Consider the following 110,446-nt stretch of genomic DNA (forward strand, 5'->3'; position numbering starts at 1 on the left):
CGGCGAAACGGCGGGCGTCGACTTGCGCGCAGCCGAGCATCGCGCGGAGCATCTGAGGCGGCGTGTCCCGGCCTTCCCAAGAGAGCCGGAAGGTACCCCAATGGATCGGAATCGCCTGCGGCCGGCCCAAACCGTCCCAAACGCGGATCGCCTCGCGCGGGCCGATATGGCTGCCGCTCGCCATCTGCCCCGCCTCGAAGCGGAATGCGCCGATCGGAATCGCCGCCAGCCGGATCGGCCCTAAAGCAGCGGCCTCTGCGGGCCATTTGCCGTCGCCATAGCCGGTATCGCCCGCGAAGAAGAAATTGCCGCCCGCCAGCCGCACTACGAAGCTCGACCATAATGCCCGGTTGCGATCCCGGAACCAGCGGCTGTCCCAATGATGGTTGCGCGTGACCGCCACTTCGAAACAGCCATTCGCGCCGATGATGCAGGGCGTAGAGCCGGGATCGCTCGAATAGATCTGCCCCCAGTCGAGCGCCACAGCTTCGATTCCCGCACGGCGCAGGATCGCATCGTTGCCGAGCGATGTGACGATCACTGGATGATCGCGCTCCCACAGTCGCTTGAGCGTCGCCAGATCCATATGGTCGTAATGGTTGTGGCTGATCAGCACCAAGTCGATCTGGGGAAGGTCTTCGAACCGGATCCCCGGCTCGGTCACGCGCTTCGGGCCGAACCCAAAGGGCCCGGCATGTCGGCTCCACACCGGATCGGTCAGCACGTTCACGCCGCCCGCCTGCACGAGCATGGTCGCATGCCCCACCCAGGTCGCGAGCATCTGCTCGCCCTCGACCCGTGCCGGCGGCTTGGAGGGCGTGACGGCAACGCGCTCGGGCCATGCCGGGCGCTCGGGGTCGCCGAAAATCTGCTTCCACAGGAAGCCCGCGCGCACCCCCGCCTTGATGCGATCGTCATCGCCGTCTGGATTGAAGAAATGCGCACCGTCGAAATGCGCGCTCGCCGGGCCGCGATAATAGATTCGGTCGAGGAAATGCGGGATGACGGTGAGCGCCAGGCAGAAGGCAATCACGGCCCAGAGCAGAATGGCCGCGCCGGCCCGGACGAATCGCATCGCGCCTTGTCGCTACAGCCGGGCGGGCGATCAAGCCTTGATCAGCCGCCCGGCCCCGGCCTAGTCCCGCTGGCATGACCGCGCCGCTTCCCGACAATCCCGAAACCGCCGCCGCCGAACTCGAGAAGCTCGCGGGAGAGATCGCGCGTCACAACCGGCTCTACCACGCCGAGGACGCGCCCGAGATCAGCGATGCAGATTACGATGCGCTGGTGCGCCTGAATGCCGCGATCGAGGCAGCCTTTCCCGACCTTGTCCGCGCCGATTCTCCCTCCAGGCTGGTCGGCGCCGCGCCCGCCGGGCATCTCGCCAAGGTCGCGCATGCCCGGCCGATGTTCAGTCTCGACAATGCCTTTGCCGATGAGGACGTGACCGACTTTCTGAGCCGCGTCCGCCGCTTCCTGAGCCTCGGCGAAAGCGAACCGATTGCGCTCACCGCCGAGCCCAAGATCGATGGCCTGTCCTGCTCGCTTCGCTACGAGAAAGGCGTCTTGGTTCGCGCACTCACGCGCGGCGATGGACAAGTCGGCGAGGATGTCACCGCGAACGTCCGCACCATCGGTGATATTCCCGCGACGATCGCGGGCGCGCCGGACGTGTTCGAGGTGCGCGGCGAGGTCTATATGGCCAAGCTCGATTTCGCAGCGCTCAATGCCCGGCTGCTCGCCGAGGCGACCGAGGCCGGGGACCCGCTAAAGGCCCGCCAGTTCGCCAATCCGCGCAACGCCGCGGCGGGCTCGCTGCGGCAGAAAGATGCGTCGGTCACCGCCTCGCGTCCGCTCAGATTCATCGCCTGGGGCTGGGGCGAAGCCCCCGAAGAGCCCTCGGGCGGCCAGTTCGACGCGATGCAACGGATCAAGGCCTGGCGCTTTCCGGTCTCGGATTTGCTGGCGCTCGGCGGCATGGAAGAAGCGCTCGCCCAATATCGCAAGATCGAAAAGCAGCGCGCCGATCTGCCGTTCGATATCGACGGCGTCGTCTACAAGCTCGATCGGCTCGATTGGCAGGCGCGACTGGGCTTTGTCGGCCGCGCGCCGCGCTGGGCGATCGCGCATAAATTCCCCGCCGAGCGCGCCGAGACCGTGCTGCGGGCGATCGACATCCAGGTCGGTCGCACCGGCAAGCTGACCCCCGTCGCACGCCTCGAGCCGGTCACCGTCGGCGGAGTCGTCGTCACCAACGCCACGCTCCACAACGCCGACGAGATCGCCCGCCTCGGCGTCCGCCCCGGCGACCGCGTGATCCTCCAGCGTGCCGGCGACGTCATTCCGCAAATCGTCGAGAATCTCACCCGCGACGAAGAGCGCCCGGCTTATGCCTTCCCGGACCATTGCCCGCGCTGCGACTCGGAAGCCGTTGCCGAGGAAGGCGAAGTCGATGTCCGGTGCACCGGCGGGCTGATCTGCCCAGCGCAGCGGATCGAGCGGCTCAAGCATTTCGTCAGCCGCGGTGCGCTCGACATCGAGGGGCTAGGCGAGAAGACTCTGGTCGAATTCATCGATCTCGGCTGGATCGCCGAGCCCGCCGACATCTTCCGCCTTGCCGCTCATCGCGAGGAACTGCTCGGGCGTGAGGGCTGGAAGGAAAAGTCGGTCGATGCGCTGCTCGCCGCGATCGAGGCCAAGCGCGCGCCCGATGCGGCGCGTCTACTGTTCGGCCTCGGCATCCGCCATGTCGGCCAGATCACCTCGCGCGACTTGATGAAGCGTTTCTCCACCCTCGACGTCCTTCGCGGTGAGGCCGAAGCCGCGAACCGCGGCGATCCTGACGCGCTGGTCCAGTTCGCAACGATCGAAGGTGTCGGGCCGATCGTCGTCGCCGCGCTCGGCGCCTTCTTCCACGAGCCGCACAATGTGACCTTATGGGACGATCTGCTGGCAGAGGTTTCGCCCCCGCCGTTCTTGGTCGAGGCGCGCCAGTCCGAAGTCACCGGCTTCACGCTCGTTTTCACCGGCAGCCTGGAGTCGCTGAGCCGCGACGAAGCCAAGGCGCAGGCCGAGTCGCTGGGCGCGCGAGTCGCTGGATCGGTCTCCGCAAAGACGAATCTGGTGATTGCCGGCCCGGGCGCCGGCTCGAAACTCAAAAAGGCCGCCGAACTCGGAATTCCCGTTATTTCTGAAGGGGATTGGGCCAATATCGTGGCCGCCGCTCAGGGCTGAACCGGTGTCGCTTTTTTGCAACGCAACAAATGTGAATCACAGGTTAACAACACGTTCCACAGCGACTCCGATTGACCTGTCATCGCGTAGCCATAAAGCAGTTCCATGGGCGGCGACGACGGTGAACCGCACCGCGTGATCCAGTGCACCAGAGCACCTAAGGGGACTACCAAATGCGCACTAAGTTTTTTGCAGGCGTGGCTTTTGCCGCGCTGATGATTCCGGCGAGCGCCTTCGCGCAGTCGAGCGGATCGGCCGAATTCGAAGAAGGCGAAGAAGTCGTCGTCACGGGCGTCAGCGCTCGCGATGTGGGCGGCGTCGAGCTTCCTGACACGCCGAAGTCGCGCGTCGTGCTTACCTCCGAAATGATTCAGCGCCAGCGTCCTGGCCAGACCGTCAACGACATCATCAACATGTCGCCGGGCGTCAGCTTCCAGAATAACGATGCGACCGGCGCTGCCGGCGGCACGTTCAGCATCCGCGGCTTCGACTCGACGCGTATCTCGCAGACGATCGACGGCATTCCGCTGAACGACACCGGCAACTACGCGATCTATTCGAACCAGCAGCAGGATCCCGAAACGCTCGATTCGATCAGCGTCAGCCTCGGCTCGACCGACGTCGACAGCCCGACGGCATCGGCATCGGGCGGCACGGTTAACATCCGTACCCGCGTGCCGACCGAAGAATTCCACGTCATGCTGAGCGGCCTCTATGGTGACTATGTCGCCAAGGGCTCGGGCAACCGTCCGCTGTTCCGCATCTTCGGCATGGTCGATACCGGCGATTTCACCGGCATCGGCACGCGCGCCTTCTTCTCTGCCTCGCAGGTCGATGCGCGCAATCCGTTCAACAATTACGGCAAGCTCACCAAGACGCAGTTCAACGGCCGCATCTATCAGGAGCTCGGTGGTAACGGCGATTATGTCGCCATTGCCGGCCACTACAACATCAACCGCAACAACTTCTTCGGCTCGGGCCCGCTGCGTACCGACCGGACCGCGTTCCCGAACAGCACGGTTGTGCGTCCGGCCGGCACTGCCTCGAGCAACCGTTTCCCCGGCACCGGCACCGAGCGCTTCTACACGATCAACTATCCGTGCCTCACCGATACGCCGCAGGCCGGCGTTGCCGACGTGACCAACACCTGCGGCACCGAGTTCGACCGTCGCTACAATCCGTCGAACACTGGCAACATCCGCGGCAGCTCGCGCTTCACGCTGGCCGAAGGCCTGACGCTGTTCGTCGATCCGAGCTTCCAGTATGTGAAGGCCAATGGCGGCGGCACCGTCACGGCACGCGAGCAGTCGCGTCCGATCACTACCGCGGGCGTGACCACCAACTTCCTCGGCTTCTCGGGCAACAACTATTATGTTGGCCGCGACCTCAACGGTGACGGTGATACGCTCGATCAGGTGACTGTCGTCGCCCCGAGCCAGACGCAAACGCGCCGCTATGTCGTCAACGCCACGCTGGCCTATGAGCTCAACGAGCATCACCGTATCCGCGCGGGCTACACGTTCGATCGCGGCCGTCACCGTCAGACCGGCGAGCTGGGCTTCGTCCAGATGAATGGCGAGCCTTATGACGTGTTCCCGGTCAACGAGCCGATCCTGGATTCGACCGGCCAGTCGAGCCAGAAGCGCAATCGTCTGTCTTATGCCGAGCTGCAGCAGGTGTTCGGCGAATATCGCGGCATCTTCGGTGACCTCACCGTGGTGCTCGGCGTCACGGGCAAGTTTTTCACCCGCGACCTGACCAACTACTGCTTCACCACCTCGGCCAGCGGCTTCCTGGATTGCGTCAATTCGGGCCAGGTCGCTGCCTATGCCGCTGCCAATCCGTACAGCTTCAACACGACCACGAGCGTCGTGACCGGCTTTGCGGCCCCACAGAAGCGCGTCTACAAATATAACAAGGCGCTGCCGAGCCTCGGCCTGACCTACGACCTGACGAGCAACCTGTCGGCCTTCGCCAGCTACTCGAAGGGCATTTCGGTCCCCGGCACCGATATCCTGTACAACGCTTTCTACTATCCGACCTCGGCCGATCAGGCGCGTCCGGAAGCAGAGAGCACGGACAGCTTCGACGCCGGCTTCCGCTATCGTTCGGGCAAGCTGACCGCGCAGATCGCGGGCTGGTACACCGGCTATAAGAACCGCATCGCGACGGCCTATGACCCCGAGCTCGACCAGACGATCACGCGCAACCTGGGTGACGTGACCAAGTGGGGCATCGACGGCAGCATCGCCTATCGCCCGACTTCGAACACGCTGATCTACGTCTTCGGTTCGTATCTGAGCTCGGAGATCAAGGACGACCTGCTGATCGGCAACTTCAACACCGACAACAATGTCGCCACGCCGAACGTGCCCGTCTATTATGCGACCGGCGGCAAGCGTGAGGCCGGTGCACCGGTCTACACCTTCGGTGCCCGCGCACAGGCGAGCCTGGGTCCCGTCGATTTCGGCATCCAGTACAAGCGCACCGGCAAGCGCTATGTGAACGACGAGAACCTGCCGGTTCAGCAGTGCTTCAACGCTGCCGGAACCGCCAATGGTTCGGTCCAGCGCGGCACCTTCTGCGCAGCGGCGTCGGGCACGGCCTTCACGGCTGGCACGCTCACCACGGTCTATGGCGCTTCGGCTCCGGCTTATGACTTGGTGGATCTCGATATCCGCATCAACATGGCGCAGTGGGGTGCTGACCGTACTTACCTGCAGTTCAACGTCAGCAACCTCTTCGATGAGAGCTACGTTGGCGGCTTCGGCGGTTCGAGCAACCGCTTCGCCGTCCCCTTCGTCCAGTTCGGCGTCCCGCGCGCTGTGACTGCGGCACTGGTCGTAGGCTTCTAACCCCTACGCCATCGCCAGAAACGAAGCCGCCGCCCCAGCGATGGGGCGGCGGTTTTCGTTTGTGGGGTATCCTCGCCCTACTGCCGTCACCCCGGCCTCGTGCCGGGGCCCAGCTGGCAACTAGACGAATTGCAAAGCCTCGTGCGACTTGCTCGCGGATGAGTGGCCCCGGCACAGGGCCGGGGCGACACAGAATACGGATTCTGGTGCGCTAGGCCGCCTTGGCCTTGGCGTAGATCGAGTTGACCGGTCGCGCGAAGATGCGGCGCAGCATCGGCTCGAAATATTCGAGCGGCTCGCTTTGATAAGCCGGGTCGAACGCCGCCTGATCGTATTTCGCGCAGAACTCCGCGCATGCCTCGAAATACCTATGCCCGCGAAATGCCTCGCGCGCGTCGCGATCGAGCCCGAGATAGTGGAAGAAATAATAGCCCTGGAAGGCGCCATGCTTCTCGCAGATCCAGTGCAACTCCTCGCTGACAAACGGTCTGAGGATCGCTGCGGCGATATCCGGATGGTTATAGCTGCCCAGCGTGTCGCCAATGTCATGGAGCAGCGCCATCACGACATAATCCTCGCTGCGGCCGTCGCGGTGCGCCCGGGTTGCGGTCTGGAGCGAATGCTGGAGGCGATCGATCGGAAAGCCGCCGAAATCGCCGTCGAGCAGTCTCAGATGGGTGAGCACGCGGTCGGCCAGGCCCTGCGCATAGCCCATGAACTGGCCGCCGATCAGGTTCCAATCTTCCTGCGTACCCTCCGCCATCGCGGTGAATTTCGCGCGCGCGCTGCTGTCCTGCATCAAGCCTCTCCCGGCCCCTCCTGTCATGCCGGACTTGTTCCGGCATCCACCACGCCGCACGCGATGGCCTGTGAGCCTCTTTGGACAAAGACTGCCGCACGCTGGACCCCGGAACAAGTCCGGGGTGACGATGCCGAGTGATTTGGGGACACAGCCGGGTACGGCCTCTCCTTTGCCCCGCCAAGCCTCCTCTGTTAGAGGGGCCGCGTGGCCAATCCAGTCCGTCCCGCGCGCCGCCTGATGCCGGCCCCGATTCCCGATCCCGGTTTGCTCTCGCGCCCGTTCTTCGAAGACAAGGCGCGCGCTTTCTGGATGCTCCAGGCGATCGGCTGGAGCGGCTATCTGCTGCTTCGCACCGTCTCCTCGATCTCGAACGGCCTCTCGGTCGAAGGCGTCATCGCCGCGATCATCGAATCGATCGTCGGCTATTGCCTGACGCTCCTGCTCTCGACGCTGTACGGCTATTACCGTCGTCTCCCGCGGATCAGGGGAATCCTGCTGACGCTGGCGACGCTCGCCGCCGCGACGGTGATCTATGCGGTGCTCGATGCCTTCACCTATAGTTTCGTCAAAGGTGTCGCGCCCGGCATCTCGCTGGCGCTGATCGCCGGCACGGTATTCCTCAATTTCACGGTGCTGGCCGGCTGGTCGGCGCTCTATTTCGGCATCAATTTCTATCTGATCGTCGAGCAGCAGATCGATCAGATGCAGGCGCTGGAGAGCCAGGCGAGCCACGCCCAACTTGCAATGCTGCGCTATCAGCTCAATCCGCATTTCCTGTTCAACACGCTCAATTCGATCTCGACGCTGGTGCTGCTCAAGCAGACCGAGCGGGCGAACGTGATGCTGAGCCGGTTGAGTTCGTTCCTGCGCTATACGTTGGCGAATGAGCCCACGGCGCACGTCACGCTCGCGCAGGAAGTCGAGACGCTCCAGCTCTATCTCGAGATCGAGAAGATGCGCTTCGACGAGCGCCTGCGCCCCCATTTCGATATCGATCCGCGGGTCGCCAAGGCGCGTTTGCCATCCTTGCTGCTCCAGCCACTGGTCGAAAACGCCATCAAATATGCCGTGACGCCGCAGGAAGAGGGCGCCGATATTACGGTTTCGGCTCGGCTCGCCGGAGAACGGGTGCAGATCAGCGTATCCGACACCGGACCCGGATTGATCGAACGCCAACCGAGGCCGACCCTTTCAACCGGCGTGGGGCTCGCCAATATAAAGGAGCGGCTGGCGCAGTCCTTCGGGGCTGACCACCGTTTCGACTCCCAGTCGAACCCGGGGCAGGGGTTCAGCGTTGAAATCGAGATACCGTTCCAGATCGAGGAACCGAACCGAGAGGCCGCATGACCATTCGAACCATCCTGGTGGACGACGAGCCACTGGCTATCCAGGGGCTGGAACTCCGCCTCCAGGAACATGAAGACGTCGAGATCATCGACAAATGCTCGAACGGCCGCGAGGCGATCCGCAGCATCAAGACGCACAAGCCCGACCTGGTCTTCCTCGATATCCAGATGCCCGGATTCGATGGCTTCTCGGTCGTCCAGGGGCTGATGGAAGTCGAACCGCCACTGTTCGTGTTCGTCACCGCTTATTCGGATCACGCCATCCGCGCCTTCGAAGCGCAGGCGATGGATTATCTGATGAAGCCGGTCGAGCCGTCGCGCCTCGCCGACACGCTCGATCGCGTCCGCCAGCGCCTGACCGAAAAGCGCGGCGTCGAGGAAGTTGATCGCCTCAAGGAAGTGCTGGCCGAAGTCGCGCCCGACGCAGTCGATGACATGGCCGGAGCCGATGGCGGCGAGATGGCCTCGAACCGCTTCGAGAAGCTCATCAACATCAAGGATCGCGGCCAGATCTTCCGCGTCGATGTCGACACGATCGAGCGCATCGATGCAGCCGGCGATTATATGTGCATCTATACCGGCGACAACACTCTGATCCTGCGCGAGACGATGAAGGACTTGGAAAAGCGCCTCGATCCGCGGCGCTTCCAGCGCGTGCATCGTTCGACGATCGTCAATCTCGATCTGGTCAAACAGGTCAAGCCGCACACCAACGGCGAATGCTTCCTGGTACTCGATTCGGGCGCCAGCGTGAAAGTGTCACGCTCTTACCGTGACGTGGTCGCGAGGTTCGTCCACTAACCTATCGTCTTCCCGGCCTTGAGCCAGGATCCCGCTTCTTCTTCCTACAAGTGCGGGGTCAGGAAGCGGGATCCCCGCGTTCGCGCGGAAGACGAAAAAGACTTGCGAGATGGATCACGGGAGATCAGAACATTACGAGAACGTAATGTCGGAGCCCGCTTGTGACCAAGTTCGAAACCTTCGCCGGACTCCACATCGCCGGCGCGCCCGTAATCCTGTTCAACGTCTGGGACGCCGGCAGCACCAAGGCGGCCGAGCGGGCAGGGGCCAAAGCAATCGCCACCGGCAGCGCTTCGGTCTCCACCGCGCATGGCTATAGCGATGCCGAAGCGCTGCCGCTCGATCTCGCGCTCGCCAATGCCGAGCGTGTCGTCGGCGCGACCAGCCTGCCGGTCAGCATCGACTTCGAAGGCGGCTATTCGACCGACCCTGCCCAGACTGCCTCCAATGTCGCGGCGCTGGCGGCAACGGGCGCGATCGGCTGCAATCTCGAGGACCAGATCGTCGCCACCAACGGCACTCCAGGCCGCACGATGCACGGCATCGCCGATCAGGCCGCGCGGATCGCCGCCATCGCCAGCTGGGTGCCCAACTTCTTCCTCAACGCGCGCACCGATCTGTTCCTGATCGCCAAGCCGGACACGCATGACGATGCCATGGCGGAAGCGGCGATCGAACGCGGCAAGGCCTATGCCGCTGCCGGCGCGCACGGCTTCTTCGTCCCCGGCCTCGCCGATCTCCGCCTGCTCGAGAAGGTTTGCAATGCAGTGCCGTTGCCGGTCAATTTCATGGCCTTTCCCGGCGCTCCCGATGCCAAGGCCGTGGCGGCAACCGGCGTGGCCCGGATCAGCCACGGCCCCTTCCCGCACATGGCGGCGCTCAAGGCATTCGAGGATGCGGCGCGGGCGGCATTCTCTGCCTAGCGCCGAACCTCAGACGAAGCTTGCAATGTAGGATTTCGCCTGCTTGACCAGGGCGGTCGGCACGCCGGCCCGCTCTTTCAATTCGTCGATTCACTCCCGGTTTGCGGCGCCGCCCTGACCCCCATGGGCAGTGCGAACATTGGGAAGATTCGCGCCAGCTTATCGCACCGGCACGAACGCCAGATGCTGGAAATCGTAGCTGAAGTCAGCCAGCGGCGAGAGCGCCTTCATGCTGACGCCTGTGATCTTGCCGTCGGCAATTGCGAACTTGACCAATGCATCCTCGCCCGCCCCCTTGGGGAAGCGCGTGCGGAAAGTATCCGGCCCCCAAGGCTCGAGCGCGCTCTTGAACACCGCGGTAGGCAAGAAATCGATGTGCAGCCCCTTGCCGCGCTTGCTGACGACCACGTCGCCATACCAGGGATCGCGGTAGCGCCCGGCATAGGCATCGAGCGGCAGGCTGGGGCCGCCTGCAGGCGGGGTATCGGTGCCGCCCCCCAATTCCTTGAGCGCGGCGTCGTTGCCGGCTTTCACGCGCGCCTGCATCGCCGCCACCCAGTCGAAGGCGGGCGCGCCCACGCACAAATCGAGCAGCGCATTGCGGATGCCGCTGGAAACGCCGTCCTCGGTGTTGGAGAACACTGCGACCGCCGCCTTGCGGCCGGGCAGCATAGCTGTCTGGGTCACTTGCCCCGAAAGCCCGCCCGAATGGTGGATCAGCCGTTCGCCGCGATAATCCTGAACGAACCAGCCGAGCGCATAGGTCTGCGTCACGCCGCGCGCCGGCCAGGTGTCGCTCGGGCCGTTGGAGGAAGCGACGATCGTCTGCGGCTTCCACATCTCCGCCGCCTGGGCCGGGCTCCACAGCGCCCGTCCGTCGGGAAGCTTGCCGCCTGCCATCTGCACTTCGAGCCACTTGGCGATGTCGCTTACGCTGGCGTTGATGCCCCCGGCCGCGTCGGTCATTGGGCCTTCGTCGGGCGGGATCACTTCCATCTTGCCCATGCCCCGCACGGGCGGCCCGAGCCGGGCATGCCGCCCGACGACATTGCTGCCCTTGAGGAAGCGTAGTGCCGGCACCGCGTCGCTCATCCCCAACGGCGCGAGCAGCCTTGCGCTGACAAACTCCGCCCAGCTCTTGCCCGAGACCCGCTCGATCACCAGCCCAGCCACGACATAGAGGATGTTGTCATAGGCATAGCCGGTGCGGAAACCGCGCTCGGCGGCGAGGAAGGGCAGTGCCTTGAGCGCCTCGCTGGCGGGACGATCGCTCGCCGGAAACTGCATCAGATCCCCTGCACCCAGCGCCAGCCCGCTATTATGGACGAGCAGGTCGCGTACCGTCATCAGCTCGGTAACGCGCGGATCGTGCATCTTGAATTCGGGGATATATTTGGTGACCGGCTCGTCCCAGGCGACCTTGCCCTCCTCGACCAGCAAGGCGAGCGCCGCGGCGGTGAAGCTCTTGCTGTTGGAGGCGATCCCGAAGCGGCTATGCTCGTCCACCCGCGCCGGCTTGCCAAGGGTCAGCACGCCATAGCCTTTGAGATAGGTCGGCTTGCCGGGACGGATCACCGCCACCCCGATCCCCGGGGTGTCGAACGCAGCCATGAAGCGCGCGACAATATCGTCGATGGCCGGATCGGCAGCCTGTTCCGCGGCAAAGGCCATGCGCGGCAGGCCGGCCGTGACAAGCCCGCTTATCGACAGCGCCAGCGCCTGACGCCGATTGAATTGCAGCCCGCTCATCATCGATCTCCCCGCTAAGTGACGGAGAACCTAGCCGCGTTTCGCGCGCGGGCAAGCAGCCTTATTCGGCTTCGGTCGCTTCGGCCTCGTCCTCAGCCGGTCGCTCGAACCATGCCTCGACCGGGCCCTTGAGGGTGATCGTCAGCGGCTGGCCGCGGCGATCGACCTTGTTGCCGAGCGCAACCTTGATCCAGCCTTCCGAGATCGAATATTCCTCCACGTCGCGGCGCTCTACGCCCTTGAAGCGGATGCCGATTCCGCGCTCCAGCGTCGGCTGGTCGAAATGGGGGCTGTTCTGGTTGACCGAGAGCCGGTCGGGAGGAGTGTCGCTCATCGCCGCCCTTTGCCGCCATTCGCCGGTTCATTCAAGCAGAAGGGGCGCGAAGCTTTACGCTCCGCGCCCCATCCTCTTGTCCGGCGCTACGCCTTAGCGGCAGTAGCGGACCCGCACGCTGCGGCCCAGATACGGGTCGTACTGGCGGCGAACGGTGCAGTTGTTGTAGCCGCGATGACGGCGATAATTCTCGCGGTAATAATAGCCGTCGGTCGGATAATAACCGCGTTCGCGATAATAGCGGCGATCGTAATCGTAGCGGCTGTCGCTGGCGAGCGCCGCGCCGATGGCGAGGCCGGCAATGCCGGCGACGACGGCAGCGCCGCCATCGTCACGATGGTGACGGCGATAGCGTTGCGCCTCAGCAGTAGGAGCAACGGCGACGAGCACGCTCGCGCCAAGCGTGACGCCGAGAACCGCCTTCTTGATCAGATTGGCCATGACAATTCCTCCTCATTCAAACCTCGCGCCCTGACCCGACATATGCATAACGCGAGTCGCGGGCTGAGGATGCGTTTGTAGTAAATCCCGCCTGAACCCGTGCGGAACCGGGTGTTAATGCGCGGTCCAGATCGGTAAACATGCGCGCCATGCGATATTGGCTCCTCCGCTCCGAACCCGATGCCTATGGCTGGGACGATCTGATCCGCGACGGCGGCACCGAATGGAACGGCGTGCGCAACTACACCGCCCGCAATTTCCTCAAGGAAATGCAGCCGGGCGACCAAGCGATCTTCTACCATTCGAACACCGAAAAGGCCGCGGTCGGCATCATGGAGATCACCCGCGCCTGGCAGCCCGATGGCGACGACGGGAAATGGGCGAGCGTCGCAGTCAAGCCGGTCGAGAAGCTCAAAAAGCCCGTTCCGCTGGCTGAGATCAAGGCCGAGAAGCGGCTCGCCGAGATCGAAGTGCTCCGTCAGTCGCGTCTGTCGGTCACGCCAGTGCGCGAGGCCGAGTGGAAGGTGCTGCTCGAGATGGCAGGGCATTGAGCGCAAGCCGCGGGAAGCGCCCAAGCTAAGACGCGGGCATGTCCAAGGCGAAAGGAGCCGTCATGACTCTCGCATATCGGAAAATGTTCTCGCCGGTGGGCGAGCTCAAATTGGTCGCCAGCGACACGGGGCTAGTCGCGATTCTCTGGGAGAATGATCGGCCGGGCCGCGTGCGGCTTGGACCGATGCAGGAGATGGCAGGCAATCGCATGCTCGACGAGGCGGCACGCCAGATTACGGCGTACTTTGCCGAGGAATTGACTGTGTTCGATTTGCCGCTCGACTTCGGGGGCAGCGATTTCCAAAAGTCCGTATGGGCCGCTTTGCTCACGATCCCGTTCGGCGAGACGCGCAGCTATGGCGAAATTGCGCGCCAGATCGGGCGGCCAAGCGCCTCCCGGGCAGTGGGCGCCGCAAACGGGCGCAATCCGATTTCGATCGTCGCGCCGTGCCACCGCGTCGTCGGCTCCAACGGCGCGTTGACCGGTTTCGCCGGCGGACTGGCGGCAAAGGAATTGCTGCTAGGCCTTGAGCGCCGCGCAAGCTGACGGTCACCGGGCGCTCCGGCAGGCGGAGCGCCCTGTTCGTCTCATTCGCCGCCGAAGCGCAGGCGGACTCCCGCGTTGACGACAAAGCCGTCGATCGGCGCCCAGGCGTCGACGGTCCATCGCCCGTCGGGCGCCCGCGCCGGGCGCGGCAAGGGATCGTAGCGAGTCTGGCGGATGTCGAGGATATTCTCGGCGTTGACGAATATCCGCGCCTTGCCGATCACCGCTTCGGCTAGAAATCCGAGGTCGACATAGGGGCGGCTGACCGGGCGATAGGGATTGTCGTCGAGCTGCTGCTTGCCGGTATAATAGAGCTCGAGGCCGATGCGGCCGCGGTCATGCTGTTCCCACATCGCGACCATGCCGGCGGTGTGCCGGGGCGTCAGTGATGCCAGGCGGCGCCCCCCTCCGCGTTTGGGGTCGGTTGCGTCGATATAGACATAGCTGCCGGTGACGACGAAGCTGCCCCAGCGACGGCGCAGCATCAGTTCAGTTCCGCGGAGCCGGCCTTGTCCCGGCAGATTGACGAGTTGTACGCGATTCGGCGCGATCGTCTCGAGTTCGGTGGTGTTCGAACTGTTCGACCCAAACAACGTGAGGTTAGCCTCGACCCCGCCTCGGGCGTAGCCGATGTCGAGCGAGGCGGTGGTTGCGGTCTCGGCCTTCAGCCGCCCAAGCGTTGCGAACCGCGACAGACCGGCGGCCTCGATCTCTTCGACGAATGGCGTCGGCCCATAGAAGCCGCGTCCGCCCGATGTCCGCACCGACCAGGGTCCTGCGCGGAAGAGCAGGGATAGGCGCGGGCTGAACTGCGTGCCGTAGCGATCATGAAAGTCGAGACGCGTGCTCGCCGCCAGGGTCAGCCTCGAATTGATGTCATGCTCGACCTGCGCAAAGATGCCAGGCACACGATAGGTATAGTCGAACCCCGGGAAGGTGCGCGAGGCGAAGCCGTCCTGCTGATAGGCGACGCCGCCGATCCACGACATTGTCTCGGCCTTGCCCGACAGCGACAGCTCGGCGAAGCTGGTGCGATGGCGGTCGCGCTCCACGGCGTCGCCGAACTGGTGGACATGGTCCTGCCCCATCGCCGATCCGCGGAAGTGCGCGGTGATCGCGCCACCGATCGGCACCTGCGCCACCAGCCCGCCATCGAGGCGATCGGTGGCCTGGGTCTGGCGAAATTCGGTGCCGCCCGGGGTCGCGCGTCCTGGCAACGTCCCGCCGCGGCGCTGCTCCGTCATCGCGCCGAGTGTCGCATAGACGCTTGCGCCGTCGGCTCCTTCCCAGAACACGCGGGGCCGCGCAGTCCAGCGATTATAGCCCGGCGTGTCGATCCAGCCGTCACCGTCGAGGTCCTGGCGGGTCTGCCGGTGGAAGCCGCCGGTGAACGAGCCCGAAAAGCCTTCGCCCAGCGGCGCAGCGGCATAACCTGTGACGTCCCGCCCGCCATGCGAGGTCGCATTGAGCAGCATTTCAGCCTCGGGCTCGCCGCGCGGGCGACGCGAGACGAGATTGATCACTCCGCCTAATGCTGAGGGACCGTACAGCGCCGAGGCCGCGCCCTTGATCACTTCGACCTGTCCGAGATCGGTGGGCGGGATCTGCAGCAGGCCGAGCGATGAGGCCTGGCCGCCATATAACGGCAGTCCGTCGGCGAGGAGCAAGGTGAAGCGGCCGTCCATGCCCTGGACGCGGATATTGGCGGCGCCGAGTGCCGGCGCGGTGACCTGGACGCGCAGCCCGCCGGTCTCGCTGAGGATCATGGCGACATTGCCGGGCCGCATGAGAATCTTCTCTTCGATCTCCTCGCGGCCGATCACTTCGACGCGGACGGGCTCGTCCTGAACGCGCCGGCCCGATCGCGTCGCCTGGACGATGATCTCTTCTTCTTCGCCTTCGTTTTCCGGAGTGACGGCCTCGGTTTGTGCCCATGCAGAGAATGGCGCGAGCGAACCAGCCTCGACGAGGAGGCCGAACAATAGATACGATTTCATGATAATGGTCCTGGTTCAAACGAACGATGCGCACTGGCGGGCGGCGCGCGACGGCGTTTGTCAGGCGAGGGGCGGCTGAAGTGGTGGGGCGCGGGTCAGCGAACGAAGCGCTGCTACCGGCTGAGTGAAGCGGAGCGTTGCAACCGATCGGCGCTGACCGTAATCGCCGCTGTTCTCAGGATCGCCGGCAACTGGACAGTGATGGTGATGGAGGTGCGCCGATTGCTCGGTCTCGGCCGGATCTTCACTGCAATCGGCGTCGAGCAGCTGCGCGACCTGATCCTGCTGCGCATGCGCCTCGGCAGGCTCGGCGACATGCAAGCCGCACCAAACCAGGCTCAGGGCCAGCAGCAGATGGAAGGCGACACGCATCGGGCCTCCCGTATCAGTTGCATGCCGCAATCGCAAAAAGGGCGCCCGGATGCTCCGGACGCCCTTTGAAACTTAGGCAGCGACCTTCGCGCGCGAGGCCTTTTTCCGCTCGTGCGGATCGAGGTAGCGCTTGCGCAGTCGGATCGACTTGGGGGTGACTTCGACCATCTCGTCATCGTCGATATAGGCGATGGCCTGCTCAAGCGTTGCCTTCTTGGGCGGAGTCAGGCGGATTGCGTCGTCCTTGCCGCCCGAAGCGCGGAAGTTGGTGAGCTGCTTGGCCTTCATCGGATTGACCTCGAGGTCGTCCGGCTTGGCGTTCTCGCCGACGATCATGCCCTCATAGAGTGCCTCGCCATGGCCGACGAACAGAATGCCGCGCTCCTCGAGCGGGCCGAGTGCGTAGCTATTCGCTTCGCCCGAACCGTTCGAGATCAGCACGCCATTCTTGCGGCCTTCGATCTTGCCCTTGTGAGGGCCGTACTTCTCGAACAGCCGGTTCATGATGCCGGTGCCACGGGTGTCCGACAGGAACTCGCCATGATAGCCGATCATCCCGCGCGAAGGCGCCGAGAAGGTGATACGGGTCTTGCCGCCGCCCGAGGGGCGCATGTCGGTAAGCTCCGCCTTGCGGATCGCCATCTTCTCGACGACCGTGCCCGAATATTCGTCGTCAACGTCGATGATGACGGTCTCGTACGGCTCGGTCTTGCCGCCATTCTCGTCTTCGCCGAACAGCACGCGCGGGCGGCTGATGCCGAGCTCGAAACCTTCGCGGCGCATCGTCTCGATCAGCACGCCGAGCTGAAGCTCTCCGCGGCCGGCTACTTCGTAGGAGTCGCGGTCGGCGGCTTCGGTGACTTTGATGGCCACGTTGCTCTCGGCTTCGCGGAACAAGCGGTCACGAATCATGCGACTCGTGACCTTGGTGCCTTCCCGGCCGGCCATGGGAGAGTCGTTGACCGCGAAGCGCATCGACAGCGTCGGCGGATCGATCGGCTGGGCGTGGAGCGGTTCGGTGACGGTCGGATCGCAGATCGTGTCCGACACCGTCGCGGTGGTGAGACCCGCAAGGCTGATGATGTCACCCGCCTGAGCTTCGTCAGTCGGCACGCGCTCCAGGCCGCGGAAGGTCATGATCTTCGACGCGCGGCCGGTCTCCACGATCTTGCCGTCATTATTGAGCGCATGGATCGGCTGGTTGGTCTTGATCGAGCCCGAAAAGACCAGGCCGGTCAGGATGCGGCCGAGGAAATTGTCGCGGTCGAGCAGCGTCACCAGGAACTTGAACGGACCATCGGGATCGGCCGAAGGGGCCGGCACATGATCGACGATCTTCTGGAACAGCGGATTGAGCGTGCCCTCGCGCAGGTCCGGCGATTCGTTGGCATAGCCGTTGCGACCCGATGCGTAGAGCACCGGGAAATCGAGCTGCTCGTCATTCGCTTCGAGGCTGACGAACAGATCGAACACTTCGTCGAGCACTTCCTGGATGCGCTCGTCGGGACGATCGATCTTGTTGACGACGACGATCGGCTTGAGGCCGAGCTTCAGCGCCTTGCCGGTGACGAACTTGGTCTGGGGCATCGCGCCTTCCGATGCATCGACGAGCAGGATCACGCCATCGACCATCGAGAGGATGCGTTCCACTTCGCCGCCGAAATCGGCGTGGCCGGGCGTATCGACGATGTTGATGCGAACGCCTTCCCACTCGACCGAAGTGGCCTTGGCGAGAATCGTGATGCCGCGCTCTTTTTCGAGGTCGTTCGAATCCATCGCGCGCTCTTCGACGCGCTGGTTGTCGCGGAACGTGCCGGACTGGCGGAAGAGCTGGTCGACGAGCGTGGTCTTGCCGTGATCGACGTGGGCGATGATCGCCACGTTGCGAAGATTCATGATGCTATCCTGGATGCCGCTGAGATGCGGTGCGCGGGCGCCCTTAGCGGAATTTGTGCGGTTGCGAAAGAGCCGGGCGACATCGTCCGCGCCGGAATGTTGATGAAGTTTAGGCTTTTGGGGGTCCCTCCCCAGAGAAACGCGTCCGCGAAGCGCCACATGCGCGCAATGGACGCGGCGGCGACGCGCCACCCGCGCGACGGCAAAGCGACACTGACGCGCCCGGTTCGCGCGGCGAAGCGACTGTCGCGCGTCACCGAAGCGACTCTCATCGTGCCTGCGGGGGCAAATGTGACTGGACGGCGCATCCCGGAGGGTACAGCAGAAAATGAGGCGTGTAGGACAGGAAAAAGGGCGATGCGATGGGGCCGCTGAAGATTCTGGTCATGTTGGGATCGGTGCGTGAAGGGCGGATGGCCGAGCCGATCGGCCGCTGGGCGATGGAACGTGCCAGCGCGCGCGACGATCTGGATTGCGAACTGATCGACTTGGCCGAATGGCATCTGCCGTTCTTCCCGCATGCCAGGCCACCGGCCGCGGGCGATTATCAGGATCCGGTGCAGATCCGCTGGGCGGAAAAAGTGGCGCGTGCCGATGGCTATGTGCTGATCTGCCCCGAATATAATCATTCGGGGTCCGCGGTGCTCAAGAACGCGCTGGATACGGTGTTTGCTGAGTGGAATCGCAAGCCGGCGAGCTTCGTCGGCTATGGCGGCGTGGGTGGTGCGCGCTCGGTCGAGCAATTGCGGCTAACGACGATCGCGCTGGAGATGGCACCGCTCAGCAACTCCGTGCATCTGGTGCGGCCGGGGGCAAAGCGGGAGGGGGACCGGTTCAATGCCGATGGTTATGACGACAAGGCGCTGGGGGCTTTGTTCGATGAGTTGAGTTGGTGGGGGCGGACGTTGAAGGCGGGGCGGGAGAGGTAGTTTCCCCTTTTTCCGTTATCCCCGCGAACGCGGGACCCAGCGCCAAATGGCGCATCGCTTGTAACCCTGGGTCTCCGCGTTCGCGGGGATGACGGGAGGGGGTAAGCGGGGCTGTGCCTCAATAATCCTTCCACGGCTGGTCTGGGCCGCCGGTCTGGGCCGAGATGCCTTTGAGCTTGAGCGCGCTGCCGACGATCTCGAAATCCAAATTGGCGCGGCCGCCGGTGGCGCAGCAATTGGCGTCGCTGTCTTTCCAAAGCTCGGTTTCGGCGGCGAGGCTGGTCAGGTGGTAATCCACGCCGTGCCACGCGCCCAGGCCCTTGGGCAGCCGTTTGGCGAGGTCGGACTTCCAGCTCTCGGTCTCGATCTCCACCCATTTGCCGCTCTGGCGCTGATAGAGAATATCGGCATTGCCGTCGCCGGTGCCGACCATGCGGCCGCTGACCCAAAGCAGCTGGTGCTCGGGACTGTAGCGCGGCGTTTCCATAAAGACGCCCTCGAAGGTCCAGCCGATCAGGCGGGGCTCGCCGGGGTTGCTCGCGTCCCACAGCAACGCGCCCATGCCGCCGCCATCTTCTTCGGACGCGCCAGACTGGAGCTGCCAGAGGATATGCGTGCCGTCCCCGTCACGCAGGATTCCCACCATGGGAACGCGGCAATCCATACTCAGCCACTTGGCGACGCATTGATCGCCCAGGATCGCGAACATGCTGACGGACGGGTAGAGGCTGGCGGCGCGGCCGATCTCCTTGTCGAGCGTGTGAACCTGATCGGTTATATGGCCCGAGCGTGCGGCTGCGCTGAGCGGCTCGCCCTCTTCGTCGGTCGCGCCGGCGAGCCAGGCGCGGAATTGCGCGGCGCGGGCCGCCCATGTGGCGGGACGGGCAGTGACCGCCTGGACCGCGCGCTCCTTCGCGGCGAGCTCAGCGTCGAGTTGGGCCAGCGCCGGGGTGGCGGCGGCCAGGGTAAAGGCGGCAAGCCCGATGCGAAGCATTGTCCGATAATGCATCTGCCCTCCTGAATTCGATATCTGCGCAGGTTGGCACCGGAACGGTCGGGCGGATAGACAGTAACAGCAAATGTCAGACTTGGCGCCGCACTACAGGTGTCCTATATAAGCAACACAGTTGGATCGCTGCCGCATTGCGCCTATTGAAGGCGGGCAGCTTTGGAGAAGACGAACATGGCGACCGAGACGATGACGGCCGAACAGGATCTGGTGCTGACCCCGCCCGAGCCGGTAAAGGCAGTTGCGCCCGCGAAGGCCACGGGGCTGGTGCCGGTCGAGGACGCCAAGAAGACCGAGCTCGAGACGCGGGTCGATACTTTCATCGATGATCTCGTCGCGCAGGACGTCAATTCGCCCGAGTTCGGAAAGCGCGTCGATGCGATCGCGGCGATGGGCCAGAAGGAAATCCGCGAGGCAGCCGGGCAATCGAACCGCTTTCTCGACCGGCCGATCAAGGCGATGGGGCAGGAGACCGGCGTCGGCGCTGATTTGCTGGCGCTGCGCAAGACCGTGGAGGATCTCGATCCGAGCAGGAACGGCAGGCTGGTCGGCGGCAAGGACGGCTTCTTCGCCAAGCTGTTCGGCGGCGGCGCGCTCACCCAATATTTCCGCAAATATCAAAGCTCGCAGACGCATATCAACGGCATCCTTAAGAGCCTGTCCAACGGCAAGGACGAGCTGCTGATGGACAATGCCGCGATCGATACCGAGCGGACCAATTTGTGGAACGCGATGGGGCGGCTGGAGCAGATGATCTATCTCTCCAAGGCGATGGACGAGAAGCTCGAGGCCAAGGCGCTCGAGCTCGAACACACCGATCCGGCCAAGGCGAAGGCGATCAAGGAAACCGCACTCTTCTATGTCCGCCAGCGGACGCAGGATCTGCTGACGCAGATGGCAGTGACGGTGCAGGGCTATCTGGCGCTCGATCTGGTCAAGAAAAACAATGTCGAGCTGGTGAAGGGTGTCGATCGCGCTTCGACGACGACGGTTTCAGCGTTGCGCACGGCGGTGACGGTGGCACAGGCGCTGACCAACCAGAAATTGGTGCTCGACCAAGTGACGGCGCTCAACACCACGACCGCGGGGCTGATCGATTCGACCGGCGCGCTGCTCAAGAGCCAGTCCGCAGCGATTCACGAGCAGGCGGCGAGCTCGACGATTCCCGTCGAGACGCTGCAGCGCGCGTTCCAGAACATCTATGACACGATGGACGCGATCGACACGTTCAAGCTCAAGGCGCTCGACAGCATGAAGACCACGGTCAACACGCTTTCGAACGAAGTCGAGAAGTCCAAGGGCTATATCGCCCGGGCCGAGGGCGCGGCGCAGAACCAGCTCGGCGGGGCGACCGAGACCTTTAAGCTGGAGGCGATGTAAGCCGCGATGACCGATGTCGATCGCCTGAGTGCCCGTGCGAGCGAATTGATCGAGCGGACGCGCGCGCAGCGCCCCGCGACGGCCGCCGACCAGCGGATGCGGCGGCGCCGCGAAGGCGAAGTCGTGCGCCGGGTGACGCGGATCGCGATTGCCGATGGGGCCATATTGCTGGGCGCGATCGTCTTCGGACTGGCGGTGGCGCCGCTCGGGGTGATGGGGGCGTTCCTGGTGGCGCTGCTGCTGATCGCGGCGACTTTGGCGTTCGCGGTGTTGCCGGCGGGCAGCGCGCCCGAGGTCGAGCAATTGGGTCAGGTGCCGCTCAAGGCGCTGCCGCGGACGACCGAGGCATGGCTGGATACTCAGCGGCGAGCGCTGCCGGCGCCGGTGCTGGGGCTGGTCGATTCGATCGGCGTGAAGCTGGAAGTGCTGGCGCCGCAGCTGGCGATGCTCGACGAGCAGAGCCCGGCGGCGACCGAAGTGCGCAAGCTGGTGGGCGAGCAATTGCCCGAGCTGATCAAGGGCTATACCCGCGTTCCCGAGCCGCTGCGCCGCGTCGAGCGCAACGGGCTGACGCCTGACCAGCAATTGGCGCAGGGGCTGCAGGTGATCGATGACGAGATCGCCGAGATGAGCACGCAGCTGGCGCAGGGCGATCTGGACTTGCTGGCGACGCGCGGGCGGTATCTGCAGATCAAGTATCAGGGGGATGGCGAGGGCTAGCGCTTGACCCCGGTTAGCGCGCGTTCGGCGAGGCGCTCGACTGCGGCGGCGTGGATGCCGGGGGTGGTTGCCAGCACGCCAAAGGCTTCGGCGGCGGGGGTGTTGAAATCGAGCGGGCGGCCGAAGGCGTCGCTGACGGTGGCGCCGGCCTCGGAGGCGATGAGGACCGCGGCGGCGATGTCCCATTCATTGCCCCAGCGGATCGTGGCGAGGAGGTCGGCCTCGCCGGCGGCGACCATCGCGATGCGCAGTGCGATCGAATTGGGCTTGGCGACCATGACCAGATCGCTGTCGACTTTGGAGAGCTGATCGGCGGGGACGCGGGCGCCGGCGAGCTGGGTGCGGCTGCCGACAAACAGGCGCGCGCCGTTGCGCCACGCGCCCTTATCGGCCTCGGCCAGCCATTTCTCGCCGCGGGCCGGCGCATCGAGCACGCCGATGCGCGGGCGGCCATCCTCGACCAGGGCGACCGAAACCGCCCAACCGGGGCGGGCGCGGAGATAGTCGCGGGTGCCGTCGATCGGATCGACCACCCAGAGGCGGCGGCGGTGGAGGCGAGCGGCATTGTCGACGGTTTCTTCGGAAAGCCAGCCGGCATCGGGGAGCAATGCAGTCAGACGCTGGCGGAGCAGGGCGTCGACTTCGAGATCGACATCGCAGACCGGGCTGCCCGGGACCTTTTCCCAGCGCTTGAAATCGGTCTGCCAGCGCTCGATCGCCAGACGCCCGGCTTCGGCGGCGATTTCGGCGACCTGGAGGGCGAGGTCAGTCACCGGCGATGATCATTCCGTCGATCCGCAGCGTCGGCGCGTTGATCCCGTAGCGGAATTCGAGATCGTTGGCGGGGGTGAGCGCGCGGAACATCTGCTTGAGGTTCGATGCGATGGTGAATTCCGAAACCGGCCGGGTGATCTCGCCATTCTCTATCAGGAAGCCGGCGGCGCCGCGGCTGTAATCGCCGGTGACGCCATTGACGCCCTGGCCGATCAATTCGGTGACGAGGACGCCGTTTTCGATCTCGGCGATGAGCGTTTCGGGGGGCGTGCTGCCGGGCTGCATGTAGAGATTGCTGGGGGCTACGCCGGGGGCGCCACCGATCCCCCGCGAGGCGTGGCCGGTGGGCTCGAGGCCGAGCTGGCGGGCGGAGGCGCTGTCGAGCAGCCACGTCTCCAGCATGCCCTGCTCGATCAGCTTGATCGCCTGGACGGGCAGGCCCTCGCCGTCGAACGGGCGCGAACGCGGTCCGCGCGGGCGATGGGGATCGTCGCAGATGGTAACGCCCTTGGCGAAGACCTGGGTGCCAAGGGCGTCGAGCAGGAAGCTGGTCTTGCGGGTGATGGCGGCGCCGGCGATCGCGCCGAGGAGGTGGCCGACCAGCCCGGCCGAGACGCGGCGATCGAAGACCACGGGGATGGCGCCGCTGGCGATGCGGGCCGGGTTGAGGCGGGCGACGGCGCGCTCGCCAGCCAGGCGGCCGATCGCTTCGGGGCCTTCTAGCATGGCGGCATGGCGGGCGCTGTGATGGGCATAATCGCGTTCCATGCCGCTGCCGGTGCCGGCGAGGACGCTGGCGGAGAGGCCGTGATTGGTCTGGGCATAGCCGCAGGCGAAGCCGTGGCTGGTGGCGAGGGCCATTACCGAGCGCGAGGCGCTGGCGCCGCCGCCTTCGCTGTTGGTGACGCCGGGGACGGCGCGCGCGGCATCTTCGGCGGCGAGCGCGCGGGCCTTGAGTGCCTCGGGCGAATCATTGGCGCCGTCGTCGAGGTCGAGCAGTGGCGGCGCGCCGTGGAGCAGGCGCTCCTGTGGGGCGAGGCCGGCCCATTGGTCTTCGGGGGCTTCCTTCGCCATTGCCATCACGCGATCGACGAGGAGGGCCATCGCGTCTTCGCTGAGGTCCGAGGTCGAGACGCTGGCCGAGCGCTTGCCGACGAAGACGCGCAGGCCGAGCTCTTCGCTCTCGGAGCGCTCGACATCCTCGAGCGCGCCCATCCGCACCGATACCGAGAGCGAGCGATCGGCGGCGAAGACCGCGTCGGCGGCATCGGCGCCCGCCGCCTTGGCGCGTGCGACGATATGGGCGGCGCGGTCGCAGGCTTGTTCGGTGGTCAGCATCGGCGCGATCTAGGTATCGCGGGCGCGAAGGTCAAAGAGTCTGGCCGACGACGAAGCAGGCGGCGAACATCAGGAGGCCGGCATTACGGTTGCTGCGGAAGCGGGCGAGCGCGTTGGTGCCGGCAGCTGGACGTAGCGTCACGACCTGCCAGACCAGATGCAAGGCGAGGGGGAGCATGGCCGCGAGCGCCAGCGGATCGGGGCGGAGCTGCCAGATCGCCGCGGCCCACAGGCCGATTGCGAGCGCGTAGAACAGGGCGACGCCTGGCCTTACGCGCGTGCCCAAGGCCCGGGCAGAGGAACGGACGCCGACCAGTGCGTCGTCCTCGACATCCTGGAGTGCGTAGATCGTATCGTAGCCGATCACCCAGAAGATGCTGCCGGCATAAAGCAGGAGCCCCGGCAGCCAGTCCGAGTCAGGCGCCTCGGCCCAGCCGACCAAGGCCGCCCAGGAGAAGACCATGCCGAGCCAGGCCTGGGGCCACCAGGTGATGCGCTTCATGAAGGGATAAGCGGCGACCAAAGCGAGGCTGGCGATGGCGATGCCCGCGGCGCTGGGGTTGAGCTGGAGGAGGACGATTAGCCCCGCGAGGCAGAGCGCACCGAGCCAGATCCAGGCGGCCTTAAGGCTGACGGCGCCGCTGGCGAGCGGGCGGGTGCGGGTGCGCTCGACCTGCCGATCGAGGTCGCGGTCGACAATGTCGTTATAGACGCAGCCGGCGCCTCGCATCGCCACGCTGCCGAGCAGGAACCACAGGATGAGGTCCCAACGCGCCACGGCGTTACCCGAGAGCGCAATGGCCCAGGCGCCGGGCCAGAACAGCAGCCACCAGCCGATCGGGCGATCGAAGCGGGCGAGCAGTGCGTAAGGACGCGCGGCTGCGGGCAGCAGGCCGACCAGGCCGCGATGCTCGGTGTCGGGTACGATCTCGGGTGCGGCGGCCATGTCTCGTCCTTCGCCGGGCCGGTGCAAAGATCAAGGGGGCGCGACATTCGGACATAAGCTTGCGGCACTCGGGCCCCATGCACTACGGCCAGACTAAGCAAGCGAAGAGGCAGTAAGATGCGTGCATGGATCCTGGGAACGATGATCGCCGCCGGGTGGACCGGCAGCGCGGCGGCGCAGGACGGACGGCTGTTCGTCAGCCCGATGGGCGAGCCGTTTCGTGGGCAGGCCGGCGGGCCGGCGCCGCAGGACCTATGGTTCGAAGGAGCCGATGCCAATAAGGACGGTGCGCTCACGGTCGACGAAATGACTGCCGATGCGGCGCGCTTCTTTGCGACGCTCGATGTGCGGAAGGATGGCGAAATCGACCCGCAGGATATCGAGCGCTATGAAGCCGAAGTGCTGCCCGAGATAAGCGGCGGCGGAGCCGGCCGGGCGCCGCGCACCTATATGAAGGGCGACGGCAGCGGCCCGCGAAGCGACAACGGCTTTGGCAGCCCCCGCGCCGATCCGCGCCAGCGCGAAGGCCTGAAGGGCGCGGCACGCTTCAGCTATCTCGATTATCCGCAGCCGATCGTAGTTGCCGACCGCAACTTCAATCGCGGTGTCGACCCGCGCGAGTTTGCCAAGGCGGCCGAGACCCGCTTCGACGCGCTCGACGCGAATGGCGATGGGCGGATCGAGAAGAAAGAGCTGCCGAAGCTGCCGACCGTGCGCTGAGCTGGATGCCCGCCACTCCCGCCTGGCCGCCGCAATCGACCCCCCGGCTGTATGTCGGGACCGAGCTTGCCGCGGGTCCGCTCCGGATCGACGGGCCGCAGGCGCATTATCTCGTCTCGGTGATGCGCATGAAGGCGGGCGATCCGGTCAAATTGTTCGACGATGTGACCGGCGAATGGCTGGGCGTGGCGGCAAGCGTGGGCAAGCGCGACGTGGTGCTCGACGTGACCGAGCGGCTGCGCGAGCGCGAGGCAGTGCCCGATCTGTGGCTGGCCTTCGCGCCGATCAAGAAAGGGCCGGTCGATTGGCTGGTCGAGAAAGCATGCGAGTTGGGCGTCGATCGCCTGCTTCCGGTCATCACGCATCGCACGGTGGTCGATCGGCTCAATCTCGACCGACTGCGCGCCAATATGATCGAGGCGGCCGAGCAATGCGGACGGACCGCGCTGCCGAGCGTGGTCAAGCCGGTGAAGCTTGCCGCTCTGCTGCGAGACTGGCCGGCGGATCGAAAGATTTTCTTCGCCGACGAGACGGGCGGCGCGCCGGCTGCGGAGGCGATGCGGGCAGGGACGGGGCCTGCTGCGATCCTGATCGGGCCTGAAGGCGGCTTCGATGCGGAGGAGCGCGAGGCGATCCGGGCGCATCCCCAGGCAGTGGGAGTGGCGCTGGGCCCGCGGATTTTGCGCGCCGAGACTGCTGCTGCGGCGGCGGTTGCCTTGTGGATGGCTGCAAGCGGGGATTGGTAGTTCTGCGCTGGCGTCCCACATGTCCCGAGAGTAAGGGGCGAAAATGAGCACGAAGACCGTTTCGGAAAGCAACGCACCGGTCATCGAGAGCCGGGACCAGCTGATCGGCTATTTTGCCAAGGGCGAGAAGCCAGCGGAGCGCTGGAAGATCGGCACCGAGCACGAGAAATTCGTCTATTGGAAGACGCCGGACCACCGCGCGCCGAGCTATGAAGAGCCGGGCGGGATCCATGCGCTGTTGATCGGGCTCACCGAATTCGGCTGGAAGCCGGTCTATGAAGGCGGCAACGTCATCGCGCTTTCGGGGCCGGACGGGGCGATCAGTCTGGAGCCCGCTGGTCAGTTCGAATTGTCGGGCGCGCCGCTCGACAATCTCCATGAGACCTGCGCCGAGACCGGGCGGCATCTGGAGCAGGTCAAGGCGGTGGGCGACAAGCTCGGCATCGGTTTCCTTGGGCTTGGCATGTGGCACGACAAGACGCGCGCCGAGCTGCCGATCATGCCCAAGGGCCGCTACGAGATCATGCTGCGGCACATGCCGCGCGTAGGCAGCATGGGCCTCGACATGATGCTGCGGACCTGCACGATCCAGGTGAATCTGGATTATTCGTCCGAAGCCGACATGGCGAAGAAGTTTCGCGTCGGGCTCGCACTCCAACCGCTGGCGACGGCGTTGTTCGCCAATTCGCCGTTTCTCGAGGGCAAGCCCAACGGCATGCTATCGTATCGCAGCCATATCTGGTCGGACACCGATCCGCAGCGCACCGGCATGCTGCCATTCGTGTTCGAAGACGGCTTCGGCTATGAGCGCTATGCCGACTATGCGCTCGATGTGCCGATGTACTTCGTCTATCGCGACGGCAAATATATCGACGCCTCCGGGCTCAATTTCCGTGATTTCCTGAAGGGCGAACTTTCGGTCCTGCCCGGCGAGAAACCGACGATGGACGATTGGGCGGACCATCTCTCGACCGCTTTCCCCGAAGTGCGCCTCAAGACCTTTCTCGAGATGCGCGGTGCCGATGGCGGGCGCTGGGGGCGGATCTGCGCGCTGCCGGCCTTGTGGGTCGGGCTGCTCTACGACCAGGGCGCGCTCGATGCGGCGTGGGATCTGGTCAAGGGCTGGGACATGGCCGAGCGGCAGACGCTGCGCGATTCGGTGCCCAAGCTGGCTCTGGATGCACCGCTGCCGGGCGGGGGCAAGCTTCGCGACATCGCGGGGCAGGTGCTCGACATCGCCGGCGCGGGACTGAATGCGCGCGCGCGGCTCAATTCGTCGGGCGACAATGAGAGCGGCTTCCTCGATCCACTGCGCGAGATTGTGCGGACCGGCAAGGTGCCGGCGCAGATATTGCTCGATCGCTTCAATGGCGAATGGGCGGGCGATATCAGCCGCGTATATGAAGAGGCGAAGTTCTAGCGTCTGAGCTCCTCGCTCTGCGTCTTCCCCCTTCTTAATTCTTCTATGGGGCAAGGCAGCGGGACCCCGGCTCAAGACCGGGGTGACGAAAAGAATAGATACTACCGCCCGGTTTTGAACACGCGCTGGAAGAAGCGCGGGATCGGGGCGTTGCGGGCCATCCAGCCGTCATAGGCCTGGTAGTGCGGGTCTGCGCCGAGATGGCGTTCCTCGGTGCGCGCGCGCCAGTAATAGACGCCGCTGACACAGGCCATGACCGCGGTGTTGCGCACGGCGTCGGTCCAGCTCGATGTCGCCAGGAACGGGATCGTCGAGAGCCACCAGAACAGATTCTTGGAGAGATAGGCGGGGTGGCGGCTGAAGGCGTAGGGGCCGTGGGTGAGGATGCCGCGGTGGGTGAGGTTCGAGAAGCGCATCCCGAAGGCGATCGTCGCCCAGGCATAGATGCCCGTCAGCCCGACCAGAAGCACGCCGGTGATCCCGAGCACCCAGGGATGGCCGGCATACCAATAGGTCCAGTCGGCAGTGCCCTGATGATAATCGAGCGGGCCGCCATCGCCCATCAGCAGGAAGGGCGGATAGCAGATCAAAGCCGCCATCCAGCCCGCCGCATAGGGATTGGCGGTGCGGATATGGCTGTCGAGCGGGCGGAAGGTGAGGATGTAGCCGGCGGTCGCGAAGGCGACGTCGATCACGAACATGAAAGTGATGCAATAGTTGGCCAGCGCTACCGGATTGGAGAGTAGCCCGGCGGTGTTCCATGCGACGAAATCGCCGAAGCCCGGCGGCACGATCGAGAGCATGAAGGCGAGGAAGAAGCCTTTCACGGCCCAGCTGCGCAAATGATTGTAAATGGCCTGGCGATCCGAGCCCTCGGCGCCCATCAGCCACGCGCCCATATGCCACGCGCCGTCGCGCGGCTCGACCAGATAGCGGTCGAGCCAGAGGACGTAAGGTATGGAAAGCGCGAACAAAGCCGGCGCGACCATTTCGAAGCACCACATGGCGAAGGGGAAATTTGCGAAGCGCGTATCGGACCAGACGCGGAAGATCGCGTAGATCGCGGCGATCCCTCCCCAAGTGAGCCAGAGCCCGGTGAGCTTGGTGATCGAGACATCGAGCGACGCACGCCAGGGGCGGGGATTGCTCCAGTCGATCCCGGTGGAGGGATTGCGATGAACCTTGTCGACGAACAGCGACCACAGGACCATCGGCACTGCGCAGGCGGCAACGTTGACCAGCGCCGAATAGGGCCCGTCGAGATGATAGACGTGCGCAAATACCGTCCATGCGGTCATGCCGGCTAGGCCCGCGAAGCCGACTCCCGCACTCACGGCGGACTTGGGGCGCGGATCGGCCTTGGCCGCGGCTTCTGCCAATGCGGGATCGTGATACATGGCCGAAATATCTAGGCGGCAATGGTTAGCGAGCCGTGAAGGAGCGCGCTGATCCAGGTGCTTTACCTTCACCAATCACTGGGCCTATGTGCCTGCATCCCATGAATTTACTGCGAAGGCCGTCCCTTATGCTCCGTGCGCTGTCGATCGCCGTCTTGCTTGCCACCACCGCGCCTGCGCTGGCGCAGAATTCCGCACCGCGGCCCGTGCCCTTCACCGACACGATCCCCAAGCCGCGCGACGTGGCCTATCCGGGCACGATGACGGTGGATGTCGATGCGACCAACGTGCAGCAGGGCATCTTCCGGGTGAAGCAGATGATCCCGGTCGCGAAGAGCGGGCACATGGTGCTGCTCTATCCGAAGTGGATCCCGGGCAAGCACGGGCCGCGCGGCGAGATCGAGAAGTTGGCGGGACTGGAGATTTTCGCAGGTGGCAAGAAGGTCGCCTGGACGCGCGACCCGGTCGATGTGTTCGCCTTTCACTTGAACGTGCCGAAGGGCGCGACGCAGCTCGACGTCGAGTTCCAGTTCCTGTCCGCGACCAAGTCCGATCAGGGACGGATCGTGATGGCGCCGTCGATGCTCAACCTGCAATGGTATTCGCTGAGCCTGTATCCGGCCGGCTATTACACGCGGCGCATTCCGGTGGTGGCGAGCGCAACCTATCCCGAAGGCTGGAGCGCGGCTTCGGCGATCCCCGCCAAGAAGGACGGATCGACCTATCACTACGACCAGGTCGATTACGAAGTGCTGGTCGATTCGCCGGTCTTTGCCGGGCGGCATTACAAGGAGTTCAACCTGGGCGAGCGGGTCGATCTCAACGTCTTCGCCGATTCGCCCGAGGAGCTCGAGGCCAAGCCCGAGCAGATCGAGAAGCACCGCAATCTGGTGACGCAGGCGAAGAAGCTGTTCGGCGCGGAGCATTACGACCGCTACGAGTTCCTGTTTGCGATCAGCGGCGAGATGGGCGGCATCGGCGTCGAGCATCATCGCAGTTCGGAGAACGGCGTCGGCCTCGGCTATTTCGCGAAATGGGACGAGGGCAACACCTCGCGCAACCTCCTGCCACACGAATATACGCATAGCTGGGTCGGCAAATATCGCCGCGGGGCGGACCAGATCACCGCCGACTTCCGCCAGCCGATGCGCAATTCGATGCTCTGGGCCTATGAGGGGCACGACCAGTTCATCGGCTATGTGCTGGGCGCGCGTGCGGGTCTGATGACCAAGGAAGACACGCTCGAAGTTCTGGCGGGCTATGCCGCGCTCCAGAATACGCGGCCCGGGCGCCAATGGCGTTCGATGGTCGATACGACCAACGATCCGATCATCACTGCGCGCGGGGCCAAGGGCTGGCTGAGCTGGCAGCGCTCGGAGGATTATTATGTCGACGGGCTGGTCACCTGGATGAACGTCGACGCGATTCTGCGCGAGAAGAGCGGAGGCACCAAGTCGATCGACGACTACGACCGCGCTTTCTATGGCATGCGCGACGGCGATTATGGGGTGCTGCCCTTCACGCTCGACGATATCGTCCGCACGCTGAACGGGATCGTGCCCTATGACTGGCGTTCGCTGTTCAAGGAGCAGGTTGAGGGGGTGGCCGATCATGCGCCGCTGCAGGGCTTCGAGCGCAACGGCTATCGGCTGGTCTATGACGACAAGCCCAACAAGGCGACGCCCAAGACCAGCCTCGACCTGATGTATTCGCTGGGGCTGAGCCTGGGCAAGACGGGCATCGCGCAGGTCATGTGGGACAGCCCGGCGTTCAAGGCGGGAATCGATCTGGGCGACGAGATCGTAGCAGTGAACGGCCGCGGCTTCACCAACGACCGGCTCAAGGCCGCGGTGGTCGAGGCGAAGGACGCCAAGGAGCCGATCAAGCTGCTGCTCAAGGACGGCGATCATTACCGCGAAGTCTCCATCGACTATCATGGGGGCCTGCGCTATCCGCACCTCGAAAAGATCGGCACGGGAGAGGCCGGTCTCGACAAGCTGCTCGCACCCAAATGATGGGCGGGCGGCGCAGCCTCAACAGGGTAGAAACATGCGTATCGATTTGATTCCCGTCGGCGACGATCCGCCCAACAGCGTGAACGTGATCATCGAAGTCCCGGTCGGCGGAGAGCCGGTGAAATATGAGTTCGACAAGGAATCGGGCGCGCTGTTCGTCGATCGCATCCTCCACACGCCGATGCGCTATCCGGCGAATTACGGCTTCATCCCGCACACGCTTTCGCCGGATGGCGATCCGCTCGATGCGCTGGTGATCGCGCGCTCGCCCTTCGTGCCGGGCTGCGTGGTGCGGGCGCGGCCGATCGGCGTGCTCAAGCTCGAAGACGAAGCCGGCGGCGACGAGAAATTGATCTGCGTGCCAGTCGACACGACCTTCCCTTATTATTCGGATATCGGCGAGCGGCAGGATCTGCCTTCGATCGTGCTCCAGCAGATCGAGCATTTCTTCAAACACTATAAGGACCTGGAGTCCGAAAAGTGGGTGCGGATCGGTGAATGGGGTGATGCCGAGGAAGCCAAGCGTGTGCTGATCGAAGCGATCGAAGCGGCGAAGAAGGAAAAGGTCGCCTGAAGCCGGCCACCGCCTGGCGCGCCGCGGCGCTGGCAGGCTTGGCCACTTTGGTCATCTCGACGATGTTCGGGCGGATCGCGGGGCTTTCGCCCTGCGGTCCGAGCGGCGGCGCGGGCGCAGTGATCGCGCTCGAACTGGTGCGCAGCGCCGAGCAGGTGCTGGCGCTGTTCGGAAGCGAGCCCTGCACCAGCCGGCTGATCGCGGCGCAGCGCCAGGCGCTGTGGCTCGATCTGCTGGCGTTCATCCCGGCTTATACTGCCTTTCTGGCACTGGGCGCAGCCGCGCTGCGGCGCTCAGGGTTAGTGCTCGCGCTGGCGACGATGAGCGTCTTCCTGCTGGCGGGCGCGCTCGACGAGATCGAGGGCGTGGTGCTGTTCAAGCTGCTCGCCAACATGCCGGGGACCCAGGCGCTGTACGATGGGCTGTTCTGGACGGTGCGGCCCAAATTCGCCTTGCTAGGCGTGGGCGAGATCATGCTCGCGGCGTTGCTGTGGCGCGGGCCGCTGATCGGAAAGGTGGCTTCGGGGCTGCTGCTCGCGGGCGGACTGGCTTCGCTGTTTTTCTTGTTCAACGACCCGCATGCTCGGGCGATGATGAATGCGCATAGTTATGCCTGGGGGGCGCTGCTGCTTGTGGCGCTGATCGGCGCAGTGCGGCCCGAATGGGTGACGCGCCAGGCGCCCGCGGCATGAGCAAGTCCGGCATCGGCAATCGCCTCGCGCCGGTCCGCTTCATCCTGTTCACGTTGGTCGCGGCTGGCGGAGCAGCGCTAGCGATTCCGCTGCTCGGGTTGCGCTATGGAGCGATGATGGGGTTCGATGCGGGGGCGCTCGTCTTCCTGCTTTCCTGCCTTCCGATGCTGCGCGACGAATCGGGCAAGATGCGCGCGGCGGCCCGGCGCAACGACGCGAACCGGCTGCTGCTGCTGCTGATCACGCTGGCGGTCTCGCTGGTGGTGCTAGCGGCGGTCGCGAGCGAATTGATGGACCAGCAGGCCGGGCCCGCCTGGTCGTTGCCGCTGATCATCGGCACGCTGCTGCTCAGCTGGACCTTCAGTAACACGATCTACGCACTGCATTATGCGCATCTCTATTATAGCGACAAGAACGGTGAGGACGCCGGGGGCCTGACCTTTCCGGAGACGCCCGAGCCCGATTATTGGGATTTCGTCTATTTTGCCTTCTGCCTGGGAATGACTTTCCAGACCAGCGACGTGGAAGTGAGCCAGGGACGGCTGCGCAAGCCGGTGACGCTGCACTGTCTGGCGGCATTCGTGTTTAACCTTGGGGTGGTGGCGTTTTCGATCAATGTGCTGGGGAGCGGGTAGCTCCTGTTGTTCTCCTGCGAAAGCAGGAGCCCAAGGCCGCAAGCGGCTCGGTCGATTAACCTGGACTCCTGCTTTCGCAGGAGAACAGTCAAGGTTTGGCTTTCGGCTTCTTTGGCTTCTTCGCAGGGGCACGCTGGCTGGCGGAAATTCCAACGCCAGCCCATTCGCGCATCGCATCGGGATCGTCATAGACGTCGGCGGGCGCGCGCCAATAGTTCATGGTCTCGGTCTCACCGTCCTTGCTGGTGAAGGTGAACCGGCTGGAGCCGGCTTCCTCCCAGATCGGCGCGCTCACGGCATCGCCCTTGAACCAAATTTCGCTTTCATCGACGATCGCGAAAATGCGGCCGTCCCAATATAGCGTGGCCGCGCCCATCATCTGGCGCATCGTAATGTCGCCAAGGGCCTCCTGGACCAGTTCGACAAGGCCCTGATCGAAAGCCATCAGCCGCGCCCCGCAAGTTTGGTCAGCGCCTCGCCGGTGACGCGGTTGATGCGCCAATCGTTCAGCGGGACTGCGCCCATCGATTCGTAGAATTTCTGCGCGTCGACATTCCAGTCGAGCACTGCCCATTCGAAACGCGTGCAGCCGCGATCCACGGCGATGGCGGCGAGATGCTTGAGCAATGCCGTGCCCACACCGGCGCCGCGGGCCTCCGGCGTCACGTAGAGGTCCTCGAGATAGAGACCGCGCCAGCCGGTCCAGGTCGAGAAATTGTGAAAGAACAGCGCCATGCCGACGGGCTTGCCATCGATCTCGGCGATCACGGCTTCGGCGGCGGGGCGGTCGCCGCCGAACATCGCCTGGTCAAGCAGTTCCTTGGTCGCGACGACCTTGTCGGCCTCGCGTTCGAACTCGGCGAGCTCCTTCACGAAGAACAGGATCTGGGGGACGTCGGCAGGGGCGGCGTTGCGGATTGTGATCATGCCAGGCCAGGCTCCGTAGCTTGGGGTTTGCGGCGCAGCGCCATCAGGCAACCGGCGATGATCAGCAATGTGCCCGCAACCGTGGAGAATGTCAGCTTCTCGCCGAACATCCACCAGCCCATCAGCGCCGCCCAAATGAAGGCGGTGTATTCGACGGTCAGCAGCACCTGGGCCTCGGCGCGGGCATAGGCCCAGGAGAGCAGGAGCAGCGAGACGATGGCGAGCGCCGCCGCGGTGGCGATGCCCGGCCAGTGCTGCGCGGCGGGGACGGCGAGCAGGAAGGGCGCGGCGAGGCTGAGCAGACCGAGGACGAACAGATTTTGCCAGAAGGCGATTTCGAGGGGCTTGGCGAGCTGGGCCTGGTGGCGGGCAACGACGAGATTGCAGGCGTAGAACACTGCCGAGACGAGCACTGCGCCGATGCCGAGCATGGTATCGTCGGTGTGCGTGCCGCCGAGCTGACCCGAGAGAATGACCGCGACGCCGGCGAGGCCGAGGACCGAGCCTAGCACCGAGCGCGCGCCGATCTGCTCCTTGAGGAACAGCGCAGCAAGGCCGAGCGCGATTAGCGGGGCAATGAACGAAAGCGCGATCGCCTCCGCTAGCGGCACGCGGACAATCCCCCAGAAGAAAGTGATCGCCATGATCGCGACGAGGATGCTGCGCCCGAAATGCACACGCATCGTACTCGCGGCGGGGAGGGTGGGGCGGGTGAAGGCATAGATCAGGCCGGTCAGGATCACGGCGATGCCGAGGCGCCAGACCAGCATATTGTATGCGCCGATCTCGATCGACACGGCCTTCATCACTGCATCCATCACCGCATAGAGCGCGATGCCAAGGCAGGCGGCGGCGAAGGCCGCGACGACCTGATCGGGTCGGGTGCTCACTCTGCTGCTTGCGGGGTGGCCAAATTTGCCGCTTCGATTTCCGCCGCTTTGGCCTCGACCAGCTTGACGATATGATCGACCATGTCGGCATCCTGGACATGATGATCGGTGACGCCCGAGAGATAGACCATGTGCTTGCCGGCGCCGCCGCCGGTGATGCCGATATCGGTCTCGCGCGCTTCGCCGGGGCCGTTAACGACGCAGCCGAGCACCGAGAGCGACATCGGGGTGCGAATGTGCTGGAGGCGCTCTTCCAATGCCTGGACGGTGCGGATCACGTCGAAGCCCTGGCGCGCGCAACTGGGGCAGGAGACTACGCGGACGCCGCGGTTGCGGATGCCGAGGGCTTTGAGGATCTCGAAGCCGACGCGAACTTCCTCCTCGGGCTCGGCCGAGAGGCTGACTCGGATCGTGTCGCCGATCCCGTACCAGAGCAGGCTGCCGATGCCGATCGAGGACTTGACCGTGCCGCCGACAAAGCCGCCCGCCTCCGTGATGCCGAGATGCAGCGGGCAATCGACTTGCTCGGCGAGCTGCTGATAGGCAGCGACTGCGAGGAACAGGTCGCTGGCTTTCACCGCGACCTTGAATTCGTGGAAGTCGCGGTCCTGGAGCAGCTTGATATGGTCTAGTGCTGACTCGACAAGCGCCTCAGGGCAGGGCTCGCCGTACTTCTCAAGCAAATCCTTTTCGAGGCTGCCGGCATTCACTCCGATGCGGATCGCGCAACCATTGGCCTTGGCGGCGTTGACGACTTCGTTGACGCGCTCGGCGCTGCCGATATTGCCGGGATTGATGCGCAGGCAGGCCGCGCCGGCATCGGCGGCCTCGAGGGCGCGCTTATAGTGGAAGTGGATGTCGGCGACGATCGGGACGCGGCTGGCGCGGACGATCTGCTTGAGCGCCGCGGTGCTTTCCACATCGGGGCACGAGACGCGGATGATATCGACTCCGGCATCCTCGCAGCGACGGATCTGATCGATCGTCGCGCGCGGATCGCTGGTCGCGGTGTTGGTCATCGTCTGCACGGTGACCGGCGCATCGCCGCCGACGGGGACATTGCCGACCATGATCTGGCGGCTGGGACGGCGCACGATATCGCGCCAGGGACGTAGGGACATGGGAGTGCCCTATACGCCTGCGCGCCGGGTGCGCCAACCATGGTCTTTACGCGATGCTAAGGCGGCGTGTGGCATGCGCGGGCTTCACCGGATTTCGAGGCACTCACGACTTTGCGGCACGACCAAAGCCTTGCTGCATCGCTCAGGGCCAGCCAGCGCCATTACGGGATGGACTGGCTTCGCATCGCCGCGTTCGCGCTGTTGATCATCTATCATGTCGGAATGGTCTTCGCGCCCTGGGACTGGGTGATTCATACGCCGCGCAGCTATGCCGTGCTGGTGCCGCCGATGGCGCTGCTGACGCCGTGGCGTCTGCCCTTGCTGTTCGCCGTCTCGGGCTATGCCTCGCGCAAGCTTTACGAGCGGAGCGGCCGCGCAGGCGATTTCGGACGGTCGCGCGCCAAAAGGTTGCTGGTCCCGCTCGCCTTTGGCATGGCGGCGATCGTGCCGTTGGAGATGTGGGTGCGGGTGATGGAGACCGGCTACCCGCACGGCTACCTCCATTTCTGGGCAGTGGATTATTGGCGAAGCGGCGATTTTTACGGCCGCGAATTCCCGAGCTGGGAGCATCTGTGGTTCGTCGCCTATCTTGCCGCGTACAGCTTCGTGCTGGTGGGGGCGCTGGCTCTCGGTGGCGCGCGGGTGCTGGACGGGATGCGGCGTCTCGCCGACTGGCTGGCGGAAGGGAACCGGCTTTTATGGGTGCCGATCGTGGCGCTGGTGGTGATGCGGCTGGGGCTGCTGTTCGTAGTCCCCGAGCGGCAGGGACTGGCGCGCGACTGGTCTAGCCATGTCCAGTTCCTACCGATCTTCATCGGCGGCTTCGTGCTGGCCGGAGCGCCGCAGCTCTGGCCGGGGATCCATCGGGCGTGGAAGCGCGGGCTGGCCGTCGCGGCGGGGGCGGGGCTGTGCGTGGTCGCGATCGAGATGGTGTGGCCGGGAACCGCAGTGCCGCCGCATGCCGTGATGGCGCTCGACCGGGCATGCCGCATCGCCATGGCATGGGGGATGATCCTGACGCTCTTCCACGTGGCGGAGGTGCATTGGAACCGCGATCACAAGTGGCGCAAGCCGCTCGCCGAGGCGGTTTTTCCCTTCTACATCGTCCACCATCCGGCGATCGTGCTGATCGCCTGGTATACGCTGCCGCTCGACCTCGGGCCGTTCAGCGAATTCGCACTGCTGCTGAGCGGGACACTAGCGACGTGCTTCGCGGTCTATTGGATCGGCGGCAAAATGCGGTGGTTCAGGCCGCTGATCGGACTTGCCGCCCGCCGCTAGGCCTTGCAGTCGCCCAGCCGCTTGCCGGTGGCGCGCATCGTCAGCTTGGATACGCCGCTCTGGCCGGGGAGCGCCTGCGACTGGGCCATGGTGATGTCGTAGCCGGTCGAGGTCTGGCTGCCCTTGATCGTCATGCGGATCGGCCCGAACGGTCCCTTGCACTCCATATCGGCTTCGATCTTGCCATCGGCGACGACATATTTGGGGAAAGTGCAGCCCTGCGCCTGGGGGGCGAGCTTGGTATAGTCGACGGCCTTGATGTCCTCGGCCTTCTTGCAGGTCTTGCGAACCTCGGGCGGCTTGCCGGCTTCGGCTTCCATCTGCTTGCGCAGCATCTCGGGCACGCCGGGCATCTCGGCCGAGACCAATTGGATGCTGTCTTCCCATTCGCCGGGCTGGATCTGGTTCTTGCCCTGCGCCGCCGCGGCCTGCTTGACGACTTCCTCGGCAGTGGCGTTTTCGAGGCGGATGTCGCCGGTCTGGCGCGCGCTATCCTCGGTCGACGGACCCTTGTTGCAGCCCGCCAGGGCCGCTCCCAGCCCGATCATCAGCACCAGCTTGCGCATATCCGTCTCTCCCGTTCGCCTGGCGAGCACAGACGATATTTCCGCATCAGGCAATCGAATTCCTAGGCCTGGCGGGCGAGCGGCATGGTCAGGCAATGCACGCCGCCGCCGCACGCAGTGAGCTGCGAGATATCGACCTGGACGGTCGAGAACCCGGCGCGGGTGAGCTCGGCGGCAACGCGGTCCTGCCCGCTCGACATGAGGACGGTCCGCCCGTCGATCGAGAGGATGTTGCAGCCCAGGCGGCGCGCTTCCTTGTAGGTGACGGGGATCGTCTCAATCCCGCGGGCGGCGAGATCGGCGAGGAAGGCGTCGCTCAGCACATCGACACAGGCCAGAGCGCGATTGGCGTCGAGCATGCAGAAGATCGTGTCGAGGTGGAGGAAATGCGGGTCGTAATGATAGACCAGAACCTCCCAGCCGGCGCGGCGAAAGCGAGCGGCGAAAGCTTCAGCGCCTTCCGAATTGGTGCGATCGCTGGAGCAGCCGATGATCAGCAGGCCTTGGCGGGCGATGCAAATGTCGCCGCCTTCGATCGTGCCGCTGTCGATGCGCGCGACCGGATCCACGCCGAGCCGCCTCGCGGTCGCGACCAGCCAGTCTGCTTCGGCGCGGCGATGGGGGAGCGCGGGATTGAGCGCGACCAGACCCCAGGGCGTGGTCACCGCGACATCGCGGGTGAAGCACAGATCGGGCATGTCGCTGAACGCGGGCATGACATGGCAAGTCACGCCGTGCGCCTCCAGCGCGGCGCGGAGCGCGGCATGCTGGGCAAGCGCAGTATCGCGGCAGACGGCGAACCCGTCGCGGACCTGTTCGCGGGTAACCGAGCAGCACGGCACGGGATCGAGGAAGGCGGGCGGGCAGAGCAGCACATCGGTCAGCCGATCGGTCTCGCCGCTTACCTGCCATTGAGGATTGGGGTGGAGGCGTGCTTCGCCCCCGATATTCTCGAAAAATTCCAGTTTCATACTCGAAGAAGCGAAGCGGGCGGCGAGAGGTTCCGCCGGGCCGGGCGCTATGTCATTGAAATTGATGCAGGTTAGTCGTCTGACGACACGTCGCTTGATCAAGTCCGGGCAGGGTGCCGGCGCGAATCTTCCCAATCTTCGCACTGACCATGGGCATTCGATCGCCACGCAATTCAGGCACCCAGCACTCCTGCGCCTACTCGATGCGGGCCGAGCCAAGCAGGCGAAATCCTACATTGCAAGCATTTCGGGGCGGATCGTTTCGCCGCGCGATGCGCACCGGCTGACCATAGTTTCGGCGCATGGCGCGAAAACGTTCATCTGCCAGACAGGTTGATCCGAACAGGCCAAGGGCAGCCGGGGCGGGCTTAGTCGGAGTTGCTTATGCGTTTCATGTCTCAAAAGCCGGCGATCGGCCTGATTTTCGCTGCGGCGGCGCTCACCGCGTCCGGCAGCGCCTTTGCGCAGCAGCAGACCGCCGATCCCGATGTCGTCGTGACCGGCGCGCCCTTGCCTGCGGCGGCGACAATTCCCGGGCCGCAGATCAAGGGCATCATCTCGGCGCGCAACGGCGACCGGATCAAGATCAACACAACCGATGGCGCCAGCGTGATCGTGGCGATCAACGATGCCACGAAGATCAGGGCCGGTGGCGGGCTGTTCACCAGCCGCAGCCAGCTTGCCGCGGATTCGCTGCTCAACGGCCTGCCGGTGACCATCAAGACGCTGCAGGCCGCAGACGGATCGGGCGGCGACCTGCTGGCGAGCCAGATCGCCTTCAAGAAGAACGATCTCAAGATGGCGTCGATGATCCGCAACGGCACCGCCCAGGGCTTCGAGCAGCAGACCGCGGCGACCGAGGCGCTGCGCGGACGGATGGGCGATATCGACAAATACAACGTCAAGGCCACGACCAACGTCCATTTCGACACCGGCCGGGCCGATCTCTCCAACACGGCCAAGGCCGATCTCTGCACCACGGCGGCAACCGCCGATCAGATGGAGAACGCGCTGATCCTGGTGGTCGGCTATACCGATTCGACCGGCAGCGAGGACATCAACCAGGAGCTGAGCGACAAGCGCGCCAGCAAGGTGATGAACTTCCTCCAGCAGAAATGCGGCTGGAAGCCCTATCGCATGCTGACCCCGACGGGGATGGCGACAAGCGATCCGCTGGCGCCGAACGATACGCCAGAAGGCAAAGCGCAGAACCGCCGCGTGGCGGTGAATGTGCTGGTTTCGAAGAGTGTTGATGGGTTGTGATTGATGCGGGCCGGGAGCTGTTTGGGCCGCTCCCGGCTGGTTCTGGTTGAGGCCGAAATTCAGGCCGCGCGGTTCGCATGGGCCCAAGGGTCACCCTTAGGTGCAGGTGAAAGCCTACATTGCAAGCGTTGCGCACCGGAGATGCGGTTGGAAGCCCTACCCCATGCCGGCCGCGATCCGCATTGCGGCGTCGGAGACACCGAAGGCAAGGCGTAGAACCGCCCGTGTGGCGGTGAATTTGCCGGTTACCAAGAGCGTCTATGGATGATGAGGGATAAGGTCTGGAGCGCTGCGGCGCCCCCGGCAAAGCGTCATTTGGTCTGGGCGCTTATCGTGGGCTGCCCCCGCAACACCAGTTCTGGGCGCCGGAGTTCCACGCGTTCAGGTTCCGCGAGTAGGTGGCGTTCTGGTTGGCCCAGAACGCTTTCGAGCTGGCGTTCATCGATGCCATCGCAGCGTTGAGGCCGGCGGCCCAAGGATCGCCGGTGTTGAGTGCGGGTGGTAGGCCCCGCAACACTTCGCGAGCAGCTTTCGCCGCGAACCTCTCTTCCAGGTAAGCCGAAAAGGTTTTGCGGCCTACTGCCAGCGCTGCCGGATCCGCCCGCGACGCTACATTTTCGAGTAGACTGGGTGTCGTTACTTTACAGGTGCGCAAATACTGATTGATTGCCTCGACCGGTAGGTTCCAAATGCCCCATTCGTGGAAGCACAGGGTTCCGGCAGCTTTGATCCCCGCCCACTTCTTCTCGCCCTCGGCCCGCGCAACCTCCGCGGCCTGGCGCTCGCGCTGCTCTTGCGCCAGGAAGATACCGCGCTGTCGGTTCGCCCTGTCCATCACATACATACGATAGGCAAGATCGGGGTCCGCGAAAGCCGCCGCGGACATCGCATGTGGCGGCTGTTCACGGAGATTCCACGGGTAGCGCAGACGCCAAAGACCATCGGACTTGGAACGCACCAGCATCACGTCTTCGATAAAGCCGTTGCTGGGGGTCATCCCGTCCATGCGCCGCTGCATGCCGGTATAGCGTTCGGCCGTCCCGGCCTTGGCCAAAGCGTCGGTCAGCGTGCCGTATGTCGGTGCCAGTTCGACGCCCTCGGTCGTCGGAAATACGACTGCCCAGCCAAAGACGCTACTCTGTACGTCCCGGGCGTCCTCCTTGAGCGGCACCACGCCGACCGCGCCCGCTGGCAAGGGCAATGGCTGACCATCGAGGCCGATCGGCATGTAGAGCTGTTTGCCCGGAATCAGCGGGTGATCGATCGCGCCGATCGACGTGACGATCTGGTCCCTTGGCGGCTTGCTGTCAGGAATGCGCCCGTCAAGCGCCTTTGCCGGGACAATGCGCCAGCGTGTAATCCGGCCCAGCACCGGCGAGATTGGCCTGCCCCTCAGATCGAGAATGCGCGATACATCGGTGCCGTCCTCTGCCTGGAAGTCCGCCTGCAGCGCCGTTCCGAAAGGCTCGATCTCCCGCACCTTGGTCAGGACGACGGGGGTCTCTCCGCCATCCACCCACATCGCGTAGTCAGAAATTTGCCCCGGGGTGTTCCGCGCGTACGGGATGTAGCGGGTGGGACTGAGGCGGATTGCTCCCGCAGTGACATAAGGCGCTGGTCCCGACTCACCGCGGCCATAGGTGTAATAACGCAGCTGCGTCGAAAAGCCGCCGCCGACCTGGACCAGTGCCCTGGTCGGGCTGATCGGATATATAAAATGGTATTTGGCAGGGATGAGACGGCGCCCGCGCTCGTCGGCCAGGCCGGACCAGCCGTCGGTACCTGGCTTTACTCCATAGGGACAGTCACGGCGCCACGTGGTGATACGGTATCGAAACGGACCGCTTGGCCCCGGAATTTCGTACACTTCATTGCCAAGGATCGGGTTGCTCTCGCTGCCTGTGGTCTTGCAGCCGCCGGCCTGAGCAACGGTGGGAGTGGTCAGCACCAGCACCGCCGCCGCGAAAGCAATCAAGAGACGCATAATCGATCCTCCCAGGGCGCAACGCATTACCACGTGCTCCGCAGATCTGCCACGGCCCCTGGCCGATGAATGGCATCGATGTCGATATGGCGCTGTCGATCGGGCAACAGATCAAGCTCCAGAACCAGGAATATCTGGATCAAGCGCGCGAAGGCATGAGAAGAGCTTTCGCAATCGACTATTACGCGCAGACGCACGGAAGAGCGTCGCCGCCTGACTTGGCAAATCCACCTTCGGTGGAAAGCCAGATCCTGAATTCGAATTGGAGGCGGGAAGCAGGAGTGGCTATGAATTCCAGATCGATGTTCTCTCGCGGACGCGGAAGACTTACGGGCTTTTGTCGTTCACATTATCGCCTGCTCGTTCGAGGCAAAGCCAGACACAGGCGGGCAAACCCGACCGCCGCCTTAGCGATGATGGGGGCATTATATCGCTGCTCGTTTCAATGGCTCCCCGCGACGGGTTCAACCACTTTGCCCAGAACGCCAATTTCAATCGCGGCGGCTACCGAGCTATTGAAGATGGGTGGGCAAAGGAACTGCGCGCCGGACGTAAGGTGTTCGTCGATATCGTGCCGCATTATGCAGGAACGTCGCAGCGGCCGGACAGCATCTTCGTCACTTGGTATATCGACGGGGAAAGACACTTCAAAGCTTTCCCAAATGAAGCGACGAGAAAGCCAGATGACTGACATTGATTTCGATGCGCTCGGTCCGCGAATGACCGAGATCGGGCAGGTACTTGCCGAAGGCGCGGGCGGTGATCCAGACGACATGTTCTTGTACGTCGAAATTGCCGAAGGATGGGTTAGCGCAAGCGTATTCAAGGATGAGGGCGCTGCAGTTCGCAATCTGGATACCAAAGAGCCCGGCTTCTCCAACCTCCTGTTCGACATCTGGTATTCGGTTCCGAAGGCAAAGCGCTGGTCGGTGATGGAGTATGACATCAAGGACGGTAAGTTCGAGGTGTCGTTCAAATATCCCGAAGAGGTGGATGTGGAAGTCTACGACAGGGGCCGCCGCCAAGCTGCGTTGCGCGCGCGCTATGGAGACAGGCCAGTGATCTATCCACTGCCTCCTGCTGGGGCATATGAACTGAAGCCCTGACAGGCCCAGTTCTTACGATTGCGCGCTCTATCTCCCGCACCCATATTCCCCTCCGATGGCCATCCAGATCCGCACCAATCTCGACGAGCCCGAAACCGGGCAGTCGTTCATCCCGCATCGCCCCAATCGCCCCGACAAGCTCGAGGGCGGCAGGCGCTTCAAGATCGTCAGCGACTATACCCCCTCGGGAGACCAGCCGACTGCCATCGCCGAGATGGTCGAGGCGGTGAATGCCGGCGAGCGGGATCAGGTGCTGCTCGGCGTCACCGGTTCGGGCAAGACCTATACCGTGGCGCAGGTGATCGAGGCGACGCAGCGGCCGGCGCTGATCCTGGCGCCCAACAAGATCCTTGCCGCGCAGCTTTATGGGGAAATGAAGTCGTTCTTTCCCGATAACGCGGTCGAGTTCTTCGTCAGCTATTATGATTATTACCAGCCCGAGGCCTATGTGCCGCGGTCGGACACGTACATCGAGAAGGAAAGCTCGGTGAACGAGGCGATCGACCGGATGCGGCATTCTGCCACGCGGTCGCTGCTCGAGCGCGACGATGTGATCATCGTGGCTTCGGTCTCATGCCTCTATGGCATCGGATCGGTCGAGACCTATTCGGCGATGATCTTCGATTTGAAGAAGGGCCAGGTGGCCGACCAGCGCGAGATCATCCGCAAGCTGGTCGCGCTGCAATATAAGCGCAACGACCAGGCGTTTCAGCGCGGCAATTTCCGGGTGCGCGGGGATACGCTCGAGATCTTCCCGTCGCATTATGAGGACAGCGCGTGGCGGATCTCGTTCTTCGGCGACGATATCGAGGAGATCACCGAGTTCGATCCGCTTACCGGCAGCAAGGTGGCGAGCCTCGATTACATCCGCGTGTTCGCCAATTCGCATTATGTGACGCCGGGGCCAACGCTCAAGCAGGCGGGCGAGGCGATCAAGCATGAGCTGGCCGAGCGGCTCAAGGAGCTGATGATCGAGGGCAAGTTGCTCGAGGCGCAGCGGCTGGAGCAAAGGACGAACTTCGATCTTGAGATGATCGCGGCGACGGGGAGCTGCGCGGGGATCGAGAATTATTCGCGCTTCCTGACCGGGCGTCTGCCTGGCGAGCCGCCGCCCACCTTGTTCGAATATCTGCCCGAGAACGCCTTGCTGTTCGTCGACGAGAGTCACCAGACGATCGGCCAGATCAACGGCATGTCGCGGGGCGATCACCGGCGCAAGATCACGCTGGCGGAGTACGGCTTCCGGCTGCCCTCCGCGATCGACAATCGGCCGCTGCGCTTCAACGAATGGGACGCGATGCGGCCGCAGACCGCGTACGTCTCGGCGACGCCGGGCAATTGGGAGTTGGAGCAGACTGGAGGCGTGTTCACCGAGCAGGTGATCCGCCCGACGGGCCTCATCGATCCGCCGGTGGAAATCAAGCCGGTCGAGGAGCAGGTCCAGGACCTGATCCAGGAGTGCAAGAAGACCACCGAGCTGGGCTATCGCACCTTGGTGACGACGCTGACCAAGCGGATGGCCGAGGATCTCACCGAATATATGCACGAGGCGGGGATCAAATGCCGCTACATGCATTCGGACACCGAGACGCTGGAGCGCATCGAGCTGATCCGCGACTTGCGGCTGGGCGTGTATGACGTGCTGATCGGGATCAATTTGCTGCGCGAGGGGCTCGATATCCCGGAGTGCGGGCTGGTCGCGATTTTGGATGCAGACAAGGAGGGCTTCCTGCGCTCCGAGACTTCGCTGATCCAGACGATCGGGCGCGCGGCGCGCAACGTCGAGGGGCGGGTGATCCTCTATGCCGACCGGATGACGGGGAGCATGGAGCGGGCGATCGCCGAGACCGACCGCAGGCGGGCCAAGCAGCAGGAATATAACGCGTTGCACGGCATCACCCCGACGACGATCAAGCGCAATATCGGCGACATCATCGCGCACGTTGCTTCCAAGGATCAGGTCACCGTCGAGATCGACGAGGACCGGCCGCACATGGTCGGGCACAATCTGCGGGCTTATATCGAGAGCCTCGAGAAGAAGATGCGCGATGCGGCGGCGAATCTCGAGTTCGAAGAGGCCGGGCGGATCCGCGACGAGATCCGCAGCCTTGAGGCCGAAGAGCTTGGGCTGCCGACGGACGAGCGCAAGGCGCCGGTGATGGGGCGGAGCAATGAGGGTAAGCCGGGGACGCGCAAGGGACGCTATGGCAAGCAGAGCAAGACCAAGTTCGGCGGGCCAAGGCGCGGTTGAGCGCAGGCGGTAATTCCCGCATAGGCATGGTCATGCGCCGCTCGTTCCTTGCTTCATCTGCGCTGCTTGCGCTCGCTTCCTGTTCTGCGCCGGAGATCGTGCCGCAATCCGCGCCGCCGGCTCCGGTGCCGGTCCCAAGGCCGGCATCGGTGCCGCAGGTCGTCGCGCCCCCGCCATCGACGCCGCGCGGCATGGATTGGCGCGACTGGCCGCTGACGCCGGGCAATTGGGTGTATCGGCAGGACGAGCGAGGGAGCGTTGCTCTGTACGGGCGGACGGGATTCGATGCGGACCTGACATTGCGCTGCGACCGGGCGCGTGGGCGGCTGTATCTGTCGCGGCGCTCCAATCTGGCGGAGACGCTCACGATCCGCACTTCGACCGACCGCAAGACGCTGAATGCAGCGGCGACGACGGGCTCGCCGGCTTATGCCGCGGTCGAGCTGGCGCCGCGCGATCCACTGGTCGATTCGATCGGCTTCAGCCGCGGGCGCTTCGTGGTGCAGGGATCGGGGGCGGATCTGGTGTTGCCGGCCTGGCCCGAGATATTGCGCGTCGCGGAGGATTGCCGGGGCTGAACCATGTGCCAGCGCGGCGCGCGGCGGCCAGACCTTCAGGTGTAATCCCAACAAATTTCAAAACAAGACTTGTGCTGCGAGTCGCGCTGATTCAGTATGTTGGCGTGTCCAAAGCAGGGCGCGCCGTTTCAACTAGCGAAAGGAGGTGATCCGATGTCTCATGGTTCAGCAATGGGGTCGGTTCAGTTCGTTCGGGAGACGCGCCGCTGAGCTGAAGCGCGGATGGAAGCCCTCCATCCGTATGGCGAGCGGGAGGTATCCTCCTCCAAACAACGCCCGCCCGCTGCAGCAAAGCGGTCCGCTTGGTCTCCCGGGCTGGAGCTCTCCGGCCGCTGACCATGTCGGAGGTCGCCGGAATCCTTGAAAGGGTTCCGGCGGCCTTCTTCGTTTTGGGAACCGTGCGCGCCGCATTTCCGTTGCGCTTCCAGCAACGGAGGTCTTCATGGAAATGCAGCAATTGCACCGCGGGCGGCTGATCGATCATGTCCATCTGGTGGTGAAGGACCTGCCGTCGAGCCGGCGTTTTTATGGCGCTCTGTTCGATGCGCTGGGCCTGCCGATCGGCGGCGAGGCCGCGGATTATTTCTGGGTGGACGAATTGTTCGTCTCGACGACCGATAGCGCGGCGGCGCAAGGCAAGCTGACCGGGCGCCACCATCTCGCCTTCCAGGCGCAGGACCGGGCGATGGTCGAGGCGTTCCACAAGGCCGGGCTGGCGGCGGGCGGCACCGACAATGGCGAGCCGGGCGAGCGGCCCTATCATCCGGGCTATTACGCCGCCTTCCTGCTCGATCCCGACGGCAACAATATCGAGGCGGTGTTCCATGGCCCCGCCAAGCGCAGCGCGGATTCGGTGGAGATCAGCTTCTAGAAGTGCCATCCTCCCTGCCGGGAAGCCGGGGGGATTTCTGATGCGGTGGATGCTTGCGGGCCTGTTGGCCGTTAGTCTTGGCGGATGCGCGCAGGTTGCGCGGCCAGCCGCGGCAGTCGTCGCGTGCGATGCGCGGTCGATCCTGTCGGTGCCGGGCCAGGCGTGGTGGCGCGAGCAGCGCTGGCGCCATGCCAGCGACGAGGCCGCGAGCCTTGCCTATGCGGTGCTGCTCGACCAGGCGCCGGCCTGGCCCGATTGGTTCGTGCCGGGCGACAGCATCCTGCCGGTGGGCACGCGGCTGCAGATGGCGCTGGCGCCGGGGCAGTCCGAGACGAGCCCGGGCGGGTTCGCGACCTTCGACAATATCTTAGATACCGCGGACGTGCGCCGCTATCTGGCGGTACGCGCGGCATGGAAGCCGCAGATCGACCGCGTCGTCACCTATGAAGTGACGCAGGCGCTGCCGGTACAGGTCGGGCCGGTGGGGCCGCAAATCGACCCGCAAGCCTGTGTGATGCTGCCGGGGCGGTGGTCGCAGGCGAAGCTGCTGGTGCCGGGTGGGGCGCGGATGGACTATCTGCGGGTCATCGAGATGCGGGCTATTCGCTGAATTGGGATGCTGCGAACTTGCTCGTCCATTCCCGCGGCGGCGAGGACCAGGGTTGCTGAGCGACCTGTTGGTTGGCTCTGGGTCCCCGCTTTCGCGGGGATGACGGGGTGTTTCGGTCCGGCTGATCGAAGTGATAGTTAGCTGCGATCAACTTTCGACGATGGGGTGCTCGCCGCGGAGGCGATCGGCGATGCGCTCGACTGCGGCGTTTTCGCCGGCGCCGCCCATCGGCGTGATCTGCCAGTTGCAATGCGGGTGCGTCTCGGGGCTGTAGATGCGCACCTTGCCAAGCACCGACTGCCAGCGCCGACGATTGCCACCGATTTCGCGGAGCAGGGTTTTCACGAACAGGTCGATCAGGTCGCGGTCGGTCATTCGGATGCCAGGCCCTTCAACCGATAGAGCGCTTCGAGCGCCTCGCGGGGGCTCAGCGCATCCACGTCGATCGTGGCGAGCTCGGAGCGCAGCGCGTCGATCTTTTCTTCATCCTGCTCCAGTGCGGCGGCGAAGAGGGGCAAGTCGTCGAGGCCTGCTGCCAGGCCGCCGGTCTTGGCTCGGCCGGCTTCCAATTTGTCGAGCACGGCCTTGGCTCGCTTGAGGGCTGCGGGGGGCATGCCGGCAAGGCGGGCGACGGCGATGCCGAAGCTGCGATCGGCGGGGCCTTCGGCGACTTCATGGAGGAGGACGAGATCGCCCTTCCATTCGCGGGCGCGGACATGGTGGAGGGTGAGCGCGTCGCAGCGTTCGGCGAGGCGGGTGAGCTCATGATAGTGGGTGGCGAACAGGCAGCGGCAGCGATTATCCTCGTGGATCGCCTCGACCACGGCCCAGGCGATGGCTAGGCCGTCATAGGTGGAGGTGCCGCGGCCGACTTCGTCGAGGATGACGAAGCTGCGCGGGGTGGCCTGAGCGAGGATCGCGGCGGTCTCGACCATCTCGACCATGAAGGTCGAGCGGCCGCGGGCGAGATTGTCCGAGGCGCCGACGCGGCTGAACAGGCGATCGACCAGGCCCAGCTTGGCGCGCATGGCGGGGACGTAGCTGCCGGCCTGGGCAAGGACGGCGATCAGCGCGTTCTGGCGGAGGAAGGTCGATTTGCCGCCCATGTTGGGGCCTGTGACCAGCCATAGCCGCGAGCTTTCGGACAGGCTGCAATCATTGGCGACGAAGCGCCCGCCGGACTTGGCGATGGCGGCTTCCACAACCGGATGCCGGCCGCCCTCGACTTCGAAACAGGAATGATCGACCAGCGACGGCCGGGCCCAGCCGCCTTCTGCGGCGCGCTCGGCGAGGGCGGCGGAGACGTCGATGCGGGCCAGAGCGTCGGCGGTGGCGGCGATTGCCTCTCGGGTGGCGAGGGCGGCTTCGGTGAGGTCTTCGAGATGCGCGGCTTCGGCGGCTAGGGCATGGGCGCCGGCCTGGGTTACCTTGATCGCGACTTCGTGGAGATCGGGAGCGTTGAAGCGGACGACGCCGGCGAGAGTCTGCCGGTGGGTGAAGCCGCTATCCGCAGCCATCAAGGTGTCGGCGTTTTTGGCAGCGACTTCGATATGGTAGCCGAGCACGCCGTTATGCTTGATCTTGAGCGCGCCGATGCCAGTGCGTGCGCGGTATTCGGCTTCGAGCGCGGCGATGGCGCGGCGGCCGCCGGCGCCGGCGTCACGAAGATCGTCGAGCGCGGCGTCATAGCCTTCGGCGATATAGCCGCCCTTGTCGGCATCGATCGGGGGCTCGGGGACGAGGGCACGGCTGAGCAAATCGATCAGGCTGCCATGGCCCTGAAGTTGTGGAGCCAGTTCGCGCAGCAATGCGGGGGCGTCGGCGATCGCAGCCAGCCGCTCGGCGAGGCGCCAGGCGCCGTCGAGGCCGTCGCGGAGCTGGCCGAAATCTCGCGGGGAGCCGCGGCCGGCGGCGATGCGGCCGAGCGCGCGGCCGATATCGGGGAGGGCGCGCAAGTTTCCGCGGACAGTATCGCGGAGACCCGGATCGTCGTGGAAGCGCTGGACGAGATCGAGGCGGGCATCGATGCTTGCGCGGTCCATCAGCGGGGCGGCTATGTCCGTGCCGAGCAGGCGCGCGCCGGCGCCCGTGACGGTGCGGTCGACGGCGTCGAGCAGGCTGCCTTTGCGCGCGCCGCTGGCGGTCTGGCAGAGCTCGAGGCTTTCGCGGGTGGCAGCATCGATCGCCATCGCGGCTTCGGCGCGGGTGACGCGGGGCGGTTGGAGGAAGGGGAGCGAACCCTTGGCGGTGTGATCGAGATAGGCGACGAGCCCGCCCGCCGCGGCGAGGGCGGCCCGCGAGAATTGGCCGAAGCCGTCGAGAGTCGCGACTTGGAACAGCCGCTTGAGGCGGACTTCGCCACTGGCGCTGTCGAACTCGGATTTGGGGCGGAGCGCGGTTGCCAGTTCGACGAAGTCCGAGGCTTCGGAGGCGATCGTCTCGGCAGGGGCGAGGCGCGCGATTTCGGCGTCGGCGCGATGGGCATCGCTCTCGATGACATGGAAGATGCCCGTCGAGATATCGGCGCAGGCGATCGCGACCTGGCCGCCGGCTTCGCCGATCGCGGCGCACCAGTTGGCGGTGCGGCTGTCGAGCAGGGTCTCCTCGGTCAGCGTCCCCGCGGTGACCACGCGAACGATGGCGCGGGCGACCAGTGCCTTGGAGCCGGCGCGAGCCTTGGCCTGTTCCGGGGTCTCGGTCTGGTTGGCAATGGCGACGCGGTGGCCGGCCTTGATCAGCCGGGCGAGATAACCGTCCATCGCGTGGACGGGCACGCCGCACATCGGGATGCGTTCGCCTTCATGCTCGCCGCGCGCGGTGAGCGCGATATCGAGCGCGGCGCTGGCGATCTTGGCGTCGTCGAAGAACAGTTCGAAGAAATCGCCCATCCGATAGAAGAGCAGGCAATCCTCCGCCTCGGCCTTGAGGGCGAGATATTGGGCCATCATGGGAGTGGGGGCGGCGGAGGACATGCTGCCCTTCGCTAGACAGGCGCGGCGGATATTCCAAGCGGGGCCGTGACAGCGCCTGTGGAGGGGATTAACGGCGGCGGATGAACGACGGCGCGGACGCTTCAGGAAATTCGGGCGCGCGGCGCCTGTGGCTGCTGCGCTGGCCGATGGGCGCGCTGATGATGCTGGCGGTATTGCTGCCCCTGCTGTTCACGCCGATTCCGCCGCTGATCGATTTGCCGGGGCATCTGGGGCGCTATGCGATCCAGGCGGCGGGGCCGGACAGCCCCCTGCGAAGCTATTTCGATTTCCGCTGGGCGCTGTCGCTCAATCTGGGGGTGGATCTGGCGGTCGAGGGGCTGCGGCATGTGTTCGGACTGGAGGGCGCATTATGGGTAATGGTCGCGGCGACGACTGCGCTGACCGTGCTCGCGCTGGTGCTGATCGCGCGCGCGGCCAATGCGCAAGGGGCCTATGCGCTGACCTGGGCGCTGCCCTTCGTCCACGGCTTTGCCTTTCGCCATGGCTTCGTCAATTTCTCGCTCGGCGCGGCGCTGTCGCTGCTCGGCTTCGCCCTGTGGCTGCATCTGGAGCACCGCCCGAAGCTGCGCGCGGCGCTGATCCTGCCGCTCGCGCCGCTGCTGCTGGTGGTGCACGCGGTAGGCGGGGGATTGCTGATCGTGCTGGTGGGCGGGCGCGAGCTTTGGCGGGCGTGGCGTGGCGAGCGTCAATTTTCCTCCCTCGCGCAGTGGGGGAGGTGGCAGCCGGAGGCTGACGGAGGGGGCGTCTCCGCGAGTGCGTCGCCTGCGGACAGGCCCCCTCCACCACCGCTTCGCGGCGGTCCCCCTCCCCGGTTTCCCCAGGGAGGAATAAGAGTGCTGGCGGCGTGGCCGTTGGCGGGGGGCGTGGCCTTTGCGCTCGGCTTCCTGCTCTTCGGGAATTCGAGCGGCGGGGCGACGCGCTGGGTGCTCGAGCGCAAGCTCGACGGGCTGATGATGGCGGTGCGCGATCAAAATGTTTGGCTTGATCTAGGCACCGTGCTGCTGACTCTCGTGGTGCTGGCGATCGGCTGGCGGCGGGGCGCGCGGATGCGTGAAGCCGGCGCGGTGGTGGCGATGGCGGCATTATTCGTTGCGGCGCCGGCGCTGCTCGCGGGAGTCGCGCATATCGATTCGCGGTTGCTGCCACTGGCGGCGATGCTGGCGCTGGCGCTGATGGACTGGAGCGCAGTCGCGCCGCGGCTGCGGCAAGGGGTGATGTTTGCGGGGCTGGCGCTGTTCGCGGTGCGGCTGGCGATCACGAGCACCGCCTTTGCTGGCTATGGGGCGAGCTATGCCAGCGAATTGAAGGCGCTCGATCATGTCGCCAAGGGCGCGCGCGTGCTGGCCTTCACGCAGGTCGAATGCGGGATGGGCGGGTGGCGCGAGGCGCGGCTCGACCATGTTTCCAACCTAGCGAGCCTGCGGCGCGAGGCATGGGTGAATTCGCATTGGGCGGCGGAGGGCGTGCAGCTGCTGCAGATCCGCTACCGGCCTTCGCCCAATTATTATGCCGACCCGTCCGAGTTCGTCTGGCCGGCGCATTGCCTCGATCCTGCCAAGCCGTTCGAAGCGCGGCCGCGGCACATGATTGGGGAAACGCTGGCGCGCGCGCCACTCGCGGCGGTCGATTATCTGTGGCTGATCGGCACGCGCACACCGGTGGGTTTCGGCGATCCGCGCCTCACTCGCATCTGGTCGAACGGCACGAGCGAACTGTTTGCGGTGCGCACGCCGGTTCCCATTCGGCCTCCAGGGTCCTAAGAGAACTCAGACTAATTCCGGAGAGACAAGAATGTCCGACGACGCGAGCGTCCAGTTTTCCGAGCGCGAGGCGCTGCTTTATCATAGCGAAGGGCGCCCGGGGAAAATCGAGATCATCGCATCGAAGCCAATGGCGACGCAGCGCGATCTGGCGCTGGCCTATTCGCCCGGCGTGGCGGTGCCCGTACTGGCGATCGCGGCGGACCCGGCGCTGGCCTACGACTACACGGCGAAGGGCAATCTGGTCGCGGTGATCTCCAACGGCACCGCTATACTTGGGCTCGGCAATCTCGGCGCGCTGGCATCCAAGCCGGTGATGGAAGGCAAGGCGGTGCTGTTCAAGCGCTTCGCCGATGTCGATTCGATCGATATCGAGCTCAAGACCGAGGATGTCGATCGCTTTATCGACGCCGTCGAGCTGATGGAGCCGAGCTTCGGCGGGATCAATCTTGAGGACATCAAGTCTCCCGAATGTTTCGTGATCGAGCAGACGCTGCGCGAGCGCATGAACATTCCGGTCTTTCATGACGACCAGCACGGCACGGCGATCATTGCCGCAGCGGGGCTGATCAATGCGCTGCATCTGACCGGGCGCGACATCAAGGAAACGAGGATCGTGATGAACGGCGCCGGCGCCGCCGCGATCGCCTGTGCAGAGCTGATCAAGTCGATGGGACTGCCGAGCGGCAATCTGTTGATGTGCGACCGTTCGGGCGTGATCTATCAGGGCCGCGAGAAGGTCAATCAGTGGCAGTCGGCGCATGCCGTCGCCACCGAGGCGCGGACGCTGACCGAGGCGCTGGTCGGCGCCGATGTGTTCATGGGGCTCTCGGCTGCCGGCGCGGTCAGCCAGGACATGGTCCGCGGCATGGCGCCCAATCCGATCATCTTCGCGATGGCCAATCCTGATCCCGAGATCACCCCGCCCGAAGCCAAGGCGGCGCGGCCCGACGCGATCGTTGCCACCGGCCGCTCGGACTATCCGAACCAGGTCAACAACGTGCTCGGCTTCCCCTTCATCTTCCGCGGCGCGCTCGACGTGCGCGCGACGACCATCAACGACGAGATGAAGATCGCCGCGGCCAATGCGCTTGCCGAACTGGCGCGCCAGCAGGTGCCCGAAGAAGTCGCGGCGGCTTATGGCGTCCAGCACAGCTTCGGCCCCGATTATATCATCCCAGCGCCGTTTGATCCGCGGCTGATGGAGATCGTACCGGCGGCAGTGGCGCAGGCGGCGATGGATTCGGGCGTGGCGACCAAGCCGATCCCGAACATGGCGGCATATCGCAAGCAGCTGCGCGCACGACTCAACCCGACAACTTCGGTACTCAGCCTCGCCGACGAGGGCGCGCGCGCGAACCCCAAGCGCGTCATCTTCGCCGAGGGCGAGGAGGAAGTCGTGCTGCGCGCGGCGATCGGCTTCAAGGATGGCGGATATGGTACGCCCGTGCTGGTCGGGCGCGAGAGCGTGCATGACCGGCTGCGCGCGCTGGGCGCCAATCCCGACGATTTCGAGCTGCACAACAGCGTCAATTCGCCGCTGGTGCCGCGGATGGTCGAGTTCCTCTATGGCCGTCTCCAGCGCCGCGGAGTGCTGCGCCGCGATGTCGAACGGATGGTCAATCGCGACCGCAACATCTTCGGTGCGCTGCTGCTGCAGTTGGGCGAAGCCGATGTGATGATCACCGGCGTGACGCGGACCTGGGCCGAATCGATGCGCCAGGTGAAGCGGGTGATCGACTATCAGGAAGGCCGCACCGCATTTGGGATGCACATCCTGGTGGGGCAGTCGCACACCGTGTTCATCGCCGACACGACGGTCAACGAGCGGCCCAATGCCGAGGAACTGGCCAATATCGCCGAGGGCGCGGCCCTGGTCGCGCGGCGCATGGGGCATGAGCCGCGCGTTGCATTCCTCAGCTATTCCAACTTCGGCAATCCCGAGGGGCGCTGGCTCGACAATGTCCGCGGCGCGATCACTGCGCTCGACGCCCGCGAAGTCGAGTTCGAATATGAAGGCGAAATGTCGCCCGACGTTGCGCTCAATCCCAAACAGCTCGCCAATTATCCCTTCGCGCGGCTTTCGGGGCCGGCCAATGTGCTGATCATGCCGGGGCTGCAATCGGCGAACATCTCGGCGAAATTGCTGCGCGAGTTGGGCGGGGATTCGACGATCGGCCCGATCTTGATGGGGATGGAGAAATCGGTGCAGATCGCCCCGATGACCGCGACGGCGAGCGAGCTGGTGACGCTGGCGGTGCTGGCGGCGGGGGGTATCGCCCGCTGATCGAAAGCCGCAGACTGGGGAAGTCGCGGAGACTGCGCTCCAGCGGCTGGTGCAGACCTTCTTCCAGGGATCGGCAGTGAGTGCCGCCACCGCCTTGCTCGGCATGGAGCCCAAGCTGGCGCCCGAGGAGATCGAGGCGCTGCAGCGCGCAATCGACCGTGCGCGAGAGGAGGCCGAGTGATGCAGGCGCTCCCCGGCGGCGGAGTTTTGTCGCGAGCATTCGGGCGATGTGACGCCGCAGCTGATCCGCACCGAGAGGAGCTATTGCCTCTATACGATCCGCTTCTCGATCGTCGCCGAGATGCCGCGTGCGGTCCGCCGCGCCTATTCGCGCAGGCCCGGCCACGCACCGCGCTAGGCGTCGATGCTGCCGCCCATATTGGCATTGACGATGCCGCCATCGACGGTGAGCGTTTCGCCGACAACATAGTCGCCGGCGCGGCTGGCCAAATAGATTGCGGCGCCGGCCATGTCTTCGTCGATGCCGATGCGGCCCGAGGGAATGCGCTTGGCGACGCCGTCCGAATGGTCGCGTGCGGCCTTGTTCATGTCGCTCGGGAAAGCGCCAGGAGCGAGTGAGGAGACCACGATCCGGTCCTGGATCAGCCGCGCAGCCATGCGGCGAGTGAGGTGGATCAGCGCCGCCTTGGAGGCCTGATAGCTATAGGTCTCCCACGGGTTCACGCGCTGGCCGTCGACCGAAGTGATGTTGATCACCTTAGCGGGCCGGGCTTCGCTCGCGGCGGCCTTGAGGAGCGTGTGGAGCGCCTGTGTCAGGAAGAAGGGCGACTTGACGTTGAGATCCATCACCTTGTCCCAGCCGCTTTCGGGGAATTCGGTGAAGGGTACGCCCCAGGCGGCGCCGGCATTGTTGACGAGGATATCGAGCCTTTCCTCGCGCGCTCCGATCGCCGCGGCTAGCGCCTTGCAACCGTCGACTGTCGAGACGTCCATCGGCAACGATATGCAATTGGGGCCGAGCTCGGCGGCGGTGGCGTCGCAGGCCTCGGCCTTGCGGGCCGAGATGTAGACCTTGGCGCCTTGCTGGACGAAGCCCTGGGCAATCATCCGCCCGATGCCGCGCGATCCGCCGGTAACGAGTGCGACGCGGCCGTCGAGGCGGAAGAGCGTGCTGGTGTCCATGAATTATCCTCCCCGTTTCAATGTTTCGCGCGCGATGATGAGCTGCTGGATCTGGCTGGTGCCTTCGTAGATCCGAAACAGGCGCACGTCGCGGTAGAGCCGTTCGATGCCGTAATCGGCGATATAGCCCGCCCCGCCGAAGATCTGCACCGCGCGATCGGCGACGCGGCCGACCATCTCGCTGGCGTAATATTTGGCGGCGGCGGATTCCATGACGACGTTCTCGCCGGCGTCTTTGCGGGTGGCGGTTTCCATGACAAGCGCCTTGGCGGCGAGCGCTTCGGTCTTGGAATCGGCAAGCATTGCCTGGATCAGCTGATGCTCGGCGATGGGCTTGCCGAACTGCTTGCGCTCGGATGCATAGGCCACGCAATCGGCGATCAGCCGCTCTGCGACGCCGACGCAGACCGCGGAGATGTGCAGCCGCCCGCGATCGAGGACCTGCATGGCGATCTTGAAGCCCTGGCCTTCGGCGCCGAGGCGGAGGGAGGCGGGGACGGGGGTATCTTCGAATATGACATCGGCGACCTTGGCGCCCTTTTGCCCCATCTTCTTCTCGGGCTCGCCGATGCTGATTCCCGGCAGGTCGCGCGGGACGAGAAAGGCGGAGACGCCGCGACCACCGGGCTCCTCGCCGGTGCGCGCCATCACGGTGAAGACATGCGCCTTGTCGGCATTGGTGATGAAGCGCTTAGTGCCGGTGAGGCGATAGGTGTCGCCGTCGCGGACCGCGCGGGTTTTGACGGCACCGGAGTCCGATCCGACATCGGGTTCGGTTAGCGCGAAGCTGGCGACGACTTCACCGCTGGCGATCTTCGGCAGCCATTCGGCCTTTTGTTCGGCGGTCCCGGCCATGACGAGGCCCTGCGAGCCGATGCCGACATTGGTGCCGAAGGTCGAGCGGAAGGCGGGGGTGGTGCGGCCGAGCTCGACCGCGACCTTGCATTCCTCGAGCATCGTCAGCCCGAGCCCGCCATATTCCTGGGCGATCGAAAGGCCGAACAGGCCGAGGCCCTTCATCTCCTCGACGATGTGGGTCGGGATCGCATCGGCTTCCTCGACCTCGGCTTCGAGCGGGCGGAGGCGCTCGGCGACGAAGCGGCGGATCGTCTCGATCAGCGTATCGAAAATCTCGGGATCGAGTGCCATTGCCGAAAGCCGTGCCTGTTGTTCGAAGCGCATAGCTATAAAGCGCTGCGAGGCTCGGGCAAGCCATACCCGATATTCCAATCAGCGCGATTGACGGCTCTTGGGCGGCACCTATGCTGCCGCTCCAAGCCTGTGGAGACGATGATGCAAGAAGCCGTGAGCGTACCGCCGATCCGTCAATTGGGGCGGCGATCGACACTGGCCTACGGCTTCGGCGCGGTGGCCTACGGGGTCAAGGATTTCGGCTTTTCGACTTTCCTTCTGCTTTTCTACAATCAGGTGCTGGGGCTCCCCGCGGCGCAGGTGGGTTTCGCGATCATGTGCGCGCTGATTCTCGATGCGTTCATCGATCCGGCGATCGGCTTTCTCTCCGATAATACGCGCAGCCGCTGGGGACGGCGGCATCCCTGGATGTATGCCTCGGCATTGCCGATCGCAGTCGGATGGTGGCTGCTTTGGAACCCGCCCGAGATGTCGCAGGCGCATTTGCTGATCTGGGTGTTTGCAATGTCGGTGCTCGTCCGCACTGCCGTCTCCGCCTATGAAGTGCCGTCGCAGGCGCTGACGCCCGAGCTTTCCGCAGATTATGACGAGCGGACGCGGATCACCGCCTATCGCTATCTGTTCGGCTGGGCGGGCGGCCTGGGAATGCTGGCCATCTCCTATGCCTGGCTGCTGGCGCCAAATGCCGGGCAGGAGAGCGGGCTGCTCAATCGGGAGAGCTATCCGGGCTTTGCCTTGTTCGGCGCAGTTGCGATCTTTGGAGCGATCCTGATCTCGGCGCTCGGCACGCACAAGGAGATTGCGCGGCTGCCCAAGCGCGAGATCGTCAACAAAGCGCTGGGCGCGCATTTCCGCGAGCTGATCGAGACGATCCGCAACCGGGCATTCCTGACGCTGATGCTGGCCGGGCTCTGCTATTATGCGGCGCAGGGGATCAGCTTTGCGCTGGCCAATTATCTCTACGTCCATGTCTGGCGCTTCACCGGCGGGGCGTTCCAGACGCTGGCGCTGGTGATCTTCAGTGGCGTCTTCATTGCGTTCCTGATCGGGCCGCGGGTGGCAAAGCGCGTCGGCAAGCCCAGGGCGGCGATGGGATTCATGACCGCCGCCGCGGCACTGCTCGCCTCGCCATATTTCCTGCGGCTGCTGGGTGTCTTTCCGGATCCAGGCGATCCGGCGATGCTGCCCTTGCTGTTCGCCATCTTCAGCCTGAATACGGCCTGCGGGGTCTCGGCGACGATGCTCGGGGCGTCGATGATGGCCGACGTGGTCGAGGATTCGGAGATCAAGACCGGGCGGCGATCCGAAGGCGTGTTCTTCGCCGGCGCATTCTTCGTCCAGAAATGCTGCAGCGGCCTGGGCATTTTCGCGGCTGGTCTCATCCTCCATTTTGCCGGCTTTCCGGAAGGCGCGAAGCCAGGTTCGGTGCCGGTGATGGCGATAGACCGGCTGACTCTGTTCTTCCTGGTTGGCTATCTCGCGCTCGGCTGGGCGGCGGCGTTCTTTTATCGGCGCTTCCCGTTCGGCAAGGACGAGCATCTGGCGCGCGTGGCGGCGCTGGCAGAGCGGTAATGCCCGCCGAAAGCTGGGCTTCCGGCGGGCACCTTTCCTCCCCAGGAAAGCCTTTCGCTTCAGCCGAGGCGGCCGAGGCGGTGGAAGAGATTGGCGTATTTGATCGATTCAGGGCTGTCCTTGACTGCCTGAAGATGCGTGCCGACGGCGTCGCGGATCAGGCGGAAATCCTCGGTCGAGAAAACGGCGCGGCTGCGCTGTGGTTCGTTCGTCATGTCGATACTCCTTACGCTGCTTGCTTGCTGAACTGGTCGGCTTCGGTCGAGGCGGCATAGGCGGTGGTCGAGCTTTCGCCACCAGCCACTGCCTGGGCTATAAGATCGAAATAGCCGGTGCCGACTTCGCGCTGGTGCTTGGTGGCGGTGTAGCCATTGGCCTCGGCGGCGAACTCGGCCTGCTGGAGCTCGGAATAGGCCGCCATGCCGCGATCCTTGTAGCCGCGCGCCAACTCGAACATGCCGTAATTGAGCTGGTGGAAGCCGGCGAGGGTAACGAACTGGAACTTGTATCCCATCGCGCCCAGCTCGCGCTGGAAGCGGGCGATATCGTCCTTGTCGAGGTTCTTCTCCCAATTGAACGAGGGCGAGCAATTATAGGCCAGCATCTTGTTTGGGTGCTCGCGCTTGATCGCCTCGGCGAACCGGCGAGCGTCCTCCATGTTGGGTTTGCTCGTCTCCCACCAGAGCAGATCGGCATGTTCGGCAAAGGCGAGGCCGCGCTTGATGCAGTGATCGACGCCGGTGCCTTCCTTGAGCCGGTAGAAGCCCTCGGCGGTGCGCTCGCCGGTGAGGAATTCATGGTCGCGCTCGTCGACGTCCGAGGTGATCAGCTTGGCCGATTCCGCGTCGGTGCGGGCGCAGATCACGGTGGGGACGCCGCTGACGTCGGCCGCGAGACGGGCGCTGTCGAGGTTGCGGATATGTGCCTGGGTCGGGATCAGTACCTTGCCGCCGAGATGGCCGCACTTCTTTTCCGAAGCGAGCTGGTCCTCATAGTGCACGCCCGCGGCGCCGGCGGCGATATAGGCCTTCATGATCTCGAAGCAGTTCAATGGCCCGCCGAAGCCGGCTTCGGCATCGGCGACGATCGGTGCGAACCAGTCGCGCTCGGCGCCGCCTTCCGAATGCTCGATCTGGTCGGCGCGCTGGAGGGCGTTGTTGATGCGCTTGCACAATTCAGGGCCGGCATTGGCAGGGTAAAGCGACTGATCGGGATACATCGCGCCCGCCGTGTTGGCGTCGGCCGCAACCTGCCAGCCGGAAAGGTAGATCGCCTTCAGCCCGGCGCGGACCTGCTGCATCGCCTGGTTGCCGCTCATCGCGCCCAGCGAGTTGATATACGGCTCGGTCTTGAGCAATTCCCACAGCTTGAGCGCACCCTTGCGAGCCAGCGTGTGCTCGATAGCGACCGAACCCCGAAGCTTGGCCACGTCCTCTGCCGAATAGGGACGGACGATGCCGTCGAATTGGCCGGTAGGAGCGGGGATCAGGTCTTCGAAGCTGGTGGCCATTGTCGTTTCCTTGACTGAACTGTCATGGGCATAACCAAAATCTTGTCGAAGTTGATAAGGTTTGGGGATCGTTTCGGGTTTTGTTGTCGGTTTGCGCTCCCGCTTGATTGTCATGCTGTAAATAATTTACAAATGCCGGAATGGGTCGGGCATATGGAACATATCCAGAACTTTTCTTGTAGGACAGATAATTCGAATGGCAGAAGGCAAGCTTTTCGCGGGACATCCGGTCCGCCGGTTGCGGCGGCAGATGGGGCTGACGCAAGCGGCGATGGCGGAGGCGCTGGGAGTATCGCCGAGCTATCTCAACCTGCTCGAGCGCAACCAGCGGCCGGTTTCGGCAATGGTGATGCTGCGGCTGGCCGAGACCTATGATTTCGACCTGCGGACACTCAGCGCGAGCGAGCCGGGCGGCGGCGCGGAGGCGCTGCGGCGGCGGCTGGCCGATCCGATCTTCGCCGATCTCGAGATCGATCGGCACCAGATGGAGGAATGGCTGGCCGGGGCGCCGGGTGGGGCGGAAGCCTTTGCGCGAGTCTATGACCGGATGGGCGGCGGCGCAGCGGGCGAGGGCGAGGCGCCCGATCCGCACGGGCAAGTGCGGCGCGAAATCGAGCGCTGGCGCAATCATTTCGCGGATCTCGATACCGCGGCCGAGACCCTGGCCGACGAACTGCGGATGGCGGGCGACATTTATGGCGCGATGGCCGAGCGGCTGCGAGTCAAGCACCAGCTTTCGGTGCGCATCCTGCCCGCCGACGTGTTGGGCGGAAACCTCAAGCGGCTCGACATGCATGCGCGGCAATTGCAGCTGTCCGAGATGCTCGACGCGAGCGCGCGCAGCTTCGCGCTGGCCGAGCAGCTCGCCTGGGAGGCGCGCGACCAGATCGACGCACTGGCGCGGGGCGCGGGGCTGGACCGGCTTGGCGAGCGGCTCTTCCGCCGGCACCTGACCGGCTATTTCGCGGCGGCGGTGATGATGCCCTATGCGCGGTTTCTGCGCGCATGCGAGGCGACCGGATATGATCTCGATATCCTCCAGCGGCGCTTCGGGGCGAGCTTCAGCCAGGTCGCGCACCGGCTGACGACGCTGCAGCGGGTCGGCGCGCGGGGGCTGCCCTTCTTCATGCTGCGCGTCGATCGCGCCGGGCAGATCTCGAAGCGCTATGCCGGGGCGAGCGGATCGCCGCTGGCCGAGGGGCCGGGGATATGCCCACTCTGGGATGTGTTCGCGGCATTCGCGCGGGCAGATGTGGCAGTGACCGATCTTCTGGAAACCGAAGACGGCAGGCGCTGGTTCACGCTGGCGCGCTGCGTGACGCCGCAAGGGGCGGGGCAGGTGCAGGCGCGCTTCGCAGTGGCGCTGGGGCTCGATGCGGCGGATGCGGGAACGCTGGCGGCGGCGCGGGGCATGGACTTGCGCGGGCGGGCGACCCCGGTGGGGCTAGGCTGCCGCGCCTGCACGCGCGTGGATTGCCCGCAGCGCTCCGCGCCGCCTGCGGGACGGGCTATTTTGATTGCCGAGCGCGAGAGCGGCGTGACGCCGCTGGGGTTTGCAGTGGATTAGCCAACACCGTCATCCGGGGGTTCGCGGTATTTGCATTAGTCACTGTTCGAGGATCGGGCCTGGGTTGAGATTCGTACCGCCAAAAACCTCGGCGAAGGAGAATGCCTTCACTGCGCGGTTCGATCCGTCGACGATCTCGATGCGCCAGCCCAGTTCGATGCGGCCTTCGCGGACATCGTCGATCAGCATATCGAGGACAACGCGCACGGCGTGGGAGATCGCCGCGCTATCGCTGGCGCATTCGGTGCCCTCCGAATCCGGGAGCGTCCGCAAGCCGTGATGAAGATGGAAGAAGTAGCGGGGCATTGCGACTCCCGATTGGGCGGGAGCGCAGAAGAGTCTCTCAGTCGCCGCATAGCCGGAATTGCATTCGGTGATGCTAGCTAAATATCTGTAAAAACAAAAAGTTCCGGGGGAAAACCAATTTGAGTTATAGTTCGCTCATCTATCCTGAGATAGCGAAGCGAAATAGCGAGCAGAATATCCGCGGGCGCCGCGACTGAGAGATTCTATTGCTCCCCCCGAAGAAGGGAAAGCACGTGCTGAATTCTCAAAGACTTGTTGCACAATTCACGACGAAGCTCGCAACACGATCGGCGCGCGATCCGGGCGACGCGGAGGCAATGGCATCGCTCGGCTGGAAGCAGCGCAGCGTTCCCGCGGCGAGCTATATCGCCCGCGAGGGCCAGCCGCCGCTGCGCTGCGGCTTCGTTCTCGACGGCTATGCCTATCGCCAGAAACTGACCGTAAACGGCGAGCGCGAGATCGTCTCGATCCTCGTCCCGGGCGATCTGATCGACCTGCAGAACCTGTACCTTCGCGTATCCGATCACGACGTGGTCGCGCTGACCGCGCTGACGCTGGTGGAAGCCCCGATCGATGACTTGCGCGAGCTGGCCAAGGCGCGGCCCTCGATCGCGGCGGCGATGTGGACCGACACGCTGGTCGAGGCATCGATCTATCGCGAATGGCTGCTCAATATCGGCCGCCGCCCGGCCAAGACGCGGCTGGCGCATCTATTGTGCGAATTCCATGCCCGGCTGCGCGTGATCGGGCGCTGCGGCGAAATGGAATATGAGCTGCCGATGACGCAGGAGCAATTGGGCGATGCGATGGGGCTCACTCCGGTGCATGTGAACCGCGTGCTCAAGATGCTGGAAGGCGAGGGCCTGATCAGCCGGCAGAAGCGCCAGATCAAGGTCGTCAACTGGGACCGCATGCGCGCCGCGGCCGATTTCAACGAGCGGTATCTGCATCTGGAGCAGGGCGGCGGGATGGCGACGGTTTCGATTTAGGTTGGTTCAGGCCCCTCCCCTGAAGGGGAGGGGCTAGTAATCAGTCCAAATTCGGGCGGAGGTAGCGCTGAGCCAGTTCGAGGCTCACGCCGCGGCGCTGCGCGTAATCCTCGACCTGGTCCTGGCCGATGCGGGCTACGCCGAAATATTCGGCCTGGGGATGGCCGAAATAGAAGCCGGAGACGGCCGCAGTGGGGAGCATTGCGAAGCTTTCGGTGAGCGAGATGCCGGTCGCGTGGTGCGCGTCGAGCATCTTGAACAGGATCGGCTTTAGGCTGTGCTCGGGGCAGGCGGGATAGCCGGGCGCCGGGCGGATGCCGCGATATTGCTCCTTGATCAGCGCCTCGTTGGTGAGCTGCTCGCCTTCGGCATAACCCCACAAGGCGGTGCGGACATAAAGGTGCAGGCGCTCGGCAAAGGCTTCGGCGAGGCGATCGGCGAGGGCCTTGAGGAGGATGTCGCTATAATCGTCGATTGCGTTCTTGAAGCGCGCGAGGTGTGGCTCGATGCCGTGGATGCCGACTGCGAAGCCGCCGATCCAGTCACCGTCATGGTCGATGAAGTCCGCCAGGCACATGTTGGCGCGGCCTTCGCGCTTGGCGATCTGCTGGCGCAGCATCGGCAGCGTATAGTGAAGCTCGTCCTCGACATGGACGATGATGTCGTCGTCCTGACGGCGGCAGGGCCAGAGCCCGACGACGCCGCGCGCGGTGAGCCATTTTTCGGCGATGACCTTGTCGAGCATCGCCTGGGCGTCGGCGAAAAGCGAAGAGGCGCTTTCGCCGACGATCTTGTCCTCGAGGATCGCGGGATAGTTTCCGGCGAGCTCCCAGGCGCGGAAGAAGGGCGTCCAGTCGATATATTGGCGCAGGTCGTTCAGGTCCCAATCGGGGAAGCTGTGGACGCCAGGCAGGCGCGGCTTGGCGGGCTTGAGGCTCATATCGGCCTCGAAGGCATTGTCGCGCGCCTTTTCGAGGGGGAGCAATTCGCTCTGGCCGCGGCCGGCGCGGGCCTGGCGGACGGCTTCATATTCGCTGGCGATCTTGGCGACATAATCGTCGCGGATCGTATCGCTTACGAGCGTGGTGGCGACGCCGACCGCGCGGCTGGCATCGAGGACGTGGACGACCGGGCCCTTATAGGCCGGCTCGATGCGGAGCGCAGTGTGGACGCGGCTGGTGGTCGCGCCGCCGATCAGGAGCGGCATCGTCATGCCCAGGCGCTGCATCTCTTCGGCGACGGTGACCATCTCATCGAGCGACGGCGTGATCAGGCCCGATAGGCCGATCATGTCGGCGTCATTCTCGTTGGCGGCCTCGATGATCTTGGACCAGGGGACCATCACGCCGAGATCGACGACGTCGAAGCCGTTGCACTGGAGGACGACGCCGACGATGTTCTTGCCGATATCGTGGACGTCACCCTTGACCGTGGCCATGATGATCTTGCCCTTGCCCTTGGCGCCGGGCTCTTTCGAGGCCTCGATATAGGGCAGCAAATGGGCGACGGCCTTTTTCATTACTCGGGCGGATTTCACGACTTGCGGCAGGAACATCTTGCCCGAGCCGAACAAGTCGCCGACGACATTCATGCCGTCCATCAGCGGACCTTCGATGACTTCGATCGGGCGGGCGAAGGCCAGGCGGCATTCCTCGGTATCCTCGACCACATATTGGTCGATGCCCTTGACCAGGGCATGCTCGAGCCGCTTCGAGACTTCCCAGCCGCGCCATTCGGCCATCTGCTTCTCGGCGACGGCATCGGTGCCCTTGAACTTCTCGGCGAGCGCGATGAGGCGTTCGGTGGCGTCGGGGTCGCGGTTGAGGATCACGTCCTCGCAGGCGGTGCGCAGCTCGGGATCGATCTGGTCGTAGATATCGAGCTGGCCGGCATTGACGATCGCCATGTCCATGCCTGCAGGAATGGCATAATATAGGAACACCGAGTGCATCGCCTTGCGGACCGGCTCGTTGCCGCGGAAGCTGAAGCTCAGGTTCGATAGGCCGCCCGAGATGTGGACGTGCGGGCAGCGGGCCTTGATCTCGCGGGTCGCCTCGATGAAGTCGACGCCGTAATTGTTATGCTCCTCGATGCCGGTGGCGACTGCGAAGACGTTGGGATCGAAGATGATGTCTTCGGGCGGGAAGCCGATGCCGGTCAGCAGCTTATAGGCGCGCTCGCAGATCTCGACCTTGCGGGCTTGGGTGTCGGCCTGGCCGGTCTCGTCGAACGCCATGATCACCGCGGCGGCGCCGTATGCCATGCATTTGCGGGCGTGCTCGAGGAACTGGGCCTCGCCTTCCTTCATGCTGATCGAATTGACGATCGGCTTGCCCGAGACGCACTTCAGGCCGGCTTCGATCACGTCCCATTTGGAGCTGTCGATCATCACCGGCACGCGGGCGATATCGGGCTCGGCGGCGATCAGCTTGAGGAAGGTGGTCATCGCGTAATGCGCGTCCAACAGGCCTTCGTCCATGTTGACGTCGATCACCTGGGCGCCGTTCTCGACCTGCTGGCGGGCGACTTCGACGGCGCGGGTGTAATCGCCGGCCATGATCAGCTTCTTGAAGGCGGCCGAACCGGTGACGTTGGTGCGCTCGCCAACGTTTACGAAGGAAGTGGAGGAGGGGGTGGTCATATCAGTTCCATCGTCATCCCCGCGAAAGCGGGGACCCAGGGTAATGAAGCGAGCCACTGGGGCTCTGGGTCCCCGCTTTCGCGGGGATGACGGCTGCTAGGCCGCCATCGTGAAGGGTTCGAGGCCGGCCAGACGCGTGCGGACTTCGGGGACGGCGATGCGGCGCGGTTCGAGGTTTTTCACTGCCTGTGCGATCGCGGCGATATGCGCCGGGGTCGAGCCGCAGCAGCCGCCGAGGACATTGACCTGGCCGGCATCGGCCCATTCCTTGACCAGCGCCGCGGTCGTTTCGGGCGCTTCATCATAGGCGCCGAGCTCGTTGGGGAGGCCGGCATTGGGATAGACCATGATCAGCGTGTCGCAGAGCGCGCTGAGCGTCTTGACGTGGGGGCGGAGCTGCTCGGCGCCGAACGAGCAATTGAGGCCGATCGTCACCGGATTGGCGTGGCGGATCGCGGCCCAGAATGCCTCGACGGTATGGCCGGAAAGGTTGCGGCCGGACAGGTCGGTGAGCGTCATCGACATCATGATCGGAAGATCGCGGCCGAGATCGTGCGCCGCCTCGAGCGCGGCCATCACTCCGGCCTTGGCGTTGAGGGTGTCGAACACCGTCTCGATCAGGATGAAATCGACCCCGCCTTCGACGAGAGCGTCGATCTGCTCACGGTACACGTCTTTGAGGTAATCGAAGTCGATCTCGCGATAGCCGGGGTCGTTGACGTCGGGCGACAGCGATAGGGTCTTGTTGGTCGGTCCGAGCGCGCCGGCGACGAAGCGGGGGCGGCCGTCCATGGCCTGGAATTCGTCGGCAATCGAACGGGCGAGCTTTGCGGATTCGACATTGATCTCGCGGACGAGATGCTCGGCGCCGTAATCGGCCTGGCTGATGCGATTGGCGGAGAAGGTGTTGGTTTCGGCGATATCGGCGCCCGCCTCGAAATAGGCGCGGTGGATGCTGGCCGGCACCTCCGGCTTGGTCAGCGCGAGGATGTCGTTATTGCCCTTTTGATCGTGCGACAGGCCGAGATCGCCGGCATAGCAGGCTTCGGCGAGCTTCCAGTTCTGGATCTCGGTGCCGAACGCGCCGTCGGTGATCAGGATACGCTTGGCGGCTTCGGCCAGCAGCTTTTCACGGGCGGTCATTTCGGGCGCACTCCCAGGAGGTGGCAGATCGCGTAGCTGAGCTCGGCGCGGTTGAGGGTGTAGAAATGGAACTGGCGGACGCCGCCTGCATAGAGCTTGCGGCAGAGCTCGGCGGCGAGCGTCGCGGCCACCAGTTGGCGCGCGGCGGGGTGATCGTCGAGCCCCTCGAACAGCCGCGCCATCCAGGCCGGCACGTCGGTGCCGCACATCGCCGACATCTTCTGGACCGCGGCAAAGCTCATCACCGGCATGATGCCGGGGACGATCTCGGCAGTGATCCCGGCCTTGGCGGCGTCGTCGCGAAAGCGGAAGAAGGTGTCGGGCTCGAAGAAGAACTGGGTGATCGCGCGGGTCGCGCCGGCGTCGATCTTGGCCTTGAGATTGTCGAGATCGGCAGTCGCGTCGGGCGAATCCGGATGGCATTCGGGATAGGCCGCGACCGAGATTTCGAACGGATGCAGCTTGAGCAGGCCGGCGACGAGATCGGCGGCGTTTTCATAGCCGCCGGGATGGGTGGCGTATTTCGCGCCCGCGGTGGGCGGATCGCCGCGAAGCGCGACGATATGGCGCACCCCCGCATTCCAATATTCATGCGCGACCTGATCGATTTCCTCGCGGGTCGCCTCGACGCAGGTGAGGTGTGCAGCCGCAGGAATGCCGGTTTCGGCGGCGATGCGCGCGACGGTGTTGTGCGTGCGCTCGCGCGTGGTGCCGCCGGCGCCATAGGTGACCGACACGAAGCGGGGGCCGAGCGGGGAGAGGGTCTGGATCGATTCCCAGAGCGTCTCTTCCATCTTCTCGGTCTTGGGCGGGAAGAATTCGAACGACAGGTCGATATCCCCAGCCACGTCCGCGAACAGCGGCGCCGCGTGTGGGTTCACTTCACTCATGCCGCTTTCACTTTCTGCGCGGGCTCGCCGGTCTTTCGGCCAAGCCATAGTTTGACGGTCAGTTCACCGCCTTCGAGCGTCTTGACCTGAACAGGGGCGAGGCCGTGCGCCTCGAACCAGCCGAGCACCTGTTCGTCGGAAAATCCCAGGCGGGTATGCGCGTCGCGCGAACGAAGTTCCTCGCGCTCGTGCGGGGCGAAATCGGCAATGAGCAGGCGCCCGCCGGGCGAAAGCACGCGTGCCGCTTCGCCAATCGCGGCGCCGGGCTGCTGGGCGAAATGGAGGACGTGGTGGAAGATCGCAGCATCCGCGCCGCCATCGGCGAGCGGGAGCGCATAGAGATCGGCCTGACGCAACTCGGTATTGGCGAGGCCGCGCTCGGAGAGCTTGGCGCGCGCCAGGCGCAGCATTTCGGACGAACGATCGATGCCGAGCGCATGGCTGGCCTGCGGCGCGAACAGTTCGAGCATGCGGCCGGTGCCGGTGCCGATATCGATCAACGTGCCGAGCGGCGCACAACCCAGCGCCTTGGCCATCGCCGCTTCGACTTCGCTATCGGCGACATGGAGCGAGCGGATCGCATCCCATTCGGCGGCATTGACTTCGAACCATTCGGCGGCGGCGCTGGCGCGATCGGCGCGGACTGCGGCGAGGCGCGCTTCATCGGCGACGGTCCAGTGATCGGCCTCGCCCCAGCTGTCGAGTGCGACGAGGATCGGCTTGACCTTGGCATCGGCACCCAGCGCGACGAATACCCAGCTGCCTTCCTTGCGACGCTCGGCCATGCCGGCATCGCACAGGATCTTGACGTGACGGCTCACGCGCGGCTGGCTTTGTCCGAGCACCTGCGCGAGCTCGCCGACCGACAGCTCCATCGAACGGAGCAACGCGAGGATGCGCAGTCGTGTCGAATCCGCTAATGCGCGGAAGATGGCGAGGGCCTGATTCATGCGTTTCCGTCTCTGGGGCATAGAGATATAAAGATATCTTTATATCAGGTCAACGCAGCTTATCCGCAGCATAGGTTGTTGCTTATCCGAAGCCGGGTCGGTTAGCGCTGGGACAGATCGAATTCGAAAAGGAAATAGGATGCGCAAGGCTCTGCTTCTCCCCCTCGCCGCGATCGCGGTGCTCGGCCTTTCGGCATGCGGCAAGAAGGCCGCCAACGAAGCCGCCGAGGCCAATGAATCGGTGAGTGGCGACAGCAACACGATGGGCGAAGCCGTCAGCGACGTGAATGCGGCCGAGAATGCGGCATTCGGTGCCGCCGAAAACGCCTATGCCGATGTGCCGACGAACGACAGCAGCGGCGACGGCGACGGCAACGAGATCATGGAATGATGCGCGCGGCGCCCTTGCTTCTGCTGCTCGCATTGGCCGCGTGCGGCGGTGGCGAATCCACCCAGGGCGGGCTCTCGAAGAGCGAGAATCGCGAGCTTGACCAAGCGGCAGCATCGATCGACGTCAATGCCATGGACAATACCGAGTCCGCGCAGTGACCGGCGCGCGGGCTTTGGGCGGGAGCGGGCTGACGACGCCGCCGCTCGTGCTCGGCGGCAATGTATTCGGCTGGACGGCGGACAAGGCAGCGAGCTTTGCCGTACTCGATCGCTTTGCCGATGCGGGCGGAACGCTGATCGACACCGCCGACGTCTATTCGGCCTGGGTGCCCGGGCATCAAGGCGGCGAATCCGAGGCGCTGATCGGCGCGTGGCTCAAGGCTTCGGGCAAGCGCATGCAGGTTGCGACCAAGGTCGGGATGCTGCCGGGTGAGGGCGGCGACAAGCTTGCGCCGGCGCGGATCGCGGCGGCGTGCGATGCCTCGCTCAAGCGGCTGGGGGTCGAGACGATCGACTTGTATTTCGCGCACCAGGACGATGACGGCGTACCGCAGGAAGAGGTGCTGGGCGCGTTCGCGCGGCTGATCGAAGCAGGCAAGGTGCGCGCATTGGGCGCCTCCAATTTCTCCGCCGAGCGGCTGGCTTCGGCGCTGGCGGTGGCGAAGCGCGAGAGGCTACCGCGCTACGAAGTGCTCCAGCCCGAATATAATCTGGTGAGCCGAGCTGAATTCGAAGGCGCGCTGCAGAATCTGTGCGTCGCCGAGAATATCGGCGTAGTGCCCTATTATGGGCTCGCCTCGGGTTTCCTGACCGGCAAGTATCGCTCGAAGGACGATCTCGGCCAATCGGTGCGGGGCGGACGGATGGGCGCGTTGCTCGACGGCAACGGCGCGGGCATGCTTGCAGCGATGGACCAGGTGGCGGCGGAGACGGGCGCGAGCCTGGCGCAGATTGCTCTCGCGTGGCTCGCGGCGCAGCCAGGGGTGACGGCGCCGATCGCGAGCGCGACTTCGGTGGCGCAATTGGATGAGCTGATCGGAAGCTGGGATGTGGCGTTGACCGCGGAGCAACTTGCGCGGCTGACGGCGGCGGGCGCTTAAGCCTGTTCCCCTGCGAAGGCAGGGGTCCAGACTTAGAGTTAAAGGCGCTAACATGCGCGCTGTCGGGCGCGATTTTTTTTGGGCTCGGCCCCGGTCTTCGCCGGGGAACAGCTAGCCCTCTCCCGCATTCCTGTTCGCATGACGAATGCGAAACAATCCCGTTGGCCTGCGCGGCTTTGGATCGTGCGGCACGGGCAGAGCGCGGGAAATGTCGCGCGAGATGCAGCGGATGAGGCCGGGGCGCATCGGATCGCGCTCGATGTGCGCGATGTCGACGTGCCGCTTTCGGAGCTTGGTTTTGCCCAGGCCGAAGCGCTGGGGCGATGGTTTGGTGAAGGCAAGGGCAATGGTGTGCCCGAGGTCATCCTCGCCAGCCCCTATCTCCGCGCGCAGCAAACCGCGGAGCGCTTTCGCGCCGCGGGCGGCTGCGATCCGGAGGAGCGAATCTGTTCCGACGAACGGCTGCGCGAGAAGGAGTTCGGCATCCTCGACGGGCTGACCACCGCCGGCATTCATGCCGAGGTCCCGCAACAGGCCGAATTCCGCCGGCTGCTGGGCAAATTCTATCACCGGCCGCCGGGCGGCGAGAGCTGGTGCGACGTGATCTTCCGGCTGCGGGCGCTGCTCGACACGGTCTCGCTCCATTATGCCGGGCGCGAAGTGATGATCGTTGCGCATCAGGTGGTGGTGCTGTGCCTGCGCTACATCCTCGAGAATCTGAGCGAGGCGGAGATATTGGCGATCGACCGCGAAGGCGATGTCGCGAACTGCTCGATCACCGAATATGAATATGATGCGGAGGCCGGGAAGGACGGCGGGCTGACGCTGGTTCGCTACAATGTCACGGCGCCGATGGAAGAGGATCCCGAAGCCGCGGTGACCAGCGCGCCCGATGCGATGGTGGCGGCGCGCGGATGATCGAGATCGACCGCGACTGGCTTACTGCCAACCCGCTGCCACAGCCTGAGGGCGGTACCGACAAGAACAAGCGCGGGCGGGTGCTCGCGGTCGGCGGGTCACAGACCGTGCCCGGGGCATTGCGGCTGACCGGCGAGGCGGCGTTTCGCGCGGGGGCGGGCAAGGTCCAGCTTGGCGGTCCGGAGGCGAGCGCGGGGATGCTTGGGATGACGATGCCCGAGGCGGCGGTGTTCGGCTTAGGCGTGAACGGCAAGGGCGAGTTGAACGCGGCGGTAGGCGAGGCGGTGGCCGGACTGATGGAGCGCTGCGACGCGCTGGTGCTCGGGCCGGGCATGGGGCCTAATGCTGAAGCGGGGGCGATCCTCGACGCAATTCTAGCCGATCCCAAGGAGGGAGTCGCGCTGCTGCTCGACGCGGCGATGATCGGAGCGGCGGCGGACCGGGAGGCGGCGCTGCGCAGGTGGCAGGGGCGGTTGGTGTTTACCCCGCATGCTGGGGAAATGGCGACGCTGATGGACTGCGACGCCAAGGATGCCTCGCCCGAGCTTGCCGAGGCGGCGGCCAAGCGTTTCGATGCGGTGGTGGTGCTCAAGACTGCCGAGACGTGGATCGCGGCGCCGGGCGCGGAGACGCTGCATTATCCGGGCGGCGGGCATGGGCTGGCGACGGGCGGCTCGGGCGATGTGCTGGCGGGCGTTATCGGTGGGCTGCTGTCGCGCGGGGCGGATCCGCGGGCGGCGGCGGCGTGGGGCGTGTGGCTGCACGGCGAGGCGGGGCGGCTGCTGGCCGAGCGCGTGGGGCCGCTGGGGTTTCTGGGGCGCGAGCTTCCGGGCGAAGTGCCGGGGCTGATGGCGGAGTTCTGATCTGAGCCCCTCCCCTGAAGAGGAGGGGCTTTTTAGTCAGAGCACGTGCCGGACTTGCACGAACAAATATTGTCCCTGGCGTAGCGCGCGGCTTTCGCGGAACAGGATCGGGGTGGTGTTGCGCGGGCCGGAATGGACTTCACGGCCGTTGACCAGACGGAAATTGGTGAGGTTTCCGAGATCGACGCGGACGGTCATTTTCGGGTTCGGCTTCCACTGGCCGTAGATCGAGACGAAGGGCTGGTTGTCGATCGTGCGGACTTCGCGGACGCGATAGGCGGTGTAGACATCCTGGTTGCAGCCGTGTTCGAGGCCGTAGGCGAAGCGGCCGCCCTCCAGATCCTGGTTGAAGCTGATCCCGCAGCCAAAGGCGATTTCGCGCGAGAGGCGGCGGTTGTCGCCGGTCAAAGGGTCGGTGACGCTTGAGCGTTGATAGGTGAAGCGCGATATCAGCATGGCGTTGCTGAGCCCGAGCCTGTCGAGTGGCAAGGTGAGGCGGCTGGTCACCAGATCGAGCGTGCCGCTGCCGATATTACCGACGCCATCGAAGCCGCCGGCAAGCGGGATCACGTCGACGACATCGTCGAGCTGGGAATGCGCGAGCGAGACTTCGATCGCGCCCTTGCCCCAGAAGCGGCGCTCGTACAGCGCTTCGAACACGGTGTTCTTCTGCGGCACAAGATCGGCATTGCCGCCCAAAACGGTGCCGAGATTGATCTCGGTCGAGGCACTGAAGTCGCCGAAATTGAGTTGGCCAACGCTGCGCTCGGCGCGCAGGCGGATCTGGTGGCCGGCGCCGGGAACCCAGGTGAGCTGGAGGCGCGGCTTGGGGTAGAAAAACTGCTTCGACTTGTCGGTGTCGCCGGTCTGGCTGATCCGCGAAAATTCGGCGCGGAGCGCGGCCTCCACGGTCAAATTGGCGCTGGGGCGGAAGGTGCCTTGGCCAAAGGTCTCGCCGCGCAATTCGCTGACCAGCACATTGGCATTGGGCAGCGCCACGCGCGCGCCGTTCTGGCTGTAGCTGCTCGACGTATCGAGGAAATTATACGCGATTTCGCCGCCGCCTTCGAACGCCCAGCGGTCGTTCGGGCGGAACTTGAGCGTGCCGCGCAGCACGCTTTCGCCGCTGTCTGCGTCGATATCGAATTCGGAAGTCGCGCCGCCGGTGTTGTTCGACGAGCTGTCGTAGCGCTGGCGCTCGCCGCGCTGGAGCGCGATCAGCTCGAGCTGGGTGCGCGGATCCAAGACGCGGGTCCAGTTCGCGCCGAGTTCGCCGTTCCAGCTGTGGTTCACGTCCTGGTTGTGCTCGCCGAGCCCGGGGCCGGAGCGGATCGCGATATCCTGCATGTTGTTGAAATTGGTATAATCGATCAGCGCATTGACGCGCAGCTTGCCGCCGCCGACGCGGCGCTGGACCGAGCCGCGCAGATTGCCGTTGCGATAGCGGTCCCACAGATCGAGATCGGCGGTCTGGAAAAGCGCGCCCGTGGCATCGTAGCGGAGGCGCGTGCCCGCGGAGGTGCCGCCGGTGCGATCGGTGGTGGCGGAGAAGGCGATCTCGGTCTGGTCATTGCCATTGCGGCGCGAATATTGGCCCTTGAGCAGCGGGCCGGCATAGGCGTCGCGATAGAGATAGACATTGGTTTCGAGCGCCATCTGCGTGCTCGCGGTGCGCTTGAGCACGACATTGGCGATCACCGAGCGGCCCTGCATGTCGATGCCGGGCGCGCCGCCGCGGATCAGCTCTATCCGCTCGACGCTGGCGGCGGGGGTACGGCGGAGTATCTCGAACAGATTGTCGGTCTTGGACGAAGGCCGGCTGCCGTCGATCAGCACATTGCCTGCGGCACCTGCCAGCCCGCGAGCATCGGCATTACCGGTATCGAGCCCGAAGCCGGGCACGCGCTGGATCATCTCGAACGCGGTGTTGGGACTGGAACTCGCGAAGAATTCGGGGGGATAGACGAGTACGCCGGTCTGTGCGGTTTCCGCTGGCGCGGGAGTGGCGGTTTCCTGCGCTTCGGCGAAGCAGGGCCACGCGGCGAGGGCAGTACCGGCCAATGCAAGCGTGCGAGTCATGCCCTTTTCTCCCCAGCGTCCGGTCTGTGTCGGATCTATTGCTGGTGTGCTAGTGCATTGCTGCACTGAAGCTGAACGAAATGACAGCCTTGCCGCCCCGCATCGGCGCGCTAAGGTTTGGCAAAATGCCATGGGGAGGGCAGCAGATGGCGATCGCGGGGGCCGAACCGAGCGCAAAGCAGATGCGGCAAGTGATCAGCGCATCGTCGCTGGGCACGATCTTCGAATGGTATGATTTCTTCATCTGGGGAACGCTGACCACGACCGGCATCCTCGGGCGGACCTTTTTCCCTTCCGACAATGAAGTGCTCGGCAATCTGCTCGCCTGGGCGACCTTTGCCGTAGGGTTCGGCTTCCGGCCTCTGGGTGCGATTCTGTTCGGTTATCTCGGCGACAAGCTGGGGCGCAAATATACCTTCCTGGTCACGATCACGGTGATGGGCCTGGCGACTGCGGGGATCGGGCTGGTGCCGGGCTATGCCGCGATTGGCATGGCGGCGCCGATCCTGATCCTGCTGATGCGGATCGCGCAGGGGCTGGCGCTGGGCGGAGAATATGGCGGGGCGGCGATCTATGTCGCCGAGCATTCGCCGGCCGGGCGCAGCGGCTTTCACACCAGCTTCATCCAGGCGAGCGTGGTCGGCGGGTTCATCCTCAGCCTGGCCGTGGTTTTGCTGTTCAAGGCGGCGCTCGCCGATGTGTGGGACGCATGGGGCTGGCGCGCGCCGTTTGTCTTCTCGGTGGTGCTGCTCGCGGTCTCGCTGTGGATGCGGCTCAAGCTTTCCGAGAGCCCGGTGTTCAAGGCAATGAAGGAAGCGGGCGAAACCGCGAAGAACCCGTTCGTCGAGAGCTTCACTTATCCGGGCAACAAGCGCCGGCTGTTCGTCGCTTTGTTCGGGATCGCGGCGGGGCTGACGGTGATCTGGTATACGGCGATGTTCTCGGTGCTGTCGTTCCTCCAGGCGCAGATGCATGTCGATGCGACCTCGGCGCAGCTGATCACCGGCGGATCGGCGATGATCGGCCTGGTGTTCTTCATCTATTTCGGATCGCTCTCGGATCGGATCGGGCGCAAGAAATCGATTGTTTGGGGCTATGCGCTGACGCTGCTTCTGCTGTTCCCGGTGTTCTGGGTGATCGGCAGCTATGCCAATCCCGGGCTGAGCGCCGCGGCGCACCGCGCGCCGGTGGTGATATCCGGGCCGCATTGCGGCTACGATCCCTTTGCCGCCAAGCAGAAGGAAGATTGCGGGCGGCTGCTCGAATATTTCGCCAAGAAGGGCGTGCCCTATACCAAGGCCGAGGCATCGGCGATCGACGTGACGGTTGGCGGCGGGCGCATTGCCGATACCAGCAATGCCGGGCTCGACGCGGCGCTGGCGCGGGCAGGTTATGATCTCAAGCCGGTCACGCCCGGCGCCTCGAGCATCGCCATCATCGTTCTGGCGATCCTGGTGCTGATGGCACTTTCGGGCGCGACCTATGGCCCGGTTGCGGCTTTGCTCAGTGAGATGTTTCCGTCGCGGATCCGCTACAGCTCGATGTCTATCCCCTATCATCTCGGCACCGGCTATTTCGGCGGCTTCCTGCCCTTTATCAGCCAGTGGATCGTGGTGGGGACGGGCGACCCCTATGCGGGGCTGTGGTATACGATGGGCGTGGTGGCGATGGCGCTAATCGTGACCCTGTTCGGCCTGCGCGAGGAGAAGCACGCGTGAAGCGATGGGCGGTGGCGGCGGCGGTTTTCCTGGCTCTGCCGGCAGCTGCGCAACAGGCCGATCCCAACGCACCGATCGTGGCCGAGCGGGACGAGCGCGTCGTGCTGCCGCTGCTGAAAGAGGCGACCGAGGCCGAGCGGCGCGGCGATTTCGCCGGCGGGCTCGCCAAGGCCGAGCAGGTCATCGCGCAATTGCAGCGCCCGACGCGCTTTCGCGCCTGGATTAAATGCCTTTACGGGCTGCGGATGCTCGGCCGAGACAATGCCAAGGCACGCCCTGCGATTGAAGAATGCTATGCGCGACTGCCCGAGCAATCGACTGCCAAGTTGGCGCAAGGGCGGCTGCTGATCGCCGACGGCAAGCCGCGCCCGGGTTACACGTTGGTCGCCGATGCGATCCGCAGCGATCCGCGTCGGATGCAGGTCTGCGACACCACTACTACCGGCCCGATCCGCACCGAATTGCGCGTGCTGAGCTATGACCGGGCGCTCGACGATGTGCGCGCCGAACTGATCGAAGCGCTGACCGGCAGCGCGTGCGGTGCCGAGGATCCCGCCTTTTATTCCGGACTGATGCGCGACGTTATCGCGCGGCGGCTGGCGCGCGGCGATACGGAAAAGGCGCGCGCAGGCCTGCCGGCGGTGCTCGACCCCGATGACTTGCTCAAGATGCTGGTCGATCGGCGCTTTGCGCCGCTATGGAGCGATATCGAGCGGCTGACATCGGGTACGCTCGAGCCGCAGCGTGTCGCTTTCCTCCATAAGGTTCGGCAGAACCATGATGCTGCCCCGAGCATGGCGAGCGCGATCCGCCTGGCTTATGCCCTCAATGTCACCGGCGGCCGTGCTGAGGCAATCGCGCTGCTTGCCAAATCCCTGGCAAACCCGGCGCTCGCTACCCCGGAACGCTTCGAGGAAAGCATCACCGCGGTTCGCCTTGCCGAGATGCGCAACGCCGCGGGCGAGACGCGCGAAAGCGTGATCACTGCGCCGCTGCGCGCATTGCTAGTCGGCGGATCGCCACAGGCCATTCCGGGGCTGTGGAACGTGGTGCCGAACCTGGCGCTGTGGCTGATAGTCTATGACAAGCCGGCTGAGGCGATGGCGCTGCTCGATCGCTATGTGCCCGATGCGGGCGGCCTGGATTCGCCTGCCGCGCATGCCTATTTCGTCGCGCTTCGCGGCTGCGCGCAGCTTCATCTGGGCGATGCAGGCGGTCAGCAATTGCTCGATCGCGTAGTGCGCGATTATTCCGGAAATGGCGGGGCAGTGAAGATCGCGGTGACTTGCGGAGGCGACCGCAAAGTGCTGCGCGAGCGCATCCTAGCGCAGATGGAAGACGAGCAGGCGCGGAGTTCGCTGCTGCTCGACATGCTGCGGATCAAGCTGTTCGGAAGCAATGGCCGCGGCGCGGTTTCGGACGAGCACCGCGCACTGACCTCGCTGCTCGGCGATCCGCAAGTCGCGGCACGCTTCGATGCGTTGGCACGCGATCCAGGGCCGGGATACCGTCCGGCGCTGGCCCGGTGGCGGGCGGGCGTACGCTGAGCCGCTATCGACGGACCGGCAGGGGCTGGCTATCGACACGAGGATGAGCGGCATCCCCCCCCTTCGCCTGCGCCTGAGCCATGACGCGCTGATCGCCAATTGGCGCAAGCTTGCCGCGATGAGCGGAACTGCGGCGTGCGGCGCGGCGGTAAAGGCCGATGGCTATGGGCTGGGCGCGCGCGAAGTCGTCCAGCGGCTGGCGCTGGCGGGATGCCGCGATTTCTTCGTGGCGAGTTGGGCAGAGGCGGCGGCGATCGACGATCTCGGCGTGGCGGTATCGGTGCTTCACGGCGTTCGCGAGGAAGATCCGCATAGGCTGCCCAATGTGCGGCCGGTGCTCAATACGGCGGCGCAGGTGCAGCGCTGGCGCACGACCGGGCAGGAGTGCGACGTGATGGTCGATACCGGCATGAACCGGCTGGGCGTGTCGCCGCAGGAAATCGCGCAGGGCCTGCTCGACGGGCTGCAGATCGAGACGCTGATGAGCCATTTGTCTTCGGCGGACGAGGACGTGCCGATGAACGCCCGGCAGCGTGACGCGCTCGCGGGGCTCAAGGGGCGGACGTCGGCGAAGCGGCTGAGCCTCGCCAATTCGGCGGGGATCGCGCTGGGGGCGGATTATGCCTTTGACCTGACCCGGCCGGGGATTTCGCTATACGGCGGCATCCAATGCGCCGGGCATGAGGGGATCGCGCAAGTGGTTACGCCCGAGGCCCAGATCCTCCAGCGCCGCCGCGTGCCGGCTGGCGAGGGCGTGGGCTACAACCTCACCTTCACGGCTCCGCGCGACATGGAAGTGGCGATCCTCAATCTGGGCTATGCCGACGGCTATCTGCGCTGCTTCTCGGGCAAGGGCATGGCCCGCGCAGACGGCGTGGCGCTGCCGCTGATCGGGCGCGTCTCGATGGATCTGGTAGCGATCGACGTGGATGCGATGCCGGGGCTGGTCGAGGGCGACTGGGTTTCGCTCGATTACCCGCTGCCCGAGACCGCGGCGCTGAGCGGGCTTTCGCAATATGAGCTGATCACTGGGCTGGGACCGCGGTTTGATCGGGTTTGGGAGTGATGAAATCCTCCCCCTGGCGGGGGAGGATCGAATTAGTCCCGCTCCAGACACATGGCGATGCCCATGCCGCCGCCGATGCAGAGCGTGGCGAGGCCTTTCTTGGCGTCGCGCTTCTGCATTTCGTAGATGAGGGTGGTGAGGACGCGGGCGCCGCTCGCGCCGATCGGGTGGCCGATGGCGATGGCGCCGCCGTTGACGTTGACCTTGTCGGCGTCCCAGCCGAGCTCCTTGCCGACTGACAGCGCCTGTGCGGCAAAGGCTTCGTTTGCTTCGATCAGGTCGAGATCCTGAACGGTCCAGCCGGCCTTGGCGAGCGCGGCTTTCGAGGCGGGGACGGGGCCGATGCCCATGATCGAGGGATCGACGCCGGCCGAGGCCCAGCTCTTGATGACTGCCAGGATCGGGCTCCCACGCTTCTCGGCTTCCTCGCGGCTCATCACGACCAATGCGGCGGCGCCGTCGTTGAGTCCCGAGGCATTGGCGGCGGTAACAGTGCCGTCCTTCTTGAAGGCTGGCCGGAGCCCCTCGACGCCTTCGACGGTGGCGCCGGCGCGGATATATTCATCGTCGGCGACGATCGTGTCGCCCTTGCGGCCCTTGATCGTCACCGGGGCGATCTCGTCCTTGAACTTGCCGGCCGAACGCGCGGCTTCGGCCTTGTTCTGGCTGGCGACGGCAAACTGGTCCTGCTCGGGGCGGGTGACTTGATATTGCTCGGCGAGATTTTCGGCGGTGATGCCCATATGATAGCCGTTGAAGACGTCGGTCAGGCCGTCCTTGATCATCGTATCGACCAGGCTGAGATCGCCCATCTTGGTGCCGGGGCGCAGCGACTGGGCATGGGTCGACATCGACATCGACTCCTGCCCGCCCGCGACGACGATCGTGGCATCGCCGGTCTTGACTGCCTGATAGGCCAAAGCGACTGCGCGGAGGCCCGATCCGCAGACCTGCTGGACGCCCCAGGCCGGCACTTCCTTGGGGACGCCGGCGGCCATCGATGCCTGGCGCGCGGGGTTCTGGCCCTGCGCGGCGGTGAGCACCTGGCCCAGGATCACTTCGCTGACGTCCTCACCCTTGACGCCGGCCTGTTCGAGCGCGGCTTCGATCGCGATGCGGCCGAGTTCGTGCGCCGGAGTGCTCGCGAAGGCGCCGAGGAAGCTGCCGACGGGCGTGCGCTTGGCGGCGGTGATGACGATATCGCTCATGGGGTTCAGGCTCCGGAAATTGCTATTCTCTACCTAGTGTGCGCTGCGGCGATTAGCCAGTCGCGCAACGGCTCCCACAGCTCGGCCTGTGCGCGGCCGCCAACGACCATGCCGACATGGCCCGAGCGAAGCGTGCGGTGCTCGGGCAGGCCGATCGCGCTGGCGGCGGGAACGATGCGGTCGGTCGCGGAGATGAACTCGATTGCCGGGCAGGCGAGGCGCGCGGGGAGGATGCGGGTGCCGCCGACCCACCAGCGCCCGCTGCCCGGGCGATCGGAGGCGAAGAAGCGGTCGAACATCTGCTCCCCCACTGCATAAGTAAGCGGCGCGCCGGCATTGGCCCAATCCTCGAGAGCGACGAAGCCGCGCGCCGCGGCGCTGCCAAGCTCCATCGCAGCGAATTTCTCGAACTTGGCGATGGTGCGCGCGGGATCGAGTTGCCAGAAACCCGATTGCAGAACTTCCATCGGAACCAGCCCCAGCGCTTCGCAGGCGGGCTGCGCCGCTTCCCACTGCGCCGCAATGGCTGCACGTGCGAGATCGCCATAGCGCGCGAAGCGCCAGGGTGCAGCAATTGTTGCCACGCCGCAGACGGGGCGGAGGCAGGCGCTGGCAATCGCGAGGGTGCCGCCGAGGCAATAGCCGGCGAGCAGTGGCGGCTCGCCGAGCGAATCGAGCAGAGGCAACAGGAGCCGCTCGATATGATGGTCGAGACCCTCATTACGGGCCTCGGGACCCGGGCTCCCCCAATCGACTAGCAGCGGACGCAGGCCCTGGGTCGCGAGCCAGCGCAGGAGCGAATTGTCTTCGGCCAGGTCGAGAACGAAGGGCGGATTGATCAGCGACGGCACGAACACGACTGGCGGACCCGAGCCGCCATAATCGCGCAGCCGTGCCCGGCCCGATTCGGCAATATGCGGACGCGGAACGCGCACGGGCGGGCGCTCGGCCTGCTGATAGGCCTTCAATCCGGCCAGTGCTGCAAGGCGCCGCGCGGGCGATGCTGCAGTTTCGCTGCGCAGCAGGGAAAGAAACAGGGGCAGGGGGCGTGGGCCGTGTTGCGATGCGGCATGAAAGGATGTTAGGTGACCTTCAGTCACTGGCGGGGTCCCCATGAAGAAATCAGCACCTGGCAACGGTCCGGTCATCATCAAGAAGTATGCGAACCGTCGCCTCTATAACACCGAGACTTCGTCTTATATCACGCTCGATCATCTCGCGGCGATGACGCGCGAAGGCCGCGACTTCAAGGTCGTCGATGCCAAGACCGACGACGATATCACACACAATGTGCTGACCCAGATCATCATGGAAGAGGAATCGCGGGTCGGCGGATCGCAGATGCTGCCAGTCAACTTCCTGCGCCAGCTGATCTCGCTTTATGGCGACAGCATGCAGGCGATGGTGCCGGGCTATCTCGAAGCCTCGATGGAGAGCTTCCGGCGCAACCAGGAGCAGTTCAAGACCGCAGTGGAAGGCGCCTTCGCCAATTCGCCGTTCGCCGAGATGACCAAGCGCAATTTGGCGATGTTCGAAGCGGCGACGAGTGCGTTCAAGCCGGGCGAAGGCGGCGTGCCAGGGGCTGTGGCTGCGGCGCCGGCTCCTGCGGCGGGCGGAGACGATGTCTCGGCGCTCAAGGCGGAACTGGCGCGGTTGCAGGACAAGATCGAGAAGCTTGGGAAGTAAGTTTCCCTCCCTCTTAGGGAGGGGAGAAGCTAGCGCCGCGCCCTTAGTCCGCCCAGCGCGGCCTTGATCTCTTCCTCGCTCAGCATCTTCTGTTCGATGACGCAGCGCAGGCCGAGGCCGCCAAAGCCGAGATAATCCTGGGCGGTGGCGAAGGCTATGGTCGAGTCGCCGCGGACTTCGGCGCCTCGCACGGCATTGGCCGGAAGTGCTACGGTCTCGCCATAGCGCGAGCCCGAGGAATCGGCGACGACACGATCAGACTGGTCGACGATGCTGATCCGGGTGCGCGCCCAATCTCGCTCGCCGAACAGCGATTTGTCCGAGATCATCGCCTGGATGTGGCTCTCCCAATCGAATTCCAGATAGAATGCGCCCGCGGGCACGCCCTCAGCGCTCCGCGCGCGGATGCCGGTCACGAAGACGAGCACGGCGCGGTGATCGGACCAGGGATTTTGCCAGACTTCGTCGGTGAACCAATCCTGGCTGCGCCAGCTCGACATCGCCTTGGTGAATTGCGGCGCGTTGGCGAGATTGGTCTGGCGAACGCGGGCATGCGGGTTCGAGCAGAGGACGACGCGGCCCTCGGCATCGGCGACGAACGCGGTGACGTAATAAGGCGAGGTCTCGGTGAGGACGCGGAGCCGGGCATCGGCGGCAGCGATATTCTCCGGCGAAGGATCGAGCGTTGCGGCGACGATCTCGGCATCCGATGCGATCAGGCGCAGATCGACGCTGCGGCCATAAAGCTGGCGGGTGACGTTCTGGATCAGCGCCTGAGCGAGCTCGACCAGGCGGCTGCCTTCGATCTCGCCGACCATTTCGTCGGCAATGCCCGCGCCCATTGTCAGTCGCTCGCCTACTTCGGAGCGAAATTCATGGGAGGCGATGCGCGCCTGCTGCGCCAGCGCCTTCACTTCCTGCGCGACGACGGAGAAGCCGCGGCCGGCCTCACCCGAGCGGGCGGCTTCGATCGCGGCATTGAGCGCCAGCAAATTGGTGCGCGTCGCGATTTCCTCGCTCGTGGCGGCGTAGCTTTCCACTTCCTCGCGGAGAACGGACAGCAGGGATCGAATGCGGCGCGGCATCCGGGAAGGCTACGCCCGAATGGTTAACGCGCGGTGTTTCAGCCGCTTAGCTATGGTTTGACGAATTTTAGCGTCATCCGGTCGCTCTCGCCGATCGCCGCGTATTTCTCGCGGTCCTTGTCCTTGAGGCGATAGCTGGGCGGTAAGGTCCAGACGCCGTCGGGCCAGTCGGCGCTGTCTTTGGGGTTGGCGTTTATTTCGGACGCGCCGACGAACTTGAAGCCGGCGGCTTCCGCCAGCGTCCGTACAGTCGAGACCTTGATATAGCCGCTGCTCTTCTCGCGCTCACTGCTGGCGTCCTCGGGCAGGCGGTGGTCCTCGATTCCCAGCACGCCGCCCTTTTTGAGCATCGCGTACATTTGGGCGAAGGCTTCCATCGAGTAATCCACGCCCTTGCGCTGATAGCCCATCCGCCAATTATGGACGTTGCGGAAGGTCAGCACGACATCGGCGCTGCCATCGGGCACATGCGGCTGGCCCTGCGCGGCGGGGAAGGCAGCGACCTTGATATGGCCATAGGTCGCATAGTCCTTGGCCTGCAGCGCCTGGACCGCCTTGAAACCGTCTGGCCAGGGCGCGGCGGCAAAATAGCTGCCCTTGCCGCGCGTCAGCGGGGCGAGGATCTCGGTGTACCAGCCGCCGCCGGGCCAGATCTCGACCACGGTGTCGCCGGGCTTCACTCCGAAAAAGGCGAGCGTCTCGGCGGGGTGGCGATAGGGATCGCGGGCGATGTTGGCGGGCGTGCGCGTCGGCGCGGCGACGCTCGCGTCGATGGCGGGGCGATGGTCGGCCGTGGTGGCGCAAGCGGCAAGCAGGGTGAGCGCCAATATGGCGAGGGGCTGGCGCATCGATCTTCTCTCCCTAGATATGCTCCGGGCAAGTGCGGGGAAACGGGCGCTCGATGCAACAGGAATTGTGGACGGGCGTGGCCCTGTCGCTGCTGGTCGCGGTGATTGCGGGCTTTGGCGAGCATCGGCGCAAGCGGCGGAAGGACATGGACCGGGTAGGGCTGATGCCATGGCCGCTGATCCAGGTGCTGGCGATGCTTGCGGCGCTGATCCTGACGAGCGTTGCGCTGCACGTCCGCTAGGCAGGGGTTAGTAGAACAGCCTCAGCGTAATCGGGCGTTCGCGGCCGTCGCAATCGCGGAGGCGGACGATGCGGCCCGGCTCGGCGATGGTCCACTCGACCTTGCCATCGGCTTCGACATCCTCGCGCACCGGCACGCCGTCTGCGGCGCAGATGCGCTCGTTGGCTTTCCAGCCGGCCTGCTCGGCCGGGGAACCACGCATGACGTGGAGGATCTTGAGCGCTCCCTCGGCATAATCGAGCAGCATTCCGCTGGTCGAGCGCAGCGGCGGCAGCGCCGCATGGGGATCGGGGCGAAGGATCATGCGCCCGGCCCGCGGGTCCAGCAGCACGCGGTATCGCATCAGTAGCCCGCTTCCGACCCGCCCCGCCATGCCGGCACTTTGCGAGAAACCGCCCAGCGCATCGATGCGGACTTCGGTCTCGCCGGTGGTGCGGCCGCCAAGCGTGACGCCGGGGAGGATCGCGGCCTCGCTGACCAGCGCGCCGCCTGCGCCATAGCCGAGCGTGGTGGTGACGCGCGCCGCGGCGGGGCGGGCGGCGAGCCATGCCTGCTGCGTGAGCGTAAGCGACGAGCCGTCGCCGGTATCGACCAGGATCGGGCGGAGGCGGTGGCCGTCAATCGCGAACTCGGTGACGAACGCGCCCGAGCCGCGCATCTGGGCAAGCGGCGCGGTGTCGCCGGTGAAGGGCATCAGCCCGCTCGGCAGGATGCGGAAGCGGCGCGCGGCATAGTCGATGTCGAGCGCGCAGCAGGCGAGCAGGTCCGCACCGACATAGATATCGGCAGTGCCCCCAGGCATCGCCGGCAATTCGGTCACGATGACCCGGCCACCGCTGCGCTTGAGCCCGCCGAGGGCAAGATCGGGTGAATCGGCCCAATCGATTGCGACCGCGCCGCCGACCGCAGCGGCCCGGCCATCGCCTCTCGGCTTGAGGCGCAGCGAAGTCGCGAACCCGCGCGACACCAAGGTGTGGCTGATGCCGGTATCGAGCACGGCGCTGACGGCCTGACCGCCGGCCTGCATCGAGAAGCGGATCTGATTGCCTGCGCTCAGCTCGAAGGGCACCCAGCGCGCGGCGCTGTCCGCGGCTAGGACCGGTTCCTGGAGCGCGGCAGCGAGAGCAAGGAGCGAGAGCATTCGCGCTGCCTTAGCGCGTTTCGAAGCTTAGAGGCACGCCTCAAGCATCGCCTGGTCGAAGCCGAACTGCTTGGCCTTGTCGAGCGTGTAGGGGCGCAGGCCCATCGAGCGGTATTCGCCGATGATCTTGCCGTCGGCGCTCTCGTCGAGATATTCGAACTTGAACAGCTCCTGCGTCACGATGACGGGGCCTTCCATGCCGATCACTTCGGTGATGTTGGTGATGCGGCGCGAACCGTCGCGCAGGCGCTTCACCTGGATTATCAGGTCGACCGAGTCGGCGATCTGGCGCGAGATCGCTTCCTTGGGCACCTTGATGTCCGACATCATCACCATGTTCTCCATACGCGCCAGCGCTTCGCGCGGGGAGTTGGAGTGGAGCGTGCACATCGAGCCATCGTGACCGGTGTTCATGGCCGAGAGCATGTCGAAGCACTCGGAGCCGCGAATTTCGCCGAGGATGATGCGGTCCGGGCGCATACGCAGCGCGTTCTTGACGAGATCGCGGATGGTAATTTCGCCCTGGCCCTCGAGATTCGGCGGGCGGGTTTCGAGCGGAAGCCAGTGCGGCTGCTGCAGGCGAAGTTCGGCGGCGTCCTCGATCGTCAGCACGCGCTCGCCGGGGTCGATCATCTTCGACAAGGCGTTGAGCATCGTCGTCTTGCCCGAGCCAGTGCCGCCCGAGATGACGATGTTGAAGCGGCTGGCGCCGGCGATCTTGAGCATCGTGGCCATTTTGGTGCTCATCGATCCGCCCTGCGCCATCATGTCGAGGGTGATCGGCTTGGCGCTGAACTTACGAATCGAGATCGCAGTGCCGCGCAAGCTCAGCGGCGGCACGATGACGTTAACGCGGGAGCCGTCCTTGAGGCGGGCGTCGGCGAGCGGGGTGGTTTGATCGACGCGGCGGCCGACCGAGTTGCAGATCCGCTGCGCGATCTGGAACAGATGCTCCTCGTCGCGGAAATTGATGTTGGCGAGTTCGAGCTTGCCCTTGCGCTCGACAAAGGTCTGCTCGGGGCCATTGACCATGATGTCGGTGATCGCCGGATCGGAAAGCAGCTCCTCCAGCGGCCCGAGGCCGAGCAGCTCGTCGACCAGCACCTTTTCGAGCGCGAACTGCTCGCGACGATTGAGCGTGAGCTTGAGCTCGGCGAGGACTTCGCCGATGATCGGGCGAAATTCCTCGGCCAGCTCATCCTTCGAAAGCGTCGCCGCGGCTTCGGGATCGACGCGTTCGAGCAGGCGCGGCAGCACCTGTTCCTTGATGCGGTGGATCGATGCTTCGAAGCCCTCGACGCGGCTGTTGCCGGCATCGCCCGACGTCGCCTGACGGTCGGCAAGGCGCTGTAGCGCGTCGCCGGTCGCAACGCTCGGCCCTGCCGGATCGCGTTCGGCCATGGCATCGACGGGACCGGCGCCAGGAAGCGGAACGTTGATCGGCGGAAATTGCTCGCCGCCGGGCAGGAGCGGATCGGCTTGGCGCGGCGCGGCGCCGCCCTGCATCGGGCGCGCGACACCGAAGGCCGGCCGTCCGCCGGTGCCTCCCCCCATTCCGCTGCGTCGTCCGAATGCGCTCACATCAAACCCTGTCGTCCCCAGTGAAGCCGAGAGTTAGCGGCCAAGGCTTGAGAATTGCCTAACCAAAACGCCCGGCTTTCGCGATCATACGATTACAGGCGTAAACGAAATTGCTTCCTTCGCGTGTGTTGCGGGTGTAATTCACGCGAAAGTTACCGGGGAGAGTCCAATGTCCGTGCTCGCCGCCTTGCTGCTGTTCCAGGCCGCGCCTGCCGAGTCCGATTGGGGCGCCCGGCTGGCGACCGAGGCGACGGCGTTCCGCGACGCCGTGCTCGATTCGCATCCCGGACCGGTCGATAAGGAAAATCCCGGGTTCAGGCCGATGCTGGAGCGCGCTTATGCGCAGGCGATGCTGCGTGCAAAGACCGCGAGCAGCTTTGCGCACTACGTATGGGCGCTGCGCGAACTGAGTGCTGCGTTCGACGACGGGCATGTGGGCGTGGATGCCGATTCCGAGACGAGCAAGAATTATCCCTGGGCCTATGCCTGGCCGGGTTTCGTCACCGCGCTGCGCGATGGGCGGCATGTTGTCGTGTCGAGCGAGGAAGCTGCAGTGCCGGTCGGCGCGGTGCTGGCCGCGTGCGACGGTGCCGCCGCCGATGCGCTCGCCGAGCGGCGGATCGGGCATTTCGCCGGGCGCTGGGAGCTGCGCAGCCGGCGCGAAGCGCAGAGCGGGCAATTGTTCCTGCCGCCGCAAAACCCGTGGCTCGGCGCAATCAAGAGCTGCACCTTCGCGAGCGGCGGCAAATCGCAGGCCGTGGCGCTCAAATGGCGTCCGATCGAAGCGGCAAAGCGAACCGAATTGCTCGCGGGCGCGGTCGGCAAGCGCTTCACCACGAACATCGGAGTCGAGCGGCTGGCTGACGGGACGGTGTGGATCAATCTCGGCTCGTTCGACAGCGATCCCGAATCGAAGGACGGCCGCGCACTCAGCGCAGTCGTTGCCGAAGTCGCACGCTGGGCGCCGGAGATCCGCCAGGCACCGCGGATCGTGTTCGATTTGCGCGGCAATAATGGTGGCTCGTCCAACTGGAGCAGCATGATCGCGGGATCGCTATGGGGCGTGGCCGCCGCCGATCGCGCCGTGCCCGGTTCGGTGGTCGAATGGCGTGCATCCAAAGCGAATTACGATACGGTGGCGGGCTATGTGGAGCGCTTCGGGCGCAGCCGCGAGACCAATCCCGACGCCTATCAATGGGCCGTCACCAACGAGATTGGGCTGCGCGGTGCCCGCGAGCGCGGCGACGCGCTGTTTCGAGCGGCACCGGGCACGACACCGCGTGCCGATGCCAATGCCCCGCGGGTCAGCGCGCGCAGCTTCGTGCTCACTGATTTCGGCTGCGGGTCCGCCTGCCTCGACGCGGTCGACATATTTACCGGGCTCGGCGCAGCGCAGCTGGGGCAGGAGACTTCGGCCGACACGCTCTACATGGAGATCCGCCAGGAGAAATTGGCGAGCGGCGGGCGAATGTGGATCCCGATGAAGGTCTATCGCGGGCGCAAGCGCGGATCGAACGTGCCGGCGGTGCCCAAGCATGCCTGGACCGGCGACATGGCCGATACGCCTGCGATCCGCGCCTGGATTGCCGGGCTCTGAGGGAACCGATCGCGGCGCCCAAGCATCAAGCGGAATGCGGATCGCGACTTATAATGTGAACGGCGTCAACGGGCGGCTGCCGGTGCTGCTGCGGTGGCTGGCCGAAACCCAGCCGGACGTGGTGTGCCTTCAGGAATTGAAGGCGCCGGACGAGAAATTCCCCGAAGCCGCGATCCGCGATGCCGGCTATGGCGCGATCTGGCAGGGCCAGAAAAGCTGGAATGGCGTTGCGATCCTGGCCAAGGGCTGCGATCCGGTCGAGACCCGGCGCGGGCTTGCCGGTGAGGATGAAGACACGCACAGCCGCTATATCGAGGCCGCGGTCGGCGGCGTGCTGATCGGCGGGCTCTATCTGCCCAATGGCAATCCCAAGCCGGGACCTAAGTTCGACTATAAATTGCGCTGGATGGAGCGGCTGATCCTCCACGCCGAGAGCCTGATCGGGATGGACGCGCCGGTGGTGCTCGCGGGCGATTATAATGTCATGCCAACCGATTTGGATGTCTACAAGCCCGAGCGCTGGACCGACGACGCGCTGTTCGCCCCTGAGGCTAAGGCGGCCTATTTCCGCCTGCTCGATCAGGGCTGGACCGATGCGCTGCGGCATCTCCACCCCGGCGAGACGATCTATACCTTCTGGGACTATTTTCGGAACGCCTATGGCCGCAACGCCGGGCTGCGGATCGATCATCTGTTGCTTAATGCACCGGCGGCCAAGCGCTTGAGGGACGCGCAGGTCGATAGCTTCGTGCGCGGCTGGGATAAAACCAGCGATCATGCGCCGGTGTGGATCGAGTTCGAATAACTGACGCAGTCTGTCAGGTAGGATGGGCTAGGACAGCGAAATCCGCAGCAGGGATTTCGCGTATGACCGACAACAACAACGACTTCGCGTGGCAGGAAGGCCGCTGGCATGTCCGTCACCGCAAGCTGCGCACGCGGCTGACCGGATGCAGCGAATGGGACGAATTTGACGGGTCGTGCAGCGCCAGGCCGATATTGGACGGGCAGGGCAATATCGAAGACAATGCGCTCGACGATCCGGCCGGTGCCTATCACGCGACCGCGCTGCGCGCATTCGATGCGGCGAGCGGGCTGTGGTCGATCTGGTGGCTCGACGGCCGCAGCCCGGCCAGCATCGATGTGCCGGTGCGAGGGCGCTTCGAAAATGGCATCGGCACCTTCCTGGCGGAGGATGTGCTGGGCGGGAGGCCGATCGCGATCCGCTTCCGCTGGAGCCACATCACCGGAAACAGCGCGCGCTGGGAGCAAGCCTTTTCCGACGACGGTGGAGCGAGCTGGGAAGTGAATTGGGTGATGGAGTTCACCCGCGCGGGCTAGACCCGCAAATAGCGGAAATACCAGACTTCGCGGCCGGCCTTGCGCGCCTTACGTTCATAGCGGGTCTCGGGCCAATCCTCCGGCCGCGTCAGGAAGTCTGCGGCGGTCTTCGCCTGCCAGTCGAAATCACGGCGTTGGTTCATCACCATCATCGACCAGTGGCAATAGGTAGGGTCGTCGGTGCCAAGGCGGAACTCGGCGCCGGGCTTGAGCTTGGCGTGGATCAGGTCGAGCGGGCCGTGATTGACCATGCGGCGCTTGGCGTGGCGCGCCTTGCGCCAGGGATCGGGGTGGAGAAGATAAAGGCGATCGAGGCTGTGGTCGGGCAGCCGCTCGAGCACTTCGAGCGCGTCGCCCATGTGCAGCCGGACATTGTCGAGGTCGCCGTCGCGAATGTGCATCAGCGCACCGACCACGCCGTTCAGGAACGGCTCGCATCCGATAAAGCCGTGGCCGGGGCGCATCGCCGCCTGGCCCGCAAGGTGCTCGCCGGCGCCGAAGCCGATCTCGAATTCGAGCGGGCAATCGGTTCCGAACAAGGTCTCGGCGTCCAGCGGACCTTCGTCGGGCACGCTGACTTGCGGCAGCAAATCCTCAACCAGCCCCGCCTGGCCGATGCGCAGCTTGCGTCCGGTGCTGCGTCCATAGAGGCGGCGGATGGTCGTCGGATCGTTCATGGGGCACGCGCTTAGCCGAGCAAGGGCGCTCAGGGAACCATGGCAATTTCCCCTGTTCTAACAAGGGTTAAGCTGCGGAACGGAGGCGTGGGCTGCGGGTTGAGCGCACGCTACAGGAGGAATTACCCATGAAGTTTGCACTCGCGATTCTGGTGGCGGCCGCCGCTCCGATGCTCGCCGCCCCCGCAGTTTCCGCGCAGGATCATCACGGCCCCGGACGCGCCACCGACCCCACTCCCGAACAGGGCATGCGCTATGTGATGAAGGCCGGCGCGAGCGATCTCTACGAGATCCAGTCCTCGCAGATCGCTTTACGCAAGTCGCGCAACCAGCAGGTTCGCAGTCTGGCGACGATGCTGATCAACCATCACCGCATGACCACGCGCGATGTGACCGCCGCCGCACGCCGCGACCGCGTGCGCGTGACCCCGCCGGCGCTCGAGCCGCACCAGCGCGCGATGATCGCCGTGCTCAACCGCACCTCGCGCGGTTTCGACCAGGCCTTTCTCGATCAGCAGCGTACCGCGCATGAAGAAGCGCTGCGGCTGCACATGAACTTCTCCGAACGCGGCGACGGACGTGCGCTGCGCACCGCGGCGACGGCCGCGGTTCCGATCATCCAGCGCCATATCGCCCGAGTAGAAGCCATTCGCGTGCGGTAGCCCTCGGCTGCCATGCGGGTATCGCCCGCATGGCAGGATCAATAAAGGCGCCGCCCGGCGCGAGGCGGGCAGGGCGGATCGAACGGGCCGACGCCGCGCTGGGTGCGGCGGCCGGCTTGGCCGGGCTGACGAGCGAGGCACTGGTCAACGTCGCTTCCAAGAGCGCGGGCGGTAGGCCTATTTCTTGATCTTGGAGGGATCTAGCAAGGTGATGCGAGGGCGGCCGCCGCTCGCCTCGATCTTCCAGAAACGATCACTGCCGGTGATCACGTAGAGCGGCTTCTGCGCGGCGAGCATCGAGAATATGTGAATCTCGGTGGGGGTCGGGTCGAGCAGGTGCGAGACCACGAGCGCCACCGGTTTGCCGTCCTTCGGCGCCTTTAGCGGCATGGCGATGCAGGATTTGGTGAACGAACGCATCGGGCCGACCTTGCCGTCGGCAGAGACCGGAACGCTGTAATGCCCGCCCGCGGGTATCGCATCGTTGCTGACCTGCGCCGTGAGGAAATAGACCAAAAAGGGGCCGTCCTTGGTCTCGGGCGGCAGTACCACGGTGTTGAAGGGCTTGTCTGTGCAGGGCGCCACATCGCTCTTTCGCATGGCTTCGCGCGCCGCCGTCAGAGCGGCGATCATCCGCTTGCGTTCCGGGCTAAGCGTGCGGTCGTCATTCGCCTCGAGCACGCGGCCGGAAACCAGCTTCGAGCCTTCGAACCTGGCGATGTAGAGCGCGTGCGGATCGGCTGCGTTCTTGTCGTAGAAGATCACCGCGGAATCGTTGGACGAGCCATCGACGATCCAGCCGCCAATCTCGCTCCTCCGCGCGCCGATCTTGGCGAGCATGTCATCGGTGCCGTGCCATGCGGCCTGGTCGTAATAATATAGCAGCGCACCCCGGTTGAGCGCGATCTGCACCGCGGCCTCTTCGGATTCCGACACGCTATCCTGCGCCACCGCTGGCGCAGCGATGAGCGCGAGCGGCGCGAGGGAGGCGAACCAGCCTCTCATTTCGACGGCATCCCGATGGTGACGTCCTTGCCGCCGCGCGTGGTGCTCGAAATCGGCGAGGAGCCCTCCACCGCCTTGAGGGCGAGATCGGGCGTGGGGAGCCTGTCGAACGAGGGATAAATGAGCGTGCGATCGAGGGCGCCGAGCATCAGCATATAGTTTTCGCCCTTGCCGCTCAGCGCAAACCCCTTCGAGACCCCCACCGTCATGCCCGCATCGCCGAGCGCCATCGTGTAGGAATCGGTGCTCTTCGCGTCGCGATAGACGCCGTATTCGGTGGTCGGCTCGCCTTCGCGACACCAGTCGATCGGCGTGCCCTTCTCGCCCTTTTCGACCTTTTCCGCGACCACGCCCATGAGCGTGGCGCCGATCAGCGCATCCGCCATGTCGGGCGTCTTCTGCTTGGCCTTTTTCGAGAAAGCGAGCTGCCCCGGGCAAGCGGGTATCACCACCGCAGGAGCGGATTCCGCGACGCCGTCGGGCCAGCGGATGCCCGCAATGGCTGCATCGAGCTTGGCTTCGAGCGCGGCGGGATCGAGCTCGCTCGAGGACAGGCGCAACGCGACGAGCCACTCGCCGAGGGGAATTACGGCCAGCCCGGTGCTCGTCACTTCGCGGTTCACGGGCACATAAGCGCGCCGCAGCGCCGATGCTGCCGTGGCGCGGGGCGGCGCGAATGCGCGCGGCGGGCCGAGCGGCGTGGCGCCGCGCAGATGATCGCCCTTGAAAATCTGGGTCTCCGCGCGGTCGAACCAGATCGGCACGCTGGTGAGCGCGGGCCGGAAGACGAAGATCGACAGTGTCGAAGACGGGGTTCGGTAGTCGATCATCACATCGAGCTCGGACTTGCCGCTGTCCTTGATCTTGCTGCGCGGCAGGCCGGCGATTTCGGAGCGGAAGATCAGCCCCGTCGCGGCATGCTTCCACGATGCGGTCGCGGGTATGACGATCGCGTCCTGCGCCGCGGCGGGCATCGCAGCCCCGGCGATGAGCAGCAGGGCGGCGAAATTGAACAGGCGCATGATAAACTCCCCTTGGCGGAGAGGCTATGCCAGGGCGGGGCAAATGCAAGCAAACAAACGAAAAAGGCCGGGAGATCGCTCTCCCGGCCCATTCATTCGCTTATCGGAAGATCAGGCCAGAGCGGCCTTGAGATCCTCGACCAGATCGGTCTTCTCCCAAGGGAAGAAGTCGCCTTCGGCCTTGCGGCCGAAGTGACCGTAGGCTGCGGTCTTCTGGTAGATCGGCTTGTTGAGGCCGAGATGGGTGCGGATGCCGCGCGGAGTCAGGCCGCCGAGCTTGGCGATGCTCATGATCGCTTCTTCGATCTTGTCGTCGCCAACGGTGCCGGTGCCGTGGGTGTCAACATAAAGCGACAGCGGCTTGGAGACGCCGATCGCATAAGCGAGCTGAATCGTGCAGCGCTGGGCAAGGCCCGCGGCGACGATGTTCTTGGCGAGATAGCGGGTGATGTACGCCGCCGAACGGTCGACCTTGGTCGGGTCCTTGCCGCTGAACGCGCCGCCGCCGTGCGGGGCTGCGCCGCCATAGGTGTCGACGATGATCTTGCGGCCGGTGAGGCCGGCATCGCCGTCAGGGCCGCCAATCTCGAAGCTGCCGGTCGGGTTGATGTGATAGACGGTTTCGTCGCTGAGCAGCTCCGCCGGGATGACGCCGGCGATCACCGACTTCACATAATTGTGGAGCTCGGCTTCCTTGTCGCCTTCGTCATAGCCCTTGCCGTGCTGGGTCGAGACTACGATCGCGGTGGCGGCGACGGGCTTACTGCCCTCGTAGCGCAAAGTCACCTGGCTCTTGGTGTCAGGTTCAAGGAATGGGGCGGCGCCCGAGTGGCGGTCGGCCGCCATCTGCTCGAGGATCTTGTGGCTGTAATAGAGCGTCGCCGGCATCAGATCGGGCGTGTCATTGGCGGCGTAACCGAACATGATGCCCTGATCGCCGGCGCCTTCGTCCTTGTTGCCACCTGCGTCCACGCCCTGGGCAATGTGCGCCGACTGCGGGTGCAGATTGTTCTCGAAGCGCAGCGTCTCCCAGTGGAAGCCGTCCTGCTCGTAACCGATGCGCTTGACGGTATCGCGGACGGTTTTCTCGACTTCGTCGCGCACGCCGGGCGCCCAATTGCCGGCTTCGTCCATGATGCCCTTGCCGCGGATTTCACCGGCGAGGACGACGAGCTGGGTGGTGGTGAGCGTCTCGCAGGCGATGCGCGCCTCGGGATCCTTGCTCAGGAACAGATCGACGATGGCGTCGGAAATCTGGTCGGAGACCTTGTCGGGATGGCCTTCCGAAACCGATTCGGACGTGAAGAGATAATTGGAACGCATGATTTTCCTCTAGATTGGGGCAAGGAAAACCGGCCGTTGCCATGCCATATAAAGCTTTCCTTATATGTGCCCTCTAGCGGGAACGGCGCCGCAGCGCAACGGCGGAAGCGGCGAACAGCAAAGCGGCGGCAATCGCCAGCCAATTGCCGAGCCTTGCGAACAAGGTCGGCGGCAGCGGGGCAGGGAGCGGAATTTCGATCGCGCCTTCCTGTCCCAGCGGGATCGTCCCGAGCAGCCGTCCATGGGCGTCGATCACCGCCGAGATGCCGGTCGGAGTTGCGCGCAGGATCGGCAGGCCTTCCTCGATCGCCCGCATCCGCGCTTGCGCGAGATGCTGGGGCGGGCCCCAGGCCCCGAACCAGGCATCGTTCGAGGGATTGAACAGCAGATCGGGGCGGTGCGCGCGATCGACGATGCTGCCGGAGAAGATGATCTCGTAGCAGATCGCCACGCCGACATTGCCGAAGCCGGGGACAGGGATCGCGGCGGGGCCGGGGCCGGGCACATAATCGACGTCGCCCATTACCAGACGTGCGAGCCCCAGCGGCTCGAGCAGCGGCCGCATCGGCAGATATTCGCCGTAAGGCACCAGATGCGCCTTGTCGTAGCGCGTGCCGAGCATGCCCGCAGGATCGACCGGCCAGACCGAGTTGCCGGCGCCGCCGAGCTTGCCCGCCTTATCGAAGAACAGCGCGTTGCCGCCGATCAGCGCCATGTCCCTGGGGCCGAGCATCGCCGCGATGCGCCCGCGGACCCAGCGCGGATCACCTTTGAAGTAGAAACGCCGGTCCGGGTAATTGTCCTCGACATAATAGTCGACCATGCCCTCGGGCCAGACGACCATCCGCGGTGTTTCGCCCGGGTTGCCGCTCCTTGCGATGAGCTTGGCGAGCACCTTCTGCGCGGCGTCGGGATCGTTCCATTGCTCCTGGCCGATATTGGGCTGGACGACGCGGACATGCGGGCGTGTAGGGTCCTGCTGGACTGCGCTGGGGTGGAGCAGCAGCGCCAGACCTGCCAGCGCCACTGCGGCCCCGGCCAGCGGGCGAAAGTCGCGGCGCGCAGCGAGGGTGAGCGTGCCTGCCGCGGCGATGGCGACGCCCGACAGCGCATAGGTGCCTAGCCATGCGGCCAGTTGCGCGACTCCGGGCACCGGCACCCACATCACGCCGAGCGGGTTCCACGGATAGCCGGTGAACATCGTCGCGCGGAGATATTCGGTGGCGATCCACGCGCCGGCAGCGGCAAGGACGAACGGCAAATCCGGCCGGGCCGCACGAAAACGCCATGCCAGCCCGCACGTCATCGCCGGATAGATCGCCAGATAGAGCGCGAGCAGGACCACTGCGAAATAGCCGAGCACAGGCGGCATCTTGTCCTGGAAATCGAAGGCGTGCTGGATCCAGTTATTGCCGATGGTGAAATGGCCGACACCGAACACCCAACCGCGCAGCAATGCGCTCTTGAGGCTCGGGGCCTGGTGAATGAGCCAAAGCAGCAGCGCGAAGCAGACCGGGGTGAGGGGCCACATATTGAGCGGCGCGAAGCCGGTGGCGGAGATCAGGCCTGCGAGAAGCGCGAGGATGAGGGGATAACGGAGCATTGGGGGTGCCTTAGCCGATCCTCCCCGGTACGGGGAGGGGGACCAGCCGCAGGCTGGTGGAGGGGGCGCCATCGAAGTCCTCTGAGGAGAGTCCCCTCCGTCACGCTTTGCGTGCCACCTCCCCGTGCCAGGGAGAATCTGATACGGCTTATCCATGCTTCGCCCCTTCCACCTCGCTTTCCCCGTCCACGACCTCGCCGCCGCCCGCGCATTCTATGGCGGCGTGCTGGGCTGTCCCGAAGGGCGCTCGTCCGAGCATTGGATCGACTTCGATTTGTTCGGCCACCAGATCGTCGCCCATCTCGACGCTAACGCCAAGCCGGTCGCAGTGGCGAACGAAGTGGACGGGCATCACGTGCCGGTCCCGCATTTCGGCGTGGTGCTGACGATGCCCGACTGGGAAGCGCTGGCCGCGCGCGTCGAGGCGGCGGGGGTGCCCTTTGGCATCGCCCCGCATGTCCGCTTCAAGGGCCAGGTCGGCGAGCAGGCGACGATGTTCTTTCTCGATCCGAGCGGCAATGCATTGGAATTCAAGGCGTTCGGCGATGATGCGATGCTGTTTGCGACATGAGCGTTAAAGGTTGAGCGTGCAGCGCGCCTCGGCACCGGGCGCGCGCTCGTAGATCGTCATCAGCACGATTGCGAACTTCTTGCCCGATCGCGGCCTTGCGATCTTGATTGCGCAATGGCGGCTTCCGGGCGTCGCCACTTCCTGCGAGCAAGCGGTGGCGCCGTGAAACGCCAGTGCCTTCCGGCGCAATGTGGCATAGTCGACATCGACATAGCTCGCATAGGAGTAGCTCTCCTCGTCATACTCATTCGAATAGCTCGAAATCAGCGTTTTGACCGGCGAACCGAACAGGGTGATGCCCTTGGTATCGTGTCCGGCACCTGTGGCATTCGGTGCGAGCAGATTGGCATAGTCATATTCGCCCTGGCACTCGGCCACCGCCGTGCCGAAATTTGGCTGCTGAGGGCTCGCGGCCCCGATCAACATGCAGGTTATCGCGCCGATCGCAATCATACGCAAAGACTTGGCCATGCCGCTCTCCCTCCCCATCTGATAGGCGAGAATAGTTCACACTTCCGCAGATAGACAAGGTGGCCGCGTAGCATGACCGATCCGGTGAAAGTCGATATCCCGCACAAGCTTGGCCGCGAGGCGGCACGGGCGCGGATCGCCGGTGGCGTCGGCAAATTGGCCGATATGATCCCCGGCGGCGGTACCGTCGACCAGCGCTGGGAGGGGGATACGCTGCACTTCGGCGTCGCCGCGATGGGGCAGAAGATCGGGTGCCGGCTCGATGTGTTCGAGGACAAGGTGCACGCCGAGGTCGACCTGCCGCCGATGCTGGCTTTGTTTGCGGCGAAGATACGCGACAAATTGGCGAGCGGGGCGACTAAGCTGCTGAAGTAATCCGTCACCCCGGCGAAAGCCGGAGTCTCAGGCAGCAGCGAACGGCTCGAGGTATGAGATCCCGGCTTTCGCCGGGATGACGGCTTTACTTCGCGCTCACCCGCCAGATCGTGTTCCCGACATCGTCCGCCACCAGCAGCGCGCCGGTCGCGTCGGTGATCACGCCGACCGGGCGGCCCTGTGCGGTCTTGCCGTCCTTGCCAAGGAAGCCGGTGAGCAGATCGACCGGCTTGGCGCCCGCGGCCGGATAGCCATTGTCGCCGAAGGGGACGTAGACGATCTTGTAGCCCGAGGGCGGCTCGCGGTTCCACGAGCCGTGGAGGCTGATGAATGCGCCCTTGGCATAATTGCCGCCGAGCTTGGCGTCGGTGGCGAAGACCAGGCCGAGCGGGGCGGTGTGGGCGCCGAGCCCGAAATCGGGACGGCGGGTATATTGGCGCAGGTCCGGGCGCTCGGGGGTCACGCGCTTGTCGACGTAACCGCCCCAATAATTCCATGGCCAGCCATAGAATGCGCCGAGATCGACCTGGGTCAGATAGTCCGGCGGCATGTCCGATCCAAGCATGTCGCGCTCGTTGACCACGGTCCAAAGCGCGCCCGAATGCGGCTCAAACGCCATCGCATTGGGATTGCGCAGACCCCAGGCATAGACCCGCGCGGTCTTAGTGTCGGGGTTTACTTCGAGGATTGCGGCGCGCGCGCCGGCGGTGGCGCCGCCGAGCTTGGCCATTTGCGAGGGCAGGCCATTGGTGCCGTAAAGCGCCGCGCCCTCGGCCTCGATGCCGTTCTCGGCGATGTTCGACGAGGAGCCGACTGCGACGAACAGGCTCTTGCCGTCCGCCGATGCCAGCAGGTTGCGCGCCCAGTGATTGCCGCCGCCTGCGAGCGCGACGATCTTCTCGGGCTTGGAAGTGATTTTGGTCTCGCCCGGCTTGAAGGGATAGCGGACCAGGGCATCGGTGTTGGCGACGTAGAGCCAGTCACCGACCACGGCCATACCGGTCGGGGAATTAAGCCCGGCTGCGGCATCGAGCAGCACCGAGCGCTGATCGGCGGTGCCATCGCCGTTGGTGTCGCGCAGCAGCGTGATGCGGTTGGCTGAGGGCACGCCGGCACCGGCCTTCTTCATCATCTTGCCCATCACCCAGCCGGTGATCCCCCCGCCTTCGCGCGGCGGCGAATTGGCCTCGGCGACCAGCACGTCGCCATTGGCGAGGCGATAGAGCGAGCGCGGGTGATCGAGCTTGTCGGCGAAGGCGACGACCTGAAGCCCCGCGGCGGCAACCGGCTTGGCGCCGCCCGGCCAGCCGGTGGCCTTGGCGACGGCGATCGTCGGGAAATTCTGAGTGCGGGTCTCGGTCATCTTCGGCGCGCGGCCGCTGGTGTCGAGCTCGCTGACGCGCGCCAGATCGGGGCGGCTCATCCAATAAGCCAGCCCGCCACCGATGACGACGATGACGACGAGCGCCGAGAGCGTGATCTTGAGCCAGGGTTTCATTCTTCGACTTCCGCCAGTTGCTCAGGGGGGTGCAGGCGCAAACGCGTGACGCGGCGCGAATCGGCGTCGACGATCTCGAGTTTCCAGCCGCTGTCATGGATCAGGCATTCGCCCGCCTGGGGGACGTGGCCGGCGAGCACGAAGGCGAGGCCGCCGATCGTCTCGACATCTTCGTCGACTTCGGCCAGCCGCGGATCGACCGTAGTACCGACATCCTCGAGCTCGGCGCGGGCATCGGCGTCCCAGCCGCCGCCGTCGATCGGGATCAGCAAGGCGGCGGGCGCCTCGTCATGCTCGTCCTCGATCTCGCCGACGATTTCCTCGATCAGATCCTCGATCGTGATGAGGCCGTCCGTGCCCGAATATTCATCGAGCACGATTGCCAGATGCGTGCGGGTCGAGCGCATCTGGGCGAGCAGATCGAGCGCGCCCATTGATTGCGGCACATAAAGCGGCTCGCGGATCAGCCCGGCGAGGGTCGGCGGATAGGGCGCGCCGGCGGCGAGGATCGCGAACACGTCCTTTATGTGAATCATGCCGGTCACCGTATCGAGTGCCTCTCGATAGACCGGCAGGCGGCTATGGCCGGCTTCGGCGAAGAGCTTCACTAGATCGGCGAAGCTGGTTTCTTCGTCCACTGCGATGATGTCTGCACGGGGCACGCCGACATCGCCGGCGTCGCGCTCGCCGAAATGGAGGAGGTTGCGCAGCATCTGGCGCTCGATCGGGGCGAGATCGCCCGCGGGCGCCTTGCCGCCTTCTTCCTCATGCTCGTCGATCGCGTCTTCGAGCCGGTCGCGCAGCGACTCCTCCTCGGCATCGCCGAACAGGAGCGTGCGCAGAGATCGCCATATCCCGCCGCTGCTACTGGAGCCTTCGCTGGTGTCGGCGTCGGCGGTGCTACTTTGGCCCTCGGGCATTGGTCGGTTCAGTCCTCGCGTATCATATAGGGGTCGTGCAGCCCGAGCGAGGCGAGCGCGGCGCGCTCCATATCCTCCATCGCATCGGCCTCGGCGTCGCCCTGATGATCATAGCCTAGCAAATGCAGCACCCCATGGACAATCAGGTGCGTCGCATGGTCCTCGACACTGACTTGCCGCTCAAGCGCCTCGGCCGCGCAGACGCCGTGGGCAAGGACGATATCGCCGAGCAGCACTTCGCCATCGTCGCTGTTCTGGGTGACGGTCTCGAGCAGATCGGGCTGGACCATCGGGAAGCTCAGCACGTTGGTCGGCTTGTCCTTGTGGCGGTATTGCTTGTTGAGGGTGTGGACTTCGGCGTCGCTGGTGAGGCGCACGGCGATCTCGATCGCAGTCGGCCATCCGAGCCATTCGCTATAGGGCGTCTGGCGGATCGCCGCCTCTGCAGCGCGCAGGGCGAGGGATTCCCAGTCGTGATCGGGCCAGGGGGATTCGGGCAAGGCCGCGACGTCAAGCATGGCTTTCTACTTCCCCTCCCTTGAAAGGGAGGCGCCTAAGTTGCGGCTCAAGCATTCGGCCCTTCATACGCCATGACGATCCGCCCGACGATCGGGTGGCGGACGACGTCGTGCGTCGAGAAGCGCACGACCGACATGCCTTCGATCCCCTCCAGCTTGTTGACTGCGTCGTTGAGCCCGCTCGCGGCAGGGCCGCCGGGCAAATCGGTCTGGTTGGGATCGCCGCAGATCACCATCCGGCTGTTCTGGCCGAAGCGGGTGAGGAACATCTTCATCTGGGCGGGCGTGGTGTTCTGCGCTTCGTCGAGGATGACGAAGGCATCGGCCAGCGTGCGGCCGCGCATGAAGGCGATCGGGGCGATCTCGATCTCTCCGCTGGCGATGCGCCGCTCGACCTGCTCGGCGGGCAGGCAATCGTAGAGCGCGTCGTAGATCGGGCGCAGATACGGATCGACCTTCTCTTTCATGTCACCGGGCAGGAAGCCGAGCCGCTCGCCAGCCTCGACTGCTGGACGCGAAAGGATCAGCCGCTGGACGCTGCCGGTGATCAACTGCGCGACAGCCTGGGCCACGGCGAGATAGGTCTTGCCGGTGCCGGCCGGCCCCAGCGCGAAGATCATGTCGTTCGAGACCAGCTCGTGCATGTAATGCGTCTGCATCGCCGAACGCGGGACGATCGTCTTCTTGCGCGTGCGGATCATGATCCCGGGCGGCTGGGTGCTGCCGCCGGCATCCGCCTTGACGATGCCGGTAAACATCGGCTCGCTCGACATGGCGATCACCGCCTCGATCAGCCCGGTATCGATTTCCTCGCCGCGGATGACACGGCTGTGAAGCTCCTGAAGCACTTCGCGCGTGTGCGCGACGGCCTCGGCCGAGCCCTCGATCTGCACCTTCTGACCCCGGGCATGGATATAGACCCCAAGGCGCTCCTCGATCGCGAGAAGATTGCTGTCGAACTCGCCGAAGAGCTGCGGCAGGAGCTGGGGCTTGTCGAACGTAACCTCGGTACGGGAGCGTTCGCCCGACTGGGCTTGGACAGGCTTGCGGCTCATGCGGTCCTTTCGGGCTGATCTGTGCGAAGATGCAAAGTGCGTGCGCGGCCCGTGTGGGCGTAACCGGAAGCGGAGCGGGTGGTTCCGTGGCGCATGTGCGATGTGGAGATTGGCAGAGCCGATTCCAACAGGACAGCGAATTCGGCCGCGATCCCGCGAAAGCTGTGAAGTGAGGTTTTCTGGGCACAGGGCTGGTCCCTATTTTGGCCAGAATATCCAATGATTCAGTGTTTTGCCGATCTATGCGCAAACGCGGTTTGCGAATGAGAGGGAAACATCATGACTTCGGCGATCAAGTTCTGCGCGACTTTGAGCACTGCGCTGCTCGTAAGCACGGGCTGCGCCAATGCTCAGGAGTCCCCCTATCAGGTCGGCGATCAGGTCGAGCTCAAGGCGAGCGGCAATCACTGGCAGAAATGCGTCGTGACCGATCCCGGATCGGCCGAGCATGTAATGCGGATGCGCTGCGAGCCCTATCAGGGCGCCGGATATAGCAGGGGCGGCGGGGTCTATACCGAATCGATGGATTCGACCGGGGTGCGCAAGATTGTGCCACCGGCGCCCGCCGCGCCGGCTGCTGTAGCCCCCGCACCGATGCCCCAAGCTGCCGCGCCGGAAACTGGCGCTGACGGACCTTATTTTGTCGGGCAGCCGGTCGAGCTCGAGGCGAGCAAGCACTGGGTGCCGTGCACGGTGAGCGAGATCCAGATGATCGACGGCCGCCAGCTGATTCGCGTGCGCTGCCCGGCCTATCCGGCGCTGTCGCGTGGGGCCGGCACTTATCTGGTCCATAATAACGAGAATGGCATTCGCCCAGCAACCGGCCAGACCGGGCCGGCACCGCAGCCCGAGGTCGCAGCGCGTCCCGGCCCCGGACCGGGCAGCAGCCTGCGCGCCGGCGAATATGCCTGTTACGGTTCCGGCGGACGGATCATGGCGGGGCTGAAATTCAACATCACCGGGCTGGGCAGCTATACCGACGCCTATGGCGCGGCAGGCAGCTATGCCATCAACGGCACCAACGTCACCTTCAGTGGCGGCGCGCTAGGCGGGATGAGCGGGCGCAATCTGAAGAGCAATAACAGCTTCACCTTGGGCAGCCAGGCGAGCTGCGAGTATTTCGGCTAGGCCGCGACCTTCACGCGCTCGACGCCCGCAAGCGAATTGGGGTCGGCGCGGACGATCTCGACTTCGACCAGATCGCCGATCGCGGCGTCGGTCATGACATGGACGGACTGGAGCCAGGGCGACTTGCCGAGCATCTGGCCGGGGAGCTTGCCCTTGCGCTCGATCAGGACCTGGCAGGTCTTGCCGAACGTACGCGCATTGAATGCGGCTTGGTCGCGATTGAGCGCGGACTGGAGGCGCTGCAGGCGCTCGTCCATCACTTCGGGCACAATGAAGCCGTCCGTCATTTCCGCCGCAGGGGTGCCGGGGCGGGGGCTGTATTTGAAGCTGAAGCACTGCGAATAGCCGACGGCATCGACCAGGCTCAAAGTCTCGGCGAACTCGGCTTCGCTCTCGTGGGGGAAACCGACGATGAAATCACCGGAGAGCGCAATATCCGGGCGAGCGGCACGGACGCGGTCGAGGATGCGGAGATAGCTGTCACGGGTGTGGCTGCGGTTCATTGCCTTGAGCACGCGATCGCTGCCTGACTGCACGGGCAAATGCAGGAACGGCATCAGCTTCTCGACTTCGGCATGCGCGCGGATCAGGCCTTCGCGCATGTCGTTGGGATGGCTGGTGGTGTAGCGGATGCGGGCGAGATCGGGGATACGGTCGAGCGCTGCGATCAGGCCGTGGAGGCCAGTGCCGGTCTCGTCGTCCCAGGCATTGACGTTCTGCCCGAGCAGCGTGATCTCGCGCGCGCCGGCATCGACCAGCGCCTTGGCCTCGTCGAGGATCGCGGCGAAGGGCCGGCTCACTTCGGCGCCGCGCGTATAGGGCACGACGCAATAGGTGCAGAATTTATCGCAGCCTTCCTGCACGGTGAGGAACGCGCCCGGCGCGACCTTGCGGCGGGCGGGGAGCGCGCCGAACTTGCTGAGCGCTGGCATGTCGGTATCGAGCGCGGATTCGCCGCGCGCGGCTTGGGCCACCAGCGCGGGCAAGTTGTGATAGGCCTGGGGGCCGACCACGACGTCCACCTTTGCGCGGCGAACGATCTCCTCGCCTTCGGCCTGAGCGACGCAGCCGGCGATGGCGATCATCGGATCGTTATTGTGGTCGCGGAGCGCATGCTTCCGGATGCGGCCGATGTCCGAATAGACTTTCTCGGTGGCCTTTTCGCGGATGTGGCAAGTGTTAAGCACGACGAGATCTGCGGCACTGGCATCGTCGGTCGCAGTGAGCCCTTGAGCAGTCATCAACTCGGCCATGCGCTCGCCGTCATAGACGTTCATCTGGCAGCCGAACGACTTGACATGGAAGGTCTTGGGGGATTTGGGGACGTTCATGATGCGCGGGCGTATAGCGCCAGTCCCTTTCTCCGTCACCCCGGCCTTGTGCCGGGGGCCAGCCATCCGCAAACACCGGAAAAAAGGTCGGCGTCTTGCCCAGCCGCCCGATGGACCCAGACACAAGGCTGGGGTGACCGCTTAGGGCTGAGGCGGACTCTCTGAAACGGCCGTGCCCGAATAGCGCACCGCATCCACCGTATGCGCGAAGTCGCGGAGTGGCTTGCCCAGCGTCTCGAGCAATTCGGCTTCGATCCGCCGCCGGCTCTCCGCGGCGATCGCCTTGCGGCCGGGGAAATCGGAGGGGAGGAAGGGCTCGAGGAAGTGGATGTCGAGGCGGAAGCTGCCCTTGCGCGCCAGAATGCGCTTAGCGTTGACCAGGCCGCTTTCCTCGCCGATCCAGCCGATCTCCTCGGCGACGGCGCCGTAATCGAGCAGGACGGGCTGGACCATCACCCCGGCGGGCGGGGGCTCGAGCACGCGCAGCATTGGCGTCTTGAAAGGCAGCAGGGACTGGCCGTCGGTGGTCGTGCCCTCGGGGAAAATGGTGACCGCCCAATTGTCCTCGAGCGCGAGCCGCAAATCGTTGATCTGCTCGGCAACTCCGAGCCGGTTCTCGCGCTTGACGTAGACGGTGCGATTGAGCCCTGCGAGCCAGCCGACCAGCGGCGCCTGGGCGAGCTCGGCCTTGGCGATGAACGCCGTACCGCTCGCGCCGCCAAGCGCGAGGATGTCGATCCAGCTGAGATGATTGGCGACGTAGAAGACGTCGCGGCGCAGCGGCACGCCAATCTTGCGAACCCGCGCGCCCACGATCCAGCCGACGCGGCCCAGGAACCAGCGCGGCCATGCCGAGGGCAGGTGCAGCAGCCGCCACAGATAATGCATCGGCACATGCGTGAGGATCAGCAGCAGGAGCAGGAAGACGCGGCCTGCGACGCGCAGCTTTTCGACGGCGGTCAGCGGATAGGGCAGGCCAGCTGCCGCTTGCTCCCTACGATTTGCGGTCGAGGGCAACGCCATACAATTCCATGCGGTGGTCGACGAGCCGGAAGCCCAGGCGCTCGGCGATCTGCTTCTGGAGCAGTTCGAGCTCGGGATCGACGAATTCGATCACGCGCCCGGTCTCGACGTCGATCAGATGGTCATGATGCGCCTCGGGGGCGGGTTCGTAGCGCGCCCGGCCGTCGCCGAAATCGTGGCGGTCGAGGATACCGGCCTCTTCGAACAGCCGGACGGTGCGATAGACCGTGGCAATCGAAATGCCGGGGTCGATCGCCGAGGCGCGCTCATAGACCTTCTCGACATCGGGATGGTCTTCCGCATCCGACAGCACGCGCGCGATCACTTTGCGCTGCTCGGTGATGCGCAGGCCCTTTTCGTGGCACAGGGCTTCGAGATCGATCTTGCGGGGCATGAGCGAGGTTTAGGGGCCTCCTAGGCGCGCCGCAAACAGAAAAGGCGGAGGCATGAAGCCTCCGCCTTTTCTAACCCACCCCCGCTTCCCTCTCTTGCAGGGCGGGGAGGGATTTTGAATTACCGCTTGCGGCGCTTGGTGCCCAGGCCGATCTTCTTGGCGAGGGTGCGGCGCTGCTCGGCATAGTTGGGAGCGACCATCGGATAGTCGGCCGGCAGGTTCCACTTGGCGCGATACTGCTCGGGAGTCATCTGATAGTGCGTCATCAAGTGGCGCTTGAGCATCTTGAGCTTCTTGCCGTCTTCCAGGCAGACGATGAAATCGGGCTTGATCGACGAACGGATCGAAACCGCCGGCTCCTGCTTCACTTCGGGCTCGGCAGCCGCGGCGCCCAGGCCGGCCAGCGCGCCGTGGACGTTCTGGATCAGCACCGGAAGATCGGAAACGGCGACGCTATTGTTGCTGACATGCGCCGCAACAATGTCCGCGGTCAGGGTGACCAACGTTTCCTGAATTTCCGACATCGTGTCCATGATATTCCTTTCGACCCATTTAGAGCGACTTTCAGTGCCGCCTCGAAAGGCCGTATCGGTCCATTTCGGTTGCAAGGCAAGCGATTAACCGCACTTTGACGTAAAATTCGTGAATAGATTAACCAGAGTTCAGGTTGCGAGCATAAGTGTGAGCGTCAAATAACTGATTAGCCTTGCCGCGATAGTAATCGCGGCGCTCCCCGACCTTTGCGAAACCTTCGCGACGGTATAACTCCACCGCATCGTTTCCCGAGCGTACCTCCAAGTGGATTTTGGCGGCGCCGCGCGCCTGCGCCTCGGCCATCACTGCGCGGAGCAGTGCCCCGCCGACGCCGCGGCGCCGCGCCGCGGGCCGCGTGGCGAGCAACAGCAACTCGACTTCATCGGCGGCGAGACGCGCCAGTGCGAAGCCCGAATCCATGTCGCCAAGGCTGGCGACGACCATCCACACGCCGGGGAGCGACAGCATTCCCATACATTGCGCGCTGGTCCAGGCTTCGCCGAAGCGCGGATCGAACGCGTCCTGCATGATCGCCGCAACCTGCGGCAGATCATGGACCCCGCCTTCGCGCAATTCGCTGTGGTTGAGGACGCTGCTCATGCCAGGCCCCGCTCGGCCAGCGTCTTGGCATCGGGCGCGCGGCCATAGATCGGGCTGGGGAGCAGAGCGGTGAATTCGTCCGGGAGCAACCGCGCATCGATCGCATTGGGCCAGGCCTCGGCGAATGCGCGGTCGGGTGTAATCTCAGCCAGGCGGCGAACCCCGCTGCCGATCGCCGGCAGGTCGGCAATCGCATCGAGCGCGGCATCTGGTGCGAGCGAGCGCAGCGGCGCATCCGCGACGAAGGGGAAAGCCCGGAAAATCTGCATGAAGACCTCACCGTGCCCGCCTTCGAGCACGACGGCAAGGCGCTGGCAGGCGGGTTCCGCGGCGAAACGCGCCGCTGCGATCAGCGCGAGCGACGAATAGCCGACAACCTCCGCCCCCCAGCCGATCGCCAGCCCGCGCGCCGCGGCGAGGCCGACGCGAACGCCGGTGAAGCTGCCCGGCCCGACATCGACCAGGATGCGTGCCGCACGGCCCTGATCGGGAAGCGCGGCGATCATCGGGACCAGTCGCTCGGCATGCCCGCGGCCCACCACTTCATGCGCATTGGCGATCACGCGACCGCCCTCGATCAGCGCGACCGAACAGGCGGCGGTGGCGGTTTCGATGACGAGCGTGCGCACGTGGCTAGAGGACGCGGTTGAAGCGCTCGAATTCGGGGCGGGGAAGCCGCTCGAAGATGGTGCTGGGGTCGGCATGCCCGATCGTCGAAATGAAATTGGACCGGACATTGGGCTGGTCGGCAAAAAACTCCGCGTCAACCTTGGCGTTGTCGAAGCCCGACATCGGACCGGTATCGAGGCCCAGTGCGCGCGCCGCGAGAATGAAATATCCGCCCTGCAGCGATGAATTGCGGAAGGCATGGGTGTAGCGGTTTGCTTCGTCGCCGAACCAGTCCTTGGCGGTCGGCGCATGCGGGAAGAGCCAGGGGAGTTGCTCGTTGAAGGCGAGGTCCATCCCGATGATCACGGCCGCGGGTGCCTTGCGGATCTTGGCGCCGTTGGTGCCGCTCGACAATTCGGCGAGCTTGTCCTTCGATTCCTGGCTGGTCAGCCAGACGAAGCGCGCGGGATGCTGGTTGGCCGACGTCGGCCCCATCTTGAGCAAGTCGTAGATCGCGCGGATCTCGGCCTCGCTCACCGGCTCGTCGGTATAGCCATTGGCGGTGCGCGTGGCGCGGAACAGGCGGTCGAGTGCGTCGTCGTCGAGGGGCTTCGCCATTATACTGCTCTCACTTCGGTTACTTCTGGGACGTAATATTTGAGCAATTGCTCGATGCCGTTCTTGAGCGTCGCGCTCGAGGACGGGCAGCCCGCGCACGCGCCCTGCATCTGGAGATAGACCTTGCCTGCGTCGAACCCGCGATAGACGATGTCGCCGCCGTCATTGGCGACCGCGGGGCGGATGCGCGTCTCGATCAGTTCCTTGATCTGCTCGACGATCTCGGCGTCCGCGGGATCGTCGCCGAAATCCTGACTTTCGGCGGGCACGCTGAACCCGGCCGAGGGCGCGTGGAACAGCGGCATGTTCGCACTGAAATGGTCGAGCAGGATGCCGAGCACATCGGGCTTGAGCCCGCGCCATTCGACGCCGGGCGCCGCGGTCACCGAAATGAAGTCGCGCCCGAAGAACACGCCGGTGACGTCGCCGAGCCCGAACAGAGCCTCGGCGAGCGGCGAGGCTTCGGCTTCCTCGGGCGTTGCGAAGTCGCGCGTGCCTGCTTCCATCACGGCGCGGCCGGGCAGGAATTTGAGCGTCGCCGGGTTGGGCGTGGGTTCGGTCTCGATCAGCATGACGCGCATGTGGCGCTTGGAGGCGCGCGGATCAAGCGGGCCCGGGGAAACGGAGGGTTGCAGTCATTACTTAGTCCGTCCCCTGAAGAGGGGCTTAAGAAGGTCAGGCCGCGCGGAGGCATCGTCTCGTACACCTGCGCGAAAGGTGCGCGCTGGCATGGCGGCGGCAACGACACTAGATGAGGCCGCATGCCCCTTTTCCAGCGCTTGCCGCATTTCGCCTTCCTCGCCCTCGTCACGCTCGCAGCCCCGGTCGCCCTCCAGGCGCAGACTGCGCCGCAAACCGCACCCCAAGCCGCACCCCGTCCGGTCCAGACCGCCGACGATCCCTGGCTCTACAAGGGCAGCGATCTTGTCCATGACGATGCCTGGAAGTTCGGGCGCCTGCCCAATGGCGTGCGCTATGCGGTTCGCAAGAACGGCGTGCCGCCGGGGCAGGTCTCGGTGCGCGTGCGCATGGATGTCGGGTCGTTGATGGAGCGGGATAGCGAACGGGGCTTCGCGCATCTGCTCGAGCATCTGTCGTTTCGCGGCTCGGTGCACGTGCCCGATGGCGAATCGAAGCGCGTCTGGCAGCGGCTCGGCGTGACCTTCGGCTCGGATTCGAACGCGAGCACGACCTTCACTGCGACCACCTACAAGCTCGACTTGCCGATGGCGACCAGCACGGGCCTGGACGAGAGCTTCAAGATCCTTTCGGGCATGATGTCCGGTCCCGCGATCACGCCGGAGGCGCTCAATGCCGAGCGTCCGGTGGTGCTCGCCGAGCAACGCGAACAGCCGGGGCCCCAGGTGCGGCTCCAGGATGCGCAGCTCGATCTGATCTTTGCCGGCCAGCCACTGGCGCAGCGCGAGCCGATCGGCACCGTCGAGACACTGACCGGCTCGACCGCGGACACGGTCAAGGCCTTCCACCAGCGCTGGTACCGCCCCGAGCGCGCCACCGTCATCGTAATCGGTGATATGGATCCGGCGATCCTCGAGCAGATGGTCGTAAAGCATTTTTCCGGCTGGCAGGGCACCGGCCCGGCGCCGGAGACTCCCGATTTCGGCAAGCCCTCCACCGGGCATCCGGTGGCCGCGAGCATCGTCGAACCGGCGATCCCGCCGATCGTTACCATGACTACGGTGCGCCCCTGGACAGTGTTTTCCGACACGGTGATCTTCAATCAAAAGCGGATGATCGACCTGGTCGCGATCCGCATCATCAATCGCCGCCTGGAAACGCGCGCACGCACCGGTGGCACTTTCCTCGGCGCCGGCGCCGATCTCTCGGACATCGCTCGCTCGGCCAATATGACGACGGTGCAGATACTTCCCGCCGGCGAGGATTGGGAAGCTGCGTTGCGCGACGTGCGCGCCGTCATCGCTGATGCGCAGGAAACCCCGCCGACTCAGGCCGAGATCGACCGCGAAGTCGCCGAGATCGAAGCCGCGTTCAAGCAGCGCATCAACACTGCCCCGGTCGAGGCCGGCGCCAAGATTGCCGAAGATCTCGCCGAAGCCGTCGATATCAATGAGACCGTGACCACGCCCGAAGCGAGCTATGACATCCTCAAGGGCGCGATCGAGGGCAAGTTCTTCACGCCCGAGAATGTGCTGGCTGCCTCCAAGAAGGTCTTCGAAGGCACTGCGACCCGCGCCTTAGTCAACATCCACGCTCCCGACGCCAATGTGGTGACTAAGGTCGCCGCGGCGCTTTCAGCCAATGTCGCGGCTGCCGGCAATCGCAAGTTTGTCGGCGATGTCAGCTTCGATGCGCTGCCCAAATTGGGCGAGCCCGGCATCGTCGCGCTTCGCCAGACCGTGCTCCAGGCCGCGCAGATCGACCAGGTGACCTTCTCCAACGGCATCAAGCTGCTGATGCGGCAGGACCAGTCGGAGACGGGCAAAGTCTATGTCCGTGTCCGCTTCGGCGGTGGGCTCAACGCGCTTCCGGCCAATCGCCAGACCCCGGCCTGGGCCGGCGAGCCTGCGCTGATGGCAAGCGGCGTCGGAAGCTATGGGCAGGAAGAGCTCGACGCGCTGACCGGGCGCCGCCAGATCGGGCTCGATTTCGCGATCGATGACGATGCCTTCGTGCTCGCGGCGCAAACGACTAAGGCCGATCTTGCCGACCAGCTGAAGCTGTTCGCTACCAAGCTGGCCGCGCCGGGCTGGGATCCCAATCCGGTGGTCCGCGCCCGCGCCGCGATCCTCGCCGGCTATGCCGGGCTCTCCTCTTCGCCCGACGCAGTGGTTTCGCGTGATCTCGAATCGCTGCTCCATTCGGGCGACCCGCGCTGGGGCATCCCCCCGCGCGCGACGATCGAGACGATCACGCCTGCGTCGTTCCGCAAGCTCTGGGAGCCGCTGCTGGCGAGTGGTCCGATCGAGATATCAATCTTCGGCGATATGGACGCGAACGAGACCGTTGACGCCGTCGCCGCCACTTTCGGAACGCTCAAGCCGCGCCCGGCGAGCAAGGTCACGCCGCCGCCGGTCAAATTCCCGGCGCACGTCGCCAAGCCGGTGGTGCGCACGCATACTGGAAAAAAGGATCAGGCCGCGGCTGTGATCGCCTGGCCGACGGGCGGGGGCAGCGCCGGCATCACCGAGAGCCGCAAGCTCGAAGTGCTCTCGGCGATCTTCCGCGATCGGCTGATGGACCAACTCCGCAGCCAGGCCGGGATCAGCTACTCGCCTTCGGTGGTCAGCCAATGGCCGGTCGGCATGGCCGCGGGCGGCAAGATGCTCGCGCTCGGCATGGTGCCGCCGGACAAGACCGACTTCTTCTTCAAGCTCGCCCGCGGGATCGCCGCCGATCTCGTCGCCAAGCCGGTCGAAGCCGACGAACTCGATCGCGCGCTGACGCCGCTCAAGCAATTGCTGATGCGTCAGTCGAGCGGCAACATGTTCTGGATGCGCCTGGTTGAAGGCGGCACGCAGGATCCGGCGCGGATCGAGGCGGTCAACACCATCGCCCAGGATCTAGCGCTGACCACGCCTGCCGAAATCCAGGCGCTGGCGGCGAAATATCTGGTGCCGGCCAAGGATTGGTCGATGGTCGTCGTGCCGGGGA

105 protein-coding genes (2 of these 105 only partly in view) are annotated in these 110,446 nt (G+C 65.0%); 49 read left to right on the forward strand and 56 right to left on the reverse strand.

What is annotated here, in order from left to right; all coding sequences use genetic code 11:
- On the reverse strand, window positions 1–1,075 hold the 5' portion of the coding sequence (locus ACZZZM_RS05680) for an MBL fold metallo-hydrolase (protein ID WP_463594133.1). 116 nt of this gene lie to the left of the window's left edge; the window shows 1,075 of its 1,191 coding nt (coding positions 1–1,075); it begins with the start codon at window positions 1,073–1,075; the stop codon falls past the left edge of the window.
- A 74-nt stretch (window positions 1,076–1,149) separates the two neighbouring features.
- Here ACZZZM_RS05680 and ligA point away from each other — a divergent pair, with 74 nt between their 5' ends.
- Window positions 1,150–3,234 (forward strand): NAD-dependent DNA ligase LigA, encoded by a 2,085-nt coding sequence (ligA, locus tag ACZZZM_RS05685; RefSeq protein WP_463594134.1) that lies wholly within the window; start codon window positions 1,150–1,152, stop codon window positions 3,232–3,234.
- Window positions 3,235–3,407: 173 nt separating this feature from the next.
- Window positions 3,408–6,089, forward strand: coding sequence for a TonB-dependent receptor (locus ACZZZM_RS05690; RefSeq protein ID WP_463594135.1), 2,682 nt, complete (start codon window positions 3,408–3,410; stop codon window positions 6,087–6,089).
- A gap of 211 nt (window positions 6,090–6,300) precedes the next feature.
- Here the strand turns inward: ACZZZM_RS05690 and ACZZZM_RS05695 are convergent, their stop codons facing one another.
- Window positions 6,301–6,888 (reverse strand): HD domain-containing protein, encoded by a 588-nt coding sequence (locus ACZZZM_RS05695; protein ID WP_463594136.1) that lies wholly within the window; start codon window positions 6,886–6,888, stop codon window positions 6,301–6,303.
- Window positions 6,889–7,128: 240 nt separating this feature from the next.
- On the opposite strand from ACZZZM_RS05695, the gene ACZZZM_RS05700 reads away from it, so the two are divergent.
- The 3 genes from ACZZZM_RS05700 (at window position 7,129) to ACZZZM_RS05710 (ending at window position 9,961) form a co-directional block, all read left to right on the forward strand.
- The gene (locus tag ACZZZM_RS05700) at window positions 7,129–8,238 is read left to right on the forward strand and encodes a sensor histidine kinase (protein ID WP_463596389.1); all 1,110 of its coding nucleotides are present in this window, start codon (window positions 7,129–7,131) and stop codon (window positions 8,236–8,238) included.
- Window positions 8,235–9,038: a LytR/AlgR family response regulator transcription factor gene (locus tag ACZZZM_RS05705; protein ID WP_463594137.1), complete on the forward strand. Its 804-nt coding sequence runs from the start codon at window positions 8,235–8,237 to the stop codon at window positions 9,036–9,038. The genes ACZZZM_RS05700 and ACZZZM_RS05705 overlap by 4 nt, the downstream gene beginning before the upstream one ends.
- A 161-nt stretch (window positions 9,039–9,199) precedes the next feature.
- A complete protein-coding gene (locus ACZZZM_RS05710) occupies window positions 9,200–9,961 on the forward strand; it encodes an isocitrate lyase/PEP mutase family protein (RefSeq protein WP_463594138.1) in 762 nt (253 codons plus the stop codon).
- Between the two features lie 159 nt (window positions 9,962–10,120).
- On the opposite strand, the gene ACZZZM_RS05715 is transcribed toward ACZZZM_RS05710, so the two are convergent.
- From ACZZZM_RS05715 to ACZZZM_RS05725, 3 genes are all read right to left on the reverse strand, one after another.
- Window positions 10,121–11,710 carry a serine hydrolase gene (locus tag ACZZZM_RS05715; protein WP_463594139.1) on the reverse strand — a complete coding sequence of 530 codons (1,590 nt, stop codon included), beginning with the start codon at window positions 11,708–11,710 and terminating at the stop codon, window positions 10,121–10,123.
- 61 nt (window positions 11,711–11,771) lie between these two features.
- Window positions 11,772–12,044: a DUF3297 family protein gene (locus ACZZZM_RS05720; protein WP_463594140.1), complete on the reverse strand. Its 273-nt coding sequence runs from the start codon at window positions 12,042–12,044 to the stop codon at window positions 11,772–11,774.
- 93 nt (window positions 12,045–12,137) lie between these two features.
- On the reverse strand, window positions 12,138–12,485 hold the full coding sequence (locus tag ACZZZM_RS05725; RefSeq protein ID WP_463594141.1) for a hypothetical protein: 348 nt from the start codon (window positions 12,483–12,485) through the stop codon (window positions 12,138–12,140).
- A gap of 149 nt (window positions 12,486–12,634) precedes the next feature.
- On the opposite strand from ACZZZM_RS05725, the gene ACZZZM_RS05730 reads away from it, so the two are divergent.
- Complete coding sequence (locus ACZZZM_RS05730) at window positions 12,635–13,036, forward strand: EVE domain-containing protein (RefSeq protein ID WP_463594142.1); 402 nt, start codon at window positions 12,635–12,637, stop codon at window positions 13,034–13,036.
- A gap of 62 nt (window positions 13,037–13,098) precedes the next feature.
- The gene (locus ACZZZM_RS05735) at window positions 13,099–13,584 is read left to right on the forward strand and encodes a methylated-DNA--[protein]-cysteine S-methyltransferase (protein WP_463594143.1); all 486 of its coding nucleotides are present in this window, start codon (window positions 13,099–13,101) and stop codon (window positions 13,582–13,584) included.
- Window positions 13,585–13,625: 41 nt separating this feature from the next.
- Here the strand turns inward: ACZZZM_RS05735 and ACZZZM_RS05740 are convergent, their stop codons facing one another.
- The 3 genes from ACZZZM_RS05740 to typA form a co-directional block, all read right to left on the reverse strand.
- Window positions 13,626–15,581, reverse strand: a complete 1,956-nt coding sequence (locus tag ACZZZM_RS05740) for a TonB-dependent receptor plug domain-containing protein (RefSeq protein WP_463594144.1) — start codon at window positions 15,579–15,581, stop codon at window positions 13,626–13,628.
- 60 nt (window positions 15,582–15,641) lie between these two features.
- The gene (locus tag ACZZZM_RS05745) at window positions 15,642–15,953 is read right to left on the reverse strand and encodes a hypothetical protein (RefSeq protein WP_463594145.1); all 312 of its coding nucleotides are present in this window, start codon (window positions 15,951–15,953) and stop codon (window positions 15,642–15,644) included.
- A gap of 72 nt (window positions 15,954–16,025) precedes the next feature.
- Entirely contained in the window at window positions 16,026–17,849 is a 1,824-nt protein-coding gene (gene typA, locus ACZZZM_RS05750; RefSeq protein WP_463594146.1) for a translational GTPase TypA, read from the reverse strand.
- A 362-nt stretch (window positions 17,850–18,211) separates the two neighbouring features.
- On the opposite strand from typA, the gene ACZZZM_RS05755 reads away from it, so the two are divergent.
- The gene (locus tag ACZZZM_RS05755) at window positions 18,212–18,778 is read left to right on the forward strand and encodes an NADPH-dependent FMN reductase (RefSeq protein WP_463594147.1); all 567 of its coding nucleotides are present in this window, start codon (window positions 18,212–18,214) and stop codon (window positions 18,776–18,778) included.
- Window positions 18,779–18,896: 118 nt separating this feature from the next.
- Here the strand turns inward: ACZZZM_RS05755 and ACZZZM_RS05760 are convergent, their stop codons facing one another.
- Entirely contained in the window at window positions 18,897–19,787 is an 891-nt protein-coding gene (locus ACZZZM_RS05760) for a hypothetical protein (protein ID WP_463594148.1), read from the reverse strand.
- Window positions 19,788–19,961: 174 nt separating this feature from the next.
- Between ACZZZM_RS05760 and ACZZZM_RS05765 the strand changes: the two genes are divergently transcribed.
- Together ACZZZM_RS05765 and ACZZZM_RS05770 are read left to right on the forward strand one after the other, a co-directional pair.
- The gene (locus ACZZZM_RS05765; RefSeq protein ID WP_463596390.1) at window positions 19,962–21,167 is read left to right on the forward strand and encodes a toxic anion resistance protein; all 1,206 of its coding nucleotides are present in this window, start codon (window positions 19,962–19,964) and stop codon (window positions 21,165–21,167) included.
- Between the two features lie 6 nt (window positions 21,168–21,173).
- A complete protein-coding gene (locus tag ACZZZM_RS05770; RefSeq protein WP_463594149.1) occupies window positions 21,174–21,887 on the forward strand; it encodes a hypothetical protein in 714 nt (237 codons plus the stop codon).
- On the opposite strand, the gene ACZZZM_RS05775 is transcribed toward ACZZZM_RS05770, so the two are convergent.
- From ACZZZM_RS05775 to ubiA, 3 genes are read right to left on the reverse strand one after another with little or no spacing between them, the layout of a single operon-like run.
- Window positions 21,884–22,660 (reverse strand): 3'(2'),5'-bisphosphate nucleotidase CysQ, encoded by a 777-nt coding sequence (locus ACZZZM_RS05775; protein ID WP_463594150.1) that lies wholly within the window; start codon window positions 22,658–22,660, stop codon window positions 21,884–21,886. The two genes, ACZZZM_RS05770 and ACZZZM_RS05775, sit on opposite strands and share 4 nt — an antisense overlap.
- Window positions 22,653–23,999, reverse strand: coding sequence for a TldD/PmbA family protein (locus ACZZZM_RS05780; RefSeq protein ID WP_463594151.1), 1,347 nt, complete (start codon window positions 23,997–23,999; stop codon window positions 22,653–22,655). Before ACZZZM_RS05780 ends, ACZZZM_RS05775 begins: the two co-directional genes overlap by 8 nt.
- 31 nt (window positions 24,000–24,030) lie before the next feature.
- On the reverse strand, window positions 24,031–24,945 hold the full coding sequence (gene ubiA, locus ACZZZM_RS05785) for a 4-hydroxybenzoate octaprenyltransferase (protein ID WP_463594152.1): 915 nt from the start codon (window positions 24,943–24,945) through the stop codon (window positions 24,031–24,033).
- 117 nt (window positions 24,946–25,062) lie between these two features.
- On the opposite strand from ubiA, the gene ACZZZM_RS05790 reads away from it, so the two are divergent.
- Genes ACZZZM_RS05790 through ACZZZM_RS05800 form a run of 3 tightly spaced genes read left to right on the forward strand, consistent with a single transcriptional unit; the run spans window position 25,063 to window position 27,831 of the window.
- Entirely contained in the window at window positions 25,063–25,665 is a 603-nt protein-coding gene (locus ACZZZM_RS05790) for an EF-hand domain-containing protein (protein WP_463594153.1), read from the forward strand.
- A gap of 5 nt (window positions 25,666–25,670) precedes the next feature.
- The gene (locus tag ACZZZM_RS05795; RefSeq protein WP_463594154.1) at window positions 25,671–26,411 is read left to right on the forward strand and encodes a 16S rRNA (uracil(1498)-N(3))-methyltransferase; all 741 of its coding nucleotides are present in this window, start codon (window positions 25,671–25,673) and stop codon (window positions 26,409–26,411) included.
- Window positions 26,412–26,454: 43 nt separating this feature from the next.
- A complete protein-coding gene (locus ACZZZM_RS05800; protein ID WP_463594155.1) occupies window positions 26,455–27,831 on the forward strand; it encodes a glutamate--cysteine ligase in 1,377 nt (458 codons plus the stop codon).
- 101 nt (window positions 27,832–27,932) lie between these two features.
- Here ACZZZM_RS05800 and ACZZZM_RS05805 read toward each other — a convergent pair whose 3' ends face one another.
- Window positions 27,933–29,228, reverse strand: a complete 1,296-nt coding sequence (locus ACZZZM_RS05805) for a methyltransferase family protein (protein WP_463594156.1) — start codon at window positions 29,226–29,228, stop codon at window positions 27,933–27,935.
- Window positions 29,229–29,356: 128 nt separating this feature from the next.
- Between ACZZZM_RS05805 and ACZZZM_RS05810 the strand changes: the two genes are divergently transcribed.
- From ACZZZM_RS05810 to ACZZZM_RS05825, 4 genes are read left to right on the forward strand one after another with little or no spacing between them, the layout of a single operon-like run.
- The gene (locus ACZZZM_RS05810) at window positions 29,357–31,243 is read left to right on the forward strand and encodes a M61 family metallopeptidase (protein ID WP_463594157.1); all 1,887 of its coding nucleotides are present in this window, start codon (window positions 29,357–29,359) and stop codon (window positions 31,241–31,243) included.
- Window positions 31,244–31,277: 34 nt separating this feature from the next.
- Window positions 31,278–31,817 carry an inorganic diphosphatase gene (gene ppa / locus ACZZZM_RS05815; protein WP_463594158.1) on the forward strand — a complete coding sequence of 180 codons (540 nt, stop codon included), beginning with the start codon at window positions 31,278–31,280 and terminating at the stop codon, window positions 31,815–31,817.
- Between the two features lie 38 nt (window positions 31,818–31,855).
- Entirely contained in the window at window positions 31,856–32,509 is a 654-nt protein-coding gene (locus ACZZZM_RS05820) for a hypothetical protein (protein ID WP_463594159.1), read from the forward strand.
- Entirely contained in the window at window positions 32,506–33,144 is a 639-nt protein-coding gene (locus tag ACZZZM_RS05825; RefSeq protein ID WP_463594160.1) for a DUF1345 domain-containing protein, read from the forward strand. The genes ACZZZM_RS05820 and ACZZZM_RS05825 overlap by 4 nt, the downstream gene beginning before the upstream one ends.
- Window positions 33,145–33,232: 88 nt before the next feature.
- Here ACZZZM_RS05825 and ACZZZM_RS05830 read toward each other — a convergent pair whose 3' ends face one another.
- The 4 genes from ACZZZM_RS05830 to ispG are packed head-to-tail and all read right to left on the reverse strand — an operon-like array spanning window position 33,233 to window position 36,082.
- Entirely contained in the window at window positions 33,233–33,589 is a 357-nt protein-coding gene (locus ACZZZM_RS05830) for a TfoX/Sxy family protein (RefSeq protein WP_463594161.1), read from the reverse strand.
- Entirely contained in the window at window positions 33,589–34,071 is a 483-nt protein-coding gene (locus ACZZZM_RS05835) for an N-acetyltransferase family protein (RefSeq protein ID WP_463594162.1), read from the reverse strand. The genes ACZZZM_RS05830 and ACZZZM_RS05835 overlap by 1 nt, the downstream gene beginning before the upstream one ends.
- Window positions 34,068–34,961 carry a DMT family transporter gene (locus ACZZZM_RS05840; protein ID WP_463594163.1) on the reverse strand — a complete coding sequence of 298 codons (894 nt, stop codon included), beginning with the start codon at window positions 34,959–34,961 and terminating at the stop codon, window positions 34,068–34,070. The genes ACZZZM_RS05835 and ACZZZM_RS05840 overlap by 4 nt, the downstream gene beginning before the upstream one ends.
- Entirely contained in the window at window positions 34,958–36,082 is a 1,125-nt protein-coding gene (gene ispG / locus ACZZZM_RS05845) for a flavodoxin-dependent (E)-4-hydroxy-3-methylbut-2-enyl-diphosphate synthase (protein ID WP_463594164.1), read from the reverse strand. Before ispG ends, ACZZZM_RS05840 begins: the two co-directional genes overlap by 4 nt.
- 168 nt (window positions 36,083–36,250) lie before the next feature.
- On the opposite strand from ispG, the gene ACZZZM_RS05850 reads away from it, so the two are divergent.
- Window positions 36,251–37,363: an acyltransferase family protein gene (locus tag ACZZZM_RS05850; RefSeq protein ID WP_463594165.1), complete on the forward strand. Its 1,113-nt coding sequence runs from the start codon at window positions 36,251–36,253 to the stop codon at window positions 37,361–37,363.
- On the opposite strand, the gene ACZZZM_RS05855 is transcribed toward ACZZZM_RS05850, so the two are convergent.
- Together ACZZZM_RS05855 and ACZZZM_RS05860 are read right to left on the reverse strand one after the other, a co-directional pair.
- Window positions 37,360–37,929: a DUF3617 domain-containing protein gene (locus ACZZZM_RS05855; RefSeq protein ID WP_463594166.1), complete on the reverse strand. Its 570-nt coding sequence runs from the start codon at window positions 37,927–37,929 to the stop codon at window positions 37,360–37,362. The two genes, ACZZZM_RS05850 and ACZZZM_RS05855, sit on opposite strands and share 4 nt — an antisense overlap.
- Window positions 37,930–37,991: 62 nt before the next feature.
- Window positions 37,992–38,900 (reverse strand): dimethylarginine dimethylaminohydrolase family protein, encoded by a 909-nt coding sequence (locus tag ACZZZM_RS05860; protein WP_463594167.1) that lies wholly within the window; start codon window positions 38,898–38,900, stop codon window positions 37,992–37,994.
- A gap of 384 nt (window positions 38,901–39,284) precedes the next feature.
- Here ACZZZM_RS05860 and ACZZZM_RS05865 point away from each other — a divergent pair, with 384 nt between their 5' ends.
- A complete protein-coding gene (locus tag ACZZZM_RS05865; RefSeq protein WP_463594168.1) occupies window positions 39,285–40,163 on the forward strand; it encodes an OmpA family protein in 879 nt (292 codons plus the stop codon).
- A gap of 328 nt (window positions 40,164–40,491) precedes the next feature.
- Here ACZZZM_RS05865 and ACZZZM_RS05870 read toward each other — a convergent pair whose 3' ends face one another.
- Window positions 40,492–42,147 carry a hypothetical protein gene (locus ACZZZM_RS05870; protein ID WP_463594169.1) on the reverse strand — a complete coding sequence of 552 codons (1,656 nt, stop codon included), beginning with the start codon at window positions 42,145–42,147 and terminating at the stop codon, window positions 40,492–40,494.
- A gap of 337 nt (window positions 42,148–42,484) precedes the next feature.
- On the opposite strand from ACZZZM_RS05870, the gene ACZZZM_RS05875 reads away from it, so the two are divergent.
- The 6 genes from ACZZZM_RS05875 (at window position 42,485) to ACZZZM_RS05900 (ending at window position 47,563) form a co-directional block, all read left to right on the forward strand.
- Window positions 42,485–42,838 (forward strand): DNA/RNA non-specific endonuclease, encoded by a 354-nt coding sequence (locus tag ACZZZM_RS05875; RefSeq protein WP_463594170.1) that lies wholly within the window; start codon window positions 42,485–42,487, stop codon window positions 42,836–42,838.
- On the forward strand, window positions 42,831–43,253 hold the full coding sequence (locus ACZZZM_RS05880) for a hypothetical protein (RefSeq protein ID WP_463594171.1): 423 nt from the start codon (window positions 42,831–42,833) through the stop codon (window positions 43,251–43,253). The genes ACZZZM_RS05875 and ACZZZM_RS05880 overlap by 8 nt, the downstream gene beginning before the upstream one ends.
- Before the next feature lie 55 nt (window positions 43,254–43,308).
- Window positions 43,309–45,504, forward strand: coding sequence for an excinuclease ABC subunit UvrB (uvrB, locus tag ACZZZM_RS05885; protein WP_463594172.1), 2,196 nt, complete (start codon window positions 43,309–43,311; stop codon window positions 45,502–45,504).
- Between the two features lie 32 nt (window positions 45,505–45,536).
- Window positions 45,537–46,082: a hypothetical protein gene (locus tag ACZZZM_RS05890; protein ID WP_463594173.1), complete on the forward strand. Its 546-nt coding sequence runs from the start codon at window positions 45,537–45,539 to the stop codon at window positions 46,080–46,082.
- 448 nt (window positions 46,083–46,530) lie between these two features.
- Complete coding sequence (locus ACZZZM_RS05895) at window positions 46,531–46,953, forward strand: VOC family protein (protein WP_463594175.1); 423 nt, start codon at window positions 46,531–46,533, stop codon at window positions 46,951–46,953.
- Between the two features lie 40 nt (window positions 46,954–46,993).
- Entirely contained in the window at window positions 46,994–47,563 is a 570-nt protein-coding gene (locus ACZZZM_RS05900; protein ID WP_463594176.1) for a hypothetical protein, read from the forward strand.
- Between the two features lie 147 nt (window positions 47,564–47,710).
- Here ACZZZM_RS05900 and ACZZZM_RS05905 read toward each other — a convergent pair whose 3' ends face one another.
- Window positions 47,711–47,938: a hypothetical protein gene (locus ACZZZM_RS05905; RefSeq protein WP_463594177.1), complete on the reverse strand. Its 228-nt coding sequence runs from the start codon at window positions 47,936–47,938 to the stop codon at window positions 47,711–47,713.
- Window positions 47,935–50,511, reverse strand: coding sequence for a DNA mismatch repair protein MutS (gene mutS, locus ACZZZM_RS05910; protein ID WP_463596391.1), 2,577 nt, complete (start codon window positions 50,509–50,511; stop codon window positions 47,935–47,937). The genes ACZZZM_RS05905 and mutS overlap by 4 nt, the downstream gene beginning before the upstream one ends.
- A 104-nt stretch (window positions 50,512–50,615) precedes the next feature.
- Between mutS and ACZZZM_RS05915 the strand changes: the two genes are divergently transcribed.
- The 3 genes from ACZZZM_RS05915 to ACZZZM_RS05925 all read left to right on the forward strand — a co-directional run bounded on the left by ACZZZM_RS05915 (window position 50,616) and on the right by ACZZZM_RS05925 (window position 54,961).
- Window positions 50,616–52,316: a hypothetical protein gene (locus ACZZZM_RS05915; protein ID WP_463594178.1), complete on the forward strand. Its 1,701-nt coding sequence runs from the start codon at window positions 50,616–50,618 to the stop codon at window positions 52,314–52,316.
- 31 nt (window positions 52,317–52,347) lie between these two features.
- Entirely contained in the window at window positions 52,348–54,603 is a 2,256-nt protein-coding gene (locus tag ACZZZM_RS05920; protein ID WP_463594179.1) for an NADP-dependent malic enzyme, read from the forward strand.
- A gap of 229 nt (window positions 54,604–54,832) precedes the next feature.
- Window positions 54,833–54,961, forward strand: coding sequence for a hypothetical protein (locus ACZZZM_RS05925; protein WP_463594180.1), 129 nt, complete (start codon window positions 54,833–54,835; stop codon window positions 54,959–54,961).
- Here the strand turns inward: ACZZZM_RS05925 and ACZZZM_RS05930 are convergent.
- Entirely contained in the window at window positions 54,958–55,746 is a 789-nt protein-coding gene (locus ACZZZM_RS05930; RefSeq protein ID WP_463594181.1) for an SDR family oxidoreductase, read from the reverse strand. The genes ACZZZM_RS05925 and ACZZZM_RS05930 overlap by 4 nt on opposite strands.
- A gap of 3 nt (window positions 55,747–55,749) precedes the next feature.
- On the reverse strand, window positions 55,750–56,895 hold the full coding sequence (locus ACZZZM_RS05935; protein WP_463596392.1) for an acyl-CoA dehydrogenase family protein: 1,146 nt from the start codon (window positions 56,893–56,895) through the stop codon (window positions 55,750–55,752).
- A 144-nt stretch (window positions 56,896–57,039) separates the two neighbouring features.
- Between ACZZZM_RS05935 and ACZZZM_RS05940 the strand changes: the two genes are divergently transcribed.
- Window positions 57,040–58,470 carry an MFS transporter gene (locus ACZZZM_RS05940; RefSeq protein ID WP_463594182.1) on the forward strand — a complete coding sequence of 477 codons (1,431 nt, stop codon included), beginning with the start codon at window positions 57,040–57,042 and terminating at the stop codon, window positions 58,468–58,470.
- A 59-nt stretch (window positions 58,471–58,529) separates the two neighbouring features.
- On the opposite strand, the gene ACZZZM_RS05945 is transcribed toward ACZZZM_RS05940, so the two are convergent.
- Together ACZZZM_RS05945 and aceA are read right to left on the reverse strand one after the other, a co-directional pair.
- On the reverse strand, window positions 58,530–58,685 hold the full coding sequence (locus ACZZZM_RS05945; RefSeq protein ID WP_463594183.1) for a hypothetical protein: 156 nt from the start codon (window positions 58,683–58,685) through the stop codon (window positions 58,530–58,532).
- Window positions 58,686–58,696: 11 nt separating this feature from the next.
- Window positions 58,697–59,980, reverse strand: coding sequence for an isocitrate lyase (aceA, locus tag ACZZZM_RS05950; RefSeq protein WP_463594184.1), 1,284 nt, complete (start codon window positions 59,978–59,980; stop codon window positions 58,697–58,699).
- Window positions 59,981–60,176: 196 nt separating this feature from the next.
- Here aceA and ACZZZM_RS05955 point away from each other — a divergent pair, with 196 nt between their 5' ends.
- Window positions 60,177–61,547 (forward strand): helix-turn-helix domain-containing protein, encoded by a 1,371-nt coding sequence (locus ACZZZM_RS05955; protein WP_463594185.1) that lies wholly within the window; start codon window positions 60,177–60,179, stop codon window positions 61,545–61,547.
- A gap of 39 nt (window positions 61,548–61,586) precedes the next feature.
- Here ACZZZM_RS05955 and ACZZZM_RS05960 read toward each other — a convergent pair whose 3' ends face one another.
- Window positions 61,587–61,853 (reverse strand): DUF6894 family protein, encoded by a 267-nt coding sequence (locus ACZZZM_RS05960; protein ID WP_463594186.1) that lies wholly within the window; start codon window positions 61,851–61,853, stop codon window positions 61,587–61,589.
- A 317-nt stretch (window positions 61,854–62,170) separates the two neighbouring features.
- Here ACZZZM_RS05960 and ACZZZM_RS05965 point away from each other — a divergent pair, with 317 nt between their 5' ends.
- Window positions 62,171–62,842 (forward strand): Crp/Fnr family transcriptional regulator, encoded by a 672-nt coding sequence (locus tag ACZZZM_RS05965; RefSeq protein WP_463594187.1) that lies wholly within the window; start codon window positions 62,171–62,173, stop codon window positions 62,840–62,842.
- A 40-nt stretch (window positions 62,843–62,882) separates the two neighbouring features.
- Here the strand turns inward: ACZZZM_RS05965 and metH are convergent, their stop codons facing one another.
- From metH to ACZZZM_RS05985, 4 genes are all read right to left on the reverse strand, one after another.
- Window positions 62,883–65,483, reverse strand: a complete 2,601-nt coding sequence (gene metH, locus ACZZZM_RS05970) for a methionine synthase (RefSeq protein ID WP_463594188.1) — start codon at window positions 65,481–65,483, stop codon at window positions 62,883–62,885.
- A gap of 96 nt (window positions 65,484–65,579) precedes the next feature.
- The gene (locus tag ACZZZM_RS05975; protein ID WP_463594189.1) at window positions 65,580–66,626 is read right to left on the reverse strand and encodes a homocysteine S-methyltransferase family protein; all 1,047 of its coding nucleotides are present in this window, start codon (window positions 66,624–66,626) and stop codon (window positions 65,580–65,582) included.
- Window positions 66,623–67,516, reverse strand: coding sequence for a methylenetetrahydrofolate reductase (gene metF / locus ACZZZM_RS05980; RefSeq protein ID WP_463594190.1), 894 nt, complete (start codon window positions 67,514–67,516; stop codon window positions 66,623–66,625). Before metF ends, ACZZZM_RS05975 begins: the two co-directional genes overlap by 4 nt.
- Window positions 67,513–68,466 carry an ArsR/SmtB family transcription factor gene (locus ACZZZM_RS05985; protein ID WP_463594191.1) on the reverse strand — a complete coding sequence of 318 codons (954 nt, stop codon included), beginning with the start codon at window positions 68,464–68,466 and terminating at the stop codon, window positions 67,513–67,515. Before ACZZZM_RS05985 ends, metF begins: the two co-directional genes overlap by 4 nt.
- Before the next feature lie 139 nt (window positions 68,467–68,605).
- Between ACZZZM_RS05985 and ACZZZM_RS05990 the strand changes: the two genes are divergently transcribed.
- From ACZZZM_RS05990 to ACZZZM_RS06010, 5 genes are all read left to right on the forward strand, one after another.
- Window positions 68,606–68,857, forward strand: coding sequence for a hypothetical protein (locus ACZZZM_RS05990; RefSeq protein WP_463594192.1), 252 nt, complete (start codon window positions 68,606–68,608; stop codon window positions 68,855–68,857).
- Window positions 68,854–69,015: a hypothetical protein gene (locus tag ACZZZM_RS05995; RefSeq protein WP_463594193.1), complete on the forward strand. Its 162-nt coding sequence runs from the start codon at window positions 68,854–68,856 to the stop codon at window positions 69,013–69,015. The genes ACZZZM_RS05990 and ACZZZM_RS05995 overlap by 4 nt, the downstream gene beginning before the upstream one ends.
- Window positions 69,012–69,956 (forward strand): aldo/keto reductase, encoded by a 945-nt coding sequence (locus ACZZZM_RS06000; protein ID WP_463594194.1) that lies wholly within the window; start codon window positions 69,012–69,014, stop codon window positions 69,954–69,956. The genes ACZZZM_RS05995 and ACZZZM_RS06000 overlap by 4 nt, the downstream gene beginning before the upstream one ends.
- A 138-nt stretch (window positions 69,957–70,094) precedes the next feature.
- Window positions 70,095–70,874: a histidine phosphatase family protein gene (locus ACZZZM_RS06005; RefSeq protein WP_463594195.1), complete on the forward strand. Its 780-nt coding sequence runs from the start codon at window positions 70,095–70,097 to the stop codon at window positions 70,872–70,874.
- Entirely contained in the window at window positions 70,871–71,737 is an 867-nt protein-coding gene (locus ACZZZM_RS06010; RefSeq protein WP_463594196.1) for an NAD(P)H-hydrate dehydratase, read from the forward strand. The genes ACZZZM_RS06005 and ACZZZM_RS06010 overlap by 4 nt, the downstream gene beginning before the upstream one ends.
- Window positions 71,738–71,773: 36 nt before the next feature.
- Here ACZZZM_RS06010 and ACZZZM_RS06015 read toward each other — a convergent pair whose 3' ends face one another.
- Entirely contained in the window at window positions 71,774–73,816 is a 2,043-nt protein-coding gene (locus ACZZZM_RS06015) for a TonB-dependent receptor plug domain-containing protein (RefSeq protein ID WP_463594197.1), read from the reverse strand.
- 146 nt (window positions 73,817–73,962) lie between these two features.
- Here ACZZZM_RS06015 and ACZZZM_RS06020 point away from each other — a divergent pair, with 146 nt between their 5' ends.
- Genes ACZZZM_RS06020 through ACZZZM_RS06030 form a run of 3 tightly spaced genes read left to right on the forward strand, consistent with a single transcriptional unit; the run spans window position 73,963 to window position 78,147 of the window.
- Complete coding sequence (locus ACZZZM_RS06020; protein WP_463594198.1) at window positions 73,963–75,534, forward strand: MFS transporter; 1,572 nt, start codon at window positions 73,963–73,965, stop codon at window positions 75,532–75,534.
- Entirely contained in the window at window positions 75,531–77,081 is a 1,551-nt protein-coding gene (locus ACZZZM_RS06025) for a hypothetical protein (protein ID WP_463594199.1), read from the forward strand. Before ACZZZM_RS06020 ends, ACZZZM_RS06025 begins: the two co-directional genes overlap by 4 nt.
- A gap of 43 nt (window positions 77,082–77,124) precedes the next feature.
- Complete coding sequence (locus ACZZZM_RS06030) at window positions 77,125–78,147, forward strand: alanine racemase (protein ID WP_463594200.1); 1,023 nt, start codon at window positions 77,125–77,127, stop codon at window positions 78,145–78,147.
- Between the two features lie 32 nt (window positions 78,148–78,179).
- Here the strand turns inward: ACZZZM_RS06030 and ACZZZM_RS06035 are convergent, their stop codons facing one another.
- Both ACZZZM_RS06035 and ACZZZM_RS06040 read right to left on the reverse strand, forming a co-directional pair.
- On the reverse strand, window positions 78,180–79,355 hold the full coding sequence (locus ACZZZM_RS06035) for an acetyl-CoA C-acetyltransferase (RefSeq protein WP_463594201.1): 1,176 nt from the start codon (window positions 79,353–79,355) through the stop codon (window positions 78,180–78,182).
- A gap of 29 nt (window positions 79,356–79,384) precedes the next feature.
- The gene (locus ACZZZM_RS06040; protein WP_463594202.1) at window positions 79,385–80,470 is read right to left on the reverse strand and encodes an alpha/beta hydrolase; all 1,086 of its coding nucleotides are present in this window, start codon (window positions 80,468–80,470) and stop codon (window positions 79,385–79,387) included.
- On the opposite strand from ACZZZM_RS06040, the gene phaR reads away from it, so the two are divergent.
- Entirely contained in the window at window positions 80,469–81,041 is a 573-nt protein-coding gene (gene phaR, locus ACZZZM_RS06045; protein ID WP_463594203.1) for a polyhydroxyalkanoate synthesis repressor PhaR, read from the forward strand. The genes ACZZZM_RS06040 and phaR overlap by 2 nt on opposite strands.
- 29 nt (window positions 81,042–81,070) lie before the next feature.
- Here the strand turns inward: phaR and ACZZZM_RS06050 are convergent, their stop codons facing one another.
- Together ACZZZM_RS06050 and ACZZZM_RS06055 are read right to left on the reverse strand one after the other, a co-directional pair.
- Entirely contained in the window at window positions 81,071–82,126 is a 1,056-nt protein-coding gene (locus tag ACZZZM_RS06050) for a methyl-accepting chemotaxis protein (RefSeq protein ID WP_463594204.1), read from the reverse strand.
- 50 nt (window positions 82,127–82,176) lie between these two features.
- Window positions 82,177–82,974, reverse strand: coding sequence for a class I SAM-dependent methyltransferase (locus tag ACZZZM_RS06055; RefSeq protein WP_463594205.1), 798 nt, complete (start codon window positions 82,972–82,974; stop codon window positions 82,177–82,179).
- Between the two features lie 53 nt (window positions 82,975–83,027).
- Here ACZZZM_RS06055 and ACZZZM_RS06060 point away from each other — a divergent pair, with 53 nt between their 5' ends.
- Complete coding sequence (locus ACZZZM_RS06060) at window positions 83,028–83,216, forward strand: hypothetical protein (protein ID WP_463594206.1); 189 nt, start codon at window positions 83,028–83,030, stop codon at window positions 83,214–83,216.
- A gap of 7 nt (window positions 83,217–83,223) precedes the next feature.
- Here the strand turns inward: ACZZZM_RS06060 and ACZZZM_RS06065 are convergent, their stop codons facing one another.
- Window positions 83,224–84,357 carry an aspartyl protease family protein gene (locus ACZZZM_RS06065; RefSeq protein WP_463594207.1) on the reverse strand — a complete coding sequence of 378 codons (1,134 nt, stop codon included), beginning with the start codon at window positions 84,355–84,357 and terminating at the stop codon, window positions 83,224–83,226.
- Between the two features lie 27 nt (window positions 84,358–84,384).
- Window positions 84,385–85,911 carry a CpaF family protein gene (locus tag ACZZZM_RS06070; RefSeq protein ID WP_463596394.1) on the reverse strand — a complete coding sequence of 509 codons (1,527 nt, stop codon included), beginning with the start codon at window positions 85,909–85,911 and terminating at the stop codon, window positions 84,385–84,387.
- A gap of 196 nt (window positions 85,912–86,107) precedes the next feature.
- On the opposite strand from ACZZZM_RS06070, the gene ACZZZM_RS06075 reads away from it, so the two are divergent.
- From ACZZZM_RS06075 to ACZZZM_RS06085, 3 genes are all read left to right on the forward strand, one after another.
- On the forward strand, window positions 86,108–87,535 hold the full coding sequence (locus tag ACZZZM_RS06075; protein ID WP_463594208.1) for a hypothetical protein: 1,428 nt from the start codon (window positions 86,108–86,110) through the stop codon (window positions 87,533–87,535).
- Between the two features lie 34 nt (window positions 87,536–87,569).
- Entirely contained in the window at window positions 87,570–88,340 is a 771-nt protein-coding gene (gene xth, locus ACZZZM_RS06080; RefSeq protein WP_463594209.1) for an exodeoxyribonuclease III, read from the forward strand.
- Window positions 88,341–88,402: 62 nt separating this feature from the next.
- Window positions 88,403–88,876: a DUF1579 domain-containing protein gene (locus ACZZZM_RS06085; protein WP_463594210.1), complete on the forward strand. Its 474-nt coding sequence runs from the start codon at window positions 88,403–88,405 to the stop codon at window positions 88,874–88,876.
- On the opposite strand, the gene trmB is transcribed toward ACZZZM_RS06085, so the two are convergent.
- On the reverse strand, window positions 88,873–89,553 hold the full coding sequence (gene trmB / locus ACZZZM_RS06090) for a tRNA (guanine(46)-N(7))-methyltransferase TrmB (RefSeq protein WP_463594211.1): 681 nt from the start codon (window positions 89,551–89,553) through the stop codon (window positions 88,873–88,875). The two genes, ACZZZM_RS06085 and trmB, sit on opposite strands and share 4 nt — an antisense overlap.
- A 128-nt stretch (window positions 89,554–89,681) precedes the next feature.
- On the opposite strand from trmB, the gene ACZZZM_RS06095 reads away from it, so the two are divergent.
- The gene (locus ACZZZM_RS06095) at window positions 89,682–90,215 is read left to right on the forward strand and encodes a DUF4142 domain-containing protein (RefSeq protein WP_463594212.1); all 534 of its coding nucleotides are present in this window, start codon (window positions 89,682–89,684) and stop codon (window positions 90,213–90,215) included.
- A gap of 177 nt (window positions 90,216–90,392) precedes the next feature.
- Here ACZZZM_RS06095 and ACZZZM_RS06100 read toward each other — a convergent pair whose 3' ends face one another.
- From ACZZZM_RS06100 to lnt, 4 genes are all read right to left on the reverse strand, one after another.
- Window positions 90,393–91,220, reverse strand: a complete 828-nt coding sequence (locus tag ACZZZM_RS06100) for a hypothetical protein (RefSeq protein ID WP_463594213.1) — start codon at window positions 91,218–91,220, stop codon at window positions 90,393–90,395.
- Window positions 91,217–92,242, reverse strand: coding sequence for a hypothetical protein (locus ACZZZM_RS06105; protein WP_463594214.1), 1,026 nt, complete (start codon window positions 92,240–92,242; stop codon window positions 91,217–91,219). The genes ACZZZM_RS06100 and ACZZZM_RS06105 overlap by 4 nt, the downstream gene beginning before the upstream one ends.
- 111 nt (window positions 92,243–92,353) lie before the next feature.
- Window positions 92,354–93,565 (reverse strand): methionine adenosyltransferase, encoded by a 1,212-nt coding sequence (gene metK / locus ACZZZM_RS06110; RefSeq protein ID WP_463594215.1) that lies wholly within the window; start codon window positions 93,563–93,565, stop codon window positions 92,354–92,356.
- Window positions 93,566–93,638: 73 nt separating this feature from the next.
- Window positions 93,639–95,168, reverse strand: a complete 1,530-nt coding sequence (gene lnt, locus ACZZZM_RS06115; protein ID WP_463594216.1) for an apolipoprotein N-acyltransferase — start codon at window positions 95,166–95,168, stop codon at window positions 93,639–93,641.
- Window positions 95,169–95,322: 154 nt separating this feature from the next.
- Here lnt and ACZZZM_RS06120 point away from each other — a divergent pair, with 154 nt between their 5' ends.
- Window positions 95,323–95,739: a VOC family protein gene (locus tag ACZZZM_RS06120; protein WP_463594217.1), complete on the forward strand. Its 417-nt coding sequence runs from the start codon at window positions 95,323–95,325 to the stop codon at window positions 95,737–95,739.
- A gap of 3 nt (window positions 95,740–95,742) precedes the next feature.
- Here ACZZZM_RS06120 and ACZZZM_RS06125 read toward each other — a convergent pair whose 3' ends face one another.
- Entirely contained in the window at window positions 95,743–96,210 is a 468-nt protein-coding gene (locus tag ACZZZM_RS06125) for a hypothetical protein (RefSeq protein ID WP_463594218.1), read from the reverse strand.
- 72 nt (window positions 96,211–96,282) lie between these two features.
- Here ACZZZM_RS06125 and ACZZZM_RS06130 point away from each other — a divergent pair, with 72 nt between their 5' ends.
- Window positions 96,283–96,585, forward strand: coding sequence for a polyhydroxyalkanoic acid system family protein (locus tag ACZZZM_RS06130; protein WP_463594219.1), 303 nt, complete (start codon window positions 96,283–96,285; stop codon window positions 96,583–96,585).
- Window positions 96,586–96,670: 85 nt separating this feature from the next.
- On the opposite strand, the gene ACZZZM_RS06135 is transcribed toward ACZZZM_RS06130, so the two are convergent.
- Genes ACZZZM_RS06135 through ACZZZM_RS06150 form a run of 4 tightly spaced genes read right to left on the reverse strand, consistent with a single transcriptional unit; the run spans window position 96,671 to window position 100,576 of the window.
- Window positions 96,671–98,083 (reverse strand): PQQ-dependent sugar dehydrogenase, encoded by a 1,413-nt coding sequence (locus ACZZZM_RS06135; RefSeq protein WP_463594220.1) that lies wholly within the window; start codon window positions 98,081–98,083, stop codon window positions 96,671–96,673.
- A complete protein-coding gene (locus tag ACZZZM_RS06140; RefSeq protein ID WP_463594222.1) occupies window positions 98,080–99,003 on the reverse strand; it encodes a hemolysin family protein in 924 nt (307 codons plus the stop codon). Before ACZZZM_RS06140 ends, ACZZZM_RS06135 begins: the two co-directional genes overlap by 4 nt.
- An 8-nt stretch (window positions 99,004–99,011) precedes the next feature.
- Window positions 99,012–99,521 (reverse strand): rRNA maturation RNase YbeY, encoded by a 510-nt coding sequence (gene ybeY / locus ACZZZM_RS06145; RefSeq protein ID WP_463594223.1) that lies wholly within the window; start codon window positions 99,519–99,521, stop codon window positions 99,012–99,014.
- 47 nt (window positions 99,522–99,568) lie between these two features.
- Window positions 99,569–100,576: a PhoH family protein gene (locus ACZZZM_RS06150; RefSeq protein ID WP_463594224.1), complete on the reverse strand. Its 1,008-nt coding sequence runs from the start codon at window positions 100,574–100,576 to the stop codon at window positions 99,569–99,571.
- A 279-nt stretch (window positions 100,577–100,855) separates the two neighbouring features.
- Between ACZZZM_RS06150 and ACZZZM_RS06155 the strand changes: the two genes are divergently transcribed.
- Window positions 100,856–101,704, forward strand: a complete 849-nt coding sequence (locus ACZZZM_RS06155) for a hypothetical protein (RefSeq protein WP_463594225.1) — start codon at window positions 100,856–100,858, stop codon at window positions 101,702–101,704.
- Here the strand turns inward: ACZZZM_RS06155 and miaB are convergent.
- The 8 genes from miaB to ACZZZM_RS06195 form a co-directional block, all read right to left on the reverse strand.
- Window positions 101,701–103,035, reverse strand: a complete 1,335-nt coding sequence (gene miaB / locus ACZZZM_RS06160) for a tRNA (N6-isopentenyl adenosine(37)-C2)-methylthiotransferase MiaB (protein WP_463594226.1) — start codon at window positions 103,033–103,035, stop codon at window positions 101,701–101,703. The two genes, ACZZZM_RS06155 and miaB, sit on opposite strands and share 4 nt — an antisense overlap.
- Window positions 103,036–103,176: 141 nt before the next feature.
- On the reverse strand, window positions 103,177–104,058 hold the full coding sequence (locus tag ACZZZM_RS06165) for a lysophospholipid acyltransferase family protein (RefSeq protein WP_463594227.1): 882 nt from the start codon (window positions 104,056–104,058) through the stop codon (window positions 103,177–103,179).
- Window positions 104,030–104,452 (reverse strand): Fur family transcriptional regulator, encoded by a 423-nt coding sequence (locus ACZZZM_RS06170; RefSeq protein WP_187729742.1) that lies wholly within the window; start codon window positions 104,450–104,452, stop codon window positions 104,030–104,032. The genes ACZZZM_RS06165 and ACZZZM_RS06170 overlap by 29 nt, the downstream gene beginning before the upstream one ends.
- A 119-nt stretch (window positions 104,453–104,571) precedes the next feature.
- Complete coding sequence (locus ACZZZM_RS06175; protein ID WP_463594228.1) at window positions 104,572–104,985, reverse strand: Ros/MucR family transcriptional regulator; 414 nt, start codon at window positions 104,983–104,985, stop codon at window positions 104,572–104,574.
- 118 nt (window positions 104,986–105,103) lie between these two features.
- A complete protein-coding gene (locus ACZZZM_RS06180) occupies window positions 105,104–105,586 on the reverse strand; it encodes a GNAT family N-acetyltransferase (protein WP_463594229.1) in 483 nt (160 codons plus the stop codon).
- Entirely contained in the window at window positions 105,583–106,215 is a 633-nt protein-coding gene (gene tsaB, locus ACZZZM_RS06185; RefSeq protein WP_463594230.1) for a tRNA (adenosine(37)-N6)-threonylcarbamoyltransferase complex dimerization subunit type 1 TsaB, read from the reverse strand. The genes ACZZZM_RS06180 and tsaB overlap by 4 nt, the downstream gene beginning before the upstream one ends.
- Before the next feature lie 4 nt (window positions 106,216–106,219).
- The gene (locus ACZZZM_RS06190) at window positions 106,220–106,813 is read right to left on the reverse strand and encodes a malonic semialdehyde reductase (protein ID WP_463594231.1); all 594 of its coding nucleotides are present in this window, start codon (window positions 106,811–106,813) and stop codon (window positions 106,220–106,222) included.
- On the reverse strand, window positions 106,813–107,385 hold the full coding sequence (locus tag ACZZZM_RS06195; RefSeq protein WP_463594232.1) for a NifU family protein: 573 nt from the start codon (window positions 107,383–107,385) through the stop codon (window positions 106,813–106,815). The genes ACZZZM_RS06190 and ACZZZM_RS06195 overlap by 1 nt, the downstream gene beginning before the upstream one ends.
- A 189-nt stretch (window positions 107,386–107,574) precedes the next feature.
- On the opposite strand from ACZZZM_RS06195, the gene ACZZZM_RS06200 reads away from it, so the two are divergent.
- Window positions 107,575–110,446: the 5' portion of a M16 family metallopeptidase gene (locus tag ACZZZM_RS06200; protein ID WP_463594233.1), read on the forward strand. 5 nt of this gene lie beyond the right edge of the window; 2,872 of the gene's 2,877 nt are visible here — the first part of the coding sequence; it begins with the start codon at window positions 107,575–107,577; its stop codon lies off the right edge, out of view.

It is taken from the genome of Sphingomonas sp. AC522 (assembly GCF_979258125.1).

Excerpts from the sequence above, each read along its gene's own strand:
- ACZZZM_RS06150 (WP_463594224.1), bottom strand. The coding sequence starts at position 100,576 with ATGAGCCGCAAGCCTGTCCAAGCCCAGTCGGGCGAACGCTCCCGTACC.
- ACZZZM_RS06095 (WP_463594212.1), top strand. The coding sequence starts at position 89,682 with ATGAAGTTTGCACTCGCGATTCTGGTGGCGGCCGCCGCTCCGATGCTC.
- mutS (WP_463596391.1), bottom strand. The coding sequence starts at position 50,511 with ATGATGGCCCAATATCTCGCCCTCAAGGCCGAGGCGGAGGATTGCCTG.
- ACZZZM_RS05900 (WP_463594176.1), top strand. The coding sequence starts at position 46,994 with ATGCGGTGGATGCTTGCGGGCCTGTTGGCCGTTAGTCTTGGCGGATGC.
- ACZZZM_RS05765 (WP_463596390.1), top strand. The coding sequence starts at position 19,962 with ATGGCGACCGAGACGATGACGGCCGAACAGGATCTGGTGCTGACCCCG.
- ACZZZM_RS05725 (WP_463594141.1), bottom strand. The coding sequence starts at position 12,485 with ATGGCCAATCTGATCAAGAAGGCGGTTCTCGGCGTCACGCTTGGCGCG.
- ACZZZM_RS05730 (WP_463594142.1), top strand. The coding sequence starts at position 12,635 with ATGCGATATTGGCTCCTCCGCTCCGAACCCGATGCCTATGGCTGGGAC.
- ACZZZM_RS05995 (WP_463594193.1), top strand. The coding sequence starts at position 68,854 with ATGATGCGCGCGGCGCCCTTGCTTCTGCTGCTCGCATTGGCCGCGTGC.
- trmB (WP_463594211.1), bottom strand. The coding sequence starts at position 89,553 with ATGAACGATCCGACGACCATCCGCCGCCTCTATGGACGCAGCACCGGA.
- ACZZZM_RS05720 (WP_463594140.1), bottom strand. The coding sequence starts at position 12,044 with ATGAGCGACACTCCTCCCGACCGGCTCTCGGTCAACCAGAACAGCCCC.
- ACZZZM_RS05795 (WP_463594154.1), top strand. The coding sequence starts at position 25,671 with ATGCCCGCCACTCCCGCCTGGCCGCCGCAATCGACCCCCCGGCTGTAT.
- ACZZZM_RS05960 (WP_463594186.1), bottom strand. The coding sequence starts at position 61,853 with ATGCCCCGCTACTTCTTCCATCTTCATCACGGCTTGCGGACGCTCCCG.
- ACZZZM_RS06050 (WP_463594204.1), bottom strand. The coding sequence starts at position 82,126 with ATGCCGCGCCGCATTCGATCCCTGCTGTCCGTTCTCCGCGAGGAAGTG.
- ACZZZM_RS05920 (WP_463594179.1), top strand. The coding sequence starts at position 52,348 with ATGTCCGACGACGCGAGCGTCCAGTTTTCCGAGCGCGAGGCGCTGCTT.
- ACZZZM_RS06070 (WP_463596394.1), bottom strand. The coding sequence starts at position 85,911 with ATGGGGGGAGGCACCGGCGGACGGCCGGCCTTCGGTGTCGCGCGCCCG.
- ACZZZM_RS05940 (WP_463594182.1), top strand. The coding sequence starts at position 57,040 with ATGCAAGAAGCCGTGAGCGTACCGCCGATCCGTCAATTGGGGCGGCGA.
- ACZZZM_RS06005 (WP_463594195.1), top strand. The coding sequence starts at position 70,095 with ATGACGAATGCGAAACAATCCCGTTGGCCTGCGCGGCTTTGGATCGTG.
- ACZZZM_RS05715 (WP_463594139.1), bottom strand. The coding sequence starts at position 11,710 with ATGAGCGGGCTGCAATTCAATCGGCGTCAGGCGCTGGCGCTGTCGATA.
- typA (WP_463594146.1), bottom strand. The coding sequence starts at position 17,849 with ATGAATCTTCGCAACGTGGCGATCATCGCCCACGTCGATCACGGCAAG.
- ACZZZM_RS05770 (WP_463594149.1), top strand. The coding sequence starts at position 21,174 with ATGACCGATGTCGATCGCCTGAGTGCCCGTGCGAGCGAATTGATCGAG.
- ACZZZM_RS06155 (WP_463594225.1), top strand. The coding sequence starts at position 100,856 with ATGACTTCGGCGATCAAGTTCTGCGCGACTTTGAGCACTGCGCTGCTC.
- phaR (WP_463594203.1), top strand. The coding sequence starts at position 80,469 with ATGAAGAAATCAGCACCTGGCAACGGTCCGGTCATCATCAAGAAGTAT.
- ACZZZM_RS06040 (WP_463594202.1), bottom strand. The coding sequence starts at position 80,470 with ATGGGGACCCCGCCAGTGACTGAAGGTCACCTAACATCCTTTCATGCC.
- ACZZZM_RS06100 (WP_463594213.1), bottom strand. The coding sequence starts at position 91,220 with ATGAGAGGCTGGTTCGCCTCCCTCGCGCCGCTCGCGCTCATCGCTGCG.
- ACZZZM_RS05890 (WP_463594173.1), top strand. The coding sequence starts at position 45,537 with ATGCGCCGCTCGTTCCTTGCTTCATCTGCGCTGCTTGCGCTCGCTTCC.
- ACZZZM_RS06175 (WP_463594228.1), bottom strand. The coding sequence starts at position 104,985 with ATGGACACGATGTCGGAAATTCAGGAAACGTTGGTCACCCTGACCGCG.
- ACZZZM_RS06065 (WP_463594207.1), bottom strand. The coding sequence starts at position 84,357 with ATGCTCTCGCTCCTTGCTCTCGCTGCCGCGCTCCAGGAACCGGTCCTA.
- ACZZZM_RS05740 (WP_463594144.1), bottom strand. The coding sequence starts at position 15,581 with ATGAAATCGTATCTATTGTTCGGCCTCCTCGTCGAGGCTGGTTCGCTC.
- ACZZZM_RS06170 (WP_187729742.1), bottom strand. The coding sequence starts at position 104,452 with ATGCCCCGCAAGATCGATCTCGAAGCCCTGTGCCACGAAAAGGGCCTG.
- ACZZZM_RS06020 (WP_463594198.1), top strand. The coding sequence starts at position 73,963 with ATGGCGATCGCGGGGGCCGAACCGAGCGCAAAGCAGATGCGGCAAGTG.
- metF (WP_463594190.1), bottom strand. The coding sequence starts at position 67,516 with ATGAGTGAAGTGAACCCACACGCGGCGCCGCTGTTCGCGGACGTGGCT.
- ACZZZM_RS05805 (WP_463594156.1), bottom strand. The coding sequence starts at position 29,228 with ATGTATCACGATCCCGCATTGGCAGAAGCCGCGGCCAAGGCCGATCCG.
- ACZZZM_RS06125 (WP_463594218.1), bottom strand. The coding sequence starts at position 96,210 with ATGGCCAAGTCTTTGCGTATGATTGCGATCGGCGCGATAACCTGCATG.
- xth (WP_463594209.1), top strand. The coding sequence starts at position 87,570 with ATGCGGATCGCGACTTATAATGTGAACGGCGTCAACGGGCGGCTGCCG.
- ACZZZM_RS06030 (WP_463594200.1), top strand. The coding sequence starts at position 77,125 with ATGAGCGGCATCCCCCCCCTTCGCCTGCGCCTGAGCCATGACGCGCTG.
- ACZZZM_RS05690 (WP_463594135.1), top strand. The coding sequence starts at position 3,408 with ATGCGCACTAAGTTTTTTGCAGGCGTGGCTTTTGCCGCGCTGATGATT.
- aceA (WP_463594184.1), bottom strand. The coding sequence starts at position 59,980 with ATGGCCACCAGCTTCGAAGACCTGATCCCCGCTCCTACCGGCCAATTC.
- ACZZZM_RS06105 (WP_463594214.1), bottom strand. The coding sequence starts at position 92,242 with ATGCGCCTGTTCAATTTCGCCGCCCTGCTGCTCATCGCCGGGGCTGCG.
- lnt (WP_463594216.1), bottom strand. The coding sequence starts at position 95,168 with ATGCTCCGTTATCCCCTCATCCTCGCGCTTCTCGCAGGCCTGATCTCC.
- ACZZZM_RS06015 (WP_463594197.1), bottom strand. The coding sequence starts at position 73,816 with ATGACTCGCACGCTTGCATTGGCCGGTACTGCCCTCGCCGCGTGGCCC.
- ACZZZM_RS05830 (WP_463594161.1), bottom strand. The coding sequence starts at position 33,589 with ATGGCTTTCGATCAGGGCCTTGTCGAACTGGTCCAGGAGGCCCTTGGC.
- ACZZZM_RS06135 (WP_463594220.1), bottom strand. The coding sequence starts at position 98,083 with ATGAAACCCTGGCTCAAGATCACGCTCTCGGCGCTCGTCGTCATCGTC.
- ACZZZM_RS05945 (WP_463594183.1), bottom strand. The coding sequence starts at position 58,685 with ATGACGAACGAACCACAGCGCAGCCGCGCCGTTTTCTCGACCGAGGAT.
- ACZZZM_RS06165 (WP_463594227.1), bottom strand. The coding sequence starts at position 104,058 with ATGGCGTTGCCCTCGACCGCAAATCGTAGGGAGCAAGCGGCAGCTGGC.
- ubiA (WP_463594152.1), bottom strand. The coding sequence starts at position 24,945 with ATGGCCGCCGCACCCGAGATCGTACCCGACACCGAGCATCGCGGCCTG.
- ACZZZM_RS05745 (WP_463594145.1), bottom strand. The coding sequence starts at position 15,953 with ATGCGTGTCGCCTTCCATCTGCTGCTGGCCCTGAGCCTGGTTTGGTGC.
- ACZZZM_RS05905 (WP_463594177.1), bottom strand. The coding sequence starts at position 47,938 with ATGACCGACCGCGACCTGATCGACCTGTTCGTGAAAACCCTGCTCCGC.
- ACZZZM_RS05780 (WP_463594151.1), bottom strand. The coding sequence starts at position 23,999 with ATGCTGACCACCGAACAAGCCTGCGACCGCGCCGCCCATATCGTCGCA.
- ACZZZM_RS05860 (WP_463594167.1), bottom strand. The coding sequence starts at position 38,900 with ATGAAACTGGAATTTTTCGAGAATATCGGGGGCGAAGCACGCCTCCAC.
- ACZZZM_RS05700 (WP_463596389.1), top strand. The coding sequence starts at position 7,129 with ATGCCGGCCCCGATTCCCGATCCCGGTTTGCTCTCGCGCCCGTTCTTC.
- ACZZZM_RS05975 (WP_463594189.1), bottom strand. The coding sequence starts at position 66,626 with ATGACCGCCCGTGAAAAGCTGCTGGCCGAAGCCGCCAAGCGTATCCTG.
- ACZZZM_RS06195 (WP_463594232.1), bottom strand. The coding sequence starts at position 107,385 with ATGCTGATCGAGACCGAACCCACGCCCAACCCGGCGACGCTCAAATTC.
- ligA (WP_463594134.1), top strand. The coding sequence starts at position 1,150 with ATGACCGCGCCGCTTCCCGACAATCCCGAAACCGCCGCCGCCGAACTC.
- ACZZZM_RS05825 (WP_463594160.1), top strand. The coding sequence starts at position 32,506 with ATGAGCAAGTCCGGCATCGGCAATCGCCTCGCGCCGGTCCGCTTCATC.
- ACZZZM_RS05810 (WP_463594157.1), top strand. The coding sequence starts at position 29,357 with ATGCTCCGTGCGCTGTCGATCGCCGTCTTGCTTGCCACCACCGCGCCT.
- ispG (WP_463594164.1), bottom strand. The coding sequence starts at position 36,082 with ATGTCCCTACGTCCCTGGCGCGATATCGTGCGCCGTCCCAGCCGCCAG.
- ACZZZM_RS05865 (WP_463594168.1), top strand. The coding sequence starts at position 39,285 with ATGCGTTTCATGTCTCAAAAGCCGGCGATCGGCCTGATTTTCGCTGCG.
- ACZZZM_RS05965 (WP_463594187.1), top strand. The coding sequence starts at position 62,171 with ATGGCATCGCTCGGCTGGAAGCAGCGCAGCGTTCCCGCGGCGAGCTAT.
- ACZZZM_RS05835 (WP_463594162.1), bottom strand. The coding sequence starts at position 34,071 with ATGATCACAATCCGCAACGCCGCCCCTGCCGACGTCCCCCAGATCCTG.
- ybeY (WP_463594223.1), bottom strand. The coding sequence starts at position 99,521 with ATGCTTGACGTCGCGGCCTTGCCCGAATCCCCCTGGCCCGATCACGAC.
- ACZZZM_RS05935 (WP_463596392.1), bottom strand. The coding sequence starts at position 56,895 with ATGGCACTCGATCCCGAGATTTTCGATACGCTGATCGAGACGATCCGC.
- ACZZZM_RS06130 (WP_463594219.1), top strand. The coding sequence starts at position 96,283 with ATGACCGATCCGGTGAAAGTCGATATCCCGCACAAGCTTGGCCGCGAG.
- ACZZZM_RS05880 (WP_463594171.1), top strand. The coding sequence starts at position 42,831 with ATGACTGACATTGATTTCGATGCGCTCGGTCCGCGAATGACCGAGATC.
- ACZZZM_RS05990 (WP_463594192.1), top strand. The coding sequence starts at position 68,606 with ATGCGCAAGGCTCTGCTTCTCCCCCTCGCCGCGATCGCGGTGCTCGGC.
- ACZZZM_RS05930 (WP_463594181.1), bottom strand. The coding sequence starts at position 55,746 with ATGGACACCAGCACGCTCTTCCGCCTCGACGGCCGCGTCGCACTCGTT.
- ACZZZM_RS05915 (WP_463594178.1), top strand. The coding sequence starts at position 50,616 with ATGAACGACGGCGCGGACGCTTCAGGAAATTCGGGCGCGCGGCGCCTG.
- ACZZZM_RS05985 (WP_463594191.1), bottom strand. The coding sequence starts at position 68,466 with ATGAATCAGGCCCTCGCCATCTTCCGCGCATTAGCGGATTCGACACGA.
- ACZZZM_RS05695 (WP_463594136.1), bottom strand. The coding sequence starts at position 6,888 with ATGCAGGACAGCAGCGCGCGCGCGAAATTCACCGCGATGGCGGAGGGT.
- ACZZZM_RS05850 (WP_463594165.1), top strand. The coding sequence starts at position 36,251 with ATGGACTGGCTTCGCATCGCCGCGTTCGCGCTGTTGATCATCTATCAT.
- ACZZZM_RS06060 (WP_463594206.1), top strand. The coding sequence starts at position 83,028 with ATGCAACAGGAATTGTGGACGGGCGTGGCCCTGTCGCTGCTGGTCGCG.
- ACZZZM_RS06075 (WP_463594208.1), top strand. The coding sequence starts at position 86,108 with ATGTCCGTGCTCGCCGCCTTGCTGCTGTTCCAGGCCGCGCCTGCCGAG.
- ACZZZM_RS05705 (WP_463594137.1), top strand. The coding sequence starts at position 8,235 with ATGACCATTCGAACCATCCTGGTGGACGACGAGCCACTGGCTATCCAG.
- ACZZZM_RS05955 (WP_463594185.1), top strand. The coding sequence starts at position 60,177 with ATGGCAGAAGGCAAGCTTTTCGCGGGACATCCGGTCCGCCGGTTGCGG.
- ACZZZM_RS05870 (WP_463594169.1), bottom strand. The coding sequence starts at position 42,147 with ATGCGTCTCTTGATTGCTTTCGCGGCGGCGGTGCTGGTGCTGACCACT.
- miaB (WP_463594226.1), bottom strand. The coding sequence starts at position 103,035 with ATGAACGTCCCCAAATCCCCCAAGACCTTCCATGTCAAGTCGTTCGGC.
- ACZZZM_RS05790 (WP_463594153.1), top strand. The coding sequence starts at position 25,063 with ATGCGTGCATGGATCCTGGGAACGATGATCGCCGCCGGGTGGACCGGC.
- metH (WP_463594188.1), bottom strand. The coding sequence starts at position 65,483 with ATGACCACCCCCTCCTCCACTTCCTTCGTAAACGTTGGCGAGCGCACC.
- ACZZZM_RS05735 (WP_463594143.1), top strand. The coding sequence starts at position 13,099 with ATGACTCTCGCATATCGGAAAATGTTCTCGCCGGTGGGCGAGCTCAAA.
- ACZZZM_RS05755 (WP_463594147.1), top strand. The coding sequence starts at position 18,212 with ATGGGGCCGCTGAAGATTCTGGTCATGTTGGGATCGGTGCGTGAAGGG.
- ACZZZM_RS06035 (WP_463594201.1), bottom strand. The coding sequence starts at position 79,355 with ATGAGCGATATCGTCATCACCGCCGCCAAGCGCACGCCCGTCGGCAGC.
- ACZZZM_RS06120 (WP_463594217.1), top strand. The coding sequence starts at position 95,323 with ATGCTTCGCCCCTTCCACCTCGCTTTCCCCGTCCACGACCTCGCCGCC.
- ACZZZM_RS06180 (WP_463594229.1), bottom strand. The coding sequence starts at position 105,586 with ATGAGCAGCGTCCTCAACCACAGCGAATTGCGCGAAGGCGGGGTCCAT.
- ACZZZM_RS05800 (WP_463594155.1), top strand. The coding sequence starts at position 26,455 with ATGAGCACGAAGACCGTTTCGGAAAGCAACGCACCGGTCATCGAGAGC.
- ACZZZM_RS06055 (WP_463594205.1), bottom strand. The coding sequence starts at position 82,974 with ATGCGCCAGCCCCTCGCCATATTGGCGCTCACCCTGCTTGCCGCTTGC.
- ACZZZM_RS06190 (WP_463594231.1), bottom strand. The coding sequence starts at position 106,813 with ATGGCGAAGCCCCTCGACGACGACGCACTCGACCGCCTGTTCCGCGCC.
- ACZZZM_RS06140 (WP_463594222.1), bottom strand. The coding sequence starts at position 99,003 with ATGCCCGAGGGCCAAAGTAGCACCGCCGACGCCGACACCAGCGAAGGC.
- ppa (WP_463594158.1), top strand. The coding sequence starts at position 31,278 with ATGCGTATCGATTTGATTCCCGTCGGCGACGATCCGCCCAACAGCGTG.
- ACZZZM_RS05895 (WP_463594175.1), top strand. The coding sequence starts at position 46,531 with ATGCAGCAATTGCACCGCGGGCGGCTGATCGATCATGTCCATCTGGTG.
- uvrB (WP_463594172.1), top strand. The coding sequence starts at position 43,309 with ATGGCCATCCAGATCCGCACCAATCTCGACGAGCCCGAAACCGGGCAG.
- ACZZZM_RS06085 (WP_463594210.1), top strand. The coding sequence starts at position 88,403 with ATGACCGACAACAACAACGACTTCGCGTGGCAGGAAGGCCGCTGGCAT.
- ACZZZM_RS05760 (WP_463594148.1), bottom strand. The coding sequence starts at position 19,787 with ATGCATTATCGGACAATGCTTCGCATCGGGCTTGCCGCCTTTACCCTG.
- ACZZZM_RS06010 (WP_463594196.1), top strand. The coding sequence starts at position 70,871 with ATGATCGAGATCGACCGCGACTGGCTTACTGCCAACCCGCTGCCACAG.
- ACZZZM_RS05855 (WP_463594166.1), bottom strand. The coding sequence starts at position 37,929 with ATGCGCAAGCTGGTGCTGATGATCGGGCTGGGAGCGGCCCTGGCGGGC.
- metK (WP_463594215.1), bottom strand. The coding sequence starts at position 93,565 with ATGCGTTCCAATTATCTCTTCACGTCCGAATCGGTTTCGGAAGGCCAT.